Origin of the sequence: Paracoccus sigandri, assembly GCF_003709565.1 — a bacterium.
In the GTDB taxonomy this organism is placed as follows: domain Bacteria; phylum Pseudomonadota; class Alphaproteobacteria; order Rhodobacterales; family Rhodobacteraceae; genus Paracoccus; species Paracoccus siganidrum.
On record NZ_QNRC01000009.1, the window covers coordinates 1 to 111,588 of the forward strand.

General features: G+C 69.1%; 105 protein-coding genes and 1 pseudogene (1 of these 106 only partly in view). 64 read left to right on the forward strand and 42 right to left on the reverse strand.

All coding sequences use genetic code 11. The annotated features are described in order from the left end of the window. The 9 genes and pseudogenes from hpbA to C9E82_RS10075 form a co-directional block, all read left to right on the forward strand. Positions 1–665, forward strand: a pseudogene (gene hpbA, locus C9E82_RS10035) (N-methyl-L-proline N-demethylase HpbA); the annotation flags it as partial. Positions 666–743: 78 nt separating this feature from the next. After that, a complete protein-coding gene (locus C9E82_RS10040; protein WP_119898988.1) occupies positions 744–1,376 on the forward strand; it encodes a dimethylsulfonioproprionate lyase family protein in 633 nt (210 codons plus the stop codon). Continuing rightward, positions 1,373–2,131: an electron transfer flavoprotein subunit beta/FixA family protein gene (locus tag C9E82_RS10045; RefSeq protein WP_119898986.1), complete on the forward strand. Its 759-nt coding sequence runs from the start codon at positions 1,373–1,375 to the stop codon at positions 2,129–2,131. Before C9E82_RS10040 ends, C9E82_RS10045 begins: the two co-directional genes overlap by 4 nt. Continuing rightward, positions 2,131–3,057, forward strand: a complete 927-nt coding sequence (locus C9E82_RS10050) for an electron transfer flavoprotein subunit alpha/FixB family protein (protein ID WP_119898984.1) — start codon at positions 2,131–2,133, stop codon at positions 3,055–3,057. Before C9E82_RS10045 ends, C9E82_RS10050 begins: the two co-directional genes overlap by 1 nt. A gap of 73 nt (positions 3,058–3,130) precedes the next feature. Continuing rightward, positions 3,131–4,120 carry a LysR family transcriptional regulator gene (locus tag C9E82_RS10055; RefSeq protein ID WP_119898982.1) on the forward strand — a complete coding sequence of 330 codons (990 nt, stop codon included), beginning with the start codon at positions 3,131–3,133 and terminating at the stop codon, positions 4,118–4,120. 158 nt (positions 4,121–4,278) lie between these two features. Further along, a complete protein-coding gene (locus C9E82_RS10060; protein WP_119898980.1) occupies positions 4,279–5,352 on the forward strand; it encodes an alcohol dehydrogenase family protein in 1,074 nt (357 codons plus the stop codon). Positions 5,353–5,362: 10 nt separating this feature from the next. Next, positions 5,363–6,484 carry a mandelate racemase/muconate lactonizing enzyme family protein gene (locus C9E82_RS10065; protein WP_119898977.1) on the forward strand — a complete coding sequence of 374 codons (1,122 nt, stop codon included), beginning with the start codon at positions 5,363–5,365 and terminating at the stop codon, positions 6,482–6,484. Between the two features lie 254 nt (positions 6,485–6,738). Further along, the gene (locus C9E82_RS10070) at positions 6,739–7,740 is read left to right on the forward strand and encodes a glycine betaine ABC transporter substrate-binding protein (RefSeq protein WP_119898975.1); all 1,002 of its coding nucleotides are present in this window, start codon (positions 6,739–6,741) and stop codon (positions 7,738–7,740) included. A gap of 141 nt (positions 7,741–7,881) precedes the next feature. Further along, positions 7,882–8,934, forward strand: a complete 1,053-nt coding sequence (locus C9E82_RS10075) for a proline racemase family protein (RefSeq protein ID WP_119898973.1) — start codon at positions 7,882–7,884, stop codon at positions 8,932–8,934. A gap of 140 nt (positions 8,935–9,074) precedes the next feature. On the opposite strand, the gene C9E82_RS24470 is transcribed toward C9E82_RS10075, so the two are convergent. Continuing rightward, positions 9,075–9,461 carry a P-loop NTPase family protein gene (locus C9E82_RS24470; RefSeq protein ID WP_183154060.1) on the reverse strand — a complete coding sequence of 129 codons (387 nt, stop codon included), beginning with the start codon at positions 9,459–9,461 and terminating at the stop codon, positions 9,075–9,077. Between the two features lie 39 nt (positions 9,462–9,500). Next, entirely contained in the window at positions 9,501–9,992 is a 492-nt protein-coding gene (locus C9E82_RS24475) for a hypothetical protein (RefSeq protein WP_183154061.1), read from the reverse strand. A gap of 808 nt (positions 9,993–10,800) precedes the next feature. On the opposite strand from C9E82_RS24475, the gene C9E82_RS10085 reads away from it, so the two are divergent. From C9E82_RS10085 to C9E82_RS10110, 6 genes are all read left to right on the forward strand, one after another. Then, positions 10,801–11,433 carry a LysE family translocator gene (locus C9E82_RS10085; protein WP_119898970.1) on the forward strand — a complete coding sequence of 211 codons (633 nt, stop codon included), beginning with the start codon at positions 10,801–10,803 and terminating at the stop codon, positions 11,431–11,433. Between the two features lie 81 nt (positions 11,434–11,514). Beyond that, positions 11,515–11,979, forward strand: a complete 465-nt coding sequence (locus tag C9E82_RS10090) for a carboxymuconolactone decarboxylase family protein (RefSeq protein WP_119898968.1) — start codon at positions 11,515–11,517, stop codon at positions 11,977–11,979. After that, positions 11,969–12,859, forward strand: coding sequence for a sigma-70 family RNA polymerase sigma factor (locus C9E82_RS10095; protein WP_119898966.1), 891 nt, complete (start codon positions 11,969–11,971; stop codon positions 12,857–12,859). The genes C9E82_RS10090 and C9E82_RS10095 overlap by 11 nt, the downstream gene beginning before the upstream one ends. Positions 12,860–13,113: 254 nt before the next feature. Then, a complete protein-coding gene (locus C9E82_RS10100) occupies positions 13,114–14,061 on the forward strand; it encodes a DUF4123 domain-containing protein (RefSeq protein ID WP_183154062.1) in 948 nt (315 codons plus the stop codon). After that, positions 14,051–14,884 carry a hypothetical protein gene (locus C9E82_RS10105; RefSeq protein WP_119898961.1) on the forward strand — a complete coding sequence of 278 codons (834 nt, stop codon included), beginning with the start codon at positions 14,051–14,053 and terminating at the stop codon, positions 14,882–14,884. The genes C9E82_RS10100 and C9E82_RS10105 overlap by 11 nt, the downstream gene beginning before the upstream one ends. A 92-nt stretch (positions 14,885–14,976) precedes the next feature. Further along, complete coding sequence (locus C9E82_RS10110) at positions 14,977–15,399, forward strand: hypothetical protein (RefSeq protein ID WP_147393109.1); 423 nt, start codon at positions 14,977–14,979, stop codon at positions 15,397–15,399. A gap of 16 nt (positions 15,400–15,415) precedes the next feature. Here the strand turns inward: C9E82_RS10110 and C9E82_RS10115 are convergent, their stop codons facing one another. Beyond that, positions 15,416–16,081 carry an adenosylcobinamide amidohydrolase gene (locus tag C9E82_RS10115; RefSeq protein ID WP_119898956.1) on the reverse strand — a complete coding sequence of 222 codons (666 nt, stop codon included), beginning with the start codon at positions 16,079–16,081 and terminating at the stop codon, positions 15,416–15,418. 213 nt (positions 16,082–16,294) lie between these two features. Between C9E82_RS10115 and glnH the strand changes: the two genes are divergently transcribed. From glnH to C9E82_RS10140, 5 genes are read left to right on the forward strand one after another with little or no spacing between them, the layout of a single operon-like run. Continuing rightward, positions 16,295–17,035 (forward strand): glutamine ABC transporter substrate-binding protein GlnH, encoded by a 741-nt coding sequence (glnH, locus tag C9E82_RS10120; protein WP_119898954.1) that lies wholly within the window; start codon positions 16,295–16,297, stop codon positions 17,033–17,035. A gap of 54 nt (positions 17,036–17,089) precedes the next feature. After that, positions 17,090–17,746, forward strand: a complete 657-nt coding sequence (glnP, locus tag C9E82_RS10125; RefSeq protein WP_119898990.1) for a glutamine ABC transporter permease GlnP — start codon at positions 17,090–17,092, stop codon at positions 17,744–17,746. After that, positions 17,743–18,471, forward strand: a complete 729-nt coding sequence (glnQ, locus tag C9E82_RS10130) for a glutamine ABC transporter ATP-binding protein GlnQ (RefSeq protein ID WP_119898951.1) — start codon at positions 17,743–17,745, stop codon at positions 18,469–18,471. Before glnP ends, glnQ begins: the two co-directional genes overlap by 4 nt. Then, positions 18,461–19,486: a C45 family autoproteolytic acyltransferase/hydolase gene (locus C9E82_RS10135; RefSeq protein ID WP_119898949.1), complete on the forward strand. Its 1,026-nt coding sequence runs from the start codon at positions 18,461–18,463 to the stop codon at positions 19,484–19,486. The genes glnQ and C9E82_RS10135 overlap by 11 nt, the downstream gene beginning before the upstream one ends. After that, positions 19,428–20,354 carry a MurR/RpiR family transcriptional regulator gene (locus tag C9E82_RS10140; RefSeq protein ID WP_119898947.1) on the forward strand — a complete coding sequence of 309 codons (927 nt, stop codon included), beginning with the start codon at positions 19,428–19,430 and terminating at the stop codon, positions 20,352–20,354. Before C9E82_RS10135 ends, C9E82_RS10140 begins: the two co-directional genes overlap by 59 nt. 257 nt (positions 20,355–20,611) lie before the next feature. Here C9E82_RS10140 and C9E82_RS24480 read toward each other — a convergent pair whose 3' ends face one another. The 3 genes from C9E82_RS24480 to C9E82_RS10150 all read right to left on the reverse strand — a co-directional run bounded on the left by C9E82_RS24480 (position 20,612) and on the right by C9E82_RS10150 (position 23,513). Then, entirely contained in the window at positions 20,612–20,752 is a 141-nt protein-coding gene (locus C9E82_RS24480; RefSeq protein WP_170162111.1) for a hypothetical protein, read from the reverse strand. 449 nt (positions 20,753–21,201) lie between these two features. After that, a complete protein-coding gene (locus C9E82_RS10145; RefSeq protein WP_119898944.1) occupies positions 21,202–22,491 on the reverse strand; it encodes an AGE family epimerase/isomerase in 1,290 nt (429 codons plus the stop codon). Beyond that, on the reverse strand, positions 22,488–23,513 hold the full coding sequence (locus tag C9E82_RS10150) for a LacI family transcriptional regulator (protein ID WP_119898942.1): 1,026 nt from the start codon (positions 23,511–23,513) through the stop codon (positions 22,488–22,490). Before C9E82_RS10150 ends, C9E82_RS10145 begins: the two co-directional genes overlap by 4 nt. Positions 23,514–23,727: 214 nt before the next feature. Between C9E82_RS10150 and C9E82_RS10155 the strand changes: the two genes are divergently transcribed. The 6 genes from C9E82_RS10155 to C9E82_RS10180 all read left to right on the forward strand — a co-directional run bounded on the left by C9E82_RS10155 (position 23,728) and on the right by C9E82_RS10180 (position 29,935). After that, positions 23,728–24,975: an ABC transporter substrate-binding protein gene (locus tag C9E82_RS10155; RefSeq protein WP_119898940.1), complete on the forward strand. Its 1,248-nt coding sequence runs from the start codon at positions 23,728–23,730 to the stop codon at positions 24,973–24,975. A gap of 56 nt (positions 24,976–25,031) precedes the next feature. Beyond that, entirely contained in the window at positions 25,032–25,925 is an 894-nt protein-coding gene (locus C9E82_RS10160) for a carbohydrate ABC transporter permease (RefSeq protein WP_119898937.1), read from the forward strand. 11 nt (positions 25,926–25,936) lie between these two features. After that, complete coding sequence (locus C9E82_RS10165; RefSeq protein WP_205962195.1) at positions 25,937–26,809, forward strand: carbohydrate ABC transporter permease; 873 nt, start codon at positions 25,937–25,939, stop codon at positions 26,807–26,809. A gap of 3 nt (positions 26,810–26,812) precedes the next feature. Beyond that, the gene (locus C9E82_RS10170) at positions 26,813–27,889 is read left to right on the forward strand and encodes an ABC transporter ATP-binding protein (protein WP_122449255.1); all 1,077 of its coding nucleotides are present in this window, start codon (positions 26,813–26,815) and stop codon (positions 27,887–27,889) included. 216 nt (positions 27,890–28,105) lie between these two features. Then, a complete protein-coding gene (locus tag C9E82_RS10175; RefSeq protein WP_119900099.1) occupies positions 28,106–29,332 on the forward strand; it encodes a glutathionylspermidine synthase family protein in 1,227 nt (408 codons plus the stop codon). Positions 29,333–29,353: 21 nt separating this feature from the next. Further along, positions 29,354–29,935: a DUF1190 domain-containing protein gene (locus tag C9E82_RS10180; RefSeq protein WP_119900101.1), complete on the forward strand. Its 582-nt coding sequence runs from the start codon at positions 29,354–29,356 to the stop codon at positions 29,933–29,935. Positions 29,936–30,111: 176 nt separating this feature from the next. Here the strand turns inward: C9E82_RS10180 and C9E82_RS10185 are convergent, their stop codons facing one another. The 4 genes from C9E82_RS10185 to C9E82_RS10200 all read right to left on the reverse strand — a co-directional run bounded on the left by C9E82_RS10185 (position 30,112) and on the right by C9E82_RS10200 (position 36,730). Beyond that, the gene (locus C9E82_RS10185; RefSeq protein WP_119900103.1) at positions 30,112–30,948 is read right to left on the reverse strand and encodes an undecaprenyl-diphosphate phosphatase; all 837 of its coding nucleotides are present in this window, start codon (positions 30,946–30,948) and stop codon (positions 30,112–30,114) included. Positions 30,949–31,040: 92 nt separating this feature from the next. After that, the gene (locus tag C9E82_RS10190) at positions 31,041–32,408 is read right to left on the reverse strand and encodes an efflux transporter outer membrane subunit (protein WP_240643633.1); all 1,368 of its coding nucleotides are present in this window, start codon (positions 32,406–32,408) and stop codon (positions 31,041–31,043) included. After that, the gene (locus tag C9E82_RS10195) at positions 32,405–35,512 is read right to left on the reverse strand and encodes an efflux RND transporter permease subunit (protein ID WP_119900105.1); all 3,108 of its coding nucleotides are present in this window, start codon (positions 35,510–35,512) and stop codon (positions 32,405–32,407) included. The genes C9E82_RS10190 and C9E82_RS10195 overlap by 4 nt, the downstream gene beginning before the upstream one ends. 6 nt (positions 35,513–35,518) lie before the next feature. Continuing rightward, positions 35,519–36,730, reverse strand: coding sequence for an efflux RND transporter periplasmic adaptor subunit (locus C9E82_RS10200; protein WP_119900107.1), 1,212 nt, complete (start codon positions 36,728–36,730; stop codon positions 35,519–35,521). Between the two features lie 152 nt (positions 36,731–36,882). On the opposite strand from C9E82_RS10200, the gene C9E82_RS10205 reads away from it, so the two are divergent. Then, positions 36,883–37,446 (forward strand): TetR/AcrR family transcriptional regulator, encoded by a 564-nt coding sequence (locus C9E82_RS10205; RefSeq protein WP_221035980.1) that lies wholly within the window; start codon positions 36,883–36,885, stop codon positions 37,444–37,446. Between the two features lie 304 nt (positions 37,447–37,750). Here the strand turns inward: C9E82_RS10205 and C9E82_RS10210 are convergent, their stop codons facing one another. The 6 genes from C9E82_RS10210 to C9E82_RS10235 all read right to left on the reverse strand — a co-directional run bounded on the left by C9E82_RS10210 (position 37,751) and on the right by C9E82_RS10235 (position 45,235). Then, the gene (locus tag C9E82_RS10210) at positions 37,751–38,563 is read right to left on the reverse strand and encodes a formate/nitrite transporter family protein (protein ID WP_244936013.1); all 813 of its coding nucleotides are present in this window, start codon (positions 38,561–38,563) and stop codon (positions 37,751–37,753) included. Between the two features lie 53 nt (positions 38,564–38,616). Continuing rightward, positions 38,617–38,952 (reverse strand): nitrite reductase small subunit NirD, encoded by a 336-nt coding sequence (gene nirD, locus C9E82_RS10215; RefSeq protein ID WP_119900113.1) that lies wholly within the window; start codon positions 38,950–38,952, stop codon positions 38,617–38,619. Beyond that, positions 38,949–41,447, reverse strand: a complete 2,499-nt coding sequence (nirB, locus tag C9E82_RS10220; RefSeq protein WP_119900127.1) for a nitrite reductase large subunit NirB — start codon at positions 41,445–41,447, stop codon at positions 38,949–38,951. Before nirB ends, nirD begins: the two co-directional genes overlap by 4 nt. Before the next feature lie 288 nt (positions 41,448–41,735). Further along, positions 41,736–42,905, reverse strand: coding sequence for an ABC transporter substrate-binding protein (locus C9E82_RS10225; protein WP_119900115.1), 1,170 nt, complete (start codon positions 42,903–42,905; stop codon positions 41,736–41,738). Then, positions 42,902–43,486 (reverse strand): ANTAR domain-containing response regulator, encoded by a 585-nt coding sequence (locus C9E82_RS10230; RefSeq protein WP_119900118.1) that lies wholly within the window; start codon positions 43,484–43,486, stop codon positions 42,902–42,904. Before C9E82_RS10230 ends, C9E82_RS10225 begins: the two co-directional genes overlap by 4 nt. A gap of 120 nt (positions 43,487–43,606) precedes the next feature. Beyond that, on the reverse strand, positions 43,607–45,235 hold the full coding sequence (locus C9E82_RS10235) for a Na/Pi cotransporter family protein (protein WP_119900120.1): 1,629 nt from the start codon (positions 45,233–45,235) through the stop codon (positions 43,607–43,609). 285 nt (positions 45,236–45,520) lie between these two features. Here C9E82_RS10235 and C9E82_RS10240 point away from each other — a divergent pair, with 285 nt between their 5' ends. The 3 genes from C9E82_RS10240 to C9E82_RS10250 all read left to right on the forward strand — a co-directional run bounded on the left by C9E82_RS10240 (position 45,521) and on the right by C9E82_RS10250 (position 48,803). Continuing rightward, entirely contained in the window at positions 45,521–47,461 is a 1,941-nt protein-coding gene (locus C9E82_RS10240; RefSeq protein WP_122449256.1) for an autotransporter domain-containing protein, read from the forward strand. 125 nt (positions 47,462–47,586) lie between these two features. Next, a complete protein-coding gene (locus C9E82_RS10245; RefSeq protein ID WP_119900771.1) occupies positions 47,587–48,300 on the forward strand; it encodes a cytochrome c oxidase assembly protein in 714 nt (237 codons plus the stop codon). Next, on the forward strand, positions 48,297–48,803 hold the full coding sequence (locus C9E82_RS10250) for a CopD family protein (protein WP_119900770.1): 507 nt from the start codon (positions 48,297–48,299) through the stop codon (positions 48,801–48,803). The genes C9E82_RS10245 and C9E82_RS10250 overlap by 4 nt, the downstream gene beginning before the upstream one ends. On the opposite strand, the gene C9E82_RS10255 is transcribed toward C9E82_RS10250, so the two are convergent. Beyond that, positions 48,791–49,312, reverse strand: a complete 522-nt coding sequence (locus C9E82_RS10255) for a DUF2231 domain-containing protein (RefSeq protein ID WP_119900775.1) — start codon at positions 49,310–49,312, stop codon at positions 48,791–48,793. The genes C9E82_RS10250 and C9E82_RS10255 overlap by 13 nt on opposite strands. Here C9E82_RS10255 and C9E82_RS10260 point away from each other — a divergent pair. The 7 genes from C9E82_RS10260 to C9E82_RS10290 all read left to right on the forward strand — a co-directional run bounded on the left by C9E82_RS10260 (position 49,253) and on the right by C9E82_RS10290 (position 56,672). After that, positions 49,253–50,023 (forward strand): cytochrome c oxidase subunit II, encoded by a 771-nt coding sequence (locus tag C9E82_RS10260; RefSeq protein WP_119900774.1) that lies wholly within the window; start codon positions 49,253–49,255, stop codon positions 50,021–50,023. The genes C9E82_RS10255 and C9E82_RS10260 overlap by 60 nt on opposite strands. Then, positions 50,020–52,581, forward strand: coding sequence for a cytochrome c oxidase subunit I (gene ctaD, locus C9E82_RS10265; RefSeq protein WP_119900769.1), 2,562 nt, complete (start codon positions 50,020–50,022; stop codon positions 52,579–52,581). The genes C9E82_RS10260 and ctaD overlap by 4 nt, the downstream gene beginning before the upstream one ends. Continuing rightward, positions 52,581–52,895, forward strand: a complete 315-nt coding sequence (locus C9E82_RS10270; RefSeq protein ID WP_119900768.1) for a hypothetical protein — start codon at positions 52,581–52,583, stop codon at positions 52,893–52,895. Before ctaD ends, C9E82_RS10270 begins: the two co-directional genes overlap by 1 nt. Before the next feature lie 84 nt (positions 52,896–52,979). Further along, a complete protein-coding gene (locus C9E82_RS10275; RefSeq protein ID WP_205962229.1) occupies positions 52,980–53,729 on the forward strand; it encodes a gamma-glutamylcyclotransferase in 750 nt (249 codons plus the stop codon). Positions 53,730–54,021: 292 nt separating this feature from the next. Continuing rightward, entirely contained in the window at positions 54,022–55,227 is a 1,206-nt protein-coding gene (locus tag C9E82_RS10280) for an isochorismate synthase (RefSeq protein WP_119900767.1), read from the forward strand. 24 nt (positions 55,228–55,251) lie between these two features. Then, positions 55,252–55,887, forward strand: a complete 636-nt coding sequence (locus C9E82_RS10285; RefSeq protein ID WP_119900766.1) for an isochorismatase family protein — start codon at positions 55,252–55,254, stop codon at positions 55,885–55,887. An 11-nt stretch (positions 55,888–55,898) separates the two neighbouring features. Further along, on the forward strand, positions 55,899–56,672 hold the full coding sequence (locus C9E82_RS10290; protein ID WP_119900765.1) for an SDR family oxidoreductase: 774 nt from the start codon (positions 55,899–55,901) through the stop codon (positions 56,670–56,672). A 9-nt stretch (positions 56,673–56,681) separates the two neighbouring features. Here C9E82_RS10290 and C9E82_RS10295 read toward each other — a convergent pair whose 3' ends face one another. The 5 genes from C9E82_RS10295 to cyoA are packed head-to-tail and all read right to left on the reverse strand — an operon-like array spanning position 56,682 to position 61,671. Further along, positions 56,682–57,440, reverse strand: a complete 759-nt coding sequence (locus tag C9E82_RS10295; protein ID WP_122449258.1) for an SURF1 family protein — start codon at positions 57,438–57,440, stop codon at positions 56,682–56,684. Further along, positions 57,437–57,814: a cytochrome o ubiquinol oxidase subunit IV gene (gene cyoD / locus C9E82_RS10300; protein ID WP_122449259.1), complete on the reverse strand. Its 378-nt coding sequence runs from the start codon at positions 57,812–57,814 to the stop codon at positions 57,437–57,439. The genes C9E82_RS10295 and cyoD overlap by 4 nt, the downstream gene beginning before the upstream one ends. Next, complete coding sequence (gene cyoC / locus C9E82_RS10305; RefSeq protein ID WP_119900702.1) at positions 57,814–58,434, reverse strand: cytochrome o ubiquinol oxidase subunit III; 621 nt, start codon at positions 58,432–58,434, stop codon at positions 57,814–57,816. Before cyoC ends, cyoD begins: the two co-directional genes overlap by 1 nt. A 3-nt stretch (positions 58,435–58,437) precedes the next feature. Further along, positions 58,438–60,441 carry a cytochrome o ubiquinol oxidase subunit I gene (gene cyoB, locus C9E82_RS10310; protein WP_119900703.1) on the reverse strand — a complete coding sequence of 668 codons (2,004 nt, stop codon included), beginning with the start codon at positions 60,439–60,441 and terminating at the stop codon, positions 58,438–58,440. A 12-nt stretch (positions 60,442–60,453) separates the two neighbouring features. Further along, positions 60,454–61,671, reverse strand: coding sequence for a ubiquinol oxidase subunit II (gene cyoA / locus C9E82_RS10315; RefSeq protein ID WP_119900704.1), 1,218 nt, complete (start codon positions 61,669–61,671; stop codon positions 60,454–60,456). Between the two features lie 218 nt (positions 61,672–61,889). On the opposite strand from cyoA, the gene C9E82_RS10320 reads away from it, so the two are divergent. Continuing rightward, positions 61,890–63,221, forward strand: coding sequence for an MFS transporter (locus C9E82_RS10320; protein WP_119900709.1), 1,332 nt, complete (start codon positions 61,890–61,892; stop codon positions 63,219–63,221). A gap of 24 nt (positions 63,222–63,245) precedes the next feature. Here the strand turns inward: C9E82_RS10320 and C9E82_RS10325 are convergent, their stop codons facing one another. Then, positions 63,246–64,529 carry a class I SAM-dependent methyltransferase gene (locus tag C9E82_RS10325; RefSeq protein ID WP_119900705.1) on the reverse strand — a complete coding sequence of 428 codons (1,284 nt, stop codon included), beginning with the start codon at positions 64,527–64,529 and terminating at the stop codon, positions 63,246–63,248. Positions 64,530–64,850: 321 nt separating this feature from the next. Here C9E82_RS10325 and C9E82_RS10330 point away from each other — a divergent pair, with 321 nt between their 5' ends. Further along, a complete protein-coding gene (locus C9E82_RS10330; protein ID WP_119900706.1) occupies positions 64,851–66,494 on the forward strand; it encodes an acyl-CoA synthetase in 1,644 nt (547 codons plus the stop codon). A 30-nt stretch (positions 66,495–66,524) separates the two neighbouring features. Here the strand turns inward: C9E82_RS10330 and C9E82_RS10335 are convergent, their stop codons facing one another. From C9E82_RS10335 to C9E82_RS10350, 4 genes are all read right to left on the reverse strand, one after another. After that, positions 66,525–67,070, reverse strand: coding sequence for a cysteine hydrolase family protein (locus C9E82_RS10335; RefSeq protein WP_119900707.1), 546 nt, complete (start codon positions 67,068–67,070; stop codon positions 66,525–66,527). A gap of 107 nt (positions 67,071–67,177) precedes the next feature. After that, the gene (locus C9E82_RS10340) at positions 67,178–68,224 is read right to left on the reverse strand and encodes an HlyD family secretion protein (protein WP_119900708.1); all 1,047 of its coding nucleotides are present in this window, start codon (positions 68,222–68,224) and stop codon (positions 67,178–67,180) included. Next, entirely contained in the window at positions 68,221–69,810 is a 1,590-nt protein-coding gene (locus tag C9E82_RS10345; protein WP_244936014.1) for an efflux MFS transporter permease, read from the reverse strand. The genes C9E82_RS10340 and C9E82_RS10345 overlap by 4 nt, the downstream gene beginning before the upstream one ends. A 23-nt stretch (positions 69,811–69,833) precedes the next feature. After that, positions 69,834–70,262 (reverse strand): MarR family winged helix-turn-helix transcriptional regulator, encoded by a 429-nt coding sequence (locus C9E82_RS10350; protein ID WP_119900745.1) that lies wholly within the window; start codon positions 70,260–70,262, stop codon positions 69,834–69,836. Positions 70,263–70,414: 152 nt separating this feature from the next. On the opposite strand from C9E82_RS10350, the gene C9E82_RS10355 reads away from it, so the two are divergent. After that, entirely contained in the window at positions 70,415–71,269 is an 855-nt protein-coding gene (locus tag C9E82_RS10355) for a DUF6635 family protein (protein WP_240643683.1), read from the forward strand. 91 nt (positions 71,270–71,360) lie between these two features. Continuing rightward, complete coding sequence (locus tag C9E82_RS10360) at positions 71,361–72,788, forward strand: alkaline phosphatase D family protein (RefSeq protein WP_240643684.1); 1,428 nt, start codon at positions 71,361–71,363, stop codon at positions 72,786–72,788. A 4-nt stretch (positions 72,789–72,792) separates the two neighbouring features. On the opposite strand, the gene C9E82_RS10365 is transcribed toward C9E82_RS10360, so the two are convergent. Then, the gene (locus C9E82_RS10365; RefSeq protein WP_119900747.1) at positions 72,793–73,008 is read right to left on the reverse strand and encodes a heavy-metal-associated domain-containing protein; all 216 of its coding nucleotides are present in this window, start codon (positions 73,006–73,008) and stop codon (positions 72,793–72,795) included. A gap of 192 nt (positions 73,009–73,200) precedes the next feature. On the opposite strand from C9E82_RS10365, the gene C9E82_RS10370 reads away from it, so the two are divergent. Beyond that, positions 73,201–75,708, forward strand: coding sequence for a heavy metal translocating P-type ATPase (locus C9E82_RS10370; RefSeq protein WP_119900748.1), 2,508 nt, complete (start codon positions 73,201–73,203; stop codon positions 75,706–75,708). A 56-nt stretch (positions 75,709–75,764) separates the two neighbouring features. On the opposite strand, the gene C9E82_RS10375 is transcribed toward C9E82_RS10370, so the two are convergent. Then, positions 75,765–76,379 carry an inorganic diphosphatase gene (locus tag C9E82_RS10375; protein WP_119900749.1) on the reverse strand — a complete coding sequence of 205 codons (615 nt, stop codon included), beginning with the start codon at positions 76,377–76,379 and terminating at the stop codon, positions 75,765–75,767. 200 nt (positions 76,380–76,579) lie between these two features. Here C9E82_RS10375 and gdhA point away from each other — a divergent pair, with 200 nt between their 5' ends. After that, complete coding sequence (gdhA, locus tag C9E82_RS10380) at positions 76,580–77,935, forward strand: NADP-specific glutamate dehydrogenase (protein ID WP_119900750.1); 1,356 nt, start codon at positions 76,580–76,582, stop codon at positions 77,933–77,935. Positions 77,936–77,979: 44 nt separating this feature from the next. Here the strand turns inward: gdhA and cysW are convergent, their stop codons facing one another. The 9 genes from cysW to C9E82_RS10425 all read right to left on the reverse strand — a co-directional run bounded on the left by cysW (position 77,980) and on the right by C9E82_RS10425 (position 86,412). Further along, positions 77,980–78,810 carry a sulfate ABC transporter permease subunit CysW gene (cysW, locus tag C9E82_RS10385; protein WP_119900751.1) on the reverse strand — a complete coding sequence of 277 codons (831 nt, stop codon included), beginning with the start codon at positions 78,808–78,810 and terminating at the stop codon, positions 77,980–77,982. Next, positions 78,807–79,661, reverse strand: a complete 855-nt coding sequence (gene cysT / locus C9E82_RS10390; protein ID WP_119900752.1) for a sulfate ABC transporter permease subunit CysT — start codon at positions 79,659–79,661, stop codon at positions 78,807–78,809. Before cysT ends, cysW begins: the two co-directional genes overlap by 4 nt. Further along, positions 79,658–80,650, reverse strand: a complete 993-nt coding sequence (locus tag C9E82_RS10395) for a sulfate ABC transporter substrate-binding protein (RefSeq protein WP_119900753.1) — start codon at positions 80,648–80,650, stop codon at positions 79,658–79,660. Before C9E82_RS10395 ends, cysT begins: the two co-directional genes overlap by 4 nt. Beyond that, the gene (locus tag C9E82_RS10400) at positions 80,647–81,747 is read right to left on the reverse strand and encodes a sulfate/molybdate ABC transporter ATP-binding protein (protein ID WP_122449261.1); all 1,101 of its coding nucleotides are present in this window, start codon (positions 81,745–81,747) and stop codon (positions 80,647–80,649) included. Before C9E82_RS10400 ends, C9E82_RS10395 begins: the two co-directional genes overlap by 4 nt. 180 nt (positions 81,748–81,927) lie before the next feature. Beyond that, complete coding sequence (locus tag C9E82_RS10405; RefSeq protein WP_280524941.1) at positions 81,928–82,422, reverse strand: Lrp/AsnC family transcriptional regulator; 495 nt, start codon at positions 82,420–82,422, stop codon at positions 81,928–81,930. A gap of 48 nt (positions 82,423–82,470) precedes the next feature. Next, on the reverse strand, positions 82,471–83,724 hold the full coding sequence (locus C9E82_RS10410; RefSeq protein WP_119901074.1) for a F390 synthetase-related protein: 1,254 nt from the start codon (positions 83,722–83,724) through the stop codon (positions 82,471–82,473). Next, complete coding sequence (locus C9E82_RS10415) at positions 83,721–84,503, reverse strand: MBL fold metallo-hydrolase (RefSeq protein WP_119901073.1); 783 nt, start codon at positions 84,501–84,503, stop codon at positions 83,721–83,723. The genes C9E82_RS10410 and C9E82_RS10415 overlap by 4 nt, the downstream gene beginning before the upstream one ends. Next, the gene (locus C9E82_RS10420; RefSeq protein ID WP_119901072.1) at positions 84,491–85,423 is read right to left on the reverse strand and encodes an NAD-dependent epimerase/dehydratase family protein; all 933 of its coding nucleotides are present in this window, start codon (positions 85,421–85,423) and stop codon (positions 84,491–84,493) included. Before C9E82_RS10420 ends, C9E82_RS10415 begins: the two co-directional genes overlap by 13 nt. Further along, positions 85,423–86,412 (reverse strand): 3-oxoacyl-ACP synthase III family protein, encoded by a 990-nt coding sequence (locus tag C9E82_RS10425; RefSeq protein WP_122449262.1) that lies wholly within the window; start codon positions 86,410–86,412, stop codon positions 85,423–85,425. Before C9E82_RS10425 ends, C9E82_RS10420 begins: the two co-directional genes overlap by 1 nt. Positions 86,413–86,517: 105 nt before the next feature. On the opposite strand from C9E82_RS10425, the gene C9E82_RS10430 reads away from it, so the two are divergent. Together C9E82_RS10430 and C9E82_RS10435 are read left to right on the forward strand one after the other, a co-directional pair. Further along, complete coding sequence (locus tag C9E82_RS10430) at positions 86,518–87,108, forward strand: TetR/AcrR family transcriptional regulator (protein ID WP_119898564.1); 591 nt, start codon at positions 86,518–86,520, stop codon at positions 87,106–87,108. A 2-nt stretch (positions 87,109–87,110) separates the two neighbouring features. Continuing rightward, a complete protein-coding gene (locus tag C9E82_RS10435) occupies positions 87,111–88,211 on the forward strand; it encodes a sulfotransferase (RefSeq protein ID WP_240643569.1) in 1,101 nt (366 codons plus the stop codon). Here the strand turns inward: C9E82_RS10435 and C9E82_RS10440 are convergent. After that, positions 88,208–88,789, reverse strand: coding sequence for a cytochrome b (locus tag C9E82_RS10440; RefSeq protein WP_119898574.1), 582 nt, complete (start codon positions 88,787–88,789; stop codon positions 88,208–88,210). The two genes, C9E82_RS10435 and C9E82_RS10440, sit on opposite strands and share 4 nt — an antisense overlap. A 184-nt stretch (positions 88,790–88,973) precedes the next feature. On the opposite strand from C9E82_RS10440, the gene C9E82_RS10445 reads away from it, so the two are divergent. The 3 genes from C9E82_RS10445 to C9E82_RS10455 are packed head-to-tail and all read left to right on the forward strand — an operon-like array spanning position 88,974 to position 94,727. Then, positions 88,974–90,614 carry a (2,3-dihydroxybenzoyl)adenylate synthase gene (locus C9E82_RS10445; RefSeq protein ID WP_240643570.1) on the forward strand — a complete coding sequence of 547 codons (1,641 nt, stop codon included), beginning with the start codon at positions 88,974–88,976 and terminating at the stop codon, positions 90,612–90,614. Further along, positions 90,611–90,847, forward strand: a complete 237-nt coding sequence (locus tag C9E82_RS10450; RefSeq protein ID WP_119898566.1) for a phosphopantetheine-binding protein — start codon at positions 90,611–90,613, stop codon at positions 90,845–90,847. Before C9E82_RS10445 ends, C9E82_RS10450 begins: the two co-directional genes overlap by 4 nt. Position 90,848: 1 nt before the next feature. Beyond that, positions 90,849–94,727 (forward strand): non-ribosomal peptide synthetase, encoded by a 3,879-nt coding sequence (locus C9E82_RS10455; protein WP_119898567.1) that lies wholly within the window; start codon positions 90,849–90,851, stop codon positions 94,725–94,727. Positions 94,728–94,739: 12 nt separating this feature from the next. On the opposite strand, the gene C9E82_RS10460 is transcribed toward C9E82_RS10455, so the two are convergent. After that, on the reverse strand, positions 94,740–95,576 hold the full coding sequence (locus C9E82_RS10460; RefSeq protein WP_119898568.1) for an alpha/beta hydrolase: 837 nt from the start codon (positions 95,574–95,576) through the stop codon (positions 94,740–94,742). A 144-nt stretch (positions 95,577–95,720) separates the two neighbouring features. Between C9E82_RS10460 and C9E82_RS10465 the strand changes: the two genes are divergently transcribed. The 5 genes from C9E82_RS10465 (at position 95,721) to C9E82_RS10485 (ending at position 100,626) form a co-directional block, all read left to right on the forward strand. Continuing rightward, complete coding sequence (locus C9E82_RS10465) at positions 95,721–97,133, forward strand: YncE family protein (protein ID WP_122449263.1); 1,413 nt, start codon at positions 95,721–95,723, stop codon at positions 97,131–97,133. A gap of 94 nt (positions 97,134–97,227) precedes the next feature. After that, positions 97,228–98,343, forward strand: coding sequence for an ABC transporter substrate-binding protein (locus tag C9E82_RS10470; RefSeq protein ID WP_122449264.1), 1,116 nt, complete (start codon positions 97,228–97,230; stop codon positions 98,341–98,343). Beyond that, entirely contained in the window at positions 98,340–99,380 is a 1,041-nt protein-coding gene (locus tag C9E82_RS10475; protein ID WP_119897020.1) for a FecCD family ABC transporter permease, read from the forward strand. The genes C9E82_RS10470 and C9E82_RS10475 overlap by 4 nt, the downstream gene beginning before the upstream one ends. Further along, a complete protein-coding gene (locus tag C9E82_RS10480; RefSeq protein ID WP_119897019.1) occupies positions 99,377–100,156 on the forward strand; it encodes an ABC transporter ATP-binding protein in 780 nt (259 codons plus the stop codon). Before C9E82_RS10475 ends, C9E82_RS10480 begins: the two co-directional genes overlap by 4 nt. 80 nt (positions 100,157–100,236) lie before the next feature. Further along, on the forward strand, positions 100,237–100,626 hold the full coding sequence (locus C9E82_RS10485; protein ID WP_119897018.1) for a Cu(I)-responsive transcriptional regulator: 390 nt from the start codon (positions 100,237–100,239) through the stop codon (positions 100,624–100,626). A gap of 13 nt (positions 100,627–100,639) precedes the next feature. Here C9E82_RS10485 and C9E82_RS10490 read toward each other — a convergent pair whose 3' ends face one another. Further along, positions 100,640–100,990 (reverse strand): hypothetical protein, encoded by a 351-nt coding sequence (locus C9E82_RS10490; RefSeq protein WP_119897017.1) that lies wholly within the window; start codon positions 100,988–100,990, stop codon positions 100,640–100,642. A gap of 223 nt (positions 100,991–101,213) precedes the next feature. Here C9E82_RS10490 and tpa point away from each other — a divergent pair, with 223 nt between their 5' ends. From tpa to C9E82_RS10510, 4 genes are all read left to right on the forward strand, one after another. Next, positions 101,214–102,593 (forward strand): hypotaurine--pyruvate aminotransferase Tpa, encoded by a 1,380-nt coding sequence (gene tpa / locus C9E82_RS10495; protein WP_119897016.1) that lies wholly within the window; start codon positions 101,214–101,216, stop codon positions 102,591–102,593. A gap of 61 nt (positions 102,594–102,654) precedes the next feature. Beyond that, complete coding sequence (pdxR, locus tag C9E82_RS10500) at positions 102,655–104,115, forward strand: MocR-like pyridoxine biosynthesis transcription factor PdxR (RefSeq protein WP_119897015.1); 1,461 nt, start codon at positions 102,655–102,657, stop codon at positions 104,113–104,115. Between the two features lie 68 nt (positions 104,116–104,183). Next, positions 104,184–105,200 carry a histone deacetylase family protein gene (locus C9E82_RS10505; RefSeq protein ID WP_119897014.1) on the forward strand — a complete coding sequence of 339 codons (1,017 nt, stop codon included), beginning with the start codon at positions 104,184–104,186 and terminating at the stop codon, positions 105,198–105,200. Positions 105,201–105,395: 195 nt separating this feature from the next. Then, positions 105,396–105,593: a hypothetical protein gene (locus tag C9E82_RS10510; RefSeq protein WP_119897013.1), complete on the forward strand. Its 198-nt coding sequence runs from the start codon at positions 105,396–105,398 to the stop codon at positions 105,591–105,593. A 62-nt stretch (positions 105,594–105,655) separates the two neighbouring features. On the opposite strand, the gene C9E82_RS10515 is transcribed toward C9E82_RS10510, so the two are convergent. Continuing rightward, positions 105,656–106,276, reverse strand: coding sequence for a TetR/AcrR family transcriptional regulator (locus C9E82_RS10515; protein WP_205962138.1), 621 nt, complete (start codon positions 106,274–106,276; stop codon positions 105,656–105,658). Positions 106,277–106,372: 96 nt separating this feature from the next. On the opposite strand from C9E82_RS10515, the gene C9E82_RS10520 reads away from it, so the two are divergent. The 7 genes from C9E82_RS10520 to C9E82_RS10550 all read left to right on the forward strand — a co-directional run. After that, on the forward strand, positions 106,373–107,506 hold the full coding sequence (locus C9E82_RS10520) for an acyl-CoA dehydrogenase family protein (RefSeq protein ID WP_119897011.1): 1,134 nt from the start codon (positions 106,373–106,375) through the stop codon (positions 107,504–107,506). Positions 107,507–107,524: 18 nt separating this feature from the next. Further along, complete coding sequence (locus C9E82_RS10525) at positions 107,525–108,283, forward strand: SDR family NAD(P)-dependent oxidoreductase (protein WP_119897010.1); 759 nt, start codon at positions 107,525–107,527, stop codon at positions 108,281–108,283. Between the two features lie 12 nt (positions 108,284–108,295). Further along, positions 108,296–109,477, forward strand: coding sequence for an acetyl-CoA C-acyltransferase (locus tag C9E82_RS10530; RefSeq protein ID WP_119897009.1), 1,182 nt, complete (start codon positions 108,296–108,298; stop codon positions 109,475–109,477). Between the two features lie 113 nt (positions 109,478–109,590). After that, positions 109,591–110,331 (forward strand): energy-coupling factor ABC transporter ATP-binding protein, encoded by a 741-nt coding sequence (locus C9E82_RS10535; RefSeq protein ID WP_338068083.1) that lies wholly within the window; start codon positions 109,591–109,593, stop codon positions 110,329–110,331. After that, on the forward strand, positions 110,306–110,914 hold the full coding sequence (locus C9E82_RS10540) for an energy-coupling factor transporter transmembrane component T family protein (protein WP_119897008.1): 609 nt from the start codon (positions 110,306–110,308) through the stop codon (positions 110,912–110,914). The genes C9E82_RS10535 and C9E82_RS10540 overlap by 26 nt, the downstream gene beginning before the upstream one ends. 14 nt (positions 110,915–110,928) lie before the next feature. Further along, positions 110,929–111,504: a biotin transporter BioY gene (locus C9E82_RS10545; RefSeq protein WP_119897007.1), complete on the forward strand. Its 576-nt coding sequence runs from the start codon at positions 110,929–110,931 to the stop codon at positions 111,502–111,504. Further along, on the forward strand, positions 111,501–111,588 hold the 5' portion of the coding sequence (locus tag C9E82_RS10550) for an AMP-binding protein (RefSeq protein WP_119897006.1). Its footprint extends 1,073 nt past the window's final position; only the first 88 of its 1,161 coding nucleotides appear in the window; it begins with the start codon at positions 111,501–111,503; the stop codon falls past the right edge of the window. The genes C9E82_RS10545 and C9E82_RS10550 overlap by 4 nt, the downstream gene beginning before the upstream one ends.

Consider the following 111,588-nt stretch of genomic DNA (forward strand, 5'->3'; position numbering starts at 1 on the left):
GCTTCGCCGATGCGGGTGACGTGCTGGCGACCGAGCCCGACGAGGTGATCGTCGCCACCGGCGGGCTGCCCCATGTCGAGGTGCTGGAGCAGGGCAACGATCTGGTCGTCTCGGCCTGGGACATCCTTGCGGGCGACGCGAAGCCGGGCCAGAACGTGCTGATCTTCGACGATGCGGGCGACCATGCGGCGCTGCAGGCCGCCGACCTGATCTCGGCCACGGGTGCGGCGGTCGAGATCGTGACGCCGGACCGCAGCTTCGCGCCCGAGGTGATGGCGATGAACCTGGTGCCCTACATGCGCAACCTGCAGAAGCGCGACACCACCTTCACGGTGACCTGGCGGCTGCGATCGGTCGCCCGCGACGGCAACCTGCTGCGCGCCACCCTGGGCAGCGATTACGGCGCCTTCAGGCGCCAGCGCCTCGTCGACCAGGTCGTCGTCAACCACGGCACCCGCCCGCTGGACGAGCTGTATTTCGACCTCAAGCCCCTGTCGGCGAACCTGGGCGAGGTCGATTACGAGGCCCTGACCACCGGCAAGCCGCAACGGATCCGCAAGAACCCCGAAGCCAGCTTCCGCCTCTTCCGCATCGGCGACGCCGTCGCCGCAAGAAACACACACGCCGCAATCTACGACGCACTCAGAATCGTAAAGGACCTGTAAGGACAGAACAAAAACGCCGCGAAGAGGAAGGGCCGCGGTCGATAGATGGAAACGGACACATCAGCGAAAGGAACCAGGATGGCACGCGTTCAAGCCCTGCAAGACTTTCTCGATCTGGCCCTGCCGGCAATGCAGGCCCGGGCACATGATGGCGATTCCCCTGCATCCTTGCTTCGCATCGCCGAGGCGGTGCGCACTGTCGGCAGTCCCGGCCCCAATGCCGCCCTGCTTCCGGTCTGCAGATGGCTTGAACCCGCACTGGCCCGCCAGGTCGGGGACAGCGATCTCGCCGCCTTGCTGTCCGCCATCCGGGCCCTGTCTCCGCGGCTTTTCTGGCGCCGGCGCAGCGGCGATCAGACCGCCAGCACGAATTTCCCGGACGGTCACGCCAATGCCATGCTGCTGGGTCCCGGCGGCATCGAGGAACGCCGCGATCTCTGGATCGGCCTCAGCCTGCTTGCACCCCGGACCCGCTATCCCGACCACCGGCACGCGCCGGAAGAGACCTATCTGGTGCTCTCGCCCGGACAGTTCCGCAAGAACGGCGCGGACTGGTTCGAGCCAGGCATCGGCGGCAGCTTCTTCGTCCCTCCGAATGCCGTCCACGCCATGCGATCCGGCGACGAGCCGCTCTTCGCGCTCTGGGCGCTTTGGGCAGGGCTTGAGGGTCCGTCAGTGCAGCCCATTGAAGGAAAAGGAAGCATCACATGAAGGTTCTGGTGCCGGTCAAGCGCGTGATCGACTACAACGTCAAGGCCCGGGTTCGGGCGGATGGGTCTGGCGTTGATCTTGCGAATGTGAAGATGTCGATGAACCCGTTCGACGAGATCGCGGTGGAAGAAGCGATCCGTCTGAAGGAGAAGGGCGCGGCCTCGGAGGTGGTGGCGGTCTCGATCGGCGTCAAGCAGGCGGCCGAGACGCTGCGCACGGCGCTGGCCATGGGCGCGGACCGGGCGATCCTGGTGGTCGCGGCCGATGACGTGCACCAGGACATCGAGCCCCTGGCGGTGGCGAAGATCCTCAAGGCGGTGATCGACGAGGAACAGCCGAAGCTGGTCATCGCCGGCAAGCAGGCGATCGACAACGACATGAACGCGACCGGCCAGATGCTGGCGGCGCTCCTGGGCTGGGGCCAGGCGGCCTTTGCCTCGAAGATCGAGATCGAGGGCGAGGCGGCGAAAGTCACCCGCGAGGTCGATGGCGGGTTGCAGACCATCGAGGTCAGGCTGCCGGCGATCGTGACGGCGGACCTGCGCCTGAACGAGCCGCGCTATGCCAGCCTTCCGAACATCATGAAGGCGAAGAAGAAGCCGCTGGAGGAGAAGACGGCCGCCGATTACGGCGTCGATCCCGCCCCGCGGCTGGAGATCGTGACCACCCGCGAACCCGAGGGCCGCAAGGCCGGGATCAAGGTCGGCTCGGTCGACGAACTGGTGGGAAAACTGAAAGAAGCGGGGGTGCTCTGATGGCCGTTCTTCTGTTGGGTGAAGTCACCAATGGCGAGTTGAACCGCGACGCCACGGCCAAGGCGGTGGGCGCGGTCAAGAGCTTGGGCGAGGTGGTGCTGCTCTGCGCCGGCGCCCATGCGAAGGACGCCGCCGCCCAGGCCGCGACGATCGCCGGCGTGGCAAAGGTCCTGGTGGCCGAGGACGCGCGCTACGGCCACCGCCTGGCCGAGCCGACCGCGGCGCTGATCCTGTCGCTGGCGGGGGACTACGACCATATCGTCGCGCCCTCGACCACGGATGCGAAGAACGTCATGCCGCGGGTGGCGGCGCTTCTGGACGTGATGGTGATCCCGGACGTCTCGAAGATCGTCGATGCCGACACCTTCGAGCGCCCGGTCTATGCCGGCAACGCGATCCAGGTGGTGCGCTCGCGCGACGCGAAGAAGGTGCTGACCATCCGCACCGCCAGTTTCGACGCGGCCCCCGACGGCGGCAGCGCCCCGGTCTCCGAGGCCGCGCTGGCCGAGGATCCGGGCCTGTCGTCCTGGGTCGCCGACGAGGTGGCCGAGAGCGACCGCCCCGAGCTGACCTCGGCCGGCCGGGTGGTCTCGGGCGGCCGCGGCGTGGGCTCCAAGGAGGACTTCGCGATCATCGAGGCGCTTGCCGACAAGCTCGGCGCGGCCGTTGGCGCCTCGCGCGCGGCGGTCGACAGCGGCTATGCCCCGAACGACTGGCAGGTCGGCCAGACCGGCAAGGTCGTCGCCCCCGAGCTCTACGTGGCGGTGGGCATCTCCGGCGCCATCCAGCACCTGGCCGGCATGAAGGACTCGAAAGTGATCGTCGCGATCAACAAGGACGAGGAAGCCCCGATCTTCCAGATCGCCGATTACGGCCTCGTCGGAGACCTCTTCACCACCGTCCCCGAACTCACCGAAAAGCTCTGACCGCTTCTTCGTTGCGCAAATACCCAATGGCGCCCCCGCCAAGGTTCCACCCCCATCAGAGACGGAGGCAATCTTGGTTCGCCGCTACTATGACCTTCCGTCCCTCAGTGCGCTGGCCATGTTCGAAGCCGCGGCCCGGCATTCGAGCGTCAAGCTGGCGGCACAGGAATTGAACGTGACGCCGGGCGCGGTCAGCCGCCAGATCAAATCCGTCGAGCTGGAACTTGGAGAGCCGCTTTTCCTCAGAAACGGCAAGGGCGTGGTGCTGACCGGCGCAGGAGAGGAACTGTTCCGCGCTCTGGCCAGCGGCTTCTCCCGCACCTCGGAGGTCGTCCGCTCGATCAAGGCGGGAGAGACCTCGAACAATGTCGCCATTGCCTGCAGCGATGTCTTCGCGACCATGTGGCTGATCCCCAGAATGCCGGATGTCTGGACCCGGCATCCCAGGATCTTCGTGGATCACGTCATCTGGGAGAATGCGAGAAACTACCGCAGGAGCGATGTCGAGCTGCGGGTGCAATACGGTCTTGGCTCCTGGGTCGATGAAACGGCGGAACTGCATTTCGACGACTGGATCTATCCGGTCTGCAGCCCGGAATTCGCCCGGCGTCACGCGGGGGCGACCATCGGCGATCTCGCGGACTTGCCGCTGCTGAGCGTGGAATGGGTCGAGTCCGATTGGCTGGGCTGGGAGGAAGCCCTGCTGCGCGGCGGGGTCAGGGCGGGCGCATTGAGGGGGCGGCGCTTTGGAAAGTTCAGCATCGCCCTGCAGGCCGCCATGGCCGACCAGGGGCTGGTGATCGGGTGGCACCGGATGGTCGGGCCGCTGGTCGAGCAGGGGGCCCTGGTGCGGTTCAGCGACCTGGTCGTGCCGGCGCCCGGCGGCTACTACCTGACGTGGAACAGCACGCGCAGGCTGTCCGACGCCGCCGCACTCATGCGCGGCTGGATAGGCGAGCAGGCCCGGCTGGTGCGTGCGATGCCGCGCCCGGTGGGCGCCCGCACTGATTCCGTCACGGCTATCTCGGGCAGGGAAGGAGGCGGTTCCGAAATACCCGGTTGATCTCAGCTCAACTCGACATGGAAATTTTCGTGCGTTGCCCCGAATCCGAACTCATCCCTTGATGGAGGGGTGATCGCCCCCCACCGGCCGCGGCCGGGATCGATCCGACCGAACCAGGGAACATTGCGATGTCATCAGACGATACAATTCCTACACGAATGACCGGCGCCTTGCTGACCGGGCATGGCGGATTCGACAAGCTGGAAATCCGCGACGACGTGCCGGTTCCGGTGCCCGGACCGGGCGAGGTGCTGATCAAGGTCGCCGCCGCCGGCATCAACAATACCGACATCAACACCCGGATCGGATGGTATTCGAAAGGCGTCAGCAGCGCGACCTCGGATGGCGGGGCCGAAGGCTATGAGACGACGAATGACGACGATGCCAGCTGGTCCGGCGTCGCGCTGAGCTTTCCGCGCATCCAGGGCGCGGATTGCTGCGGCCGGATCGTCGCGGTGGGCGAAGGCGTCAGCCCCGACCGCATCGGCCAGCGGGTTCTGGTGCGCAACATGCTGCGGAGCTACGTCGGCTATCGACCCTGGGAATGCTGGACCTTCGGGTCGGAATGCGACGGAGCCTTCGCGCAATATACCAAGGCGCCCGCGCGCGAGACCTACAAGGTCGATTGCGACTGGAGCGATGTCGAGCTGGCCTCGGTGCCCTGCGCCTATTCGACCGCGGAAGGCATGGTCCATCGCGCCCAGGTAGGCAAGGGCGAGCATGTGCTGATCACCGGCGCCTCGGGCGGGGTCGGCTCGGCGGCGATCCAGCTGGCCAGGCGCAGGGGCGCACGGGTGAGCGCGATCGCGGGAAAGAGCAAGGCCGGTCACATGACCGGGCTTGGCGCGGACAGGGTGATCCCGCGCGGCGACAGGCTGGCGGACCATATCGAGGCGCAATCCGTCGATGTCGTCCTGGACGTGGTGGCCGGCGCGGCTTTTCCCGAGCTTCTCCAGGTGCTGAAGCGCGGCGGGCGCTATGCGGTGGCCGGCGCCATCGCCGGGCCGATCGTCGAGCTGGACGTGCGGACGCTGTATCTCAAGGATCTGACCTTCTTCGGCTGCACCTTCCAGGAGGACGAGGTCTTCGAGAACCTGATCTCCTATATCGAGCGCGGCGAGATCCGGCCGAATGTCGCCGGAACCTGGCCGCTGGACCAGATCGTGGATGCCCAGAAGGAATTCCTGTCCAAGAACACCGGCGGCAAGCTGGTGCTGACCATCCCCCAGTAAGGCGCCATCCATGTCCGAACTTGCCATCGAGAAGATCGACGTGTTCCAGGTGGAACTGCCCTATTCAGGCGGGGTCTACACGCTGTCGGGCGGACGGGAATATCGCAGCTTCGATGCGACCATCCTCCGCATCACGACCGATAACGGGCTGGAAGGGTGGGGCGAGAGCACGCCCTTCGGCTCGACCTATATCGCCTCGCATGCCTTCGGGGTCCGGGCCGGCATCGCCGAGATCGCGCCGCATCTGCTGGGGCGGGATCCGCGGCGGGTGGACCGGATCAACGAGGCGATGGACCAGGCGCTGCTGGGGCATGAACATGCCAAGACCGCGCTGGACGTGGCTTGCTGGGACATCTTCGGCAAATCCGTCGGCATGCCGGTCTGCGACCTGCTGGGCGGGCGCACCGATGCGCGGATGCCGGTGATCTCCTCGATCTACATGGGCGATCCCGAGGACATGCGCCGCCGCGTGGCCGAGCATCGGGGCAGGGGCTATATCGGCCATTCGGTCAAGATCGGCGGCGACCCGGCAGAGGATGCCGCCCGCATCGCCGCATCATTGGCCGACAAGCGGCCGGGCGAGTTCTTCATCGTGGACGCGAATGGCGGGATGAGCGTCGAGACCGCCCTGCGAATGCTGCGCCTGCTGCCGCACGGCCTGGATTTCGTGCTTGAGGCCCCCTGTGCGACCTGGCGCGAATGCATTTCGTTGCGCCGCCGCACCGACGTGCCGATCGTCTTCGACGAACTGGCGCTGAGCGATGCCTCGATCGTCCAGCTGATCGCGGATGACGCCGCCGAAGGCATCGGGCTGAAGATCTCGAAAAACGGCGGGCTGACCCGTGGGCGGCGGCACCGAGATATCTGCCTGGCCGCCGGCTATACGGTCAGCGTGCAGGAGACCACCGGCTCGGACATCGCCTTCGCGGCCATCGTGCATCTTGGCCAGACGGTGCCCCAGCGGCAGCTGCGATGCCTGCTGGAATGCCGCGACATGGTCTCGCTGAAGACGGCCGACGGGGATTTCCAGGTCGAGGACGGGCATGTCCGTGCCCCGAATGTGCCGGGCCTGGGGGTGACGCCGCGCCTTGATGTGCTGGGCGAGCCTGTCGCCTCGTATCGGCGGCCATGACCCGCAACCGGCACATGATCATGACAGATGTCGGGCGCAGGCGCGCCTGGCAGTCGCGTTGGAGGGACATGCGGCGAGGCCACCTGGTCCCGGACATGGCGGAAAAATCGCTTGACAGAATCATCCCTATTCGCGCTTTTCGTAGTATAAATATCGTATACGAATATGGAGAGAGGCCCGATCCCTCGAACCCACCTGGAAAGAAACAAGGCGGCACCCGCTTCTGATCAGTGCCGCAAACAGGGAGAAAGAACGTGCAAAGACTGCTTGCTTCAACTGTTCTGGCCGCCGGCTGCTTCGGCGGCGCGTGGTCGGCTGCCGCCCAGGATTGCGGCAATGTCTCGCTGGCGCTCCACAATGTCCAAAGCGCCGAACTGCTGACCTATGTCGACAAGTTCATCCTGGAGAACGGCTATGGCTGCACCGTGGAAACCATGCCCGGCGATACGGTCCCTTCGACCACCTCGATGATCGAGAGGGGCGCCCCCGACGTTTCTTCCGAGACCTGGGTGGACCTGCTGCCCGAAATCGTCCCGCGGGGCCTGGAGGAGGAAAAGATCGTCTACGGCGCGCCGGCTTTGCCCGATGGCGGCATCCAGGGCTGGTGGATCCCGAAATACCTTGCCGATGCCAACCCCGACATCAAGACGGTCGAGGATGCCCTGGCCCGTCCCGAGCTTTTCCCGGACCCGGAAAACCCCGACAAGGGCGCGATCTTCAACGGCGCCGAAGGGTGGGGGGCGACGGTCGTCACCGCGCAGCTGTTCAAGGCCTATGAGGCCGAGGACAAGGGGTTCAACCTGATGCGACCCGGTTCCGCGGCCGGCCTGGATGGCGCCATCGCCCGCGCCTATGAGCGCGAGGAAGGGTTCATCACCTATTACTGGGCGCCGACCGCGCTTCTGGGCCGATATGAGCTGGTGCTGCTCGAGTCCACCGAGGAGCATGACCCGGAAGAGTGGCAGCGCTGCACGACCAATCTCGATTGCCCCGATCCGAAGGTGACGGCCTGGCCCGTCGATACCGTCATGACGGTCGTGACCAAGGACTTTGCCGACCGTATCGACCCGGCAGTCATGGAATATTTCAACACCCGCGGCTGGAGCAATGACATGGTGGCCGCCCTGATGGCCTGGCAGGCGGACAACCAGGCCATGGGCGAGGACGGCGCGGTGTATTTCCTCGAGGAGAACAAGGATATCTGGACGGAATGGGTCCCCGCCGAGATCGCCGAGAGGATCGAAGCCGCCCTCTGATCGTGGCCGCTGCGTCATGGCGCCGACAGGCGGGCCTTCGGGCATGGTGATCCGCTTGTGAACCCTGTGGTTCGCCCGGCAACCGGGCGGACCTTTCATGTCCATCCCGGCTTCAGGAACATCCCCTCAGGAGAAGCAGACATGGCGTTCAAGCGAATGATCCATGCCGTCGACACGCATGCCGGAACGCCGATGCGGGTGATCACCGGGGGCGTCCCGCATATTCCGGGACGCTCGGTCTACGAGAAGATGAAATGGCTGGAAGCCAATGACGACCAGCTGCGCAAGCTGATGCTGCGCGAGCCGCGCGGCTATCCGGCGCATTGCTGCAACATCATCGTGCCGCCCTCGCATCCCGAGGCCGACGCCGGATATGTGATCATGGAGCAGATCGAATATCCGGTCATGTCCGGCGGCAACACCATCTCGGTCGCGACGGTGCTGCTGGAAATGGGCCTGCTGCCGATGAGAGAGCCCGTCACCGAGCTGGTGCTGGAGGCGCCGGCGGGGCTGATCCGGGTCCGCGCCGAATGCGCGAACGGCAAGGTTAAAAGCGTGACCTTCCGCAACGTGCCGGCCTTCGCCGCCCATCTGGATGCCGAGATCGAGGTGCCGCATCTGGGCAAGGTCCGGGTCGATGTCGGCTGGGGCGGCATGTTCTATGCGATCGCCGATGTCCGGCAGTTCCCCGGCCTCGACCTCATCCCCCAGCATGGCCGCGAAATCGCCCGCATCTCGGCGATGATCCGCCAGGCGGCGATCGAGCAGCTGCCGGTCGCGCATCCCGAATATCCGGGCGTGGGCATCACCATCTCGCAGCTGTCGGGGCCTACCGACGACCCGAACGCCGACTGGAAGAACGCGGTCACCATGGCCTCGGGCGATTTCTCCTGGGACAATCCGGCGACCTGGACCGGGGCGCTGGATCGCTGCCCCTGCGGGACCGGCACCTGCGCCAAGATGGCGGTGCTGCACGCCAAGGGCGAGCTGCCGCTGGACCAGGACTTCCGGCATCAGGGCATCCTCGGCAATGTCTATACCGGCCGGCTGGTCGAGGAGACGGCGATTGCGGGCCGCAGGGCCGTTGTGCCGGAAATTTCGGGGACCAGCTGGATCTATGGCCTGAACACGCTGGTGTTGGATCATGATGATCCGTTCACCGAAGGGTTCACCGTCGGGGACACCTGGGCGTAGGGCATGAACGGCTGCGTATGGGGTCCCGGTCGCAAGCCGCGCAGGAAGGGCCCGACCTGCGGACCTGCGAGGAGAGCGTTCATCCGCGTCACGGGAACGAGGATCTTGATGATTCCTGCCCTTCCCTGGCGCCGGTTTCTTCAGCCACGCACCCTTGCGGATTTCGGGTCGCAGAGCGGGGCCAGGCTGGCCTCGGCCGGAACGTTCTGGCCCGCCACGTCGATGGCGTAATCCGAGGCCAGCATCTCGGCCGTCGTCTCGTCCGTCCGACAGGGCACATAAGGGCAGCTCCAGCGGCGCGCGGTCATGGGTTCAAGAAGCGGCAGCAGGGCTTCCGCGAGACCGAAAGTCAGGCCCTTCATCGAGGTGGGGGTGCCGGCTTTTTCGATCTCATCCACCACCATCACCGGATTGGCGATGCAGCTCTGGATGACGGTTTCGATGAGTCGGCCCGGACAGGAACCGCCCCATCCGCGCTGGCTGCCGACGACGCCAAAGCTGGCGTTCTCGCCGGTCGCCTCGATCACGGTGGTTGGCGCCGAAATCGCGTCGCCGAGCAGGCGCGCCTAGTGGCTCTTGCCGATCCCAGGCGGTCCGTCGAGCAATATCGGAGGCACTAGCAGGCCGGGCCATCCCTCGCGCACTGATCGCCGCATCGCGTGCCAGACGAGGTCCGTGGCTGGCGACATCCAGGGCATCTCCGCATGGATCTCGGCCGCGATCTCGTCGGCACGGTGTTCGTCGTCGATCCGGATCAGTCTCGCCCCGTCACGAAACACCCCCAGTCGCTCGCGGTCCTCCTTCTTCAGGTGATCGAGGCCGGAAACGGCCTCGCGGCGCGCGAGGAGGCGCTTGGCGTGGCGCTGGATCCGGCGCATGTCCCTGATGTCGAGATCAGCTTCGCACGCCTCGAAGCCGTCTGCAGGATCCTCGTCCTCGCCGAGATCGGGACGGGACCCGCGCAGCTTGCGCAGATGCTCGGCAAAGCGGCACTCCAGGGCATGTCTGGTTTCACCGGGGTCGAAGAAACGGGCCTCGATGAAGGGGATACATGTCATGTGCTTGCTCCTTTTCAGGCAAGGCTCCGGCAGCGGACGGGATGACACCCGGCCGGGCAGCGAAGACTTGTTCGGGGTGGGTTGAACGAGGCAGGGGAGCTGGCGGCCGATATATCTGCCGGTCAGCCGTTTCCCTCAAAACCTCCCATGCGGCGTCACGCAGCACATGTCCGGCATGAGCGGTGCAGCCCAGGTCGGTGGCGCGGGGCAGGGGGGCGGCGACGGCCTCCTGACCGGAGCGGGCGCGTCGGGGCAGAGTCAGGATCAGACATCCAGCCGGTCATCCCAACGCCATCCTTTTCTTCTATTGCCGCATGATGACCTCCTGCGAGACATGGCTCTGCCGTTCGGAAAAGCGGCGCTTTCCCGGCGGGACGGAAAGAGTTTGGAAGCTCCGAGATCCGGTGGCCTTCAGGCCGGTCCGTTGCCCCCGGAGAGGATGCAGCCACCTTGCCGAGGCGCGCCGCAACCGTCAACGGGCCACGCCAGCACCAGGAACCGGGGTCACGGTGACAGGCTACATGTGCTGGATTTCAGGCAAGATGTTGAAAGTTAAATACTATCTGTGGAGGCCGTCGAGGCGATGGACATTAATCGCGCGTCCAATGGACAAAAATCACCCCGGAATGGTCATTATTTCGCGGGTAGGACACGTCAACGGGCCACGCCAGGTGAATAAAATCATAATCCATCTTATGGAACATAAATCCGCGCCCGTCATCCAGCCCACGACATCACATCGCAAGACAGGGATTGCGACACCGCCGATTTTCGCGTTCTCTGGCCCGGATCGACCGAGGGACCAGGAATGCCGGAACTTCACAACCTGCTGGCCTTCGGGCTGATCGCGCTGGGGATGGTGCTGACTCCGGGGCCGAACATGATCTATCTGATCTCGCGCTCGATCAGCCAGGGGCGGCGCGCGGGGCTGATCTCGCTTGGCGGCGTGGCGATGGGCTTCGTCTTCTACATGCTCTCGGCGGCGCTGGGGATCACGGCGCTGGTGCTGGCGGTGCCCTTCGCCTATGACGCGCTGAAGCTGGCGGGCGCGGCCTATCTGCTGTACCTGGCCTGGCAGGCGGTCCGGCCCGGCGGGCGCACGGGCTTCGCGCTGCGCGAGCTGCCACATGACAGTCCGCGGCGGCTGTTCCTGATGGGCCTGCTGACCAATCTGCTGAACCCCAAGATCGCGGTCATGTACCTGTCGCTTCTGCCGCAATTCGTCGATCCCGCCCGCGGCCAGGTGTTGTTGCAGACGCTGGCGCTGGGGTCGCTGCAGATCGCCGTCAGCGTCGCCGTGAACACCTGCATCGCGCTGGCGGCGGGAAGCATCGCGCTGTTCCTGGCCCGGCGGCCCTTCTGGGCGCTGGTCCAGCGCTGGCTGATGGGCATGGTGCTGGCGGGCTTCGCGCTGCGCATGGCAAGCGAGGCGCGGCGCTGAGCGCCGGAAATTTCCGCCGTCCTGTCACAGATCCATGCGCCGCCTCGTCAATACCGGTGTAACCTGCATCAGGAGGACGCCATGACGTCGCAACGACTGGACTATTTCGCCGCCGCCCCCGAAGTGATGAAGCCCATGCTCGCGCTGGAGAACAGCCTGGCTTCGCTGTCGATCCCGCTGACGCTGCGAGAGCTGATCAAGCTGCGGGTCTCGCAGATCAACAACTGCGCCTATTGCCTGAACATGCACGCCCCTGCCGCGCGCAAGGCCGGGCTGTCGCAGCAGAAGCTGGACGTGCTGGCCGCCTGGCGCGAAAGCCCCGCCTTCGATGCGCGCGAACGCGCCCTGCTGGGCTGGGCCGAGGCGCTGACCCGGCTTGAACAGACCGGCGCCCCGGACGCGGATTACGCCGCGCTGGAGGCCGCCTTCAGCCCGCGCGAACGGGCCGAGATCACGCTGGCCATCGGGGTCATCAATATCTGGAACCGCCTGGCGGTCGGGTTCCGCGCCCAGCACCCCGTGGACAGGGATGCCGATGCCGCCTGAGCTGCGATCCTTCCAGGACCATCGGGCCAGGCTGTTCGGCCTGGCCTATCGGATGACCGGGACGGTTTCCGATGCCGAGGACATCCTGCAAGAGGCCTGGCTGCGCTGGATGCGGCAGGATCGCTCGGCGATCGGATCGCCGGGGGCATGGCTGACGCGGGTGGTCACGCGGCTCTGCCTCGATCACCTGAAATCCGCCCGGCGCCGGCGCGAGACCTATGTCGGCGCCTGGCTGCCCGAACCCCTGGTCGCCGGCCATGCCGCCAGCGCCGAGGCCGGGCACGCGCTGGCCGAAGAGGTCTCGATCGCGCTGATGCTGGCGCTGGACCGGCTGAGCCCGCCGATGCGCGCGGCCTTCATCCTGCGCGACGCCTTCGATCTGGGCTTCGACCAGATCGCCGCCGCGCTGGACCGTTCCGAGGCCGATTGCCGCCAGCTGGTGTCGCGGGCGCGGCGCCGGATGACCGGGGTGGACATGGTGCCGCCGGTCGCGCTGGACCAGGCGCAGCCGCTGGTCGAGGCCTTCTGGCGCGCCAGCCGCACCGGCGATGTCGAGGCCCTGACCCGCCTGCTGGCCGAGGATGTCGAGCTGCATACCGATGGCGGCGGCAAGGTGCCCGCCGCGATCAACGTGCTGTGCGGCCGCCGCCGCGCGGTGGGGTTCCTGGCCGGCCTGGCGCGCAAGCAAGGGGGCGATCTGCCGCCGCCGCCCTTCTATCGCCGCATCAATCGCGCCCCCGGCTTCGTCAGCCTGGAAGCGGGTGGCATCCTGCAGACCACCGCCTTTGGGCTGCGCGACGGCCGGATCGCCGCCATCTGGGTCATGCGCAACCCCGACAAGCTGCGCCATCTTCGCGCGGCCTTCCCCATGGGGGCCTGAGGCCGTCAGTTCCCGCGCCGCCCGGTCGATCGGCCTGATTCACCGGCGCCGCTTTCGGTTGCCGGGGGGCAGATCATTCTCCTATACGGGGAAATTTCTTTCTGCTACCGTGCCGCCGTTCCATTTGATCTCGATTCCGAATCCATGTTCCGGATATTTTCAGCAAAGATCGCGGGTTTATTTGAATGATCCGGCCTGGCCATGCGACCGATCCCTGGCAGGACTTTCCGGATGACCCTGCCCGTCCGGCGGGGATGACGGCGCTTCAGCCGCTTGGTCCCGTGGCGCCCCTGGACGAGCAGATCGGCACCCTGCCCCGCAAGACCGTGCCCGACGCATTGCGCGACGTTCTCTGGCCGCCCATCAAAAACGATGAAAACACAGCGGTTTATGCGGTCATCGATGCGGCGCGGGCCAGCAACCTGGCGGATCTTCTGGAACGTTCCGGCCTTGCGCATCGCTGCCTTTTCAAGGACCAGGCCGAGGCGGATTGGGGCCATGTGGCCCCCTGGATCGTCCGGCTTCAGCCCGAGAATGAATTCACCCGTTTCCTGTTCACGCGGGGAAGATTTGCCTGGCATCTGTGGGATCTGGAATGCGGGATATTCCTGCGCTCGGACAGGACGCTGGACCGGCTCTGGCAGCATTGCCGGAAATTCACCAAGATCCGGGATGCGGCGGGGAAATGGTATTTCTTCCGTTTCTGGGATCCCGGCACTCTGCTGGCGCTGGCCAGGTCGGGAAATTCCGATCTGATCCGCGGCCTGTTGCGGTCGGATTGCCTGGACGAGGCGGTGCTGATCCAGGATGCCGAGGCCTATCGGCTTGCGGCCACGGACCCTGCCCCCTCGATGGCCGGGCCGCGCCTGTCGGAAGCTGAATGGCAGGTGCTGGCCGATCACGCCCGGCGCCATTTCCTGCGCCAGCTGCGCGGGGAATGCCTTGAGGGCGGTGCGTCCAGGGCGCATGTCGAGACGGTGATCGACGACCTGCTGCGGCATGGCTTCCGCTCGCGCGCCGCGCTGCGCACCATGGCTCTGTGGCTGAGCGGCCCGGCAGGCGCATCGGTCCTGACGGCCGACTGGGCGCGGGCCGAGCTGCAGGCGAGCGCCGGGCTGGCCGATGCGATCCGGGCCGACCGGCTGAGGAACCTGGCCGAGGACATGGCAGAAAATATCGCGGGGGGCCGGGATGTCGGATGACGCGCTGACCAGCCCCTCCAGCCCCTGCCCCGGTCCCTGCGACGTGGCGATCCCGATCGTCTATCCGCGCCAGCCGATCACCATCCCCGCGGCCGAGGTCGCGCGGCAGATCCCGTTCCAGATCGACGTGCGTGCCTCGATGCAGGCGACCTTCACCCAGCCCGCCTCCAGCCCGCCGCTGTCGATCAGCCGCTGGCGCGGCGACGATGCCGCGGTCGAGGGGCTGGGCCATGCCGGCATCGCGATGATCGACGGGCGCAACGGCGCGGTGCGTTACTATGAATATGGCCGCTACGACACGGCGGGCTTCGGGCAGGTGCGCCAGGTCGCCGCGGTTTCCGCGATCACCATCAGCTTCGACGAACGGACCGGCAACCCCACCGCAGATTCGCTGGCGCAGCTGGCCGCGGCGCTGACGCGGACGAATGGCGGCCCCTATGCGGTCGAGGCGGTCTATGTGAAGCTGGCCAATGGCGCATTCGACGCGATGAAGGATTTCGCCGACCGGCGCATGGCCGAGGTCCGCAGCCGCTCCGCACGGCCCTACAACGTCGCCAGCAACCATTGCTTCACCTTCGCGACCGAGGTTGCGGCGGCGGCGGGCGTCCGCGTGGGCAGCACGCGCTCGGCCCCGAAGCTGGAGCTGCAATTGCGCGGCGGCAACTTCCTGACCCGCGGCATCGTCGGCGCCGCCGCCCCCGATTTCGAGGTGCCCGCCCGCCAGATGCGCGCCTTGCAGCAGCATTACCGCCCCTTCAACGTCTCGGCCTCGGGCCAGATCGCCGGCGGCTTCGACTTCCCGCGCGCGCTGAACGCACGATGATCCGCGCGGGGTTATATCTGTCGCTGGCCCTTGCCCTGCTGGACCCGGTGACCGGCATCGCGCAGGATGCCGCTGGAGAAAGGACGACCGCCATGGCCAGAACCTGTGTGCAGAACCACCCCGAGACCGGCCCGACCCCGGAATGGGACGCCGAGGAAGTCGCGCGCCTCTGGGGCGATCCGCTGGATCCCGACCTGCTGCTGGTCGGGGGCGTGGACAGCTATGGCTGGGTCCGCGCCTGCCGGCTGGAGGGTGTTCCGCCCGAGATCCTGGCCGGCGAATATCGCGACCGGGTGACCTGGTATCGCGGCCGCTTCCGCCTGCAGGACCCGCAGGGCGATGCGCTGCCGGGCGACGTGCTGCCGGGCGACGTGCTGGACCGCTTCTATGTCAGCCATTACAGCCCCGGCGAGGGGCTGGTCCTTTACCCTCTGGCCGAAACCCCGCCGCCGGTCCCGCATCTGCTGCTGGTGCCGCTGGACGACACGGGCTTCGCCGCGCCCCCGCCAGGATGACGCATCGGGCCAGCGGTCAGCCGATCCGGTTCCCGTATTCGGCGATCCATTCCTCGGCGCCCCGGCGCACCGCCTCATGGACCGCCCGCCCCAGCGCGCAGCCCAGATCGGTATGCAGCCCGGCGAAACCGACCGGCCCCGCGTCGCAGGCCAGCGCGATGCAGTCGGTGCCGGTGCCCGTGGCGCGTCCGGTGGGCAGTTCCAGCCCGGCTTCCAGGATGGCGGCGGTGCGCGCCTCGGCCGCGATGGTCAGCGCCTCGATCATCGCGGGTTCCGTCAGGCCCTGATCGACCAGCAGCGCGATATTGATCGTCCCGTAGCCCGAGGCCCCGGCGAAGCGCCGCTGCCCGACCCGCTCGGCATTGCCAAGGCCGACCGTCGCCAGGCAGGAAACCGGCCCGCAGCGGCCTTGCTGCAGATGCCTCAGCCCGCGAGAGGTCATCATCGCCACGTCCTGCCCATGGCCGATCCGCTGCACCTCCTCGGCCAGCCAGCCCGCCGCGTCCAGGCCGGGCCGCAGATCGGCGTCGCGCACCTGCCGCCACAGGATATGGCGCGCCTCGGTCAGGCCCGGCCGATAGGGCGCGAAGGACAGGACCCGGCGCAGGCCGCCCAGATCGGCGATCAGCCATGGCGCGCGCAGCGCGACCCCGAATCCCCCGCTGCCGACCTGCCCGTCCATTCCGCCCTGCCCCGTTGGTTGCGAAAATCATAGGGATGGCAAGGCGCTGCGTCGAGTTCATCAGGTCCCTGATCCGCCCTGCAGCATAGGTTCCGGCAGCAGTCGCGCAGCAGATGCGCAAATTATTTGATCTGCAATACAATATATGCAATTATATTTGCATGACCGGAAGCGCATTGCGCCAAGCCGGTCCGATCAACAGGGACCAACGACATGAACAACTTCCTCCGCTTTCTGGCGCCCGCCGCCCTGGCGCTCGGGATCGCCACTTCCGCCCAGGCCGATGAGCTGATCGTCGCCACCGACACCGCCTTCGTGCCCTTCGAATTCAAGCAGGGCGACAGCTATGTCGGCTTCGACATCGACCTGTGGGACGCCATCGCCACCGAGCTGGAGCTGAGCTATCAGCTGCGCCCGATGGATTTCGCGGGCATCATCCCGGCACTGCAGACCGGGCAGGTCGATGTCGCGCTGGCCGGCATCACCATCAAGCCCGAGCGTCAGGAGGTCATCGACTTTTCGGACGGCTATTACGATTCCGGCTTCCTGCTGATGGTGGCCGCCGACAGCGACATCGCGGGCGAGGCCGACCTGGCGGGCAAGTCGCTGGCGGTGAAGACCGGCACCTCGGCCTCGGATTATGCCGAGGCGAATTTCACCGAGACCGAGCTGCGCAAGTTCCCCAATGTCGACAATGCCTATCTGGAGCTGCGCGCCGGCGGGGTCGATGCGGCCATGCATGACACGCCGAACGTGCTCTACTATATCGCGACGGCCGGCGACGGCGCGGTCAAGGCCGTGGGCGAACAGATGATGGCGCATGAATACGGCATCGCCTTTCCCAAGGGCAGCGAGCTGACGCCCAGGGTCAACGAGGCGCTGGCGGCGATCAAGGCCGACGGGCGCTATGACGCCATCTACGAGAAGTGGTTCGGCACCAAGCCCGGCAACTGACCTCGCATGGCGGGGCCGGTCCCCGCCCCTTTCCATTCCATCACGGAGGTTCCGGTGCAAACCGACTGGTCCGTCGTGCTGACCTTCCTGCCCCAGCTTCTGGCCGGGGCGAAGGTCACGCTCCAGATTACCCTTTTCGGCCTTGTCGGCGGCACGCTGCTTGGCGTTCTGGCCGGGCTGATGCGCGCCTATGGCGGGCCGATCCTGAACGCGATCGCCTTCGCCTATGTCGAGCTGATCCGCGGCACGCCGATCGTCGTGCAGGTGATGTTCCTCTATTTCGCGCTGCCGGTGCTGGCGGGGGTGCGGGTCGACCCGATGTCGGCGGCGATCCTGGCCATCGTCGTCAATGCCGGCGCCTATATCGCCGAAATCGTGCGCGGCGCCTTCCTGTCGATCTCGCGCGGGCTGACCGAGGCGGGGCTGGCCATCGGCCTGCCGCATTGGAAGGTGCTGCTCTACATCGTCGGGCCGCTGGCCTTCCGCCGCCTGATCCCGCCGCTTGGCAATCAGTTCATCGTCAGCCTCAAGGACACCTCGCTGTTCATCGTGATCGGCGTGGGCGAGCTGACGCGGACCGGGCAAGAGATCATGGCCGCCAACTTCCGCGCCGTCGAGATCTGGACCGCGGTGGCGGTGTTCTACCTGCTGATGACCGGCAGCCTGACGCTTCTGCTGCGGATGGTGGAAAAACGCATGAGGATCCTGTGAGCATCATCGAATTCCGCCAGACCTCGAAGCATTTCGGCGATCTGAAGGTGCTGGACCAGGTCGACCTGTCCATCGACGCGGGTCAGGTCGTGGTGCTGATCGGCCCCTCGGGTTCCGGCAAGTCCACGCTGCTGCGCTGCATCAACGGGCTGGAGCAGATCACCGGCGGCGACCTGGTCGTGGACGGGATCTCGGTCCGCGAGGGGCGTCGCCGGCTGCAGCAGATCCGGCAGGAGGCCGGGATGGTCTTCCAGCAGTTCAACCTGTTCCCGCAGATGACCGCGCTGGAAAATGTCGCCTTCGGACCGCGCAAGGTCCGCGGCACCCCCGCCGCCGAGGCGCGGGCGCAGGCGCTGGCCCTGCTGGAGAAGGTCGGCCTGAAGGATCGCGCGAGCCACTACCCGTCCGAGCTGTCGGGCGGCCAGCAGCAGCGCGTCGCCATTGCCCGCGCGCTGGCGATCCGGCCCAAGGTGATGCTGTTCGACGAGCCGACCTCGGCGCTGGATCCCGAGTTGAAGCAGGAGGTGCTGTCGGTCATGCGGCAACTGGCGCAGGAAGGCATGACCATGGTCGTCGTCACCCACGAGATGGCCTTCGCGCGGCAGGTCGGCACGCGGCTGATCTTCATGGAGAACGGCAAGATCTCGGTCGATGGCGACCCGCGCGAGATGATCGGCAATCCCCCCAGCGGGCGGCTCAGGGACTTCCTGCAACATGTTGAATAAACGCAGCGATCTTGGCTGGATCCCGATCCGCGGCGATGCGCGCGCGCGCGGTGTCGCCCTGGGCCGCGCCGGGCGCGATGCGGTGCATCGCGACCTGCTGTCCTGCGACTACTGGCGGCGCGTCACCGACCCGGCCCTCGCCCCGCGCGTCGCCGCGATGGCCCGGCTGACCGGGCGGCATTTCCCGCAGGTCCTGGCCGAGATCGAGGGGCTGGCCGAGGGGCTGGGCCTGCCCTTTGCCCCGGTCATGGCCTGGAACTGCCGGGGCGACCTGCTGGCCTCGGTTCCCGATGGCTGCACCACGGTGATGCTGCCGGGCCGCCAGCCGGTCATCGCCCATAACGAGGACGGCCTGCCCTTCTTCCGCGGCGATTGCTTCATCGCCGATGTCGCCGCCGAGGACGCGCCGGGTTTCCGCGCCTTCTGCTATCCCGGCTCGATCCCCGGCCATACGCTGGCCTTCACGGATGCCGGGCTGGTGCAGGCGGTCAACAATATCCGCCTGCGCGGCGCGGCGCCGGGCCTGCCGCGCATGGTGCTGGGACGGGCGGTGCTGGGCATGGCATCGGCGGACCAGGCGGTGGCGCTGCTGCGGGCGCATCCGGCGGCCGGCGGTTTCCACTTCACGCTTTGCGACCAGGGCGAGCGCCGGCTGCTGTCGGTGGAATTCGGCAATGGCCGGGTCTCGGTGCGGGAAATCGCCGCACCCGCGCTGCACGCCAACCACGCCCTGCACCTGGCGGCGAAGGGGCAGATCGTCACCCGCTCATCCGCCGACCGGCAGGCGCGGGGCGAGGCATTGCTGGCGAAGGGCGCCGATCCGCTGACGCTGCTGCGCGACACCGGCGGGGACGGGCTGCCGATCCGCCGGGACGCGCCGGACGATCCCGATCACGAAAACACCCTTGCCACAGCGCTGTTCCGGGTTGCAGAAAACGGTATCGAATGGAGCATCCATGACCGCAGCACCGGAGCCCCGGCCTATCGCGGCCTCACCGCCCGCGACACTGTCTGAACTGCGCGACCTCGCCGTGGCGATCTCGCGCGGCGAGGCGCAGGTGACGCTTGGCGCCAAGACCCATTCGGCGCTTGGCCGGATCCTCGATCTGACCGGCAATCCGGCGCTTCTGTCGATCACCACGCTGGCCGAGGTGCTGGGCGTCCATCCCTCGACCCTGACGCGGCTGGCGACGGCGCTCGGCTATTCCGGCTTTCCCGCCCTGCAGAAGGTGCTGCTGTCGGCCTCGATGGCCGCGCCGGGCGAGTTCTACTCGCGCCAGGCCCGCGCGGCCCTGGAAACGGGCAGCTCTTCCCGCGCGCAGGCGGCACGGCTTTGCAGGGAAAATCAGGCGAATATCGACCGTTTCCTCGACGGTTTCGAGGAACGGTCCTTCGAGGCGGCGGTCGAGATGATCATGTCGGCGCCGCGGGTGGCCGTCTACGGGATCCGCCAGTTCCATGCCGTCGCCAGCTTCCTGGTCTACGGGCTGCGGATGATCCGCTCGGACGTGTCGCTGATCGATTCGAACAGTCTTGGCGTGGCGGAAAGCCTGTCGATGATGGGGGATGGCGATGTGCTGGTCTCGGCCAGCTGCGCGCCCTATTCGCGGCAGGTGGTCGATGTCGCCGCCGCCGCGCGCCGCAACGGCCTGTCGACCGTGGCGATCACCGACCGGGCCAGCTCGCCCCTGGTCGATTCATCCTGCGCGGCGATCCTCTGCCCGCATGACTCCAGCTTCCTGTCGAACAGCATCGGCGCCTTCATGGTCGCGACCGAATGCCTGATCAATGCCTGCGCCGCCGCCCGCCCCGAGGCCGCCCGTCGCGCCCTGCGCGAACGCGACCGCATGATCGCCGAGATGGGGGTCGAACGGGACGGCTAGAGCATCCCGTCATGCGCCCGAACGGCGTTGCAGGAGGCTCGGTCGCCCTGCTGGCAGGCGGCGCGCAGCTCTCCGATGGACCTGGGCCCCGAACTGGTGGTCGTGGTCCCCGAGGACGCACAGGCGGCAAGAACGAGCGTGCAGGCAATGAGGATATGTCGCATCATGTCCTATCGTCCCTTGAACGTTTCGCGAGAGTCAAGCCACAGCCTTCTCTGCGGCGCGGCATGAGGCCGTGCCGCAGGAAGCGCGGGCGGTCAGGTCAGCCACATGACGCCGCCGATCAGGGCGGTCAGGGCGACGATCAGGATCAGCCAGTGCAGCAGCGTGGTTTTCAGGCTTTGCTGCGGTTGCGGCTGCGGTGTCGGCTGGGATTGCCGCTTGTCGGGATCTTTCATCCGTCGTCTCGTGCGTTTGCTTGGTCGGAAGCGCCCGCGGACCGGCCGGGGCGCGCGCGATTGCCGGGCCGGCCGGGACCGATGGCGGCCCACGCGGATGCGCGGCCGGCACGGCGTGACGGATGGCCGGGCGCGCATGGCGCGACGGCAGCAGCGCGATCCGGGGCGGCCGGTCCCGAAAATCGCCGGTCGCGGGAACCAGGGCCGGCCCGTCCTGGGGATGGGCGGCGGGCTTGGCCGGTGTCGGATTGCGAAGCGAGATCAAGCCGTTATCGGCCTTGGCCCGGATCGCCTCTTCCGCGGGACCCCAATCCCCCGGCAGCCTCGGGACCGCGCCCAGGGCAAGGCCAAGCGCCAGCAGCAGGACCAGGACGGCCCTGCCCGCGGCAAGGGGGTGATCGCTGCGCTGGCGCCTCACGGCATGGGTCCCGCTCTATGTCCCGAGGCCGTCAGTTTGGCGTTTCGCGGGCCGATTTCAACTGTGGATCGAACAGGTCGGGCAATCCGCTGGCGCGCATGGCCCGCAACTCGTCCGCCGCGCCCGACAGGCCGGGCAGCAGCGGCAGCAGCGCGGCCTGGATCGAATGGTAGATATCCGGCTTGCCGGCGAACTGGCGGCCCAAGGGCCGGTCGTCCTCGTCGATCTCGGGGATCCAGCCGCCATGCCGGGCATCGATGAACAGCCTCTCGGCGGCCTGCCAGAACATCAGATAGTCGCCGGCCACGTCCTCTCCGGCCTTCAGCAGCGCCGCAGAGGCGCCGATCGCCTCGGTGACGGGCCACCAATAGCGGTCGCGGCGCAGGGGCTGGCCGTCCAGATCGACCGTATAGAGGATCCCGCCCCGCGCCTTGTCCCAGCCGTCCGCCAGCGCCCGCTGGTAAAGCCGCCCGGCCCAGTCGGGCAGGGTCGCGTCGCGACGGCCGTCCAGGTCCCAGGCCTGCAGCAGCAGGCGGGCAAGCTCGAAGGAATGGCCGGGGGTGGTGCCGCGCGGGCGGAACATCGGATTGCCCTCATAGGCGGGGTCGATCCGCCAGCCCTCGGTGTAATGTTCGGGCAGCCGCCAGTCATGGGCGGCGCCGATCCGGCCGATGAAGAAGTCGAAGATGCCGCGCGCCCGGCGCAGGAAGGCCTGGTCGCCGGTCGCCTCGGCGGCGGCCAGCAGCGCCTCGGACATGTGCATGTTCGCATTCATGCCGCGATAGTCCGAGATCCTGCGCCAGTCGCGGGCATATTCCTCGGTCATGCGGGCGTTGTCGTGGTCCCAGAAACGCGCCTCGATCACCTCGCAGATATCGGCCAGCAGCCGGTCGGCATCGGGATGGCCCGCCTGTTTCGCGCTGGCCGCCGCCAGCAGGACGAAGGCATGGCCATAGGCCAGCTTCTGCCCGTCCGCGACCATGCCCCCCGGCGCGAAGGACCACATATAGCCGCCATGCGTGCGGTCGCGATGCAGTTCCCACAGCGCGCGCATCCCGTGATCGACCATGCGGTCGGCCCCCCTGATCCCCAGCAGATGGGCAAGGGCGAAGGAATGGACCATGCGGGTCGTGGCATGCAGTTCGCGCGGCGCGCCGGGGATCGGGGCGCCGGTAACGTCCTGCGCGTGAAAGCCGCCGGCGGGATCAAGGCTCTCGCCGAAGAAGCGGAACTGCCGGGCGGCGTCCTGCAGAAGATAGCGCCGATGGGCCTCGGTCCCCCACCAGGGTCCGCTTGTCGGCACTTGTTCGGGTCGGGTCATCGTTCTGCCTCGCTGATGGGATATTCGCCGGCGACAAGCGGCGGCGCGGATTGCAGATGCCGAAGCTGGTCGGGCGGTTCGCCGGCGATGGCGCGCAGAAGCATTCGGCCCATCAGCTCGCCTGCCTCGGTCAGGTCCTCGAAGATGCTGTCGAAACGCGGCCGGATGATGTCGGCCATGCCCGAGGTGTGCTTCATCACCAGGTGGCAGTCCCCTGCCCGGCCGGAATCGGCGCAGGCCGCATGGACGGCCATGGCGCTGACCTCGCCGGGGCAGACGAAGCCGTCGGGCAGCGCGTCGCGGGCGATCAGGTCCAGGACATGGGCGCGCAGGGCCTGCGGCGGGTCGTCCAGCGTCACGCCCGACAGGACCTGCCCCTCGATCCCGGCCTCGCCGCAGGCGCGCAGGAAACCCATGCGCAGATGCTGGGCGAAGGTCATGCCCTCGGGCGCGGGGATCAGGCAGGGGCGCCGCGCGCCGCGGGCGATCAGCCGCGCGGCGGCCGCATGGGCGAAGCCGAAATTGTCGAAATCGACGAAGGGATGCGGCGTCGCAAGCTCGGTCCGGCCGTGGCTGATGAAGGGGAAGCCGTGTTCCAGCATCATCCGCACCCGCAGGTCGTCGGGCCGGGTGCGCGAGATGATCAGCCCGTCGGCCAGCCGGTTGCGCAGCACGTTCTCGATCGGCTCGGCCGGCGGGCGGTCGGCATAGTTGGGCATCACCACCAGGTGATAGGGCGTGCCCCGCAAGGCCCGCGTAAGCCCGCGGATCATCGAGGAGCCGTAGCCCAGGATCTCCTCGTGCGGGTTCAGCAGGAAGGCGATGACATTGGTGCGCCCGGTGCGCAGCCGCTGCGCGGCGCGGTCGGGGGAATAGCCGATCTGGCGGGCGATCTCCTGCACCCGGCTGCGGGTCTCGGGCGCGATTCGCGGGTCGTCGGACAGCGCGCGCGACACCGTCGTCACCGCCAGCCCCGCCATCGAGGCGACCGTGCGCAGCGTCGGCCTGTCGCGTTTGACCATGTTTCCCCCTCCGATGCGATTCGCGCGATTATGCAACGATTTAAACGGCATCCTGCCGCCGCATCCTGCCCCAGCGTCATTCTTGATACATTTAATACCCTGAATTTCAACAATCAAATATTCTGCCGCCCTCCACAAGCGGGCTTGACAGGCGGTCGATTTAAAACGTTATAAATGTGGCGCCGGTGTGGAGGCCGGCACAGGGAGACTGAAAATGCGTAAAATCTTGCTGGCCGGCACGGCCATTTCCCTCCTGGCAAGCGCCGGAGCCTTCGCCGAGGAAAGCGTCGAGGTGCTGCACTGGTGGACCGCCGGCGGCGAGGCGGCGGCGCTGAACGTGCTGAAGGACGATCTGGCGTCGAAGGACGTCGCCTGGCGCGACATGCCGGTCGCCGGCGGCTCGGGCGTGCAGGCGATGACCGCGCTTCGGGCGCGGGTGACGGCGGGCGATCCGCCGACCGCCGTGCAGATGCTGGGCTTCGACATCCGCGACTGGGCCGAGATGGGCGTGCTGGGCAACCTGGACGACCTGGCCGCCGAACAGGGCTGGGCCGAGGTGATCCCCGAGGCGATCCAGGCCTTCTCGAAATATGACGACCAGTGGATCGCGGCGCCGGTCAACGTCCATTCGACCAACTGGCTGTGGATCAACAAGGCGGCGCTGGACGCCGCGGGCGGCGAGACGCCCGAGGACATGGACGGGCTGTTCGCCATGCTGGACGCCTTCCAGGAACAGGGCATCACGCCGCTGGCCCATGGCGGGCAGCCCTGGCAGGACGGCACGCTGTGGGAATCGGTCGTGCTGTCGCGGGGCGGCATGGATTTCTACCGCCAGGCCGTGCTGGAGGCCGATGCAGAGGCGCTTGGCGGCGACACCATGCGGCAGGTCTTCGACGACATGACGAAGCTACGCAGCTATTTCGACGGCAGCTTCTCGGGGCGCGACTGGAACCTCGCCTCGGCCATGGTGATCGAGGGCCAGGCCGGCGCGCAGCAGATGGGCGACTGGGCCAAGGGCGAATTCCTGCGCGCCGAACAGGTGCCGGGCGAGGATTTCGTCTGCATCCGCTTCCCCGGCACGCAGGGCTCGATCCTGTTCAACTCGGACCAGTTCGTGATGTTCGACCTGGGCGACGAGGAAAAGCGCAGCGCGCAGCTGAAGATGGCCGCGGCGGTGATGGACCCGTCCTTCCAGATCGCCTTCAACACCGTCAAGGGCTCGGTTCCCGCGCGCACCGACGTGCCGGATGCCGATTTCGACGATTGCGGCAAGAAGGGCATGGCCGACCTGGCCGAGGCGGCCGAGGCCGGCACGCTGGCGGGCTCGCTGGCCCATGGCCACGGCCAGCCCTCGTCGGTCAAGGAAGCGGTCTTCGACGTCGTGACCCAGCACCTGAACGGCCAGATCTCGACCGATGAGGCGCTGACCCGCCTGCCGCAGGCCGTGGCTGCGGCGCAGTAACCGACACGCCCGGACCGTCACTGGTCCGGGCGCCCGCGCATCCCCAAGGAACCCCCATGGCCACGACATCCCCCGGCGCGCTGCGCCGCCTGCAGGACTGGCTGCCGCGTCTGGTTCTGGCGCCCTCCTTCGCGCTGGTGCTGGTCTTCGTCTATGGCTTCATCGTCTGGACGGCGGTGCTGTCGATGTCCACCTCGCGGATCCTGCCGGTCTACAAATGGGCCGGCTTCGACGCCTACGAGCGGCTGTTCGCGCAGCCGAACTGGTGGATGGCGCTGAAGAACCTGGCGATCTTCGGCTCGCTCTACATCATCGTCTGCATCGCGCTGGGGCTGTTCCTGGCGATCCTTTTGGACCAGAGGATCCGCATCGAGGGCGTGCTGCGCCCGATCTATCTCTATCCGATGGCGCTGTCCTTCGTCGTCACCGGGACGGCGTGGAAATGGTTCCTCAATCCGGGCATGGGATTTCAGAACACCGTGCGCGGCTGGGGCTGGGAAAGCTTCACCTTCGACTGGCTGGTGCGGCCCGACATGGCCATCTATACCGTCGCCATCGCCGGGATCTGGCAGGCCTCGGGCTTCGTCATGGCGATGTTCCTGGCCGGCCTGCGCGGCATCGACAGCGAGATGCTGAAGGCCGCCACCGTCGACGGCGCCTCGACCTTCACCATCTATCGCCGCATCGTCATCCCGCTCTTGCGCCCGGCCTTCCTGTCGGCGGTGATCGTGCTGGCGCATATGGCGATCAAGTCCTATGACCTGGTGATCGCGCTGACCGGCGGCGGGCCCGGAAACGCGACCGAGCTGCCCTCGACCTTCATGTATTCCTATACCTTCACCCGCAGCCAGATGGCGGTGGGCTCGGCCTCGGCCATGATCATGCTGATGGGCATCGCCGCGATCATGGTCCCCTATCTCTATTCCGAACTGCGGGAGGAGAAGCGATGAGCGCGCGCGAAATGGCCATCGCCACCGCCGCCGGCCCGTCGCGGCTGAACCGGGTGGTGATCTACGGGTTGCTCTTGATCTTCGCGGCGATGTATCTGCTGCCGCTGTTCGTGATGCTGACCACCTCGTTCAAGTCGCTGGACGAGATCCGCGGCGGCGACATCCTCGCCCTGCCCGCCGATCCGACCATCCAGCCCTGGCTGCGCGCCTGGGGCAGCGCCTGCATCGGCGTCACCTGCGACGGCATCAAGGGCTATTTCTGGAACTCGATCAAGATGGTGGTTCCGGCGGTGCTGATCTCGACCGCGCTGGGGGCGCTGAACGGCTATGTGCTGACCAAATGGCGCTTCCGGGGCCACAAGCTCGTCTTCGGGCTGATGCTGTTCGCCTGCTTCATCCCCTTTCAGTCGGTGCTGATCCCGATGGCGCGGGTGCTGGGGCAGCTGGGCCTGTCGAACACGACCGCCGGGCTGGTGCTGGTCCATGTCGTCTATGGCATCGGCTTCACGACCCTGTTCTTCCGCAACTATTACGAGGCCTTCCCGACCGAGCTGATCCATTCCGCGCAGATGGACGGGGCGGGCTTCTTCACCATCTTCCGGCGCATCCTGCTGCCGTCCTCGGCCCCGATCATCGTCGTCTGCGTAATCTACCAGTTCACCAATATCTGGAACGACTTCCTGTTCGGCGTGTCCTTCGCCTCGGGGGAAAGCGCGCCGATGACGGTGGCGCTGAACAACCTCGTCGCCTCGTCGACCGGGGTCAAGGAATACAATGTGGACATGGCGGCGGCGGTGATCGCGGCCCTGCCCACGCTGATCGTCTATGTCGTCGCGGGCCGCTATTTCATGCGCGGCCTGATGGCGGGCGCTGTCAAGGGATAGGTCATGGCTTTCATCGAAATCGAGCGGCTGGAGCGCAGCATCGGCGCCCACAACATCCTGAAGGGCATCGACGTCTCGCTGGACAAGGGCGGGTTCCTGGTGCTGCTGGGACCGTCGGGCTGCGGGAAATCGACGCTGCTCAATGCCATCGCCGGGCTGCAGCCGCCCACCGCGGGCGATATCCGCATCGATGGCGACAGCGTGGTCGGCCTGCATCCCTCGAAGCGCGACATCGCCATGGTGTTCCAGTCCTACGCGCTCTATCCGAACATGACGGTCGGGCAGAACATCGGCTTTCCGCTGGAGATGGCCGGCATCCCCAAGGCGCAGCGCGAGGCCGACATCGCCACCGTCGCCCGCACGCTGCAGATCGGGCACCTGCTGGACCGCCGCCCCGCGCAATTGTCGGGCGGGCAGCGCCAGCGCGTCGCCATGGCCCGCGCGCTGGTCAGGAAGCCGCGCCTGTTTCTGTTCGACGAGCCGCTGTCGAACCTCGACGCCAAGCTGCGGGTCGAGGTCCGGGCCGAGATCAAGCGCCTGCACCAGCAGACCGGCGCGACGATCATCTATGTCACCCATGACCAGATCGAGGCGATGACCCTGGCCACCCAGATCGTCGTGATGAAAGAGGGCGAGATCCAGCAGACCGGCACCCCGGCCGAGATCTACAACAGGCCCGCCAACATGTTCGTGGCCGATTTCATGGGCTCTCCGCCGATGAACATGCTGCCCGGACAGGTGGCCGAGGACGGTGCGCATCTGATCCCCGAGGCGGCCCCCGACACGCCCCTGCCCCTGCCCGCGCCCCTGGCGCCGGGCCGCAAGGTGGTGCTGGGCATCCGGCCCGAGAATATCGGCGACGACCCCACCGGCGCGGTGCCGCTGCGGCTGGACCTGCCGGTCGAGATCGTCGAGCCGACCGGCTCGGACGTGTTCCTGTGGCTGCGGCTGGGCTCGGCGCTGCTGACCGCCCGCCTGCCCGGCAACGCCCAGCCGCCGGTCGGCGCGCCCTATCCGGTCGCCTTCGACATGACCCGCGCGGTTGTCTTCGATGCCGACAGCCGGCAGCGGATCGCCTGAACCTGTATAGGCAATGATACCCAGCAGACATGCCGGGCGGGCACGGCTAGAAAATTTCCAAGGACAGTCGGAAGGATCGGTCGTCTGCACCCGTCTGCTCGGCCCCCCGCGCGCATGACTCCTCCCCCTTTGCGCGCGGGGGCCCAAATCCCCGAACATATCGCGGCGGCGTTTTGACGGCTGGAAGGGCGCGCCCGGCTGGGATAGACAACGGCCATGGAAAAGATCCACCTGCCCGAGCGCCCGCATTGGCGCGACACCGCGAAGGAAGCCGGCTTCACCTTCGCCGACATGCATGGCCAGCCCTATTGGGACGAGGCGTCGGCCTATCGTTTCTCGCTGCGCCAGGTCGAGAACGATATCGAGGATCCCGCGACCGAGCTTCACGCCATGTGCCGCGAGGCGGTGGCCGAGATCACCGCCAGCGAGGAACTGATGGCGCGGCTGGGCATCCCGGACGAGCATCGCGATCTGGTCGCCGACAGTTGGCGCCGGAACGAGCCCGAGATCTATGGCCGGATGGACCTGGCCTATGACGGAAGAAGCCCGGCCAAGCTGCTGGAATACAACGCGGATACGCCGACCTCCCTCTATGAGAGCGCCGCCTTCCAGTGGCAATGGCTGGAGGACCAGCTGGCGGCGGGCGTGCTGCCCGAGGGCACCGACCAGTTCAACGGCATCCACGAGGCGCTGGTCGCCCGCTTCGGCGATCTGTTCGAATCCGGCACGCATCTGCATTTCACCGCCGCCGCCGGCAATCCCGAGGATTACGCCACGGTCGAGGCGATGGGCTGGGCCGCGCGCGAGGCGGGCCTGGGCGCGCATTACAGCGACCTGGACAAGATCGGCCTCAGCGACGAGGGCCAGTTCCTGGACACGGAAGACCGCGTGATCGGGACGCTGTTCAAGCTCTATCCCTGGGAGGATCTGCTGCGCGACGACTATGCGCGCCATATCAAGGGCGCGGGCTGCATGTTCCTGGAACCGGCATGGAAGGCGCTGGTGTCGAACAAGGGGCTGCTGCCGGTGCTGTGGCAGAAATTCGAGGGCCATCCGAACCTGCTGCCCGCCTTCTTCGCCGATGACGTGGCCGATGCGCTGGTCGGGGGCGGCAGGCCGGTCCCGGCCGTGGCCGCGGCCTTCGAGCGGGCGGCGGACCAGATCCGGCGCGGCCATGTGGTCAAGCCGATCTTCTCGCGCGAGGGGGCCTCGGTCAGCATCGTCGAGAACGGCACGGTCACCGAGGCCTCGCCCAGCAACGACTACGACCAGCATCCGCGCGTGGTCCAGGCCTATGCCGCCCTGCCCGAATTCGACGGCTTCCGCCCGGTGGTCGGCGCCTGGATCGTCGGCCATGCCTGCACCGGCATGGGCCTGCGCGAGGACCGGCTGCGCATCACGCAGGACCTGTCGCGCTTCAAGCCGCATTTCATCGCCGACTGACCCGGCCAAGGGGGATTTGACATGAGAAAACGCTCCAGAACCGTTGCCCTGACCATTCTGGGCGCCGCCGCCTTCACCGTGGCCGGCTGCCGAGAGGAGCAGGTGGACGCGCAGGCCTTCCCGGACCTGGCCAGCTGCCAGGCGGCGGCCTCCTCGGGGGGCATGTTCACGCCCGCCGAATGCGAACAGGCCTTCGCCGAGGCCGAGCAGCTGCATGTCGAGGCCGCGCCCCGCTATGACAGCATCGCGGTCTGCGAGGAACAGCACGGCGCCGGCAATTGCGGCAGCGAAAGCGAGGTCAGCAGCGGCGGATCGGGCAGCATCTTCATGCCGCTGCTGGCGGGCTATCTGATCGGCAACATGCTGGGCCGCGCGGGCGGCGGGATGGCGGCGGCGCAGCCGATGTATCGCACGCCCGACGGCCGCTTCACCAATGCCACGGGAACCAACGCCTATTCCTCGAATGCCGGCCGCGCGCAGCTGGGCAGCCAGCAATTCGCCCGCCCCGCCGCGACCGCCGGCAGGCCGCCGATGACCGCCGCCACCGCCGCCTCGCGCGGGGGGTTCGGCAGCACCGGCGGATCTCGCGGCTTCGGCGGCTGAAGGATCTTGCGAAAGGGGGCTTTGCCCCCGTCGCTGCGCGACTCCCCCAAGGTATTTTCAAGGAGCGCGAGGGCATGAGAGCGCCGCGCCTCCCCTCGCACTCCTGACAAATACCTTCGGGGGGTCCGGGGGGCGAAGCGCCCCCGGCTCTCGCCGGAGGCGGGTCGGGAGCTAGGTCAGATCGCCGGGATCTGCCCGGTCAGCAGCAGCGCGAAGATCAGCAGCCCCAGCGCGATCCGGTACCAGACGAAGGGGAAATAGTCGCGGGTCGAGACCAGCTTCAGGAAGAAGACGATCACCGCGTAGCCCACGACGAAGGCGATCAGCGTGGCCAGCGCGGTCTCGCCCCAGCCGACCGGGTTTTCCTGGCCGATGCTCTTGAACAGCTGGTAGAAGCCCGAACCGAAGACGGCGGGCACGGCCAGCAGGAAGGAATAGCGCGCCGCCGCCTCTCGGGTATAGCCCATCAGCAGCCCGGCGGTGATCGTGCCGCCCGAGCGCGAGACGCCGGGAATCAGCGCCATCGCCTGCGCGAAGCCGAACAGGATGCCGTGCTTCCAGGTCAGCCGGTCGAGCGTTCGCTGCTTGCGGCCGATCCGGTCGGCGATGCCCAGAAGGATGCCGAAGACGATCAGCGCGGTGGCGGTAATGTAGAGATTGCGCAGCCCGGTCTCGATCTGGTCCTTGAACATCAGCCCCAGGACAACGATCGGCAGCGATCCGATGATGATCAGCCAGCCCATGCGCACGTCGTCGGCATTCGCGGTGCTGTCGCGGGCCAGCACGCGGGCCAGCCAGGCGCCGGCGATGCGGCGGATGTCGGACCAGAAATAGACCAGCACGGCCAGTTCGGTCCCGATCTGGGTGATCGCGGTGAAGGCCGCGCCCGGATCGCCGCCCGAGGGCAGGAATTCCCCCGCGATGCGCAGATGGGCGCTGGACGAGATCGGCAGGAACTCGGTCAGCCCCTGCAGCAGCCCCAGAATCGCGGCATCCAGCCAGCTTGTCGCCATCACCCTGCCCCTTGCCGATCGCTTCGACCTTTTGGGCAGGGTGTAGAGGCGGGCGCGGGCAATTGCAAACCGCTATGCCCTCGCGCCCCGCCTCAGCGGGCTGCGGCCCCCGCCCCGGTCGCGATCTGCAGCACCGCCCATGCCTTGGCCGCGTCGTTGCGGGCCGATGCCGCCGCCAGCCGGGCCGCGGCGCGCGAACGGTCGGCCTCCAGGAGGTCGACCAGTTCCAGCGCCCCGGCCTCGAAATTCTCGCGCGCCAGCCCATAGGCGCGGTCATAGGAGGCGGCCGCACCCTCCAGCGTCCCGGCGCGCTGGCGATAGCGGCGCAGGTTCGACTGGGCGGTCTGCACGTCCTCGACCGCCGCGGCGACCGAGGCGCGCCAGTCGATCTCGGCCTGGCGTGCCTCCGAGACGCGGCGGGCGCGGGTCGCCTGCAGCACCCCCTGGTTCAGCACCGGCAGCGTCAGGCGCGGGCCGAAGCCCCAGCTGGTCGCGCCGCCCTGATCGCTGACGGTGCCGGTCAGCGTGACCGAGGGCAACAGATCCGCCGTCGCCACCCCCAGCGCCGCCAGCGCGGCGGCATAGTCCTGCTGGCTTGCCCGGATGTCGGGCCGGTTGCGCAGCAGTTCGGCCGGCACGCCGCTGCCCGGCCCGGCGGGCGTGCGCAGCTGCGCGGCGCCGCGGCGCATCTGCGCCATCAGCGGCGTCGCCTGCTGGTTCAGCAGCGTCGAGAGGCGATAGACCTGCGCATTGAACAGCGCCTCGTAATTCGGCAGGTCGGCGCGGGCGGTCTGCAGCAGCGCCTCGGTCTGGGCGACGTCGTAATCGGTGGCCGATCCCAGGGACTGCATGTTGCGGGTGATCTCCAGCGTGCCCTCGCGGGTCTGGATCGTGTCGCGGGTCAGGGCCAGCGCCTGCTGGTAGAAACGCGCATCGGCATAGGCCGAGATCACCTCGGCCAGCCAGGCCAGGCGCACGGTTTCCGCCTGCGCCTCGGCCGAGCGGTAAGAGGCCGTGGCGCCTTCCCGCGCGCGCCTTGCGCCGCCGAACAGGTCGAAGACCAGGCTGGCGGACAGGTTGGCGCTGTTGGCCGTGGCCGCGCCCAGCCCGTCGCCGCCCGCGCGTTCGCGCCCGACCACGCTGCTGCCCGTCACCTGCGAGGCGAGGACGCCGGTGGCGCGCAGGTCGGCCTCGGCCGCGCGGATCCGTTCGTTCGCGGCCATGATGTCCAGGCTCTGGCCCATGCCGGTCGAGATCAGCCCGTTCAGCGTGCGGTCGTCATAGCCCGCCCAGAAGGCGTTCTGCGCCACCGCCCCGGCAGGGCCGCCCTCGGCCCCGTCGAAGCCGGCGGGCAGTTTCGGCTGGGGCAGGTCCTGCGGGTCGGGGCCGACGGCCGCGCAGGCCGACAGCGCCAGCATCGACACCAGCAGCGCCCGACGCCTGAGAAGTTGCGAAGTCACGAGGTTTTTCCCTTTCTTGAGAACAGCTTCACGGCCTGCAGCACGGCGACGTAGAAGACCGGCACCAGGAAGATCCCGATCGCCGCGGAGGAGGCCATGCCGCCCAGCACGCCGATACCGATCGAGTTCTGCGCCCCGGCCCCCGCCCCGCTGGCGATGGCCAGCGGCAAGACGCCCAGCATGAAGGCGAAGGTGGTCATCAGGATCGGGCGCAGCCGCATCCGCGACGCCTCGATGGCGGCGTCCAGCAGCGACCGGCCCTGCGCCACCAGCGATTGGGCGAATTCGACGATCAGGATGGCGTTTCGCGCGGCCAGGCCGATGGTCGTGAGCAAGCCCACCTTGAAGTAGACGTCGTTCGACTGCTCGAAGAACAGCGCCGCCGCCAATGCGCCCAGGATGCCGATCGGCACGGTCAGCATCACCGCCAGCGGCACGGTCCAGCTTTCGTAAAGCGCGGCCAGGGCCAGGAAGACGACCAGCGCGGACAGCGCGAACAGCATCGGCGCCTGGTTGCCCGACAACCGCTCCTGATAGGACAGCCCGGTCCAGGCGGTGCCATAGCCGCCATCCAGATCGGCGACCAGTTCCTCCATCGCCTCCATCGCCGCGCCCGAGGACAGGCCCTGCGCGGCCGCCCCGCTCAGTTCCAGCGCGCGGGTGCCGCCATAGCGCGCCAGCGCCTGCGGCTCCTGGTCCCAGACGCGGGTCGAGAAGGCGCCGAAGGACACCATCTCGCCCTGGTTGTTGCGGGCATACCAGCGGTCGATATCCTCGGGCTGCGACCGGGCGGCGGCCTCGCCCTGCACGATCACCGGGCGCAGTTCGGACCCCAGCGCGAAGTCGTTCACGTCGCGGCCGGTGAAGATCACCGACAGCATCGCGTTGACCTCGGAGATCGACAGGCCGAAGGCGGCCGCCTTCTGCTGGTCGATATCCAGCCGCAGCGAGGTCTCGAAGGGCGCCTCGTTGCCGCGCAGGTTGGTGACGCGGCCATCGGCCTGCGTATCCGCCACCAGCTGGTCGGCCGCCGCCGACAGCGCCTCTTGCCCGCGCCCGGACTGATCGACCAGATACATCGAGAAGCCCGACGAGGTGCCCATCCCCTGGATCGCGGGCGGCTGCAGGAAATAGACCTGCCCCGCCCGGCCGTTCAGGAAGAAATGCGTATTGGCGCGCGACACCAGCGAGGCCACGTCCAGCCCCTCGCGCTGGTCATAGTCGCGCAGCTTGGCAAACAGCATGGCCTTGTTCTGGCCGGTGCCGCCGAAGCTGAAGCCAAGCGCGGCGAAGACCGATTCCACCGTCTCGGATTCCTGGTTCAGCAGATAGTCCTCGGCCTGTTCGACCAGCGCCCGCGTCTGCGCCGTGGTCGAGCCCTCGGGCGTTTCCAGCAGGACCAGCATGACGCCCTGGTCCTCGTCCGGCAGGAACGAGCCGGGCAGCCTTTCATACAGCGCGAAGGCCCCGGCCCCGATGGCGGCCAGCACCACCAGCATGCGGAACGGGCGGCGCACCAGGCGGCTGACGACATTCCCGTAGCCGTTGGTGGCGCGGTCCAGGTTGCGGTTGAACCAGCGCGCCGGCGCGATGCCGTCGCCATGCTTGCGCGGGCGCAGCAGGCTGGCGCACATCGCCGGGGTCAGGATCACCGCGACGCCAAGCGACAGCACCATGGCGGTGATGATGGTGATCGAGAACTGGCGATAGATCACCCCGGTCGAGCCCGACATGAAGGCCATCGGCAGGAACACCGCCGACAGGACCAGCACGATGCCGACCAGCGCCGAGGTGATCTCGTCCATGCTCTTCTCGGTGGCCTCGACGGGGCCCAGCCCCTCTTCCTCCATCACCCGCTCGACGTTTTCCACCACCACGATGGCGTCGTCGACCAGCAGGCCGATGGCCAGGACCAGCGCGAACATGGTCAGCGTGTTGATCGAATAGCCCGCCACGGCCAGCACGGCGAAGGTGCCCAGCAGCACGACCGGTATCGCGATCACCGGGATGATCGTCGCGCGCCAGCTTTGCAGGAAGGCCAGGATCACCAGGAAGACCAGCACCACGGCCTCGGCCAGGGTGTGATAGACCTGATTGATCGATTCCTCGACGAAGGGCGAGGTGTCGTAGGGATAGACCACCTCGACCCCGTCGGGCAGCGAGGGCGCGATGCCGGCGATCACCCCACGCACAGCGGCCGCGGTCTCGACCGCGTTGGCGCCGGTGGCAAGGTTGACCGCGAAGCCGGCGGCCGGGCGGCCGTTATGGCGCGAATCGCCGCCATAGCTTTCCTGGCCGATCTCGATCCGCGCCACGTCGCCCAGAAAGACCGTCGAGCCGTCGGGATCCACGCGCAGCAGGATCCGCTCGAATTCCTCGACGGTCGAGAATTGCGACTGCGCCGACAGCGACACGGTCAGCCGCTGGCCGTCCGCCGCGGGCTGCGCGCCCAGGCTGCCGACGGTGACATTGGTGTTCTGTTCCGCCACGGCGCTGGTCACGTCGGCGGGCGTGACCTGATACTGGGTCATCTTCATCGGATCCAGCCAGATCCGCATCGCATAGCCCGAGCCGAAGGTGTTGATCGAGCCCACGCCCGGCGTGCGCTTGACCGGGTCCTCGATCATCTGCGCCGCCAGATCGCCCAGCTCGACCGAGGAAAACCGCCCGTCGGAGGAGGTCAGTGCCCCCACCAGCAGGATCGACGAGGTCGAGCGGTTCACCGACACCCCGGTCTGCTGCACCAGGTCCGGCAGCTGCGAAGTCACCAGCTGCAGCTTGTTCTGCACCTGCACCTGCGCGATGTCGGGATCGACGGTATCGTCGAAGGTCAGCGAGATCGACGCGGAACCCGGCGTCGAATTCGAGGTCATGTAGATCAGGCCGTCGATGCCGGTCATCGCGTCCTCGATGACCGTGGTCACCGAGTTTTCCACGATCTCGGCCGAGGCGCCGTTATAGGTCGCGCGGACCTGCACCGTGGTCGGCGCGATCTGCGGATATTGCTCGATGGCCAGGCTTTGCAGGCCAAGCGCGCCGACCAGCATGGTCACAAGCGCGATCACCCATGCGAAGACGGGGCGGTGAATGAAGAAACGGGCCATGCGGGCTTACTCCGTCGCCGGGCTGTCGGCGGGGGCGGTTTCGCCCGCAGCATCGGGCGCGGCCTCGGGCGCGCTCTCGGCCGGGGGCTGGTCCCGGACCACGCCGTCCTCATCGAAGGTGACGGGGACGGTGACGACCTCGGCGCCCTCGGTCAGGCCGCTCAGCCCGTCCACGGCCAGCAGGTCGCCCTCCTCCAGCCCGTCGGTGACGATCCAGTGATGCTGCCAGGTTCCCGCGTCGGTCAGCTCGCGCTGCACGGCCTTGCCGTCGCGGATCACCCAGGCGGTCAGCGTGCCGATGCGGTCCCGGCTGGTCGCCGACTGCGACACCAGGAAGGCCTGCATCGTGCCCATGTCGACCTGCCCGCGCACGAACATGCCCGGCAGCAGCAGGTTGCGCGGATTGTCGAAGCGGAAGCGCGTATCGACCGCGCCGGTCGAGGTCGAGACGCTGAAGCCCGGCGCCACCAGCTCTCCGGTGACCTCGTAGGTCTGGCCGGTTTCCAGCGTCAGCGTCGCCTGCAGCTTGTCGTTCATCTGCAGCCGGCCCTCGGTGGCCTCGTCGATGACCGCCAGCATCCGGGCCGAGGGCTCGTACATGTCGACCTCGATCGGGTCCAGCCGGGTGACGGTGGCCAGCGCATCCGCCTGCCCCGCCGTGACCAGGTCGCCGACCGAGACATTCGCCACGCTGGCCATCCCGTCGATCGGGCTGCTGACCGTGGTCCAGTCCAGTTCCGCCTGCGCCAGCCGCCGCGAGGCCTCGGCCGATTGCAGCGAGGCGCGCGCCTGGTCCAGCGTCGCCAGCGCGGCCTCCACCTGCGCCTGGGTGCTGCCCGAGCCCATCAGCTGCTGCGCCCGTCGATGGGCTGATTCCGCCTGCGTCACCGCCGCGCTGGCCGAGGCGACCTGCGCCTCGGCCGCCGACAGGTTGGCCTCGTAGGTGGTGGCGTCGATGCGGAACATCGGGTCGCCCTGTTTCAGCGCCGTGCCCGGCTGATAGAGGATGTCGGTGACGATGCCGCCGACGCGCGGCCGGATCGCCGCTTCGGCCCCCGAGACCGCGCGGCCCGGCAGCGTCACCAGCCGCGGCACGGCCTGCCGGGTCATTTCGACGACGCCGACCTGCTTGGGCGGCATGTCCTGCGCGATCGCGGCAGGGGCGAGGGCAAGCAGCGCATAGGCCGCCAGGTGAAGCGAGTGACGAATCTGAGGCATTCCCTGTATCCCGAGGTTCGAGGCCCTCTTGCCGAGGGACGATGTGCCGCCGTCCTTGCATAACTTTGCATGGTATGCAACAATTGCCGTAAGTGAAATTAGGAAGTTTTCGCCCGATGACCCCATCCTCAACGCTTCGTGATCGCCGCCGCATGCAGACCGAGCGCGAAATCCAGGTCGCCGCCCTGCGGATCGCGCTGCGCGACGGCTACGAGGCGGTGACGACCGAGATGATCGCGGCCGAGGCGGGAATCAGCCTGCGGACCTTCTTCAACTATTATCCGAACAAGGAGGCCGCGATCGTCGGGCGCCGCCCCCAATTCGGCGATCGCACCCTGGCCTGGTTCCAGTCGGCCTCGGGACCGCTTGTCGACGATCTGTTCGAGGCGCTGCGGCAGATCCTGGAGGACAAGCAGCCCAATCGCGACACGACGAAGATGGTCGATGCCCTGCTGTCGCAGATGCCCGAACTGGTCCCGGCCTTCTACGCCTCACTGCAGATCCTGAAGGACCAGATGGCGGATCTGGCGGTTTCGCGCCTGGGCGAGCAGGCCCGCCCCGATGCCGAGATGATCGCCGAGATCGTCGCCCATGCGACCGCCAATGCCTTCCGGCGGTGGGCGCATGACGAGACGATGGGCGTGGATGATCTGGTGCGCGTGGCCAGGCAACAGATCGTAAGAGTGGGCGAGATGATCTCGAAGAGATCATCATGATTGATTGTATTTCAGTATGTTATTAAAACTTCTTGATGGATGTTCTTGCGGCCCAGAAGGGGCATTCGCTGCCCTCTGCCAGCGAATGACAATTTCCTCACATGCAAGATAACGTTATACGCATACTGCATTGATATTAAATATTTAATATATCAATCCCTGCGCCAAATTCCAGCGCTACACCCAGCCTGACCAAACTCCCGCTCCGCGACGACAGCCGCCGGACAGCGCTCGCGGCAATCCGCCCGCCTTATCCGCATGATCCACGGTTCCTGCGGAAAAGGCGGATGGCTCCGCCCAGGGATCATTCCGCCGGAACGGGTGCGGGCTCGGAGACAGGCGGTTCGGCCTGCCGCGCGGGCGAGGTCTTGTGATGCGTCGAATAGATCACCGCGCCGACGAAGGTCAGTCCGCCGACCAGGTTGCCCAGCACGGTCGGGATCTCGTTCCAGATCATGTAGTCCATGATGGTGAACTGCCCGCCCAGCAGCAGGCCCGCCGGGAACAGGAACATGTTCACGATGGAATGCTCGAAACCCATGTAGAAGAAGATCAGGATCGGCATCCACATCGCGATCACCTTGCCCGAGACGCTGGTGGACATCATCGCCGCCACCACCCCGGTCGAGACCATCCAGTTGCACATCACCGCCCGCACGAACAGCGTCAGCATCCCCGCCGCGCCATGGGCGGCATAGCCGAGCGTGCGGCCCTCGCCGATATGGCCGATCTGTTCGCCGACCGCGTTCGGGGGCTCGGAAAAGCCGAAGGTCACGATGATCGCCATGAACAGCGCGACGGTGAAGGCGCCCGCGAAATTGCCGCAGAAGACCAGGCCCCAGTTGCGCAGCATCCCCTGCATGGTGACGCCGCGGCGACGGTCGATCAGCGCCAGCGGAACCAGGGTGAAGACTCCGGTCAAGAGGTCGAAGCCCAGCAGGTACAACATGCAGAAGCCGACCGGGAACAGCAGCGCCCCGATCAGCGGGTTGCCGGTATTGACGGTGACGGTCACGGCGAAGGCCGCGGCCAGTGCAAGGATCGCGCCGGCCATATAGGCGCGGATCAGCGTGTCCTTGGTGGACATGAACACCTTCGCCTCTCCGGCATCGATCATTTTCTTCGCGAAATCAGGTGGATTGATATAGGACATGATGTGCTTTCCAGATGTCAGGCGGCGTGGTTGCGGGCCATCAGCTCGGCGCTGACGAGGATGCGGCCCTGCTCGACCCGAACCGGGAAGCGGCGCACCGCGCCCTCGTCGGCGCCCTGGGCCTGGCCGGTATTCAGGTCGAAGACCCAGTTGTGCAGCGGGCAGGTGACCGAGCTGCCATGGACGATGCCTTCCGACAGCGGGCCGCCCTTGTGCGGGCAGCGGTCCTCTAGCGCGAAGACCTGGTCGTCGGCGGTGCGGAACAGCGCGACGCAGCCCTGCGCGGTGCGGATCACGCGGGCGCCCTGGGGCGGGATGTCCTCCAGCGCGGCGATATCGACGAAAACGCTCATTCCGCGGCCTCCAGCGTCAGGTCGGCCAGCGGCGCCCAGTCGGCGCGCCGGTCGGGGGCGGCATGTTCCGCCCAGGGGTCCTTGCGATAGACCGACTGGCTGATCTCGAACCGCTCGACCAGCGCGCGGCGGTTGGGCAGGTCCTCGATCTGTGCCTTCACCCAGTCCAGCCCGACCTTGGCCACCCATTTGTAGGGCCGGTCCAGATAGCGGGCATGTTCGCGATAGAGCTGGACGAAGGCGGTGATGATCTCGACCGCCTCATCCTCGGAGGGGGTCGCGGCCAGGGGCTCGGTCTCCTTGACCTCCATCCCCGCCGCCCCGGCCACGCTGATCTGATAGCCGCTGTCGACGCAGACCACGCCCACGTCCTTGCAGGTCGCCTCGGCACAGTTGCGCGGACAGCCCGAGACGCCCAGCTTGACCTTGTGCGGCGTCCAGGACCCCCAGAGCAGCTTTTCCAGGCGGATCCCCAGCCCGGTCGAATCCTGGGTGCCGAAGCGGCAGAACTCGGACCCCACGCAGGTCTTCACCGTGCGCAGCCCCTTGGAATAGGCATGGCCCGAGACCAGCCCGGCCGCGTTCAGGTCGGCCCAGATATGCGGCAGGTCCTGCTTCTTCACCCCCAGCAGGTCGATGCGCTGGCCGCCGGTGACCTTGACCATCGGCACGTCGTATCTCTCGGCCGCGTCGGCGATGGCGCGCAATTCGCCGGGTGTGGTCACGCCGCCCCACATGCGCGGCACCACCGAATAGGTGCCGTCCTTCTGGATATTGGCGTGGTTCCTTTCGTTCACGAAGCGCGACTGGCGGTCGTCCGCGTATTCCAGCGGCCACTCCGCCAGCAGGTAATAGTTCAGGGCCGGGCGGCAGGAATGGCAGCCGCCGACGGTCTTCCAGCCCAGTTCCTGCATCACCGCGGGGATGGATTTCAGCCCCATCGAGCGGATCAGGCGGCGCACGTCCTCGTGGCTGTGGGTGGTGCATTTGCACATGCCGGCCAGGGCCGCAGCCGCGAAGGCATCGCCAAGCGTCGCCTTCATCACCTGCTCGACCAGTCCGGTGCAGGTCCCGCAGGACCCGCTGGCCTTGGTCGTCGCGCGCACCGCCTCCAGCGTATGGGCGCCGTTCTGGACGGCATTGACGATCATGCCCTTGCAGACGCCGTTGCAGCCGCAGATCTCCGCCTCAGGCGGCAATGCTGCAACGGCCGCCATAGGGTCCGGCGCACCGCCCCCCTGGAAGGCCGGGCCGAAGATCAGCGTCTCGCGCATGTTGCTGATGTCGGTGCCGTCCTTCATCAGCCCGTAGAACCAGCTGCCATCGGCGGTGTCGCCATACATGACCACGCCGATGATGCGGTTCCCTTCCAGCACCAGCCGCTTGTAGATGCCGCGGCCCGGATCGCGGAACACGATGTCCTCGCGCCCCTCGCCTTCGGCGAAATCGCCGGCGCTGAACAGGTCGCAGCCGGTGACCTTCAGCTTGGTCGCGGTCTGCACCGGGCGGAACTCGGCGGGTTGTCCCAGCAGGGTCTGCGCCAGCACCTTCGCCTGATCGTAAAGCGGTGCGACCAGGCCGAACAGCTGGCCGCGATGTTCCACGCATTCGCCAAGCGCGAAGATATGCGGGTCGCTGCTGCGCATCGCGTCGTCGACCACCAGGCCGCGCTCGACCTCCAGATGCGCGTCGACGGCGATCCGCGTTTCCGGGCGGATGCCCACCGCCATGCAGACCAGGTCGGCGGGATGGACGGTGCCGTCCTCCAGCAGCACCGCCTCGGCCCGGTCGCGGCCCAGGATCGCCTTGGTCGCGCCCTTGCAATGGACCTTGATGCCGCGCCGCTCCAGGTCCTTCTGCAGCAGATAGCCGGCGGCCGCGTCCAGCTGGCGTTCCATCAGGTGGCCCATCAGGTGGATCACGGTGACGCGGGCGCCGCGCGCGGCCATGCCGGCGGCCGCTTCCAGCCCCAGAAGCCCGCCGCCGATGACCACCGCGTCCTTGCCGGCGATGCCGGCCGCGATCATCGCATTGGTGTCTTCCAGGTCGCGATAGGTGACGACGCCCGGCAGGTCCTTGCCCGGCACCGGGATGATGAACGGGGCCGAGCCGGTGGCGATCACCAGCGCGTCGTAATCGGCGCTGCGCCGGTTGGTGTGGACGCGGCGCGCCTCGCGGTCGATCCGGACCACCGGCTCGCCGAAATGGCAGGCGATGCCGTGCGCGGCATACCAGTCCGCGTCATGGGTCACGATGTCGTCATAGCTTTTCTCGCCCGACAGGACCGGCGACAGCATCAGCCGGTTATAGTTGCCGCGCGGCTCGGCATTGAACAGCGTCACCTCGAAGGCATTGGGATCGGCCTGCAGCAGATGCTCCAGCATCCGGCCCGAGGCCATGCCGGCGCCGATGACGACAAGCTTTCGCTTTCGCGGCCCGGAGGGGCGGGCGGGATCGTGCAACGTCTTGAAATCAGGGGGGGTAACGGCGGACATGATGGCTCCGATGGCATTGCGGACGGGCAAGGGCTGTCGGAAAGCGCGGCAGCGGATCGGGGCCGCGCAAGGCGGCAGGACCAGGGCCGGGCTTTCAGGGATTCCGCAGCGTCGCGGGATCATGCTCGCATCCTTGCGAGCGGGTCTTCGGCGCGCCGTTGCGCCGGGCTTGAGGCCTTTATCCCGGATCCGGCCGGGCTGCGGCAAGCGGGACCGGCACATTCGCGCCCGCCAGTCGCCGATGCCGTCCGGGTTGCGCGCGCGGCGGGCGGTCTGCCCGCGAATTCATCAGTCGGGAAATGGCGGCTCGAAGATGCGGCCGTCGAAAAACGCATCCGCGCGCAGAATCATCTGCCCCTTGCCGGCGGAAACCTCGCGGTCCTCGGCCAGCGCGCCCTCGATCCGGGCCGAGGCGCCGGGCAGCGCGGCGCCCGCCGGGCCAAGATGCTGGCGGTAGAGATCGGTGCGGAAATGGCGCATGGCGCGCCGCATGGCCTGTTCGGGTTCCTGCCCGTGCCCCCTGGCGATGCGCGCGGCGAACAGCGCGGCCAGGCTTTTCCAGGGGAAGGTCGCGGCGCCGTCATGGAAGGCGATGAAGCGCGGCGTGCGGCGCGTCTCGCCGGCGGGCGTGACCAGAAGCCGGCCGGTCAGGCCGCGTTCGGCCAGTTCCGGCGGCAGGTTCAGGTAATCGCCGCGCGACAGGATCTCGGCCGCCATGCCCCGGCTTTCGGGCCGGTCCAGCCAGCGGCAACTGCGCCAGATCGCGCGCATCAGCCGCCCCGTCAGCTCGGGCCGGCCCTCGGCCATGTCGCGGCGCATCATCAGCCCCTTTTCGGGCGGCGCGGCCCAGATCGCGGTGCCCGGCAGCAGCAGCGCCGCGATGCCCCTGTCGACCGCGAAAGAGGCCCAGGGCTCGCCCACGCAGAAGGCGTCGACCTCGCCCGCCTCCAGCGCATCGGCCATCATCGGCGGCGGGACGGTCGTGACCTCGAAATCGGTGATGCCGCTGACGCCCAGCCAATGCGCGATCAACTCGTGCTGGGTCGAGAAGCGGAAGGGCACCCCGACCCGCAGCCGGCCGGTCGCGGCCCGGCGGATCGCAAGGCCGGCGGCGCGGGCGTCGCGGAAGTCGAATTCATGGCCGGCGGCGCGCAGCCGCGCGGTCAGATCGGCCCCGACCGCGATCGCCTGCCCGCCCTGCGACAGAAACATCAGCAAGTCGAATTCCGGCAGCGCCGGCCCCAGACCCAGCGCCTGCGCGACCGGCATCGGCACCAGCATATGGGCGGCGTCGATCATCCCGGCCCCCAGCATGTCGCGGCTTTGCGCCCAGGCGGTCAGCCGCACCAGGTCGAAGGCCAGGCCCTCCTCGGCCGCGAAGCCCAGCTCATGCGCGACGATCAGCGGCGCGGCATCGATCAGCGGGACATAGCCCAGGCGCAGGCGGGTCAGGTTCATGTCAGCAGGCCCGCCGCCATGACCAACTGCTGGGCGATCTCGGCCACCCGCTTGCCCTGGTCCATCGCGGTCTTGCGCAGCAGCGCATAGGCGGCCTCCTCGTCGATGCCGCGCGCCTTCATCAGGATCGCCTTGGCGCGGTCGATGATCTTGCGTTCCTCCAGCGCCGCGCGGGTGGCGGCCAGTTCGGCGCGCATCCGCTGGAACATGTGGAAGCGCGCGATGGCCGCGTCCAGGATCGGCTTGATGCGGTCGCCGCGCAGCCCGTCGACCACATAGGCCGAGACCCCGGCCTCGATCGCCGCGCGGGTCAGCGGCGCGTCCGAGCGGTCGACGAACATGGCGACGGGGCGTTCGGTCGGACCCGAGGCCAGCGCCAGTTCCTCGAGAATGTCGCGCGACGGATCGGCAAGGTCGATCAGCACCACGTCCGGCCGGGTCTCGGCGATCCGGCGGGCCAGCCCGGCACTGTCGGAGACCGTGTGGATCTCGAAATCCCCGGCCTCGCGCAGCCCGTCCACGATGGTGGCGGCGCGGGTCTCGTCGGCTTCGATGATCATGATCGCGAGGCGTTTGTCCATGTCGGTCCCGGTTTTGGCACCTCCATGGCATCGCGCCCGCCGCCGGGCAATCTTGCGCAGCGGCCGGAAGCGGCCCCGGACATGGATCGCCCAAAAAACAGGCAGGGCGTCACGCCGCCCTCAGCCCATCCGCAACCGGCTTTCGATCAGCAGCCCTTCCTCGTCCAGGATCGGATGGGCGACCGAGGCGATATGGGCGTTGATCCGCTTCAGGTCGCGCAGGATGTCCAGATGCAGCGACGAGGTCTCGCGGCTTTCCGGCTGCCCGTCGCGCAGCCGGATCAGGTGGCGCTGCGCCGATTGCCGCTCCATGTTGCGGATATCGACCTTCAGCTCCATCAGGCGGCGGGCCATGTCGCGGTCGCGGGTCATGAAGACGGTCTGCGCCATGCGCAGGTTTTCCTGCGTCATCAGGAACATGGCGTCCAGTTCCTGATACCCCTCGGCCGAGAAGCGCAGCCCCAGCCCGATCTTCTTGCGGACCTCGGGGGCAAGGCCCTTGTCGATGATGTCGCCGATATGTTCCAGGTTGATGACATAGTCGAGGATGGTGATCGCGCGGCGGTTTTCCTCTTCGCTGGCATCGCGCCCCAGCCGCGACAGATAGGTCTTGACCTGCTGCTGGCGCCGGTCGACGCGATCCTCCAGCGCCAGGACCTCGGCCAGCGGGCTGGGATCGTTGCTGTCGAAGGCATGGCGCGTCTGTCCCAGCATCCGCTCGACCGCGTCGCCGATGGCCAGGACCTCGCGGCTGGCGCCGGTCAGGGCCAGAAGCGGCGATTTCAGCACGGCATCGTCCAGCCAGCGGGGGCCGTGTTCCTGTTCCCGTTCCTCGTCCGGCAGAAGCCGTGTCAGCAGCCGCGCGATGGGGCCGGTGAAGGGCCAGATCAGCAGGGTCAGGGCGATGTTGAAGGCCAGATGCGCCTCGACCGCCAGGCCCGCGCCGGGCAGGGCCAGGCCGGTCAGCGCGGCGCCCGCCAGGCCCGCCACGGGCAGCGCCGCCAGGCAGCCCAGCCCGCGGATCAGCAGGTTGCCAAGCGCCACCCGCCGCGCCGCCACGCCAAGCCCCGAGGTCGCCAGCACCGGCGAGACAGCCCCGCCCAGATTGGCGCCCAGCACCAGCACGACGGTCAGGCCGGGCGGCAGCGGCAGCGACAGGATCAGCAGCACCGCCGCCAGCGAGGACGAGCAGAGCGCCGCGATCGCCGCCGCGAAAAGCAGCGCCACCGGCCATGCCGCGTCCAGCATCGGCAGGAAGGCGGCGATCTCGGGCGCGTTGCGCAAGGGCTCGGTCGCGTGGCCCAGCAGCGCCAGCGAGATCAGCATCAGCCCCACGCCGATCAGCGCCCGGCCGGTTCCCAGCCAGACCGGACCCTTGCGCCGGCCCAGCACATAGCCCGAAAACAGCAGGACGGGCGCGATGGCCTCGATCCCGGCCGAGACGAACCAGGCGGTCAGCGCCGTGCCGACATTCGCCCCCAAGAGCGCGATCTGCGCCATCCGCCCCCGGATCAGGTCACGCTCGACGAAGGATGCGGTCATCAGCGCCGTCGCGGTAGAGCTTTGCAGCCCCAATGTCGCCAGGAGCCCCGAGAGGAAGGCGCGCGGCCCGGTCCGGGTGCCCAGCCCCAGCGCCATCTTCAGCCGCACGCCGAAGGCCTCGGTCATGCCGTCGCGGACCAGCGACAGTCCGAACAGCAGAAGCGCGACCGCCCCGGCAAGCTGGAAGAAGACGACAAGAGAGCCCATATTTCATCCTTTGCGGCGGATCGTGCCATGCCCGCCTTGGCATTCCACAAGTAAGGGAATGGATCGGGGCAGGGTCAAGTTCCGTTTCCAGCGCATTTTCCGCATTTTCTGCCCGTTCCGGCGGCATCGAGCCCGCCGAATCGGCATCATGCCCGGCCGGATGGCCGCTGTTCGGCCACTGTGGCCCTGGGGCACGGCATCCCGGCAATCTTGCCGCCCTGGTTGACTTGGGCCCCCTCCGGCCCGAGCATCGGTCGAAAGACAACAAAAGCAACGGGGAATGCCATGACCTTCACGCCACGCATCGCCGCCGTCCTGGCGGCGGGCGCCGCAGTCGTTGCCGCGCCGCTTCACGCCCAGTCATTCGGCGATTACGCCCATGACAGCCTGGTCGGCCTCGCCCTCGATTTTCCGGGGCGCCATACCGGCAGCCCGGTCTTCCAGCAGGCCAGCGATTTCATGGCCGGGCGGCTGGATTTCGGCGGCAATGCGGTGGTGCGGCAGGACTTCGACACCAGCCGCGGCCCGTCGCACAACCTGCTGGTCACGATGCCGGGCGCCTCGGACGACTTCATCGTCGTGGGCGCGCATTTCGACACGGCGGGCAGTTTTCCCGACCTGCAGGGGGTCGACGACAACGGCTCGGGCGCGGCGGTGCTGACCGAGCTGGCCGGCCACATGGCGGGGCTGGAGACCGAGACCGGGCTGGTCTTCGCGGGCTTCGGCGCCGAGGAGATCGGGCTGGTCGGCAGCCGCCACTATGCCGAGAACCTGACCGAGGCCGAGCGCGAGAACCTGGCCGGGATGATCAATATCGACAGCCTGATCACCGGCGACTTCATGTATGCCCATGCCGGCAGCAACTATCTGGACAATCCCCAGCTGAAAAGCTTCTGGACCCGCATCCATGGCATCGCCGAGGAACTGGGGATCGACCTGCGCTCGAATCCCGGCCTGAACCCCGATTATCCCATCGATACCGGCTGCTGTTCGGACGGCGCCTCGTTCGAGGGGTTCGATATCCCGGTCCTGTGGCTGGAATCCACGAATTGGGAGATCGGCGACCTGGACGGCTATCAGCAGACCGAGAACCCGGCGATTCCGGGTGGGGCGACATGGCACGACCCCGAGACCGACAACTGGGATTTCCTGGAGGCCGCGCTTGGCGAGGAGCGCATTCCCCAGCGCCTGCAGGATTATTCGCTGCTGCTGACCCGGCTGCTGGTCGAGCTGACCGGCGCCGACCTGATCGCCTCGGCGCGCGAGGCGGGCGCGACCGGCTATCGGATGAGCGACCTGCTGACGCGCCATACCGGCGATCTGCGCGACCTGGCGCTGCGCGGGGCGGCGGGCCGCCTGGACGCCCCCGCCGAGATCGGCCGCCTTGCGCCGGTCCTGACCGTCGAGGGGGCGCTGCGCCCCGAGGGCAGCGACCACCTTGGCCAGGACGACGGCGCCTCGGCCCGGATCCTGCTGGGCGGCGCCTGGCAGATGAGCGAGACGCTGAGCCTCGGCGGCACGCTGGCCTATGGGCGCAGCAAGGACGACCTGACCGGCGGCGGGGACCTGACCGCCAAGGGGGCCGCGGTGGGGCTGGACCTGGCCTGGCGCTCGGATGCGTTCTGGGGGGTTGCCGGGCTGGGCTGGGGCAAGACCTCGCTGGAGGGCGGGCGCGATTTCGTGCTGATGTCGGGGCTGGACGTGGAGATCCTGCGCCGGCACCTGTCGGTCGATACCGATGCCTATACGCTGGGGGCCGGGTTCGAGGCGGGCTATGACCTGGAGACCGCCGACGGGCTGCGCTTCGGGCCGGTGCTGGGCTTCGACTATGCGCGCCATCGCATCAAGGGCTTCACCGAGGGCGGCGACCCGCGGCTGGGCATGACCCTGGCCGGGCAGCGCTTCGAGAGCGCCGAGATCGCCATCGGCGGCCGGCTCAGCAAGACCGCGACGCTTGGCGCCACGCCGGTCACCTTCTCGGCCAGGGCGGCCTTCGTGCACGAGCTGGCCGACGGCCTGCCAGAGCGGCTGGTGGTGACCGATTCCGCCGGCACCGCGCGCGAGATCGCCTTCGGCGAGACCGACAAGAACTTCGGCCGCCTGGGCGCCTCGGCCGAGTTCCAGCTGTCGCCCACGGCGCTTGGCTGGGTCTCGGTCAGCGGCCGGGTGGGCCATGACGCGGGCTCGCAGGCCGCCGTCGGCGCGGGGATGAGCATCCGCTTCTAGCCCGCGTGCCGGGCGGCGAAATCCGCGCGCCGCCCCTGCCCCTTCCCTGCGGGAACCTGCGGCCGCCGCGCGGGTTGGGTCCCCAGCGCAAGGCACGATGGCAGCACAGAAACCAGGGGGAGGCGATGACGACCCAGCCCTATTGCGGACCGGGCGCCGCGCCGGACCAGCTGTGGAGCAGCTGGAACGGCGATCCGGTGCTTCTGGCCGGGCTGGCGCTGGCCGGGGGTGCGCTGCTGCACGCGCGGCGCGGCCCGGCCTCGACGCTGGCGCTGGCCGCGCTGGTGGTGGCCTTCGTGTCGCCGCTCTGCGCGCTGACCGTGTCGCTGTTTTCCGCCCGCGCCGCGCATCACCTGCTGCTGGCGGGCGTGGCGGCGCCGGCCCTGGCGCTGGCCCTGCCCATCGCGCGGCGCCTGCCCGCCAGCCTGTCCGCCGCCGCGCTGGCGCTGGCCATGCTGGGCTGGCACCTGCCCGGCCTCTACGACGCGGCCTGGCGCCATGACGCGGTCTACTGGGCGATGCAGGCGGCGCTGCTGCTGCCCGCCTGGGCCTTCTGGTCGGCGGTGCTGACGCGCCCGGCCGACGCGGCCGCAACCCTTGGCCACGCGCTGCTGGTCGCCGCGCTGGCCGGGGTCATGGGGCTTCTGGGGGCGGTGCTGACCTTCGCGCCCCAGCCGCTTTACCTGCAGCACCTGGGCGGGGCCGCAGACTGGGGCATCGGCGCGCTGGACGACCAGCGGCTGGCCGGGCTGATCCTGTGGGTGCCGGGCTTCCTGCCGATGGCGGCGCTGGGGCTCGCGCTGCTGCGGCGCGGGTGGCAGCGGGGCCTCGCGGCATGATCGCCGCGCTGAATGCGGTCCATGTCGCCGCGATGCTGTGCTGGTGCGCGGGGCTGATCGCCCTGCCGCTGATGCTGATCGCCTATGGCCATGCGCGGCGGCAGGTGCGCTATTCCGAGTTCCGGCTGCTGACCCATTACGGCTATGTGGGCTTCGCCACGCCCGCCGCCGTGATCGCCGTCGCCGCCGGCACCGCGCTGATTTTCGCGGCCGGGGTGTTCGACCTGTGGTTCGCCGCCAAGCTGGCCTTCGTCAGCGGCATGGCCCTGACCCATGCCTGGATCGGCCACCTGATCGAGCAATCCGGCGAGAAGCGCCACCTCCGCCCCCCGGCCCGTCCCGGCCACCGCGGCTATCGGATGCCCTGGCCGGCATTGGCGCTGGCCGCGGGAATGTCCTGCATGATCGCGGTTCTGTGGCTGGTTCTTGCGAAACCGGACCTGGGCTGGCTGCGCGACCATCTGCCCGGCTTCATGCTGACGCCAAGGGGTCAGCTGCCATGATCCCGCTGCGTCCCGATCCGATAGTCGAAGACCAGCTTGCCGCCGTGCCAGCCGGTCACGGCGGTCATGCCCGCCCCCAGCGCCGAGATCATGACGCCGAAGGGCAGCACCGCCCCCTGCGGGTCGGGCAGGCGAAAGCCCCAGTTCAGCCCCAGCACCGACAGCAGCGTCACCGCCAGGATGAAATGCGTCCAGCTGGGCGCGCGGATGCGGATGCCGGGCACGATCAGCAGCTCGACCGTGCCGGTGATCCCGGCCAGCACGCCCATGGCGAAGCCGATCCCCGCCGTCCACAGCGCCACGCGCGGCCAGAAGGCTTCGGCCGACCACCAGTACATCGCATCCGCGCCAAGCGTCAGGAAGGCCAGCGCGATCGGGAAGGCCACCATCATCGCGTGCAGCGGGTGCCCGGCGATGGCGATCTTCGATTCGGTGTCGTCGAAGGCGGCATGTTCCTCGATCGGGTCGGCCAGCCGGCGCCGCTGCGCCCAAGTCCGCTTCTGTCGCATCCGCATTTCCCCCTGCTGTCCTGGGGGAAGCCGCTTGCCCTGCTTTCGGTTCCGCTTCTGGCCGGTTGCGACGGCCCGCTGAGCGCGCTTTCCCCCGCCGGCCCCGCCGCGCGCGAGATCGCGCTGCTGTGGTGGGCGATGCTGATCGGGGCGGCGCTGATCACCGCCCTGGTGCTGGTGCTGGTCGCGCTGGCCCTGCGGCGCGGCGCGGGGGGCACCTCCGAGCGACGCTGGACGATCCACTGGGGGCTGGGCTTCACCATGACGGTGCTGGCGCTGCTGCTGGGCTTCGGGCTGTGGACGGGCGAGCGGATGATCTCGCGCGCCGACGACGCGCTGCGCGTCGAGGCCGAGGCGCGGCAATGGGGCTGGCGCTTCACCCAGCCCGGCCCCGGCGGCGAAAGCGTGACGACCGAAGGCATCCTCTATGTCCCGGCCGGCGCGCCCTTCGACATCGTGCTGCGCTCGGCCGACGTGATCCACAGCTTCTGGGTGCCGCAGCTGGGCGGCAAGATGGACGCCATTCCGGGGCACGAGAACATCCACCGCCTGCAGGCCGACGCGCCGGGCCGCCACGAGGGGCTTTGCGCCGAATTCTGCGGGCTGGGCCATGCCGCCATGCGCTTCGAGGTGGTGGTCTACGACCCGGACGGCCCGCCGCCCGATTTCGCCTCGGCCCCGCCGCCCGCCGCCACCGGAGAGGGGTCATGACCGACACCGCCCATCCCGATCGCGGCCCTGCCCGCGCGCCGGCCGAGCCGATTACCGAGGACGCGCTGCAGATCGCGCCGAACCCGCCGCGCAGAGCCCTGCCGCTGCATCGGGAGCTGGACCGCGTCTGGTCCGACCTGCCGGGCTGGCGGGGCTTCTTCGCCTCGGTCAATCACAGCACGCTGGGGCTGCGCTTCATGGCGACCTCCTTCGTGTTCTTCGCCATCGGCGGGCTGCTGGCGATGATGATCCGGGCGCAGCTGGCCACGCGCGGCGGCGCCTTCCTGGACACCGCGCTCTATAACCAGATCTTCACGATGCATGGCAGCATCATGATGTTCCTGTTCGCCATCCCCATGCTGGAGGGGCTGGCGCTGTGGCTGCTGCCGAAGATCCTGGGCAGCCGGGACATGGCCTTCCCGCGCCTGTCGGCCTTCGGCTACTGGTGCTATCTGCTGGGCGGGGCGATCATCGTGCTGTCGCTGCTGGCGGGCGTGGCGCCGGATGGCGGCTGGTTCATGTATGTGCCGCTGTCGGGCAAGACCCATACGCCGGGGATCAATGCCGATGTCTGGCTCTTGGGCGTCACCTTCGTGGAAATCTCGGCCATCGCGGCGGCGGTCGAGATTGTCGTCACCATCCTGCGCTGCCGCGCCGCCGGGATGCCGCTGACGAGGATGCCGCTGATGGGCTGGTACATGCTGGGCACCGCGGCGATGATGCTGGTGGGCTTTCCGCCGCTGATCCTCGGCTCGGTCCTGCTGGAGATCGAGCGCGCCTTCGGCTGGCCCTTCTTCGACGTGCTGCGCGGCGGCGATCCGCTGCTGTGGCAGCACCTGTTCTGGCTGTTCGGCCATCCCGAGGTCTATATCATCTTCCTGCCCGCCGCGGGGGTGCTGTCGACCATCATCCCGGTCTTCGCGCGCACGCGGATCCTGGGCTATGGCGCCATCGTCGCGGCGGTCCTGGGGCTGGTCTTTTTGTCCTTCGGGCTGTGGGTGCATCACATGTTCACCGTCGGCATCCCGCATATGGCGTTGGCCTTCTTCTCGGCCGCCTCGGTGCTGGTGGCGGTGCCGACGGCGGTGCAGGTCTTCGCCTGGATCGGCACCATGTGGGCGGGCCGGGTCGAGCTGCGCCTGCCGATGCTGCATGTCATGGGCTTCTTCGCGACCTTCGTGATGGGCGGGCTGACCGGGGTGATGCTGGCCATCGTGCCCTTCAACTGGCAGGCCCATGACACGGCCTTCGTCACCGCGCATCTGCATTACGTCCTGATCGGCGGCTTCGTCTTTCCGATGATGGCGGCGGTCAGCTACTGGATGCCGGTGATCTGCGGGCGCTGGCGGGTCCGCGCGCTGGGAGAGGCGGCGTTCTGGCTGATCCTGATCGGCTTCCACGGCACCTTCCTGCTGATGCACCTGACCGGGCTTCTGGGAATGCCGCGCCGGATCGACCGCTATCCCGGTAACCCGGAATGGGAATGGCTGAACCTGGTCTCCTCGGGCTTCGGCATGGTCATGGCGGCGGGCTTCGCGCTGTTCGCCTTCGACCTGGTGCTGCAATACCTGTTCGGCCGGCGCAGCCACCGCAACCCCTGGGGGGCGCCGACGCTGGACTGGGCGATGGCCCTGCCCGCGCCCTCCTACAACTTCGCCTCGCTGCCGGGGCCGGGGCGCGACCATGCCGATGCGCTGCTGTCGCTGGCCGGGGGCGAGGGGCTGCTGCCCGGCGCGCCCCGCGGCCAGCGCGAGATCCTGGTGGTCGAGCCCGGCTCGGGCCGGCCGGAACATGTCGCGGTGCTGCCCGGCAACACGCTGCTGCCGCTGGCCACGGCGCTGGCGGTGGGCAGCTTCTTCGCGCTGATGCTGGCCGGGCTCTACTGGCTGACGCCGCTGTCGATGGCGGCGGTGCTGTGGACGGGCTGGCAATGGGGGCACCTGATGGGCACCGACCGCGCCCATCCCCCGGTCCGGGTCGCGCCCGGTCTGGAACTGCCGCTGCATTGGCAGGTCCGCCCGACGCTTGCCTGGCAGGGAACGGTCGCGCTGCTGGTCGCCGATGGCGCGCTCTATGTCTCGCTGCTGTTCGGGGTCGGCTTTCTGGGCGTGGTGGCGCCGATGTGGCCGGCGCCGGACAGCGGGCTGGGCCTGGGCGCGGCGCTGCTGGCGGGCCTGGCGCTGCTGTCCATGGCGGCCGGATCGCTGGCCGCGCGCCGGGCCGAGGCGCGCCGCGACCGCCCCGCCGCCGCCCGCCTGGCGCTGAGCGGCCTGCTGGCGGCGGTGCTGGCGCTGGCCTGCCTGGCCGGGCTGGCCGCGCTGCTGGACGATCCGGCGCGCCATGCCCGCGACGCGCTGCGGGCGGTGACGCTGGGGCTGGCGGGCTTTCACGGCATCGTCGCGCTGATGCTGGCGCTGCGCAGCCTGGCGGATGCGCGGCAGGGCCGGCTGGGCACGGGGCGGCGCGGCGCGATTCCCGCCTGGCGGCTGTTCCAGGACTTCTGGCTGGCGACATCGGTGCTGTCGGTCGGGCTGGTCCTGCTGCAGGAGGCCGGCTGATGGGCGGACTTGCGCGGATGCTGGCCGGGCCGGTCCTGTGGGCGGTGCTGTTCTCGGCCGTCTATGCGCTGCACGGGCTGGGCTGCGAATGGGGCTGGCAGGCCCGGCCGACGCCGCTTGGGCCGCTGCATCCGCTGGCGATGCGGCTTCTGTGGCTGGCCGGGCTGGCGGGGCATCTTGCGCTGATCCTCGGCAATCATGGGACGGGTAGGCGCGGCGCCGCGCTGGTCCGGGCGGGCAACTGGATCGGCTTCACCTCCAGCCTCGTGACCCTGTTTCCGCTGGTCGCGACATCCAGCTGCGCGGCGGGTTGACCGGCCCAAGAACCGGCCAGAGAGGGGTGGAAGCCCGCGACGGGTCTGCTATCCTCGGCCCCGCCCCAAGGACCGTAAACCGATATGACGACAGAACCCGCCATGGCGGCAGAGGGACGGCGCGGCCAGCGGCAGATGTCGCTGACGCCCGAGCTGGTCGCCCTGACCCTGCGGCCCGAGCCCGACCTGGGCCCCGAACCCGGCTGGACCCCGCTGACCGAAGCGGAACTGGACGAGCTGTCCCGCCGCGTCGAGGCCGAATGCGGGGACGGGCCGCTGTGGCTGTTCGCCTATGGGTCGCTGATCTGGAAGCCGGATTTCGACGCCACCGACCATCGCCGCGCCAGCGCCTTCGGCTGGCACCGCTCGTTCTGCCTGAAGATGAACCGCTGGCGCGGCTCGCCCCGGCAATACGGGCTGATGATGGCGCTGGAGCGCGGCGGGCGCTGCGACGGCGTGATCTATCGCCTGCCCGACCGGGATCGCCTGGCGCAGATCCGCCGCGTGCTTTTCCGGGAAATCCGCTTTCACCAGAATATAGGCATGCTGCGCTGGATCCCGGTCCGGACCGAGACGGGCCATGCCCGCGCGCTGGTCTTCTGGGCCGGCCCGAAAGGGGATCGCATCGCCAGCCGGATGCCGCTGGATCAGGTGGCCCATGTGCTGGCCCGCGCCTGCGGCCCGGCGGGGTCCTGCGCGGAATACCTGTTCAACACCGTCCAGCATCTGCGCGAATTCGGCATCCACGATCGCAACCTGTGGCGCCTTCAGGACCTGGTCGCGCAGGAGATCCGCGCGTTGCACCGCCCCTCCTGCATGGCCGCGGGCGGCTGACGGTTCCGCGCGGCGCCGGATGCAGGCGGTGGTTTCGCGCCGGACGGCTTGCGCGTGCCCGCCGTTGGGCGTATCGGACGCCCTGGGCGGCCCCGACGCGGCGGCAGCCCAGATGCTTCGCCGCCGGATCGCCGGCAATTTGCGAATGATGTGAGGACGATGCATTCAGCAAGGCGCGGGGTTTCCCGCGCGGCATTCTGCAAGGACGTTCCACTTTCCCGGCCAGCCTTCGCCAGCCCTTTCCCCTGTTCGCGTGCGGCCTTTCGCCGCGCCCCTATCGGAAGGACTGCGGATGAACATTCGCCCGGATGACAATGGCCAGCATGGCGCGCAGCCCGATGCCGCGGATTGCCTGTTTTCCTTCGACGGCCCCGGCGGGGCGATCGCCGGCCACGGCCCGGCGCGGGCCATCGAGCGCGGCCCCGCCGCCACGCTGGAGGACCGGCTGGCCCGCGCGATGGGCAACGAGGCCGCCCGGCAGGGCGCGGTGATCGGCGGCGCGCTGCCCTTCGACAAGCAGGATCATGACTGCCTGTGGCAGGCGGTCTCGCTGTCCTTCGCGCCGGCGCGCGCGGGCGGCGCAGGACCGGAGGCGGAACCCGCGCTGCCCGCCATCCGCGCGCTGCGCCCCGAACCCCCGGCGACGGATTTCGCCGATGCCGTGGCCCGCGCGCTGCGGATCATGGGCGAGGAGGCCGGCGGCCCGGACGCGCTGGCCAAGATCGTGCTGTCGCGCAGCCTGGCCATCGAGGCCGAAAGCCCCCTGCCCCTGCCCGCCATCCTTTCGCGGCTGGCCCGGGACCGCAGCGTCACCACCTTCCGCACCCGCCTGCCCGGCGGTCCCGATCATGCGCTGGTCGGCGCCACGCCCGAGCTGCTGCTGCGCAAGTCGGGCGACCGGATCGCCTCGCACCCGCTGGCGGGCTCGGCCCGGCGCAGCCCCGATCCGGCCCAGGACCGCGCCGCCGCCGAGGCGCTGTCGCGCTCGGACAAGGACCGGCGCGAACATCGGCTGGTGGTGGAATACATCCTCGACTTGCTGGCGCCCTTCTGCCGCGATCTGACCTGCCCCGAGGGCACCAGGCTGACCCATACCCGCGGCATGTGGCACCTGGGCACGCGGATCGAGGGGCAACTCAACGACGACACCATCCCCGCGGTGCTGCTGGCCGCAGGGCTGCATCCGACGCCGGCGGTCTGCGGCCTGCCGGTCGCCCGCGCGGCGGCGCTGATCAGGGCGCTGGAGCCGGTCCCGCGCGGCTTCTATGCCGGGGCGGCGGGCTGGTGCGACGCGCGCGGCGACGGCGCCTGGTTCGTGGCGATCCGCTGCGCCGAGATCCGCGGCGCCTTCGCGCGGCTGCATGCCGGGGCGGGGATCGTGCCCGGCTCGGCCCCGATGGCCGAGGCGGCCGAGACCGGCGCCAAGTTCGGCGCCCTGCTGGCCGCGCTGGGTTTGCCGCGGGATGCCGGAATGGCCGGCGTGGACATGCCCGGATAACGACGACAGACGAAGGTGACACCGATGGCCCTGCCGAAGATCCCCGCCTATGCGCTGCCCGAAGCGCCCCTGCCGCCCTCGCGCGCGCCCTGGCAGCTGCAAGGCGACCGCGCGGCGCTGCTGGTCCATGACATGCAGCGCTATTTCTGCGCCGCCTTCCCGGACGGCTCTGCGCCGCTGGCCCCGGCCACCCGCAATATCGCGCGGCTGATCGCGGCGGCGCGGGCGGCGGGGATGCCGGTCTTCTATACCGCGCAGCGCGGCGACCAGTTCCGCCCCGACCGGGGCCTGCAGGCCGACCTGTGGGGACCGGGGATGAGCGCCCTGCCCGAGCACGAGGAGATCCTGCCCGAACTGGCCCCGGCGCCGGGCGATCATGTGCTGGTGAAGCATCGCTACAGCGCCTTCCAGCGCTCGAACCTGGATCACCTGATGCGCGCGCGCGGCCGCGACCAGCTGATCGTGACCGGGATCTATGCCCATATCGGCTGTCTCGCCACCGCCGCCGAGGCCTTCCAGCGCGACATCCAGCCCTTCGCCATCGCCGATGCCCAGGCCGATTTCAGCCGCGCGAAACATGACATGGCGATGGAATGGATCGCCGGCTGCTGCGGTGTCGTCGCGACGACCGAGCAAGCGCTGAAGATCATTCGAAAATAAGGGGTAACGGTATGAATCTGACAGGCTTTCAAGACCGCCTGGCCATCGTGACGGGCGCCGCGGGCGGGATCGGGCAGGCCATCGTCGCCGCGCTGCACGCGGCCGGCGCCCGCGTCGTCGCGACCGACATGCCCGAGGCGCTGGAGCAGGCCGGCGTCGCGGATGCCGAGAACCTGGTCTGGCGCCCGCTGGACGTGCGCGACGGCGCGTCCGATGCGCTGGTCGCCGAGGCCGAGGCGCGGTTCGGCCCGCTGATGCTGGGCGTCCATGCGGCCGGGATCGTCTCGACCCTGCCGCTGCTGGACAGCCCGGCCGAGGAATGGGATCGCGTCATGGGCATCAACGCGGGCGGGGTCTTCAACGTCGCGACCGCCTTCGGCCGGGCGATGCGGCGGCATGGCAAGGGCGGCGCGATCGTCGTGGTCGGCTCGAACGCGGCGGGGATTCCGCGCATGAACATGGGCGTCTACGCGGCCTCGAAGGCGGCGGCGACGATGCTGACCCGCTGCCTGGGGCTGGAGCTGGCCCAGCACGGCATCCGCTGCAACATCGTCGCCCCCGGCTCGACCCTGACGCCGATGCAGACCGGCATGTGGCAGGACGGGAACGGCGCGGCGCGGGTCATCGCCGGCGACGGGCCCAGCTTCCGCACCGGCATCCCGCTTGGCAAGCTGGCCAGTCCCGAGGATATCGCCGCCTCGGTCATGTATCTGCTGTCGGAACAGGCCGGCCATGTCACCATGGCCGACATCTATGTCGATGGCGGCGCGACCCTGCGCGCCTGAGCCGCGCCGCTATCCCCCGGCGTGACGGCGGCGCTGGCGCAGGAAGGCGGCGACCGCGACCAGCCAGAGCACCGCCAGCGCGAACCATGTCAGCGCATAGCCCAGGTGGCTGTTGCGGAAATGGACCACCGTCAGCCCGCCGACGGGCAATGCCTGCGGATCGGGCCCCGCCGCCGCGTCCAGGAACCAGGGCGCGACCGGCCCCAGGTCCTGCGCGGCAGCGATGGCGGCGGTGTCGCGCGAATACCAGCGCCCGGCCTCGGGGTCGTTGCGGCGCAGGAAGGCGCCCTCCGGCTGGCTGAGACGCAGAAGCCCCTGGACCGTCGCGGCCCCCCGCGGCGGCGGCCAGTCGGCGGGATCGCGGCGATCCAAGGGCACGAAGCCGCGATTGACCAGGGCGCGCCAGCCGTCCTCGGCCTGAAACGGCGTCATCACCCAGAAGCCCGCGCCGCGATCCGTGACCGCCTGTACCAGCGTATCGCCGCCCGGCAGATAGCGCCCCGACAGCGTGACGCGGCGGTATTCGTCGCGGTCGCGATCCAGCCCCGGCCATTCGGCGGGTCCCGGCGCGGGCTGCGGTTCGGCCTGCAGCCGCGCCTCGACCCGCGCGATCAGGTCGGTCTTCCAGGCCAGCCGCTGGACCTGCCAGAGGCCCAGCCCCACGAAGCCGGCAAGAACCGCCAGCACCGCCAGCCCGGCCGCCGCGCGCGCGAAAGCGGAAGGGGAAGGGGAACGCCCCGCCCCCGTCCCGCCCGCGCCGCCGGTCACGATCCGAAGCCCTGCAGGTCGTGGTTCATCTGCGGCATCATGTTGGTGTTCAGGTGATACATGACCCACAGCGAGCCGGCCAGCATGATGACCACGACGATGACCGTGAAGATGGTGGACAACAGCGTCCAGCCCTGCTCTTGCCGGCCGTTCATGTGCAAGAAGAAGACCATGTGGACCAGGATCTGGGCGATGGCGAAGCCCATCACCAGCAGCGCGGTCAGGGTGCGGTTCTCGAACCCGCCGGCCATGACCAGGCCGAAGGGGATCGCGGTCAGGATCACCGACAGCACGAAGCCCTTGAGATAGGAGGCATGGCTGCCGTGGTCCTGGTCCGAATGGTCGTCATGCGGATGCGCGTGTTCGGCGGACATCAGATCATCCCCAGCAGATAGACGAAGGTGAAGACGCCGATCCAGATGACGTCGAGGAAATGCCAGAACATCGACAGGCAGGCCATGCGCCGCCGGTTGGCCGCGATCAGCCCCTTCTGGGTGATCTGCACCATCAGCGTCACCAGCCAGATCGAGCCGAAGGCGACATGCAGCCCATGGGTGCCGACCAGCGCGAAGAAGGCCGACAGGAAGCCCGAACGGTGCGGCCCGGCGCCCAGATGGATCAGGTGGCGGAACTCGTAGATCTCGATGGCCAGGAAGCACAGGCCGAAGAACAGCGTCACCGCCAGCCAGCGCAGCGTGCCGCGCTGGTCGCCCCGGCCCATAGCCAGCATCGCGAAGCCGAAGGTGATCGAGGAGAACAGCAGCATCGCCGTGTTCAGCGCGATCAGGTTCAGGTCGAACAGGTCCTTGGGCCCCGGCCCCGCCGCATAGTTCGCGCCCAGGACGCCATAGACGGCGAAGAGGACGGCGAACATCAGGCAGTCGCTCATCAGGTAGATCCAGAAGCCCAGGCTGGTCGAGGCGCCCTCTTCATGGTGATGCGGCTCGGTGTCCCAGAACTTTCCGGGCGGAACGGCGGTTGCGGTCATGCTCATGGCTCAGGCCCCCTGCGCCAATGCGCGACTGCGGGCATCCTCGACCGCGCGGACCTGCTCGGCGGGGATGTGATAGTCGCGGTTGTAGTTGAAGCTATGGGCGATCGAGACGGCGAGAATGGCCAGGAAGCCGAGCGCCGCCAGCCACCAGATGTACCAGACCAGCGCCAGGCCGCAGATCGTCGACAGGGCAGCCAGGACCACCCCGGCGCCGGTGTTCCGCGGCATGTGGATCGGCAGGAAGCCCGCGGCATCGGGCCGGGTGGCGCCGGCCTTCTTCATCTCCCACCAGGCGTCCAGCCCGTGGACGACCGGCGAAAAGGCGAAGTTGTAATCCGGCGGCGGCGAGGAGGTCGCCCATTCCAGCGTGCGCCCGTCCCAGGGATCGCCGGTCACGTCGCGGTTCAGCTGGCGTTTGCGGATCGAGACGGCGAACTGCACGAACATCGCGGCGATGCCGATGGCGATCAGCACCGCGCCAAGCGCGGCGATGGCGAACCAGATCCGCAGGTCGGGATCGTCGAAGACCCGCAGCCGCCGCGTCACGCCCATCAGGCCCAGCACGTAAAGCGGCATGAAGGCGAACCAGAAGCCGACGACCCAGAACCAGAACGAGACCTTGCCCCAGAACACGTCCAGCTTGTAGCCGAACGCCTTGGGCCACCAGAAATTGATCGCGGCAAAGCAGCCGAACAGCACGCCGCCGATGATGACGTTATGGAAATGCGCGACCAGGAACAGCGAGTTGTGCAGCACGAAATCGGCAGGCGGCACCGCCAGCAGCACGCCGGTCATGCCGCCGACGGTGAAGGTCAGCATGAAGGCCACGGTCCACATCATCGGCAGCTCGAACCGGATGCGGCCGCCATACATGGTGAACAGCCAGTTGAAGAGCTTCGCCCCCGTCGGGATCGAGATGATCATCGTCGTGATCCCGAAGAACGAGTTCACCGAGGCGCCCGAGCCCATGGTGAAGAAATGATGCAGCCAGACCAGATAGGACAGGATGGTGATGCAGACCGTCGCATAGACCATCGAGGAATAGCCGAACAGCCGCTTGCCCGAGAAGGTCGAGGTGACTTCGGAAAACACCCCGAACAGCGGCAGGATCAGGATATAGACCTCGGGATGGCCCCAGATCCAGATGAGGTTGATATACATCATCGGATTGCCGCCAAGGTCGTTGGTGAAGAAATTCGTGCCGACATAGCGGTCCAGCGTCAGCAGGACCAGCGTCGCGGTCAGCACCGGGAAGGAGGCGACGATCAGGATGTTGGTGCAGAGCGAGGTCCAGGTGAAGACCGGCATCCGCATCATGGTCATGCCCGGCGCGCGCATCTTGACGATGGTCACCACCAGGTTGATCCCCGACAGCGTCGTCCCCACGCCCGCGACCTGCAGCCCCCAGATGTAATAGTCCACCCCGACCCAGGGGCTGTAGCCGATGCCCGACAGCGGCGGGAAGGCCAGCCAGCCGGTCTGCGCGAACTCTCCCACGAACAGCGAGACCATGACGATCACCGCCCCGCCCGCCGTCATCCAGAACGAGAAGTTGTTCAGGAACGGGAAGGACACGTCGCGGGCGCCGATCTGCAGGGGCACGACATAGTTCATCAGCCCGGTGACGAAGGGCATCGCCACGAAGAAGATCATGATGACGCCATGGGCCGTGAAGATCTGGTCGTAGTGATGGCTGTTCAGATAGCCCTCGGAGCCGCCGAAGGCCCAGACCTGCTGCAGCCGCATCATCACCGCGTCGGCGAATCCGCGCACCAGCATGACCAGCGCCAGGATGATGTACATGATGCCGATCTTCTTGTGATCGACGCTCGTGAACCATTCCCGCCACAGCCAGCCCCACAGCCGATAGCGGGTCAGCGCCGCCAGCAGCCCGATCCCGCCAAGCGCCACGACCACGAAGGTCGCCCAGACGATCGGGTCATGCGGGATGGCGTCCCAGTTCAGGCGTCCCAGAAGAAAGGTCGTTTCGTTCGAAGCTGTTGCCATGTCCTCGTCCGATCAGAGATTGTGCCCGTCGCCGCCGCGGGCCTTGGCGGCCATCGGGTTGGCGAGGGTGATTTCGCTTGTCGCGGCCCTGCCGAACAGGCCGGCGGGCGGCTCCATGCCGCGGCCGCGCAGGGGGGCGGGATCCGCAAGGCTGCGCGCCTCGACCGAGGCATTGCCGAACATCAGCGCGGAATCCTCGGGCGTGCAGAAGGACAGGACCTGGAACGGCTCCCATCCCAGGACCGGGGCGCGGGTGCCGCGGCGCTTGAACTTGTCATAGGTCAGCGCGGCCATGTTCATGGTGCCCGCCAGCCCGGCGCCGCCCTCGGCATCCACGGCCATCATCTCGGCCATGCACATCTTGCCCTCCTCGACGCACATGTTGACGATGCGCGGGAACAGGTGCGGATCGACCTGCGCGAAGCCCATCGGGGCGACGTTCTGGCTGGGCGCCTCAAGCTCCAGATAGCGGGCGCGGTCCAGCATCTCGCCGCCGGCGCGCAGGGTCTGGACCCAGTCGTCGAAGCCCGCATCGTCGGTGGCATGGGCCGCGAAATGCATCCCCGAAAAGCCCGCCCCCGAATAATGCGAGGCGATGCCCTTGTAGCCGCCCGGCTGGTTCATGACGCCGTGCAGCGTCGTCTCCATCCCCGGCATGGCATAGATCATCCCCGCCATGGCCGGGATGTAGAAGGCATTCATCACCGAGGAGGAGGTCAGCCGGAACTCGACCGGGCGGTCCACCGGCAGGGTCAGCTCATTGACCGAGGCGACGCCCTGCTGCGGATAGATGAACAGCCATTTCCAGTCCAGCGCGACGACCTCGACCCTCAAAACCTCGTGATCCTCGGTCACTTCCTGCCCCGGCGCGACCCGGCTCAGCGGCCGGTAGGGGTCCAGCAGATGCGTGCCCACCCAGGTCAGCGCGCCAAGCGAGACGACGATCAACAGCGGCGCGGACCAGATCAGCAGTTCCAGCTTGGTCGAATGGTCCCAGTCGGGCATGTAGCGCGCCTGGTGGTTCTTCGCCCTGTATTTCCACGCGAAAAAGGCGGTCATCGCCATCACCGGAACGATGATGACCAGCATCAGCAGGGTCGAGATCACCAGCAGGTCGCGCTGCTGGGCGGCGACGTCCCCTGCGGGGGCCAGCACCTCGGCCTTGCACCCGGCAAGCAGGACAAGAACTGAAAGCCACCCGAGTCGCCCCGGTTTTGCCATGTGTTTCATTGATTTATCCGCGTTCCTGTTCCATGGGCGCCAATCGCGAAGCCGACAGGACACCCCGGCAAGTAGGGGATTCGTTAATCCGCCGGGCCGCCGGGGAATATGCGTCGTTTTGTCATATGCCCTGTCCGCGCCTCTCGGGTCAGGACATCAGGACGCCGCCGATGCGCCCCGTCCAGCGGGCTTTCGGCACGGTTCTGGACCAGATCGGGGTCGCTTTCATGTCAGGCCATTCCATCTCCGCGCCGGGTGCGGGCCGCGGTTCCGCGAAATCCGGCAACGACGCCAGCCACAGCGTTTCCCCCTCGGACATCGCCGTGGGGGTCATCATCGGGCGGACATCCGAGTTCTTCGACTTCTTCGTCTTCGCCATCGCCTCGGTGATCGTCTTCCCGCAGCGGATCTTTCCCTTCCTGGACCCGCTGACCGGGACGCTCTGTTCCTTCGCGCTGCTGGCGCTGGCCTTCGTCGCCCGCCCGATCGGCAGCCTCATCTTCATGAACATCGACCGCCGCCACGGCCGGGTGGCCAAGCTGACCACGGCGCTGTTCCTGATGGGCACCGCCACCGTCGCCATGGGCCTGGTCCCCAGCCACGAGACGGCGGGCATCTGGGCCGCGGTCATCCTGGCGGTGTTGCGCATCGGCCAGGGCCTGGCGCTTGGCGGGGCCTGGGACGGGATGCCCGCGCTTCTGGCGCTGAACGCGCCGGCCGGGCGGCGCGGGCGCTATGCGATGGTGCCGCAGCTGGGCGCGCCGATCGGGCTGATCGTCGCCAGCCTGCTCTTCGCCTATCTGATCGCCAGCCTGACGGCCGAGGATTTCCTGTCCTGGGGCTGGCGCTATCCCTTCTTCGTGGCCTTCGCGGTCAACGTGGTCGCGCTTTTCGCGCGGCTGCGGATCGTCGCCACCGACGAATTCGCCCAGCTCTACGAATCCCGCGAATTGCAGCCGACCCGCATCCGCACGACCCTGCGGCAGGACGGCCGGACCATCCTGCTGGGCATCTTCGTGCCGCTGGCGACCTTCGCGATGTTCCACATGGTGACGGTCTATCCGCTGTCCTGGATCTTCCTCTATACCGACGAGACGATGCTGCGCTTCCTGGTGATCGAGGCCGTGGCCGCCTGTTTCGGCATCCTGGCCGTGCTGGCCTCGGGCTGGCTGGCCGACCGTTTCGGCCGACAGCGGCTGCTGTTCTGGACGGCGCTGATGATCGGCGGATTCGCGATCCTGGCGCCCTTGCTGCTGTCGGCGGGCCATGGCGGCGAGATCGTCTACATGCTCAGCGGGTTCACCATCCTGGGGCTCAGCTTCGGCCAGTCCTCGGGCGCGGTCGGCTCGCTGTTCGAGCCGCGCAACCGCTATACCGGCTCGGCCATCGTGTCGGATCTGTCCTGGATGTTCGGCGCCGGCTTTGCGCCCCTGACGGCGCTGGTGCTGTCGACATGGCTGGGCCTGCCGGCCGCCGGGCTCTACCTGCTGTCGGGGGCGGTCTGCTCGGTCGTGGCGATCTGGCTGGCGGGGCGGCTGGACTTCAGGACCGGCGCCTGAGCCGGTCCCTCGTTTCGCCCCCCGTCAATCCGTCCCCGCATCGCGCGGGGCATAGATGTGGTCGCGCGTGAAGGGATAGTCGGCATGGGCGCCGGCCATGCCCGAGGGCGCGTCGGGAGCGTCCGGCCGGGTCATCAGGATCTGATAGAGCGAGGTCCAGTTCTCCTCGAAGGCCAGGGCGCAACCGGCCAGATACAGGCGGAAGGCGCGCAGGGTCCGGGCGGCGCGCTCGCGGTCGCTGCCGCGGCGCAGGACCTCCTCGGCCTCGGCCAGATGCGCCTCCAGCCCGTCCGACCAGGCCCAGAGCGTGCGCGCATAATGCGGGCGCAGGTTCTCGGTATCGACCATCTCCATCCCGGCCTGCGACAGCAGCCGGATCGCGTGGCTGACATGGACCAGCTCGCCGCCGGGGAAGATGAACTTCTCGATGAAATCGCCCAAGCCCCCGCCGACGATGGCCTCGTCCAGCCCGGTCAGGGTGATGCCGTGGTTCAGCGCCAACCCGCCCGGACGCAGCAGATCAAGCAGGGTGCGGAAATAGGCCGGCAGGTTGGCGCGGCCCACATGCTCGAACATGCCGACCGAGGCCAGCTTGTCGAAGGGCTGATCGGGCCGCAGGTCGCGATAGTCGCAAAGCTGGATACGGACCCGCCCCGACAGGCCCTTGCGGTCGATCATGCGCGAGACGTGGTCGAACTGGTTGCGCGACAGGGTGATGCCGATCGCATCGACCCCGTAATGTTCGGCCGCGTGGAACAGAAGCCCGCCCCAGCCCGCGCCGATATCCACGAAACGCTCGCCCGGCCGCAGGTCCAGCTTGCGGCAAATATGGTCCAGCTTGGCCAGCTGCGCCTGGGCCAGGTCCATGTCGGGATCGCGGAAATAGGCGCAGGAATAGACCCGCAGCGGGTCCAGCCAGATGGCATAGAAATCGTCCGAGATGTCATAGTGGAAGCGGATCTGCTCGGCATCCTTGCTGCGGCTGTGATGCAGGATCGAGCCGATGCTCCACCACAGGCGCTGCCAGGGCCGGGGCCGGATCGCCTGCCCGTCATCGGGCACCAGCGCCGCCACGACCCGCATCAGGTCGCGCATCCCGCCGCGGATCTCGACCCGGCCATGCACGATCTCGGCGGCCAAGGCGCCCAGGTCGCCCCGCGCCAGCGTGCCAAGCGCGGCGGTCTCGCGGAATTCGATCTCGGCCGGCGCCTGCGCGGCGCCCAGCACCTTGCCCGAGGGCAGCCGCACCCGCAGCGGCGCGGGCAGCCGCCCCAGCTTGGATGCGATGATCTGGTCAACAGCCGACATGAAACACCTCATGCTTGCAAGTTGGACGTGACGCGAATTGCGGCTGCGACAGGTCATGCATGGCTGCTGCCGGCGCGGCAATTCGTCGATGCAATCGGAACCAGTGCCTCATGATGAAGGGCTTGGATCGGCAAAGGCAACCCGTCCGCCCGCCGATCGGGTTTGCAGATGATGCATTTTGGCCGCATCGGCACGGATACGCTCATCATCGGGCGGGCGCGCCGGTCGCCCGTGGCGAACTGGGTGATTGACGCGGCCGGGGCCGCGATGTCTGTTGCGCAGGCAAGGGCGGACCAGCGCCGCACAAGGAGGACAGATCGCATGGCCGAGCGGAAAAGCATCTATGATTTCGGGCTGGATCCCAATCCGGCGAATTTCGTGCAGCTTTCGCCGCTGTCCTTCATCGCCCGCACGGCCGAGGTCTATCCCGACCTGCCCGCCGTGGTCTACGGCGATGTCCGCCGCGACTGGGCCGAAACCTATCGGCGCACGCGGGCGATGGCCTCGGCGCTGGCGCGGCGCGGGGTCGGGCGCGGCGACACGGTCTCGGTCATCGCCGCCAACATCCCCGAGATGTTCGAGCTGCATTTCGCCGTGCCGATGACGCAGGCGGTGCTGAACACGATCAACACGCGGCTGGACGCCGAGACGATCGCCTTCATCCTCAACCATGCCGAGGCGGGCGTGCTGTTCGTCGATCCCGAATTCGCCGAGCTGGCCGAGCGCGCCGTGCGCATCGCCCACCGGCCCGACCTGCTGGTCGTCGACATCCAGGATCCCGGCTTCCAGGACGCCCGCCGCATCGGCCGCGCCACCTATGACGAATTGCTGGCCGAGGGCGACCCGGATTTCGCCTGGTCCCTGCCCGACAGCGAATGGGACGCGATCAGCCTGAACTATACCTCGGGCACGACGGGCGATCCGAAGGGCGTCGTCTATCACCATCGCGGCGCGGCGCTGAACGCGCTGACCAACATCCTGACCTGGGACATGGGCCAGCACGCGCGCTATCTGTGGACGCTGCCGATGTTCCACTGCAACGGCTGGTGCTTTCCCTGGACCATCGCGGCCAATGCCGGGCTGTGCGTCTGCCTGCGCGCGGTCCGGGCCGAGCCGATCTTCCAGCTGATCCGGGACGAGAAGGTGACGCATTTCTGCGGCGCTCCGATCGTTCTGAACATGCTGGTCCATGCCCCTGACGAGCTTAAGGATTTCAGCCACGAGGTGAAGGTGATGACCGCCGGGGCGCCGCCCCCCGCCGCCGTCATCGCCAGGATGGAGGCGATGGGCGTCGAGGTCACGCAGGTCTACGGCCTGACCGAGACCTACGGCCCCTCGGTCGTCAGCGCCTGGCAGCCGAAATGGGAAGGCATCGCGGGCGAGGAACGCGCCCGGCTGAAGGCGCGGCAGGGCGTGCGCTACCTGGCGCTGGAGGGGCTGATGGTCGCCGATCCCGACACGATGCAGCCGGTGCCCCCGGACGGCCGGACCATCGGCGAGATCTTCATGCGCGGCAACGTGGTGATGAAGGGCTATGTGAAGAACCCCAGCGCAACCGAAAGGGCGTTCCGCGGCGGCTGGTTCGCCTCGGGCGACCTGGCGGTGATGCATCCCGACGGCTATGTCGAGATCAAGGACCGCTCGAAGGACATCATCATCTCGGGCGGCGAGAACATCTCCTCGGTCGAGGTCGAGGACGTGCTGTATCGCCATCCCGCGATCATGGAGGCCGCCGTCGTCGCCCGCCCGGACGAGACCTGGGGCGAGACGCCCTGCGCCTTCGTCACGCCCAAACCCGGCGAGGCGCTGTCCGAGGAGGAGGTGATCGCCTTCTGCCGCGCCAACATGGCCCGCTTCAAGGTGCCGAAGACCGTGGTCTTCACCGACCTGCCCAAGACCTCGACCGGCAAGGTGCAGAAATTCCTGTTGCGCGACCGCGCCCGCGAGCTGGGCGAGAAGGCCTGAGAGGGCGGCGGCGGGCGCCGCCCCCTTCGTTCAGCCGATATGGTCATGGGTCGGCACGACCTTCGCATAGGCGAAGGCCAGGGCCGACATCAGCGTCGCATGGGCCTGCTCGGCGGGCACCCTGGTATCGCCGAATTCCAGATCGCAGGTCGCGCAGGCGTCATGGACGACCGTCACCTCATAACCCAGGTCGGCGGCCGCGCGGGCGGTGGCGTCGATGCACATGTGGCTCATCGCGCCGACGATCACCACCTGGCCGACGCCGGCTTCCTCCAGCACCTGTTTCAGCGCGCTTTCCCGGAAGGAATTGGGGAAATGCTTGGTGACGATCGCCTCGCCCTGCAGCGGCGCGACGTCGGGGATGATCTCGGCCCCCTCGGACCCGGCGGCGAAGAACGGCGCGTCGGGGCCGGTGAATTCATGGCGGACATGGACGACCGGCTCGCCCCGGTTGCGGCTGGCCTCGATGACGCGGGCGGCATTGGCCACCGCCGCGTCGATGCCGCTCAGCGGCATCCTTCCCGTGCCCAGATAGTCTCGTTGCAGATCGACCACGATGGTCGCGCGTTTGCTCATGCGCCCTTCTCCCTTTCGATGACGAAGCCCCCGTTCCTTCCTGCCCCAGGGGCAGGCCGCTTGCCAACTGACAAAATCGGCACAGGCGGGCGGGGCCGCGCGAAAGGCTATCCGGCCGGGGCGTCGCCGGTATCGACCTCGACCACCACCGACAGGCCGGGGGCTAGGTACTGCGCCATCTCCTGCCCAGGATCGATCGAGATCCGCACCGGCAGGCGCTGCGCGATCTTGGTGAAGTTGCCGGTCGCGTTGTTGCCCGCCAGCAGGCTGTATTCCGAGGCCGTGGCGGGCGAGAAGGACTGGACCCGGCCGGTGAAGGCGCGGCCCTGCAGCGCATCGACGGTGAAACGCACCCTTTCGCCTTCGCGCAGCCCGTGCAGCCCGGTTTCCTTGAAATTCGCGATGATCCAGACATCGCTGCCGACATGGGAAACCAGCCCTGTGCCCGCCGCGACATATTGCCCGACCCGGACCGAGATCTGGCCCAGCCGCCCGTCGGCGGGGGCGCGGATCGCGGTATTGTCCAGGTCGATCCGGGCCAGCTGGACGGCGGCCTCGGCACCGGCGATCTCGGCCTTGCGGGCGGACAGGGCCACGCGGGCGGAATTGATGGTCTCGCGCTGCACATCCAGCCGGGACTGCGCCTGGGTGACGGCGGCCTGCGCCTGCTGCAGCGCGGTTTCGGACTGATCGGCGGCGCTTTGCGAGGCGACGCCCCGGTCGCGCAGCTGCGCCGCCCGGTCGCGGCTGGCGCGGGCGGTCGCAAGCGCGGATCGCGCGGCTCTCAGCGCCGCCTCGTCGGCGCGCGCCCCGGCCTCGGCCGAGACGACATCCTGCTGCGCCACCTCCAGCGCGGCGCGGGCGCCGGCCAGCCCGGCCTCGGCCTGCGCCAGTCTCTGGCGGAAGATCCGGTCGTCGAGGCGGGCGATCACCTGGCCCTCGCGGACGCTCTGGAAATCCGCGACCTCGACGGCACTGACATGGCCCGACAGCTGCGGCGCGATGGTGGTGACATTGCCGCGGATATAGGCGTTCTCGGTCGTGGGCTGGGAAGGCGCGAAGGGCGGCAAATGCCAGGCGAAAAGCAGCAGCAGCACGCCCGCGATGCCGATTACGGCGGCGATGATGGTGGGAAGAAGGTTCTGTCTGGTCATGGTCGGATATCCGTTTGCGCCGCCCCGCCGCGCACCGCCAGCCAGTCGCGCAGGACATGGATCAGCAATGCGCAGGCGGCCAGCGCGGCGACGAGGAAGGTCAGGAAATAGGCGTCGTTATAGGCCATGACCCATGACTGGGTCGCGGCCTCCTGCGCGATGCGGGCAAGGCCTTCGGCCTTCAGCGCCGCGGGATCGGCGATCCCGGCCGCCAGCCCCGCCATCCGCGCCGCGATCGCGGCCGAGGTGGTGGCGCTGGTCGCGGTCAGCTGCTCGGCCAGCATCTGGTAATGCGCGGCCTGCCGGTCGTTTATCAGCGTGGTGAACAGGCCCGCCCCCAGCACGCCGCCGATGCTCTGGGTCGAGATGAAGACGATCACGAAGGACAGGATGTATTGCGGCCCCCGGCGCAGCGCCGAGATCAGCCCCGCCATCATGGCGGGCGGCAGGAACAGCATCCCCGCGAAGCCGATCATCGCCTGGCTCAGCACCATCTGATGGGGGCGCGTGTCCGGCGTCGCCTGGCTGTCCATCAGCGCGCCCGCCGCGATCAGGATCAGCGCGGCAAGGTGCAGCCAGGGCTCGCGTCCCGGCTTCATCCAGGCGATGCAGGCCAAGCCGCCAAGGACGCTGGCCATGACGATGATGGTAAACAGCGTCACCATCTGCGAGGGCGCCACGCCAAGCGCCGCGAACATGCGCGGGGCGCCGGTGCTCTGTTCCGACAGGATCAGCCGGAACAGCAGCAGGGCGCCGGTCAGGTGCAGCATGGCGGGGCTGACCAGCCAGCGGATGTCCAGGATCGGCGCCTTGCGGTTCAGCTCGATCATCACCGCGCCGGCCAGCGCGGCCGCCGCCCCCGCCATCAGCCAGCCGATCCAGGGCGCGTCGCTCCAGAAATGGATCGGCCCCATGACGAAGCCGATGGTCAGCCCGGCAAAGCCGAAGGCGATCAGCGCGAAACTGGCGAAATCCAGCGGCTGGATGACCTTCTGATGCGGCACCGGCCGCAGCGGCAGCAGGAAGACCAGCGCCAGCGATACCATCGCCAGCCCCAGCGACACCAGGTGCAGCCATGTCAGCCCGCCGTCCCCGATCAGCGCCGGAGAGACGACGCGGGCCAGCATGGGTCCGGTCATCAGCGCCGTCATCGCCGCGGGCAGGCCCAGCCGCATCTTGCCGTCCTGCGACAGCGGCTCCAGCATGTACATGAAGGCCAGCGTCGACAGCGGCGCCGAGGCCGCGCCCGACAGGAACTGCACCACCACCGCCGAGCGCAGGTCGCTGACCCAGACCGAGGCGAAGGCCACCGCGACATAGGCGACGATCCCGATCTCGGCAAAGCGGCGCAGGCCGAACTGGGTGCGGATCTTGATCAGCATCAGCGGCAGCGCGGCGCGGGGGATCATGTAGGCGGCCATCAGCCAGCTGGCCTCGGTCGTGGTGATGCCCAGATCGCCCGCGAATTGCGGGATATTCGCCGAAACGAAACCCTGCCCCAGCCCCTGCGACAGGCCCAGCACCACCGCCGCCGACATATAGGCCAGCGCCTGCGGCACGGGCAGCGGCGGCGGGGGTGGGGGCATGGCAGGGGCTTCGGCGGGCGCGCTCATTTTCCCGACAGCCTCGCGATGTTGCCGGCGATCCGCCGCAGCGTGTCGCGGGTCCGCCGCAGATCCTCGGCCTCGATCCCCTCAACCACGTCGGAACGCAGCTGGCGCCCGAAGGCGATGATCCCGCTGTCGCGCCCGCGCGGGGTCAGGAACAGCGCGTTCTTGCGGGCGTCGCCCTCCATCGGGCGGCGGGTGACGAAGCCGTCGGCCTCCAGCCCGTCCAGCAGCCGTTTCAGCGTCGGCGCCTCAATGTCCAGTTCAGTGGCGAGTTCTGCCTGAGAGGCGCCCTCGATCCGGGAAAGGGCCGAGATCACCCGCGCGCGCGACATGGTCAGCCCCATGCCGCGCGCGCGGTCGTCGTAATGGCGGCGCAGGACGCGCATCGCGTCCAGCAAGGCGTCGATCGTGCCCTGATCGCGGGGCATGGGGTTATTCCTTAGCTTGCTAACAAATTTCATTAGCTAGCTAAGCAATCCCGCGCGAAACGTCAAGACCCGGCCGTCGTCACGCCGGGGACGGTTGTCCCGGCAGGGAAAGCGCCTAGATTGAGCCGCAGCACCGTCAAGGCGAAGGGCCGATGCCGCAGATCCCCGCACCCGCCGTCACGCCGCCGCGCAACCCGCGCGAGGCGATGCGGCGCGACGAGATCCGCCGTTTCGTCGCCGCCCGCTATGGCCTGCGCGGAACGCTGAGCCTGCATCGCCGCGCCCTGGGGCCGGACCTGCTGCGCGCGCCGCTGAATGTCGCGCTGTCGCCGCTGTTCCTGCTGACGCGGCTGGTCGCGGGGCTGCTGTCGCTGGCGGGGCTGCGCCGGGCGGGCAGCTGGCTGGCCTCGCGGCGGATCTTTCTGGGCTCGGACGTGGCGCGGCAGGTCGAGGCGGATCTTGGCGCCTTCATCCACAAGCTGGACGACAAGGGCGCCGGGGTCGCCGCGCCGGCCGAGACCGTGGCGAAGGCGGTCGCCGATTACGCCGGAACCCGCAATGCCGTGGCCGAGATCACCACCTCGCTGCTGGTGCTGGCGGCGGGGCTGGCGCTGTTTCACGCCGCGACGCCGGGGGTGCTGTCGCTGGCGGGGCCGGTCGCCGACATGCGGGCGCAGGATCGGGCCATCGATGATTTCCTGCTGGGGCGCGGGCTGGGCCGGCTGTGGCACGGCGCCTTCCCGGCGCGCCATGACGGGCTGCAATTGCTGCTGACCGGCGCGGTGCTGGCGGTGATCGCCTCGGTCGTGACCACCTTCGCGGGGCTGGTGGCCGATCCGCTGCAGGTCTGGACCGGCACCCATCGCCGCCGGATCCGGCGGCTTCTGGCGCGGCTGGACGCCGCCGATCCCCGCACCGGCGCCCTGCCCGAGCGCGAGCATCTGCTGGCCCGGCTGGGCGATCTGAGCGATGCCGCCGTCATCCTGTGGCGCTACCTGCGCGGCTGACCGCGCATCGCCCAAAAATCGCCCCGCCGGATCTGGATATGGCCATCGCGCGTTCTATCTGTGCAAGGCGAGAATCATCGGCGAGGTTTCCTTGAACAGTTCCCCAAGCGCGGATCGTGCAGGTCCGATCCTGCATTTCCGCGGCCACGGCCCCGAGGGGCTGCGCCTTGCCGCGATCCTGATCCGTCCCCAGGACGATCCGCCCCCCGGCGCATTGCGGCTGCAAGCGGGCGATGTCGCCGCCGCCAGGCTGGCCGAAATCGACGGGCTGGTCCTGTGGCGCTATGATTTCACCCTTGGCCCCGAGGATGACGGCTATGAGCTGGAGGGCCGCCTGCATCCGGTCCGGACCGCGCTGGAGGGCGATCTGCGTATCGGCTTCGTGTCCTGCAACGGCGAGGAGAACGGCGATCTGGACCGCGACGCGGCCGAGCGCAACCTGATGTGGGACCGGCTGGTCGCCCAGCACGAGCACGAGCCGCTGGCGCTGCTGCTGCAGGGCGGCGACCAGATCTATGCCGACGAGGCGACCCATGGCCATCCGCTCAGCGAGGACTGGCCCGACCGGGTGCCCAAGAACCCGACCGAGGCCGAACTGGCGGACCTGACCCGGCACCTGCGCCACCGTTTCGCGCGCCGCTACCTGTCGGTGCTGACCCCGGCCCCCTGCGCCCGGCTGATGGCCGAGGTGCCGACGCTGTCGGTCTGGGACGATCACGACATCTGCGACGGCTGGGGCTCGCTGAAGGACAGCCGCACCCGCTCGGCGGTGGGCCAGACGCTGTTCCGCGTCGCGCGCGAGACCTATCTGCTGTTCCAGCATGGCGCGACCGAGGCCGACATCCCCGAGCTGTTCCTCGATCCGCAGGGCCGCAGCCTGGGCTGGTGCCGGCAGCTGCCCGGCCTGACCCTGCTGGCCCCCGACCTGCGATCAGAGCGGCACCGCCGCCGGATCATGGGCGATGCCGGCTGGCAGGGCGTCGAGGCGGTCGATCCGCCGCCGGGCCAGACCTTCCTGGTCTCCAGCGTGCCGCTGCTGGGGCCGCGCCTGTCGGTGATCGAGGCAATCATGACGGCGATCCCGCGGATGCAGCATTACGAGGACGACCTGCGCGACCAGTGGCAAAGCCGCACCCATCGCGACGAATGGCGCCGGATGCTGCGCGAGGTGCTGCGGATGCGTGCCAGCGGCCCGGTCACGGCGATCTCGGGCGAGATCCACCTGGCCACGCGGGCGATCATGGACGGCGACGAGGGGCGCGTGCATCAGCTGGTCGCCTCGGGCATCTCGCATCGCGCGCCGCCCAGGGCCTATGCGCGCTGCCTGGGCCTTCTGGCGGGCCTGGGCGAGGCGCCCCTGCCCGGCCACCCGATCCGCATCCTGCCGCTGCCGGGCCAGGCGCACCGCTATACGGCCGAACGGAACTTCCTGCTGCTGGAGCGCCGGGACGGGCGCTGGCAGGCGATCTGGCACCTGGAAGACAGCGGCCGCAGCCCGGCGCTGGACATTTCCGACTGAGCGGTCAGACCGGTTCGGCCCTGTATCCGGCCCCGGCGATGACGGCGCGGGCGGCCTTGGCATCGCCCGCCACCTCCAGCCGGTGGGCGGGCAGGTCGATCCGCACCCGCGCGCCGGGCATCGCGGCCTCGAACGCGGCGCGCAGCGTCTTTTCGCAATGGGTGCAGGTCATGTCCGGAACGGTGAAGACCGCGTTTCCGGTTGCCTCTGTATCGCTCATCCGTGGTCCTTTCCGGTCCTGGGGCACCGTCGCGGCGCCCGGCATCGGTGCAGAAGGGACCCCACGCAACCCGAGGGCCAAGGGCCTTTCCCGCTCGGCCCGCAAATTTCCGGCCACCCCTTGACCCTCCAGCGACTGGAGCCTCTATCTGGTCATCCGACAGGCCGAACGGACGAAAAGGAGGGCCGCCGGATGAGCGATGACGCAATCCTGAAACTGGGCGTCGAGGGGATGAGCTGCGCCTCTTGCGTGGGCCGGGTGGAACGCGCGCTGAAGGCGCTGCCGGGCGTCGCCGGGGCCGAGGTGAACCTGGCCACCGAAACCGCGACGATCCGCCATGACGGCAGCCTGCCCGCAACGGCCGTGACCGAGGCGCTGGCGGACCTGGGCTATCCCGCGCGGCTGGCCGAGACCGTGCTGGAGATCGATGACATGAGCTGCGCGTCCTGCGTGGGCCGGGTCGAGCGCGCGCTGGCGGCGGTGCCGGGCGTGCTGTCGGCGAATGTCAACCTGGCCTCGAGCCGGGCGATGCTGCGGCACCTGGATGGGGTCGCGCCTGCCGATCTGGCGGCGGCGGCGACGCAGGCGGGCTATCCCGCGCGGCCGCATCGCGACGCGGCAGACAACGCGCCCGCACCCGACCGCAAGGCCGGCGAGATCGCCACGCTGCGCCGCGACCTGATCCTGGCCGCGATCCTTGCCCTGCCGGTCTTCCTGCTGGAGATGGGCGGACACATGATCCTGGCCGTCCATCACTGGATCGCGCATAATATCGGCGCACAGAATTCCTGGATGCTGCAATTCGCGCTGACCACGCTGGTGCTGATCGGGCCGGGGCGGCTGTTCTACGCGAAGGGCTTTCCCGCGCTGCTGAAGGGCGCGCCGGACATGAACTCGCTGGTGGCGATCGGCACCTCGGCGGCCTGGGCCTTCTCGACCGTGGCGACCTTCGCGCCGGGCCTGCTGCCCGAAACCAGCCGCGCGGTCTATTTCGAGGCGGCGGCGGTGATCGTGGTGCTGATCCTGCTGGGACGCTTCCTGGAGGCCCGCGCCAAGGGCCGCACCGGCGAGGCGATCGCCCGGCTGGTCGGGTTGCAGCCCCGCGTGGCCCGCGTCGAACGGCACGGCGAGGTCCGCGAACGGCCCATCGGCGAGATCGTCGCGGGCGACCTGGTCCATGTCCGCCCCGGCGAGAAGATCGCGGTCGACGGGCAGGTCGTCTCGGGCGCGTCCTGGGTCGATGAAAGCATGATCACCGGAGAGCCGGTGCCGGTCGAGAAACAGGCCGGCACCGAGGTCACCGGCGGCACCGTCAACGGCAATGGCGCGCTGGTCTTTCGCGCGACGCGGGTCGGGGCCGACACGGTGCTGTCGCAGATCATCCGCATGGTCGAGGCCGCGCAGGGCGCGCGCCTGCCGATCCAGGACCTGGTCAACCGGGTGACGATGTATTTCGTCCCCGCCGTGCTGGTCGTGGCGCTGGCGACGGTCGGGCTGTGGCTGGCCTTCGGCCCCGAGCCGCGCCTGACCCATGCGCTGGTCGCGGGCGTGGCGGTGCTGATCATCGCCTGCCCCTGCGCGATGGGTCTGGCCACGCCGGTCTCGATCATGGTCGGCACCGGGCGGGCGGCGGAGCTGGGGGTGCTGTTTCGCAAGGGCGACGCGCTGCAATCGCTGCAAGGCGTCGCGACCGTCGCGCTGGACAAGACCGGCACGCTGACCGAAGGGCGCCCGGTGCTGACCCATTTCGAAACCGCGCCGGGGGTCGATCGCGCCCGGCTGCTGGCGCTGGTCGCGGGGGCCGAGGACCGTTCCGAACATCCCATCGCCCGCGCCATCGTCGAGGGCGCACGGAATGAAGGCATCGCCCCCATCGCCCCGGACGGGTTCGAGGCGCTGACGGGTCTGGGCATCCAGGCCGAGACGGGCGGGCAGCGCCTGCTGATCGGCGCCGCGCGGCTGATGGATCGCGAAGGCATCGCCACCGGCGCGCTGCAGGCGCGGGCCGAGGCGCTGGCCGCCGAAGGCCGCAGCGCGCTGTTCGCCGCGCTGGACGGGCGGATCGCGGCGGTGATCGCGGTCTCGGACCCGATCAAGGACAGCGCCCATGCCGCCATCGCCGATCTGCACGCGCAGGGCCTGAAGGTCGCGATGATCACCGGCGACGGCCGCCGCACGGCCGAGGCGGTCGCCCGCCGGCTGGGCATCGACGAGGTGGTGGCCGAGGTCATGCCCGACGGCAAGGTCGAGGCGCTGCGGCGCCTGGGCGAACACGGCCCGGTGGCCTTCGTCGGCGACGGCATCAACGACGCGCCGGCGCTGGCCAGCGCGGATGTCGGCATCGCCATCGGCACCGGCACCGACGTGGCCATCGAAAGCGCCGACGTGGTGCTGATGGGCTCGGGCCTCGGCGCGGTCGCGGACGCCTTCGCGGTGAGCCGCGCGACGATGCGCAACATCCGCCAGAACCTGTTCTGGGCCTTCGGCTACAACACGGCGCTGATCCCGGTCGCGGCGGGGCTGCTCTATCCGCTGAACGGGATGCTGCTGTCGCCGATCCTGGCCGCAGGGGCCATGGCGCTGTCCAGCGTCTTCGTGCTGACCAACGCCCTGCGCCTGCGCCGCCTGCGGCCGGCCACGCCGCAACCGGCACGGCAGAGGGGGGACGAGCCCCGGCCCGTCCCGGCGGCGGCGCAATAAGGCGGCGCGCCCCGGCCATCGCGGAACGGATGGCCGGGGGACTGCGGAAAACCGCGTCAGTTCGTGGCGGCGGTGCGGCCGTTTTCGGCGCGATAGGCCTCGATCGCGCCGGCGACCATGTCGGCGGCCTCGTTGGCGCCGCCGAAGCCGTTCAGCTCGACCAGCTTGCGGCCCTCGGGCAGCTGCTTGTAGACCCGGAAGAAGGCCTCGATCCGCTGGCGCTCGATCTCGGGCAGGTCCTCGATATTGCGAATGTCGTCATAGGTCGGGTCGATGTCCGAGGCCGGCACGGCGATGATCTTGCTGTCCTCCTCGCCGCCGTCGATCATGTGCAGCACGCCGATGGCGCGGACCTTGATGACGGCGCCCGGCACGATGGGCTCGCGCGTGAAGACCAGCCCGTCCAGCGGATCGCCGTCGCCCGCCAGGGTCGAGGGCAGCGAGCCGTAATTGGCCGGATAGACGACCGGCATCGACTGGAAGCGGTCCACCAGCACATAGCCATGCTCGGCATCCAGCTCGTATTTGGTGAAGCTGCCGGCCGGGATCTCGATGACGGTGAAGAATTCCGAAGGGTCCTCGGGCTGCGGATAGGTGAAGGGATGCTGCATCTGCGCCAGCGCGGGCGTCGCCAGCAGGGCCAGGGAAAGGGCGGCAAGGGCGGTTTTCATCGGATCCTCCGTTGATGGATGCGCCCCTGTTAGTCGGCGGATGTGACGGCCGGGTGACGCCCCGCCCGGCAGCCGCACCGCATTCCGCCAATGATCCGGGCAAAACGCCCAAACCATAAGCAATTGCGCGATATTTTGCCCTATTGACAGTCACAATGCTAATTGCGAGTGCAGTCCCTGCAAAATCTGAGGGCAATCGCATGACCAGTATCGACGAAAAACTTGAACCCGTTCTCAGCCAGGTCCTCGCCCGGAACCCCGCCGAACCCGAATTCCACCAGGCCGCCCGCGAGGTGCTGGAAAGCCTGGGCCGCGTGGTCTCGAAACATCCCGAATTCCTGGACGACGCGCTGATCGAACGGATCTGCGAGCCCGAACGCCAGATCATCTTCCGCGTGCCCTGGACCGACGACCAGGGCCGCGCCCATATCAACCGCGGCTTCCGGGTGCAGTTCAACTCGGCGCTTGGCCCCTACAAGGGCGGGCTGCGCTTCCACCCTTCGGTCAACCTGGGCATCATCAAGTTCCTGGGCTTCGAGCAGATCTTCAAGAACGCGCTGACCGGCCTGCCGATCGGCGGCGGCAAGGGCGGCTCGGACTTCGACCCCAAGGGCCGCTCGGATGGCGAGATCATGCGCTTCTGCCAGTCCTTCATGACCGAGCTGCACCGCCACCTGGGCGAATATACCGACGTGCCGGCCGGCGATATCGGCGTCTCGGGGCGCGAGATCGGCTGGATGTTCGGCCAGTACAAGCGCCTGACCAACCGTTTCGAGGCCGGGGTCTTCACCGGCAAGGGGCTCAGCTATGGCGGCTCGCTGGTGCGCAAGGAGGCGACGGGCTACGGCACCGTCTATTTCACCCGCGCCATGCTGGGCACCAGGGGCGAGGATTTCGAGGGCCGCCGGGTGACGGTCTCGGGCTCGGGCAATGTCGCGATCTATGCGATGGAAAAGGCGATCCGCTATGGCGCGCGGATCGTGGCCTGTTCGGACAGCTCGGGCTATGTGATGGACGAGAACGGCATCGACCTGGACCTGCTGAAGGAGGTCAAGGAGGTGCGGCGCGAGCGGATCGGCGAATATGCCCGGCTGCGCGGCCGGGGGGCGCATTTCATCCCGGTCGGCAAGGGCGCGATCTGGGACGTGCCCTGCGATGTCGCCCTGCCCTGCGCCACCCAGAACGAGCTGTCGGGCAAGGACGCGCAGACGCTGATCGCCAATGGCGTCGTCGCCGTGGCGGAAGGCGCCAACATGCCCTCGACCCCCGAGGCGGTGCGCGCCTTCCAGCAGGCCGGCGTGCTGTTCGGGCCGGGCAAGGCCGCCAATGCCGGCGGCGTGGCGACCTCGGCCCTGGAGATGCAGCAGAATGCCAGCCGCGACAGGTGGAGCTTCGAGCAGACGCGCGAGCGGCTGGGCCAGATCATGCGCGGCATCCATGACCGCTGCGCCGAGACCGCCGAGGAATTCGGCGCCTCGGGCGATTATGTCATGGGCGCCAATATCGCGGGCTTCGTGCAGGTGGCCGAGGCGATGCGCGCCCAGGGCGTGATCTGACCGAAAACGGGGCGGCGGCGGGCAAGGCACGCCCGCCGCCGCGTTCAGCGGCGCGCCTCCATCGCCGTCTTCAGCACCATCACGACCAGCGCGATGACCGTCAGGGTCGAGGCGGCGGCGAAGGCCCCGGCGATGTTGAGGTCGTTGAACAGCAGCTCGATCTGCAAGGGCAGCGTGTTGGTCTGCCCCCGGATCGAGCCCGAGACCACCGAGACCCCGCCGAATTCGCCGACCGCGCGCGCCGTGCACAGCACCGCCCCATAGAGCAGCGCCCACCGGATATTGGGCAGGGTCACGCGGCGGAAGACCTGCCAGCCCGAGGCCCCCAGCGTCACCGCCGCCTGTTCCTGTTCCGACCCCTGCGCCTGCATCAAGGGCAGCACCTCGCGCAGCACGAAGGGCGAGGTGACGAACATCGTCACCATCACGATCCCCGGCAGCGCGAACAGGATCTGGATGTCATGGGCCAGCAGCCACGAGCCCAAGAGCCCCTGCCGCCCGTAAAGCAGCAGATAGCAGATCCCAGCGATGATCGGGGAAATCGAGAAGGGGATCTCGATCAGCGTCAGCAGCGCCTTGCGGCCGCGGAACCGGAACCGGGCGATGGCCCAGGCGGCGGCGATGCCGAAGGCGATGTTGACGGGCACGGTCAGCAGCGCGACCAGCGCCGTCAGGGCGATGGCGTGCAGCGTGTTCGGCTCAAGGATATTGGCGGCAAAGACCTGGAAGCCCTGGGCGAAGGCGCGGTGGAAGATATAGGCCAGCGGCACCACCAGAACGGCGATGGTCAGCAGCACGGCGGCGGCGATCAGCGCCTTTGCCACCCGCTGGTCAGGGCGCGGCGCCAGGGCGCCGGGGGCGGCGGCGGGTCTCATGCCCCCTTCCCCTTGTAGCGCATCGCCCGCGCCTGCAGCAGGTTCGAGGCGACCAGCAGCACAAGCGCGATGAACAGCAGCACCAGCGCGATGGCGGCGGCGCCGTTATAGTCGTATTCCTCCAGCCGGATGAAGGCCAGAAGCGAGGCGATCTCGGTCTTCATCGGCAGGTTGCCGGCGATGAAGACCACCGCGCCGAATTCCCCCAGCGAACGGGCGAAGGACAGGGTGATGCCGACCAGCCAGGCGGGCAGGATCGCCGGCAGGATCACCCGGTAGAAGATCGTCCAGCGATGCGCGCCAAGCGTCACCGCGGCCTCCTCGTATTGCGGGTCCAGGTCCTCCAGCACCGGCTGGACCGAGCGCACGACGAAGGGGATCGAGGTGAAGGACATCGCCAGCGCCACGCCCCAGATCGTATAGACGACCTCGATCCCCAGCGGCTGCAGCAAGGCCCCATACCAGCCGTTGCCCGCGAAAAGCGCGGTCAGCGCCAGGCCGGCGACGGCGGTGGGCAGCGCGAAGGGCACGTCCATCAGCGCGTCCAGCAGCCGCTTGCCGGGAAAGTCGTAGCGCACCAGCACCCAGGCCATCAGCAGCCCGTAAAGCGCGTTGAAGATCGTGGCCATGGTGGCCGCGACCAGCGTCAGTTGCAGCGCCGCCCGCGTGCGCGGCGCGGTGATGATCTGCACGAAGCGTTCGGGCCCGATCTCGGCCCCCTTCAGCACCAGCGCGATCACCGGCAGCAGGACGATGACGCCGACATAGGTCAGCGTCACGCCCATGGTCAGGCCGAAGCCCGGCAGCACCCGCTTGGCGCGGACCGGCGCGGCTGGTGCAATTGCCGTCATTGGTTGACGAACAGCCTGTCGAGGATCGCGCCCTCGGCCAGATGCTCCTCGCCGATCTGCTCCCAGCCGCCGAAGACATCCTCGGCCGTGACCAGCTTCAGCTCGGGGAAGCGATCAGCGAATTCGGCCTTCACCGTCTCGTCATGCACGCGATAGTCGTTCTCGGCCAGCAGGCGCTGACCCTCGGGGGAATAGAGGAAATCCAGGTAAGCCTTGGAAACTTCCTCGCTTCCGTTGCGCGCCGCGTTCTCGGACACGACCGCGACCGGGAATTCGGCCAGAAGGCTCAGCGAGGGCGTGACCTGCTCGAAGCCCTGGTCGGCATATTGCCTGGCGATCTGCGCGGTTTCGGCCTCGAAGGTGATAAGCACGTCGCCCAAGTTGCGCTCGGCGAAGGTGGCGGTGGCGGCGCGCCCGCCGGTGTCGAAGACCGGGACATTGGCGAACAGCCTGCCCACGAAGTCCTGCGCCGCCTCGTGATCGCCGTCATTGACCTCCAGCGCATAGGCATAGGCGGCCAGATAGGTATAGCGCGCATTGCCGCTGGTCTTGGGATTGGGGAAGATCACCTGCACGTCCTCGGCCACCAGGTCGTCCCAGTCCTCGATCCCCTTCGGATTGCCCTCGCGGACCAGGAACGACGGCAGCGAGTAATAGGGCGAGGCATCGTTGGGGAAGGCCTCGCGCCAGTTCTCGTCGACCAGCCCGGCATCGGCCAGGACCTGGATGTCGGTGGTCTGGTTGAAGGTCACGACATCGGCGGGCAGCCCCTCCAGGATCGCGCGCGCCTGGCGCGAGGATCCGCCATGCGACTGGTCGATGGAAACATCGCGGCCGGTCTCGGCCTTCCACTTCTCGGCGAAGACCGGGTTGATGGCGGCGAACAGCTCGCGCGCGATGTCGTAGGACACGTTGAGGATGGCGTCCTGGGCCGAGGCCGGCGCGGCAAGGCCGAGCGTCAGCGCGGCGGCAAGAAGGCGGGTTTTCACAGTCGTTGCTCCTTGAAGGCGGGAAGGGGGGCGGGCGTGGCGGGCTGGTCGGAACGCGGCGCGGCGGGGAAGATGCGGCCGGCCTCGGGGCGCAGCAGCACGGGCTGGCCGGTCTCCAGCCCGGCGATGCGGCGGCGCGGCATCTCGGCCTCGATGCCGCACCCGTCGGGTCCGGTCAGCTGCAGCCGCAGCAGCGCCCCGGTCGAGACGATCTCGGCCACGCGGAAACAGCCCTCGGGATCGGGGCGGACCGCGATGTCCGAAGGGCGCAGGAACAGCGTCGCCGGCCCGTCCGCCATGGCGCGGCGCGGCAGGGCGGTCAGGTCGATGCCCGGCGCCTCGGCCCGGCCCTGATGCATGGTGACCGGCAGTTCCACCGTCAGCCCGACGAAACGCGCGACGAAGGCAGAGGCCGGATGGTCGTAGATCTCGTCCGGGTGGCCGATCTGCTCGATCCGGCCCGCGCCCATCACCACGACGCGGTCGGCCAGCTCGAAGGCCTCTTCCTGGTCGTGGGTGACGAAGATCGTCGTGGTGCCGCTGGCTTCGTGGACCCCGCGCAGCCAGCGGCGCAGGTCGCGGCGGACCTGCGCGTCCAGCGCGCCGAAGGGCTCGTCCAGCAGCAGAAGCCGGGGCGAGATCGCCAGCGCCCGCCCCAGCGCGACCCGCTGGCGCTGGCCGCCCGAAAGCTCGGACGGATAGCGGTCGGCCAACGCGTCGATCTGCAGGAAATGCAGCAATTCCCTGACCCTGGCCTCGATCTGGGCCGAGGGCGGGCGCTGGCTGCGCGGCAGGACGGTCAGGCCGAAGGCGATGTTGTCGCGCACCTTCATATGCGGAAACAGCGCGTAATGCTGGAAGACGAAGCCGGTGCGCCGGGCCTGCGCGGTCCGGCCCAGCCAGTCCTGCCCGTCGACCGCCAGGCTGCCCGCATCGGGCCAGTCCAGCCCGGCGATGATGCGCAGAAGCGTCGTCTTGCCCGACCCCGAAGGCCCCAGCAGCGCGACCAGCTCGCCCTTGCCGATGTCGAGGTCGATGCCGCGCAGCACCTCGGTCTGGCCGAAGCGGCGGGTCATGTTGGCGATCGAAAGGCTCATGTTGGCGTCCTGTTCCCTTGCGGTGAAGCTAAGCAGCGCGCAGGACGAAGCCAAGGAAAGGAACCCTGTCATTTCGACGGCGGTTTTGGAAATATTTTCTTTCCGTGCAGATAAAACAGAACGAAAATTCTACCCGCCACGGCCGGCAGGCGGCGAAACGACCGGATCGTTCCCTGCCCCTCAGCGGGTGGTCGTGTCGATCGGATAGGCGGTGGTATAGGCCAGCCGCTCCATCGCGAAGTTCGAGGTGACGTTCTTGATCGGCAGCGCGTCGGTCAGCCGCTTGTAGAGCCGGTCGAAGGCGGCCATGTCGGGCACCGAGACGCGCAGCAGGTAATCCATCTGCCCGGCCATGCGATAGACCTCCATGACCTCGGGGATGGCGGTCACCATCTCGGTGAAATGCTCGCGCCATTCGGCGCTGTGGTCGGGGGCCTCGATGCCGACGAAGACGGTCAGCCCGAAGCCGATCCGGTTCGGGTCGGCGATGGCCACGCGCCGGGTCAGCACCCCGGTCGTCTCCAGCTTCTGGATGCGCTTCCAGCAGGGGGTCTGCGACAGGCCGACCCGGTCGGCGATCTGCGCCAGCGACAGCGTCGCGTCGCGCATCAGTTCGGAAACGATCTTGCGATCGATCAGGTCCAGCTCTTCCATCGGGTCCCCGCCACTCTTCATGCTGCGCAGAATGCCGCGCGCGGCGCCGGATGCCAACCGTTTCGGCAATCACGCCGGCAGGACGCGGACCCGGCGGCGCTTGGCGTCGGGCTCGGGCGGCAGGCCGGCATGCAGGCGCAATTCGGGCGGCGTGCAGTCCAGCCGGCGGCCCAGATCGGCCAGCGCGTCGCGCAGCGGGCGCTCGGCATCGCCCTCGGCGCCGTCCAGCCAGATCTCCAGCACATTGCCCCGCTGGATCGCCCGCCAGTCGCGCAGCCGCAGCGGCAGGCAGGCGATCATGGTGCGGATCGCATCGGCCGGCACCAGCCGCAGCCCCGCGCGGCCGGGCCACCACAACATGTCGTCCTCGCGCCCCTCGATCCGGGCGATGCGCAGGCTGGCGCAGCCGCAGGGGCATGGCGCGGGATCGGGGACCAGCACGTCGTCCAGCCGATAGTTCAGGATCGGCAGGCTTTCGCGGGTAAAGTCGTGGATGATCGGGCAGAAGGCGCCGGTGGCCGGGTCGATCACGTCGCGTTCCACCCGCAGCCAGCCCTCGTTCAGATGCAGGCTGCCGGCGCGGCAGGTCATGGCCAGCACGCCCTCGGTCGCCTGATAGACCTCGTCGACGGGCACGCCGAAGGCCGCGGTGATCGCCGCGCGATCCTCGGGCAGCAGGGTCTCGGCGACCGAGATCAGCCGCTGCGGCGCGATGCGCGGGCCGGCCAGCGCCAGCTGCCCCAGGATGCGGGCGGGCGCGATCACCACGGTCGGGTCCAGCGCCTCCAGCCGCGACAGGTGATCCTGCCAGGGCGTCAGCATGTCGAAGAACTGAAACCGCACCAGCGGGTTCGACAGGCGGCGATAGAGCGCGTTGTCGGCGCGCATGAAGAAGGCCACGCGCTGACGCCGCGCCAGGCTTGGCCAGAAGCGGCCCAGCATGATCGCGGCCCACAGCGCGCGTTCGCGCGGCGTGGACAGGAACAGCCCGCGCTGGCCCGAGGTGCCGGTGGACAGCCCGACCGCGACCTTGCCGATCATCGGGCTGAAATCGCGGCTCTCCTCGGCGCGCAAGGCCACGTCCAGCGCCTGGTCGTATCGAATGCCGCAGGTGTTGATGGCCGAGAAATTCTCCATCAGCCGCGCCTTCGACATGCGCGGCAGGGCAGCCAGGGGCACCTGCGCCAGGTCGCGATAGAAGGGCGAACGCGGCATGACCCGCTGGCGAAACAGCGCGAAGGCGCGGGCGTGATGGGCCTCGATCTGCGCGCGGTCGCGAAAGCCGCGGCCATAGCGGGCCGAGAGGAAGGCGGACAGGCTCATGGCGCGGTCTCGGGGCAATGCGAGGGGTCGAGGGTGATCTCGGGCCGGACCGCCATCAGCGCGCGCAGCGCGGCGAAGGTCCGACGATAGGCCCGCGCGTCGCCCAGCCGCGCCAGCACCAGGCCCGGCGGCATCCGGCCGCTGCGCAGCGCCGCGCGGCCATAGGCGGCATCGGCGATCAGGAAGCGCGCGGCCTGCGGGATCCACAGCCCGGTCTGGCCGGTGCCGTGGCCCGGCAGCGGCACCGCGATCAGCTGCCCGTCGCCCAGCAGGTCATGGCCCCCCGAAAAGCCCGGCAGGCCGGTATCGACGGCGGGGCGGTTCTCGATCAGCGTCAGCTTGCGCGACAGCACCATGTCGCGCAGCAGCGGCGGACAGGCGGCGCGGGTGGCGCCCCAGTCCGAGAGGCCGCGCAGATGGGCGATGGCCCCGGCCGAGACGGCGACCGGGACATGGGCGGGCAGATCGGCCAGCCCGGCGACGTGATCGGCGTGCAGATGGGTCAGCATGACCAGGTCGGGCAGGCGCGGCAATTGCGGTGCCAGGCGCTCGGCCGGCGGCAGCTCCACCGGCGTCAGCCAGCGATAGAAGCGCGCGGGCAGCCGGGCGGTCGCCTGGAAGAAGGCCGGGCCATAGCCGCAATCGACCAGCACCGTGGCGGTTCCGGTTTCGATCAGCGTGGCCAGCGCGGGAAAGCGGACCGGCCGCAACCCGCCCTGCCCCGCGGCCCAGCCCGAGGCCCGGCAGGACCCGATCCGCAGCGTGGTCAGGCGAAGCACTCGGCCAGTCCCTCCTCGAAGCTGACCAGGGGCCGATAGCCCAGGTCGCGCCGCGCGGCCGAGATGTCCAGCGTCAGGCTGCGCCCCAGCGAGGCGACGGCCTGCCGGGTCAGGGCGGGCTCGGCGCCGCCGCGGCTGCGGGCGAAGGCTTCGGCCGCGGTGGCCAGCGACATGGCCAGCGAATAGGGGATCGGCAGGCGGCGGAAGCGCAGCCCGCTGCGGCGCCCGGCGATCTCGACCAGGTCGCGGAAGGCGAAGGCCCGGCCCGAGGTCACGTTCCAGACCCGCCCGCCCGGCGCCGAGGCCGCAAGGATCATCGCGCGGGCCGCGTCGCGCCGGTGGGTCACGTCGATCAGCGCCCGCCCGCCGCCGATCATCGGCACCGTCCCGCGCCGCATCGCCCCGATCAGCCGCGGCAGCAGCGCGCGGTCGTGGCGGCCGTAGATGGCGCGCGGGCGGATGGCGTTGCAGCGCATCTGCCCGTCGGCGGCCAGCACCATCTGTTCGGCCAGCCGCTTGGAATGGGCATAGGGCGTTACGCAGCGTCCGGGCAGGGGCGCGTCCTCGGCCACGTCCAGGCGGTCGGTGCCGTCGGCGTAAAGGCTGGGGGTCGAGGCGAAGACGAAGCGCATCACCCCGGCCCGTTCCGCCGCGTCCAGCAACCGGCGCGTGGCGGTGACATTGGCGGCGATGAATTCCGCCTCGGCCCCCCAGGCGGAACTGAGCGCGGCGCAGTGAAAGACCACGTCGACGCCGGCCAGCAGCGGGCGCAGGTCCGCGGTGACCAGGTCGGCGGCCATGAAATCGGGCAGCGCGGCAGGCATCCGCGCCGTCGTGCGCAGGTCCCAGCCATGCGCGGCAAGCTCCTCGACAAGGGCGCGGCCAAGGCAGCCCGAGGCTCCGGTGACAAGCGCGCGCATCAGAACCTCACCACCGCACCGCCGAGCGAGATGCCCGCCGAGGTTCCGATCAGCAGCGCATGGTCGCCGCGCTTCAGGCGCCCGCTGCGCACCGCATGGTCCAGCGCCGTCGGGATCGAGGCGGCGATCTGGTTGCCGGTGCGGGCGAAGATGTTGACCACCCGCTCCGCCCCCAGCAGCAGGTTCTGGATGGCGTGGTTCAGCGATTGCGCGCTGGCCTGGTGCGGAATGACGCAATCGAGCCCGTCCAGCCCGACCCCGGCCTTCAGCAGCAGCCGGCGCAGGAAGCGCGGCAGATGGCGCGAGGCGACGCGGAAGGCCTGCTGCCCGTCCATCCGGAAGCGGTCCTCGCCCTCGGCGATGCCGCGCGCCGGGTTCACGCGGGTGCCGCCCGCTGCCAGCACGCAGGCCTCGCGGCCCTGCCCGTAGGTCTCGAACCCCGAGGCCAGCAGCGCGCCCCCGCCCCTGCCCGCCTCCAGCACCGCCGCCGCGGCGCCGTCGCCGAAGATCGCCGCCGCATCGGGCCGGCGCCAGTCCAGCCCGACCGAGGCGATGTCCGAGGAAAAGACCAGCACCCGCTTCGCGCGGCCGGTCGCGATATGCAGCGCCGCCAGGTCCATCGCCTTCATGAAGCCCAGGCAGGTGGCGTTCACGTCCCAGGCGGGCGTGCCGCTGCGGCCAAGGCCCAGCCGATCCTGGACCAGCACCGCGGTCGAGGGGATCGGCTGCTCCATCACGCCGCAGGCGCCGATGATCAGGTCCAGGTCGCGCGGCGTGCATTCCGCCATCTCCATGGCCTCGCGCGCCGCCTCGGCCGCCATGGCGGAACTGGTCTCGTCCTCGTCCGCGACATGGCGCGACCGGATGCCGTAAAGCGCATGGCAGCTGCCCGGCCGCCAACCCAGCCGGGCGTCGATTTCTTCCGAAGTCAGGACGCGGCGGGGCTGATAGCTGCCGGTGCCGCGGATCGTCAGGGGAATCGGGAACATGGCTGATACCGTTATTGGACAGTGTTCATTAACCTTGACAACGGTTGACCTTCACGTCAAGAATATTTTTGAACATTGTTCAGCAAGCCAATCGGAAAGGGAGCCATGGCCCGCCCGCGCCAGTATGATCACGACGCCCTCAGGGCCTCGACCATCGAGGCCGCCCGCCGCCTTCTGGAGGAAGGCGGCCCCACCGCCCTGACCGCCCGCGCGCTGGCGCAGGCCGTGCGCACGACGCCGGGCACCATCTACAACCTGTTCAGCGGCATGAACGAGGTGCTGCTGGAGGTGAACCGGCAGGGCTTCATCGAACTGGCCCAGGCCGTCGATTCGATCAGGCCGGGCGATCCGCGCGACTGGCTGATCGCCATGGCCGATACCTATGTCGATTTCATGGTCCAGCGCCCGGTCGTCTGGCGCGGGCTGTTCGAGGGGCCGCGCGTCACCGAGGAATTTCCGCGCTGGTATATCGGCCTGATCGACGCGCTGATCGACCGCGTGGCGGGCCCGATCGCGGCGTTGCAGCCGAAGACCTCGCCACGCCAGCTGGCCGAGGAGCTGCTGATCTCGGTCCATGGCGTGGTGGCGCTGGCGGCCAGTTCAAGGCTGGACCTTCTGACCCATCAGGAGCCGCACGAGCTGGCCCATCGCATGATCGACCGCATGATCGCGGCGATCGGCTCGGGGGTGGCCTGAACATGAACGCGCTGAACCCGATGCGGCCCGAGGGATCGCCGCTGCCGGCGGCAGGCGATGCGCCGATGCGCGGCGGGCTGGTCCTGGGTTCGGCGCGCTGCGGATCGACGCTGGTCTCGCAGGTCCTGCGACTGCATCCCGACGTGCTGTCGCTGTCGGAACTGTTCTCGACTGCCGGCCCCCATGCCTTTCGGCCCGCGCGTCCCGGCGCGACGATCAGCGGCGCGCGTTTCTGGCAGCGGCTGGCCACGCCCTCGCGCGCCCTGTCGCGGATGGGCAATCCGGCGCTGGCCCCGGCCGAGTTCCTCTATGGCCGCCAGCCCTCGCCCGCCTTCGATCCGTTCTTCTGCCCGCCGGTCCTGGCCGTGACCCTGCCGCATCTGAGCGACGATCCCGACGCGCTGTTCCAGCGGATCGGGGCGCGGGCGGCGCTGCGGCCAGATCTGCCGCTGGCGGATCACTACCGCGCGCTGTTCGCGGATCTGGCGGGGGATGCGGGCGGCAAGATCTGGGTCGAACGCTCGGGCGGGTCGCTGGCCGCGGCGGGCACATTGCGCGCGATGTTCCCCGAGGCGCGGCCGGTCCTGCTGCTGCGCGACGGCGCGGATACGGCGCTGTCGATGCGCGATTATCCGGCGGCGCGGCTGGCGATCTGGATGTGGCGCCGGTTGCGGCCACTTGGGATCGACCTGCTGGGCCCGCGCAGCCATTACGGGCGCGGCGCGCTGTGGCCGGCGATCTCGGCCATCGGCGGGCGGATCGGGGTGGGCGCCATCCTGTCGCGCCGGCCCAGCCTGAAGGATTGCGGCGCCTTCTGGTCGGCCGTCACCCTGGCCGGGCTGCGCGGGCTTGACGGCGCGAAGCCGCTGGTCCTGCATTACGAGGACCTGTGCCGCCAGCCCCGCAGCCAGCTTGTGCGGCTGGGCATCTACCTGACGGGCCGCGCGCCGGCCGGCTGGCTCGACGCCGCCTCGGCCCTGCCCCGGCCGCGCCCCTCGCGCGCGGCGACCCTGCCCGAGGCCGACCGCCGCGTGCTGCTCAATGCCTGCGAAAGGGGCGAATTCGCCCTGGCCGCCGTCGGCATGGCGCGGCGCGCGTCCTAGGAGGACCGCCGCCCCGCCATGCGGGCCAGCGTGCCGTCGCGCCACATCGCCTGATGCACGCCGACCATGACGACATGGCCCAGGATCAGCACGCCCATGACCCAGGCCAGCTCTCCGTGCAGGGCGCCGGCCAGCGTGCCGGTCCATTCGATCGCAGCCTCGCGGGCGGGGAAGATCTGGAAGCCGAAGGGCGCGAAGGCGCGCTCGGACCCCCAGGCCCGCAGCAGCGCCACGCCCGGAACGATCAGCATCAGCAGATACAGCGCCATATGGCCCAGCCGCGAGGCCACGCCGACCGGCCCCGCGCCATGGGCGGGACGGTTGCGCCGGTTGGCCAGCGCCCAGACGATCCGCAGCGCGATCAGCACGAACAGCACCGTCCCGATCGGCTGGTGCAGGCGCACGAAGAAGGCCGCCATCGAATCGCGCCCCAGAAGCAGCCGCAGCCCCATGCCCAGGAACTGCCACAGGATCAGCAGGGCCATGGTCCAGTGCAGCAGCCGGGTGATCCGGCCGTAATGCCGGGGCGTGTCGCGGAACGGCAGGGTCGGGGCGGGCCGGCCTTGAACGGAATCCATCGCGTCACCTCGTTGCTTGACCGCCATCGCAGCCGGCATGAGGCCGGAAGACGGGGATTTCCTGCTGCTTGTCAAGGATCTGCATAATCGCCGCGACGCGGCACGGCAATCGCGGCCACGAAAAGTTGACGATTTCGCTAAGGGTCTTTATTGCCGGGCCTGATCCCGAAGTGCAGGTATGCCCGTGTCCGTTCCCTCCCCCTCCGCCCCGCGCCAGGTCTGGCCCGAGGAATTCGCCACCCGCTATCGCGAGAAGGGCTATTGGCGGGGCGAGACCTTCGGGGATTTCCTGCGCGCGCGGGCGGCCGCGCATCCCGACCGGCTGGCCGTGGTCGATGCCCGCCACCGCTGGAGCTATGGCGAATTGCTGGCCCGGTCCGAGCGGGCGGCGCAGGGCTGGCTGGGGCTGGGCCTGCGCCCCGGCGACCGGGTGATCGTGCAGATCCCCAACGTCGCCGGGTTCTTTCCCGCCGTGTTCGGCCTGTTCCTGGCCGGGCTGGTCCCGGTCTATGCCCTGCCCGCCCATCGCCAGACCGAGCTTGCGCATTTCGCCGCGCGGTCCGGTGCGAAGGCGCTGGTGATCCTGGACCGGCACGAGGGTTTCGACTATCGCCCGCTGGCGGCAGAGGTGCAGGCGGGCGCGCCGGAGCTGCGCCATGTGGTCGTGATCGGCGATCCGGGCCCGCATCTGGGCTTCGACGCGCTGCCCGATGGCGGGCAGGCGCTGCCGCAGGTCGATCCCGCCTCGGTCGCCTTCCTGCAGATCTCGGGTGGCTCGACGGGGCTCTCGAAGCTGATCCCGCGCACGCATGACGATTACATCTACAGCTTCCGCGCCAGCGCCGAGATCTGCGGGCTGGGCGCGGACAGCGTCTACATGGCCGCCCTGCCCGTCGCGCATAATTTTCCGATGAGCTCGCCGGGCGTGATGGGCGCGCTCTACGCCGGATCGCGGGTGGTGATGTGTCCCAATCCCAGCGCCGACACCGCCTTCCGGCTGATCGCGCAGGAAGGCGTGACGATCACCGGCGTGGTGCCGCCGGTGGCGCTGTTGTGGATGCAGGCGGCGGCGAAGACGCCGCATGACATCTCCAGCCTGCAGGTCCTGCAGGTCGGCGGTGCGAAATTCATCCCCGAGGCGGCGGCGCGGGTGCGGCCCACGCTGGGATGCCGGCTGCAGCAGGTCTTCGGCATGGCCGAGGGGCTGGTGAACTATACCCGCCTCGACGACCCCGAGGAGATCGTCGTCACCACGCAGGGCCGCCCGATCAGCCCCGATGACGAGGTGCTGGTGCTGGACGATGACGGCCGACCCGTCCCCGAGGGCCAGCCCGGCCACCTGCTGACCCGCGGCCCCTACACGATCCGCGCCTATCACGATGAGCCGGCGGCGAATGCCCGCAGCTTCACGCCCGACGGCTTCTACCGCACCGGCGACATCGTCCGGCGGCTGCCGAGCGGCCATCTGGTGGTGCAGGGGCGCGCGGGCGACCATATCAACCGCGCCGGCGAAAAGATCTCGGCCGAGGAGATCGAGGACCACCTGCTGGCCCATCCCGGCATCTTCGACGCCGCCGTGGTCTCGATCCCCGACGCCTTCCTGGGCGAACGCAGCTGCGCCTTCGTGATCCTGCAGCCCGGCGCGGCCCTGCGCGCGCCCGAGGTCAAGGCCTTCATGCGCGGACGCGGCCTGGCCGAGTTCAAGGTGCCCGACCAGGTCGTCTTCGTGGAGGAATTCCAGACCACCGCCGTCGGCAAGGTCAGCCGCAATGTTCTGCGCGCCCAGTTGCGCGCCCGTTTTCTGGACGAAGGAAAGACGCCATGACCCTGACGCTCGACAAGATGCGCGCGGATGTCGCCGAACTGATCGACCTCGACCCGTCCGAGATCGGCGACGACGACATCCTGCCCGACCTGGGCCTGGATTCGCTGCGGCTGATGCGCCTGGTCCTGGCCTGGGAAGAGGCCGGGCTGAAGGCCGATTTCGGGCTGTTCGCGGAATATGCGACCCTTGGCGACTGGTGGCGCGAGGTCGTCCAGCCCGCCCAAGCCGCCTGAGATGACCCTGACGGCCCCCATCCGGCCCGACCCCGCCGCATCCGCCGCATATCCGCTGACCGAGGCGCAGGAGGGCTTGTGGTATGCGCAGGCGCTGGATCCCGCCAATCCGATCCTGAACACCGGGCAATATCTGGACCTGCGCGGGCCGCTGGACCTGCCCGCCCTGCGCAAGGCGCTGGCGCGCACCATCGCCGAATCCGAGGCGCTGCACCTGCGTTTCCACAGCGGCCCGGACGGTCCCCGGCAATGGCTGTCGTCCGAAGGCATCGCGCCGCGCATCGTCGACCTGAAAACCCATCCCGCGCCGGAATCCGAGGCGCTGGCGCAGATGCAGGCCGACAGCCGCCGCGCGCTGGACCTGACCGCCGATCCGCTTGCCGCCTTCACCCTGTTCATCCTGTCGCCCGAGCGGCAACTGCTTTACGAGCGCATCCACCATCTGGCGATCGACGGCTATGGCATGGTGCTGGTCACCAACCGCATCGCCGAGCATTACGCCGCCCTGACCGGCGCCGGCCCGGCCCCGACGCCCTTCCCGCCCTATCAGCGCGCCCATGACGAGGATGCCGCCTGGCGCGCATCCGACCGGCGCGCAGCGGCCGCCGCATGGTGGCGATCCGCGATGGCCGACCTGCCCGAGGTCGCCGGCCCCGCGCCGGGCCGCGCCGTCGGCGGCGACCGTTTCATCCGTGAAAGCATGTGGTTACCTGTAGATCTTGCGGCTTTGCTTGAGGATTTCTCGGACCGGCACCGGCTTGGCTGGCCGGACGTGCTGACCGCGCTGGCCGGGGCCTATCTGGCGCGCTGGACAGGCGGCGAATGCGTGATCGGCCTGCCCTTCATGGCGCGGATGGGCCGCAGGATCGCGCGCCTGCCCTGCATGGCGATGAACGTGCTGCCGCATCGGCTGCGCCCGGACGAGGACATGCCCCTTGCCGACTGGCTGGCAGCCCAGGCGCGCAGCTTCCGCGAGGCCCGCCGCCACGGGCTTTACCGCAGCGAATACCTGCGCCGCGACCTGGGGCTGATCGGCGGCTCGCGCCGGCTCTACGGCCCGCTGGTCAATGTCCAGCCCTTCGACCGCCCGCCGGTCTTTCCGGGGCTGGAGGTCGGGCTGCACATCCTCGGCGCCGGCGCGGTGGACGACCTGACCCTGACCTTCCGCGGCGATCCGCAGGCCGGGATCCTGTTCGAGGTGGACGCCAATCCCGCCCTCTACACGCCGAAGGACGTCGCCGGCCATTCCGCGCGCCTTGCGGCCTTCCTCTCCGCCGCGCTGAAGGCGCCCTCGCTGGCCCATGTTCCGACCGCCAGCCCCGCGGAAATCGCCGAAGCCGAGGCCGTGAACGCGACCGGCCATCCGGTCCCCGACACCACCCTGACCGCGCTGATCGAGGCGCGGATCAAGGCCAGCCCCGACGCGCCGGCCATCAGTTTCGGCGACCGCACCATCAGCTTCGCCGAGCTGGACCGCCGCAGCGCCGCCCTGGCCGCGCGTCTTTCCGCGCTTGGCGCCGGGCCGGGCCGCATCGTCGCGGTCGCGCTGGAACGCTCGCTGGAGCTGCCGGTCGCGCTGCTGGCCATCCTGCGCGCGGGCGCGGCCTGGCTGCCGCTGGACCCCGACCACCCGCCCCGGCGGATCGCGGCCATCCTGTCGCGGGCGCGGCCCGCCGCCGTGCTGACCTCGCCCGAACTGGCCGGGCTGTTCCCCGGCGACGCGCCGCTGCTGTCGACCACCGACTGGCCCCTGGAGGGCGCTGCCCCCGCCACGCCGCCGGCGCCGGGCGACCTGGCCTATGTCATCTTCACCTCGGGCTCGACCGGCGAGCCCAAGGGCGTGATGATCGAACACCGCGCCATCGTGAACCGGCTGCTGTGGATGGCGGCGCAATACGGCATCGACGCCAGCGACCGGATCCTGCAGAAGACCCCGGCGACATTCGACGTCTCGGTCTGGGAGTTCATCCTGCCGATGATCGTCGGGGCGGAGCTGGTCATGGCCGCCCCCGGCGCGCATCGCGACCCCGCCGCCATCGCCGCCGCGATCCGCCGCCACGGAATCACCACGCTGCATTTCGTGCCCTCGATGCTGTCGGCCTTCCTGGCCTCGCCCGCGTCCCAAGGCTTGGCGCTGCGCCGCGTCTTCTGTTCGGGCGAGGAACTGACCGCCGATCAGCGCGCGCGTTTTCACAGCAGAATCAACGCGCAACTGCACAATCTTTACGGGCCGACCGAGGCCGCCGTCGATGTCAGCTTCTGGCCGGCCGCGCCCGATGACGACAGCAATCCCCTGCCGATCGGCTGGCCGGTCTGGAACACCCGGCTGGAGGTGCTGGACGACCGGATGCGCCCGCTGCCGCCGGGGCTGGCGGGGAACCTCTATCTGGGCGGGGTGCAGCTGGCGCGCGGCTATCTGGGCCGCGACGACCTGACGGCGGAACGCTTCATCCCCGACCCGACGCGGCCCGGCGAAAGGCTCTATGCCACCGGCGACCTGGCGCGGCGGCGGGCCGATGGCGCGGTGGTCTATCTGGGCCGCGACGACCATCAGGTGAAGATCCGGGGCCTGAGGATCGAGCTGGGCGAGATCGAGGCGGCGATCATGGCCAGCGGCCTTGCCCGCCAGGCCGTCGTGCTGGCGCGCGAGGACCGGGCAGGCGACAGGCGGCTGGTCGCCTATCTGGTGCCCGCGCCGGGCTATGCCCCCGGCGCGCTGGCCCCGCGCCTCGCCGCCAGCCTGCCCGCCTATATGGTTCCCTCGGCCGAGATCGCGCTGGACGCGCTGCCGGTCACCGCCAATGGCAAGCTGGACCGCAAGGCCCTGCCGGCGCCGGAATTCCGCGCCGCGGGCCGGGCCGCCGGAACCGAAACCGAGCGGCGGCTGGCCCGGCTGTTCGCCGAGATCCTGCACCTGCCCGAGCCCGCCCCGGCCGAGGCGGATTTCTTCGCGCTTGGCGGCGATTCGCTGTCGGCGGTGCGGCTGGCGCTGCGCATCGAGGAGGAGACCGGCCGCGATCCCGGCCTCGGCACGATCTTCGAACATCCCGTGCTGTCGGCGCTGGCACAGGCGATCGAGGCCGAGGCACAGGATGACGGGCTTGGTGCGCTGATCCTGCTGGCCGATGGCGATCCCGGCGCCCCACCGCTGTTCCTGGTCCATCCGGCGGGCGGCATCGGCTGGGGCTATCGCCACCTTGCGCGGCGGATCGCCCCCGCGCGGCGGGTCTGGGGGCTGCAGCATCCGGGGCTGGACCCGGACACCGCGCTGCCCGAAAACCTGGACGCGCTGGCCCGCGACTATGTGCGGCATGTGGTCGCGCTGCTGCCGCAGGGGCCGGTCCACCTGGCCGGCTGGTCGGTCGGCGGGATCATCGCCCAGGCGATGGCGGTGGAGCTGGCGGCGCGGGGCCGCGAGGCGGGGCTGGTCGCGCTTCTGGACAGCTATCCCGCCGATGCCTGGCGCGATGAGCCCGAGCCCGATCCGGTCGCCGCCCTGCGCGCGCTGCTGGCCATCGCCGGCCACGACCCGGACGCGCATCGCGACCTGGACACGCGCGCGAAGGTCGTGGCCTTCCTGCGCGCGGCCGGGACCACGCTCGGCGCGCTGCCCGAACCCGTGCTGGACGGCGTCGTCCGCCTTGTCACCGATACCAACCGGCTTGTGCGCAGCCATCGCCATCGCCCGATGGCGGGGCGGCTGACCCATTTCCGCGCCGCGCTGGACCACAAGGATCGCGACCTGAGCGCGGCGATGTGGCGCCCCTATGCCGCAGAGATCGAGGTGCTGGAGGTGCCGTTCCTGCATTCGCAGATGACCTCGCCCGAGGCATCGGCGCTGATCGCGCCGGAACTGGCCCGCCGGCTGGAGGGGTATTGACGCCCCGCCCGGTCAGGCGGCGGCGAAGGGCAAGGCCAGCGGCAGCGATCCGGCGATGGTCTGGATATGGATCGCCCCCTCCAGCACATGGAGCTGCGGCGCCAGCCCCTGCCGGTCGCGCAGGTCCGCCGCGAACTGCATCGTCGCCGGGGCCGGCCCGTCCGGCGGCGGCCCGTCGCTGCCCGAGCGTTTCTCGCGATCCCCCAGCGCCATCAGCAGGGGCGGCGCGTCCTGCATCCGCCCGGCGGCATCGGCGATGCGGCGGATCAGCGGCTCGTCCCACCAGATCGAGGGGCTGATCGCCGCATAGCGCGCGAAGGCCCGCGGCCGCACCAGCAGCGCATAGAGCGTGAACAGCCCGCCGAAACTGTGCCCCCACAGGCTGCGGCGCGCGGGGTCGATCGCCAGCCCCTCCTCGGCCGCCGCGCGCAGCGGGCCGGTCAGGCGGTCCAGGAACAGCGCCGCGCCCCCGGCCATGCGCCCCGGATGGACCGGATCGGGGCGGATACCGTCGCCCGGCCCGTCGGGCGCGGTGAAATCCATCGTCCGCCGTTCCCGCGCGAACTGGCGGTCGGTGTCATAGCCGATGCCCGCCAGCACCAGGCCGGGCGCCATCGCCAGATGCTCGGGCGTCAGGAAATCGAAGGCGGCATTGCCGTCCAGCAGATAGAGGACCGGCCAGCCCCCCTGCGGCGCATTACAGCGCGGCACGGCCAGGAACAGCCGGTGGCCCGGCCCGCAATCGACCACCTTCCGCGACAGCCGGTGCGTGGGCGGATCACCCTCGAAGATGCGCAGCTCGGCCCGATTGCGCGCGTGATCCGGCCCGACGCGACCCCTATGCGACATGTTCACACCCCTTCTTCCCGATCCCGGCCCCTTCCGGCCAGCAGATGGTTGACAACCCTTGTCAGGAATATACTGCTGCGCGGGATCGAAGCCAGACCGGATCTCCGGCCAAGCCTGAAACGATCCTTATCCAAGGAGATCCGCATGACCATGATTTCGCGTCATTCCATCCGCGCCCTGTGCGGCGCATCGATCCTTGCCCTGACCCTGGCCGCCGGCCCGGTCCTGGCCGACAGCATCTTCACGCCGACCTCGGACGTCTTCGAAGGCTCGGTCAATGCCGGCGCGGCCGAGCGCGGCGCGCCGGTCTATCCGGGATCCGAGGCGGTCCTTTCGGGCGAGGGGCTGACCCCGGGCCAGCAGATCACCCTGATGCGCGGCACTACCGTGCTGAACGCCGACGGCCCGCTGACCGTCGATGACGAGGGCAAGGTCAGCTTCGCGCTGACCGTGGACGACGAAGCCGCGACCGGCGTGCATCCGATCGTGGTCATCGCCGAGAACCCCGCCGCCGCGACCGTGGCCGAGCTGAAGGTCTCGCCGCAGGTCCCGCTGTCGGGCGAGGCGGATTTCGCCATCGAAAGCCAGCCGGTGACGCGCGGCCTCTATCAGGTCGCCCACAGCCCGGAATCGGGGGCGCTGTTCGTGACCGCCGCCGTGGGCCGTCCGCCGGTGACGGAATCGGCACTGGTCAAGATCGATCCCGACACGCTGGAAACCGTTGCCTCCGTCACGCCCGAAGCCGCGCCCGCCCGCCCCGACGGCAGCGATGGCGGCCTCTTCGCGGTCTATGGCGTCGATGTGGACGACGAGAACGGCAATGTCTGGGTGACGAATACCCGCCAGAACACCGCTTCGGTCTACAGTCAGGACGACCTGTCGCTGGTCAGGCAGTTCGAGCCGGGCGCCGTGCCGCATCCGCGCGACGTGGTGATCGATCAGGCCCGCGGCCGCGCTTACATGAGCACCAGCTTCGAGCCGCAGTTGGAGGTGTTCGACATCAACACGCTGGAGCAGCTGGACCCGATCGAGATCACCTCGACCATCCGTCGCAGCCAGTTCGGCGCCCGCAGCGCGGATCTGGACATCGAGTCGGGCAAGCTGTTCTCGGTCAGCATCAGCACCCCGGAAGTGGCGGTGATCGACCTGGAAAGCGGCGATGTCCGCGTCCTGCAGGTCGGTCGGCTGCTGGCCGGGTCGGATTCGGCCTATGACCGCGAGGAAGGGCTGATCTTCGTCGTCGGACAGGGCAGCGACAACCTGCTGATCGTCGACGAGGAAAGCGGCGAGGTGCTGCATGACGTCCCGGTGGGCGCCAACCCGCTGAGCGTCACCTTCGACCCGGTCGGCCGGCTGGCCTATGTGGCCGTGCGCGGTGCGGACAGGCTGACGGTGGTGGATACCGACGGCCAGATCGTCGCCAACCTGGACGGCGGCAGCTATCCCAACCAGATCCGCATCCTGGGCGACGGCGCCGTCTATGCGATCAACAAGTCGCGCGGCGAGGATGACGCGAGGGGCGACCGCATCTCGCGCATCCGGCCCGCCGCTGAATAGGCCGGGCCCGACCATGCCACGGCGCGGGCGGCATCTGGCCGCCCTCGCCATCTTCCAGCCACGGCCCCGGATGCGGCCCCCAAGGAGATCCAAGATGCCGGGACTTCGCCCCATCGCCAGGCTGGCACTGGCCGTCCTGCTGCTGCCCCTGCTGCTGGCCGCCGCCCCCCTGCGGGCCGAGATCACCGTGACCGACCTGCTGGACCGCGAGGTCACGCTGCCGCGTCCGGCGCAGCGCATCGTGCTGGGCGAGGGGCGGCACATGACGGTGCTGGCGCTGCTGCATGACGACCCGGTCGCACTGGTGGCGGGCTGGCGGCTGGACAAGGCGCTGGACGCGCCGACGCTGGCCGCCTATCGCGCGCGCTTCCCGCAGATCGACGCGATCCGGCCGGTGGGTTCGGGCAATCGCGACATCTCGGTCGAAAGCGTCATCGCGCTTCAGCCCGACCTCCTGGTCCTGTCGCTGATGGACCGGGGCGATCCCGGCATGGACCGCGCCCGCCAGCAGGTCGAGGCGGCGGGTATCCCTGTGGTCTATGTCGATTTCTTCTCGCATCCGCAGGAAAACTCGATCCCCAGCCTGACGATCCTGGGCCGGCTGACCGGGGCCGAGAAGCGTGCCGCCGATTTCGCCGAATTCTACAATTCGCGGCTGGAGCGCATCACCGAAAGGCTGGCCGATCCGGCGATCACCCGCCCGCGGGTCTTCATCCACGCCCATGCCACGCCGCAGAACTGCTGCGCGACCGTGGGGGCGGGGGTCTTTCACGACTTCGTGACGACGGCGGGGGGCACGAATATCGGGGCCGAGGTGGTCAGGGGCGTGCTGGGCACGGTCAGCCTGGAATTCCTGATCGGCGCCGATCCCGACATCTATCTGGCGACCGGCGGCGCGCATCTGGGCGATCGCAGCGGGCTGGTGCTGGGCTCGGAGATCCCGGCCGACACCGCCGCGGCCAGCTTCCGGGGGCTGCTGGGCGCGCCGGGCTTTTCCTCGCTGCGCGCCGTCGAGGAGGGCCGCGCGGCCGGGATCTGGCACCTGTTCAACGACACGCCCGTCCATATCGCGCTGATCGAATACCTGGCCCGCAGCTTCCACCCGGACCTGTTCGCCGACCTGGACCCCGCCGAAACCCTGGCCGAGATCGACCGCCGCTTCCTGCCGGTCTCGGTCCCCGGCACCTGGTGGGTCGGGCCCGACGAATGAGCGCGCTGCTGCTGGAGCGATACCACCGCCAGAACCGGCGCCGCGCGCTGCTGGTGGGCGTCATGGCGCTGGTCGCGCTGCTGGGCGTGCTGCTGGACCTGGTGACCGGCCCGGCCGGGCTGCCGCTTGGCGACACGCTGCGGGCGCTGACCGGCACGGGCGAGGTCGCGCGCGCCACCGAGGTGATCGTCTGGACCGTGCGCCTGCCGGTGGCGATCATGGCGCTGCTGGTCGGCGCGGCCCTGGCGCTGGCCGGGGCCGAGATGCAGACCGTGCTGGAAAACCCGCTGGCCGAGCCCTTCACGCTGGGGGTCTCCACCGCCGCCGCGCTGGGGGCGGCGACCGCGATCATCCTGGGGCTCAGCCTGCCCTTCCTGCCGGCCAGCTGGTCGGTCTCGGCCAATGCCTTCCTGTTCGCGCTTGGCGCGCTGGCGCTGCTGCAGCTGCTGGGCCGGCTGCGCGGCGGCGGCCCCGAGGTGCTGATCCTGTTCGGCATCGCGCTGAACTTCGCCGCCGGCGCCTTCCTGTCGCTGCTGCAATTCGTGGCCTCGGCCGATGCGCTGCAGCAGCTGGTCTTCTGGACGATGGGCAGCCTTGCCGCCTCCAGCTGGCAGGGCGCGGCGATGCTGGCGGCGGTGCTTGCACTCTGCGCGCCGTTTTCCTTCCGCGCCGCCTGGCGGCTTACCGCGCTGCGCATGGGCGAGGACCAGGCCCGCAGCTTCGGCGTCAATGTCGAGTCGCTGCGCCGCTGGACCCTGCTGCGGGTCAGCCTGCTGGCCGCCACGGCGGTGTCGATGGTCGGCGTGATCGGCTTCGTGGGCCTTGCCGGGCCGCATATCGCGCGGCTTCTGGTGGGCGAGGATCACCGCTTCTTCCTGCCCGCCAGCCTCTTGACCGGGGCGCTGGTGATGTCGCTGGCCTCGACGCTGTCCAAGCTGGTGGTGCCGGGGGTGCTGCTGCCGGTGGGGCTGGTCACGTCGCTGATCGGGCTGCCGGTCTTCTTCGCGCTGATCCTGCGCGGCAGGGCGCGGCGATGAGCGGGCTGTCGATCCGCGATGTCTCGATCCGCTACGGCAAGCGGGTGGTGATCCGCGACCTGACCCTGCCCGACCTGCCCGCCGGCCAGGTCACGGTGCTGGCCGGGCCGAACGCGGCGGGCAAGTCGACGCTGCTCCGCGCGGTGGCCCAGCTTGGCCCCCATGCCGGGCGGATCATGCTGGACGATGCCGATCTGGCCCGGCTGCCGGGGCCGCAGCGGGCGCGGCTGGTGGGCTTCATGCCGCAGAGCCTGCCCTCGGGGTCCTCGCTGATCGTCCTGGAAAGCATCATCGCGGCCCTGCGCGCGGCGGGCGAGACCCCGGCGGCGCAGGCCGATGCGCAGGCCATGGCGGTGCTGGACCGGCTGGGCATCGGCGCGCTGGCGCTGAACCCGCTGGACCAGTTGTCGGGCGGGCAGCGGCAGCTGGTCAGCCTGGCGCAGGCCATCGTGCGCAACCCGCGCCTGCTGCTGCTGGACGAGCCGACCAGCGCGCTGGACCTTGCCCGGCAGGTGCGGCTGCTGGCCGAGCTGCGCCGCCTGGCCGCCGAGGGCCGGGTGGTGGTCGCGGTGCTGCACGACCTGGCGCTGGCGGCGCAATGGGCCGACCGGATCGTGGTGCTGCACCAGGGCGGGATCCACAGCGACGGCCCGCCCGAAAAGGTGCTGACCCCCGCCATGCTGGCCGAGGTCTACGGCGTCGAGGCGCGGGTCGAGCGCTGTTCGCGCGGCAACCTGACGATCCTGATCGACCGCGAACTGGCGCCGGTTCCCTAGTTTTGCGTCTGCGCGGACAGGGTTGAACTTCGGCCCCCGCATGGCCAGATTCCGACAAACCCGCCGGAAAGGACCTTGCAATGAACATCGGTCAGGCCGCCGAGACGACCGGGCTGCCGGTCAAGACGATCCGCTATTACGAGGATATCGGCCTGATCGCGCCGGACCGGGGCCAGAACGGCTATCGCGATTTCGGCGACGAGGACGTGACGCGGCTGCGCTTTCTGGCCCGCGCCCGCAACCTGGGCTTCTCGCTGGAGGAGTGCCGGCGCCTGATCGGGCTTTACTGCGACAAGAGCCGCGCCAGCCGCGATGTCCGCGCGCTGGCCGTCACCCACCTGGCCGAGATCCGCGCCAAGATCGAGGAATTGCGCAGCCTGGAGACGACGTTGCAGCAGCTGATCGCCGAATGCCCCGGCAATGACGATCCGCATTGCGTCATCCTGGGCCAGCTTGCCGGGACGCGCTGAGCGCCGCGTCCCTTCAGCAATCGCCGACGACGCGCCTGACCTTCAGGATATCGAAGTCGAAATGCCCCTCGACCAGGACGCAGCCGTGATCGGCATAGGCCTCGCGGATGCGGGCCAGATCGGCGGGCATGCCGCGCATCATGGGCGGCTCGGGCTGGTCGTGGATCGACAGCGGCCGGCCCCGCGTGCCCTCGGCGTCGACCGGAAAGACCCCGCGCCAGCCGCAGGGCGGCTGATAGCACAGCCAGGCGGTGGTGCCGACGCCCCAAAGCTGGTCCTCGGTCCCGGCATTCGCCTCATCGGCATGGGCGGGTGCCAGCAAGGCCCCCAGGACGCTTGCCGCAATCGTGAAACTGGCGCGCATGACTTCCTCCCTCACCTCCCGGCGCGGCGGGACGGTCCGCTGTCCATGTTATCCCGAAAACGGCCCGGCCGGACCGAAATTCCCGCCCGATGGTTAATTCGTTCCCACCGCGAGGGAAACCCGCGCGGGCAGGCAGAACTGGCCCCATATGGCATCCACATCTGGCCCTATCGTTTTCCGCCCCGCAGGCGCAACCTTGCCAGAACCAGCCAGGAGCCTCGCGATGACCCTCGATCTGAACCTCAACGACCTGACCCATGTGGTCGCCGCCGACCGCGAACATGTCTGGCACCACCTGAGCCAGCACAAGCAATACGAGACCACCGACCCGCGCGTCTTCGTCGAGGGCAAGGGCATGAAGCTGTGGGACGCAACCGGCAAGGAATTCCTGGATGCGGTCTCGGGCGGAGTCTGGACGGTGAATGTCGGCTATGGCCGCGAAAGCATCGCCAATGCGGTGCGCGACCAGCTGCTGAAGCTGAACTATTACGCCGGCGCCGCGGGCACCGTGCCCGGCGCGGTCTTCGCGCAGAGGCTGATCGAGAAGATGCCGGGGATGAGCCGGGTCTATTACTCGAACTCGGGTTCCGAGGCGAACGAGAAGGTCTACAAGATGGTGCGCCAGATCGCGGCGCGCCACCATGGCGGGCGGAAATGGAAGATCCTCTATCGCGACCGCGACTATCACGGCACCACGCTGGGAACGCTGGCGACCTCGGGCCAGGGGCAGCGGGCGGCGCAATACGGCCCCTATCCCGACGGCTTCGTGATGGTGCCGCATTGCCTTGAATACCGCGCGCAATGGGACGTGGAAAACTATGGCCAGCGCGCCGCCGACGCCATCGAGGAGGTGATCCTGCGCGAGGGTCCCGACACCGTCGGCGCCCTCGTGCTGGAGCCGGTGACGGCAGGCGGCGGGGTCATTACGCCCCCCGAGGGCTATTGGCAGCGCGTTCAGGAAATCTGTCGCAAATACGATATCCTGCTGCATATCGATGAAGTGGTCTGCGGGCTGGGCCGCACCGGCACCTGGTTCGGCTACCAGCAATACGGGATCGAGCCGGATTTCGTGACCATGGCCAAGGGCGTCGCCTCGGGCTATGCGGCGATCAGCTGCACCGTCGCGACCGAGCGCGTCTTCGAGATGTTCAAGGACGCGCCCGAGGACGGGATGAGCTATTTCCGCGACATCTCGACCTTCGGCGGCTGCACCGCCGGCCCGGTCGCGGCGCTGGAGAACATGCGCATCATCGAGGAAGAGGGCCTGCTGGAGAACTGCACCCTCATGGGCGACCGGGTGATGGCCAACCTGAACGCGCTGATGGAGAAGCACGAGGTCATCGGCGATGTGCGCGGCAAGGGCCTCTTCTGCGGCGCCGAGCTGGTCGCGGACCGCAAGACCAGGGAGCCGATGGACGAGAAGAAAGTGCAGGCGGTGGTCGCCGACTGCCTGTCGCAGGGGGTCATCATCGGCGCCACCAACCGCTCGATCGAGGGGCTGAACAACACGCTGTGCCTGTCGCCCGCGCTGATCGCCACGGCAGACGATATCGACCGCATCACCGACGCCATCGACGGCGCGCTGAGCCGCGTCTTCGGCTGAGGGCCTTGATCCGGGCCGCCGGCTGGGGCTTCATCGCCCCGGCAAGCCGCCCGGATCAGACATGCCTATACCGCCCGAAGCCTTCATCCTCGACCGCAGCGCGGCCATCCCGCTGCAATTGCAGCTGCGCCGCCAGATCATCGGGGCGGTGATCGCGGGCCGCTTCCGTCCGGGCGAGAAGCTGCCCTCGATCCGCGCGCTGGCCGGGCATCTGGGCGTCGCCCGCGTCACCGTGGCCCAGGCCTTCGCCGAGCTGGTGGCGACCGATTACCTGACCAGCCGCGACCGCTCGGGCCATTACATCTCGGAGGGGATCGAGCTTGGCCCCGAGGCCGGCCCCCCTGCCCCGCAAGCGGCGCGCTTCGACTGGGGCCAGCGCCTGGACGGCCGCTTCGCGCAGGCGCAGCGGCGCGATCGGGTGCGCGACTGGCGCCGCTTCCGCTTTCCCTTCGTCTATGGCCAGGCCGATCCCGAGCTGGTCGATCACGCCGCCTGGCGCGACTGCGCGGTCCGGGCGCTGGGGCGGCGCGAATTCGCCAGCCTGACCGGCGACCTCTACGGCGAGGACGACCCCGAGCTGATCGACTATATCGCCCGCCACATCCTGACCCGGCGCGGCATCCGCGCCCGCCCCGAGGGGATCCTGCTGACCCTTGGCGCGCAGAACGCGCTGTGGCTGATCTCGCAGGTGCTGCTGGGGCCGGGGCGGCGCTGCGCCATCGAGGATCCCTGCTATCCCGGCCTGCGCGAGATCCTGGCCCATAGCGGCGCGGCGGTCCATCCGGTCGCGGTCGACGCGCAGGGCCTGCCGCCCGACGCGATCCCGGCGGGCGTCTCGGCCGTCTTCACCACCGCCAGCCACCAATGCCCGACCAACACCACCATGCCCCTGCCCCGCCGCCGCGCGCTGCTGGCCCGCGCGCTGCAGGACGGCTTCGCGCTGATCGAGGACGATTACGAATTCGAGCTGTCCTTCGCCGGCGCGACCTCGCCCGCGCTGAAGGCCATCGACCAGAGCGGCGCGGTGATCTATGTTGGCTCGTTTTCCAAATCGGTCTTTCCGGGGCTGCGGCTGGGCTATGTCGTGGCCGATCCCGGCTTCGTCGCCGAGGCGCGGGCGCTGCGCGGGCTGTCGCTGCGCCATCCGCCCGGCCACATGCAGCGGACGCTGGCGCATTTCCTGTCGCTTGGCCATCACGACGCGCAGATGAAGCGGATGCGGCGCGGCTACGGCGAGCGGCGGGCGGTGATGCTGGAGGCGATCGGGCAGGAAGGGCTGGACCTGGCCCGCGACGGCGCCACCGGCGGCTCCAGCTTCTGGCTGGCCTCGCCCGTGCCCGCGCGCGCGCTGGCCCAGACGCTGAGGGCGCGCGACGTGCTGATCGAGCCGGGCTGGCCCTTCTTCGCCGATCCCGCGCGGGGCGACGGCTTCTTCCGGCTGGCCTATTCCTCGATCTCGGCCGCGCGCATCCCCGAGGGCATCCGCCGCATCGCCACGGCGATCCGCGAGGCGCGGGCCTGACGGGCTTGCGCTTGGGGCGGAAATCCCCTGTCCTGCGGGGCGCAGGCAAAAGGCGACAGGAGCGGCGCATGAAGGCGGTTTTCGACGACAGGCAGACCCGGCACGACCCGCAGTTCCGGCTGCTAGACGGCAAGGTGATCCAGAACCCCGACCGGCCCCAGCGCGTCGCGGAACTGCTGCGGGGCGCACGGGCGGCGGGCTGCCGGGTCCTGCCGCCCGAGGATCGCGGCATGGCGCCGCTGGGGGCGATCCACACGCCGCGCTATCTGGATTTCCTGCGCAGCATCCATGCCCGCCGCGCCGCCGAGGTCGCCGACCTGGCCGAGGTCGTGCCCTCGCGCTTCTGCCCCGGCCAGGGCCTGCATTATTCCGACATGACCGAGGCGCAGATCGGCTTTCACAACGCCGATACTTCCTGCCCGCTCTCGGCCGGCACATGGGATGCGGTCTACTGGTCGGCGCAGACCGCGCTTGGCGGCGCGGCGCTTCTGCTGGCGGGGGAAGGCGCGGCCTATGCGCTGTGCCGCCCCTCGGGCCATCACGCCTATCGCGAACTGGCGGGCGGCTTCTGCTTCCTGAACAATTCGGCCATCGCGGCGGAATACCTGCGCCGGAACGGCCATCGCCCGGCGATCCTGGACATCGACGTGCATCACGGCAACGGCACCCAGGGCATCTTTTATGACCGCGACGACGTGCTGACGGTCTCGATCCATGTCGATCCGGCGGAGTTCTATCCCTTCTATGCCGGCGGCGCGCAGGAATGCGGCACGGGGCGCGGTCACGGCTTCAACCTGAACCTGCCCCTGCCGCGCGGCACCGGGATCGAGGGCTATCTGGCCGCGCTGGACCGGGCGCTGCAGCGGATCGCCTGTTTCGGCGCCTCGGCCATCGTCGTGGCGCTGGGGCTGGATGCGCATGAGGGCGATCCGTTCCAGGGGATGACCATCACGACCCAAGGCTTCGGACACATCGCCGCGAATATCGCCGCCGCCGGCCTGCCGGTCCTGAACGTGCAGGAGGGCGGCTACATGCAGCCGGCGCTGGGGGACAACCTGGCCGCCTATCTGGGCGGGCTGGGCTGAGGACGGGTGCCGGAGGCCGAAACCAGAGCAATTTCCTAGGACAAATACGTCCGAGAATTTCTCTCAACTATTTGTTTTTCAATGTTTTTTATTGACGCTTCGGGAAAACGCCCCTATATCGGTCCCAGGATAGCCAGCCAGCCCGTGCCAGCCAGCCGCCCGCCAGATGAAGTCAGCAAGTCAGGAGAGATTGACATGGCCCATGCCGCTTGCAGCGCCTGCGCGTTCTATGAAGATCACGTCGCCAATTCGGCCAGCAACCTGCCGGATTCCGGCCTGTGCCGCGCGAACCCGCCGATCACCCAGAAGGATGCCGACACCCGCGGCTATTGGCCGGTGGTGCGTTCGTCCGACTGGTGCGGCCAATACGCGACCGCCTTCGCCGCCGAATAGGCGGCCCGCGAAACGGATGCCGGCCGGACGGATAAGGCAGCCCTCGGGCTGCCTTTTTCATGTCAGGGCAGCATCCCGTCCATCAGCGTGGCGACGGTCGCCTCGATCACCTGGTCCGCGCTGGCCGGGCCCGCCGGGTCGAACCAGTTGGCCAGCCCGTTCAGCGCCCCGGTCAGGGTGAAGGCCGCGATCCGCAAATCGCGGACCTCGAGCGACCCGTCCGCCGCGCCCTCGGCGATCACCTGCCGGATCAGCCCGTCGATTTCCCGCTTCAGCGCACGGAAGCGGGCGCTGCTTTCCGGTGACAGCTGGTGATCCTGCGTGCGCGCGACGCAGATGCCGTAATCGGCGACGATGACATGGGCATAGGCGGTCAGCATCTGCCGCAGCCGGTCGGCGCCCGAGCCGCCGCGCAGCGCCGCATCGCGGGCGGCACCGGCGATGTTGTCCAGCCCGCGCCGGGTGCATTCGAACAGGATTTCGTCCTTGCTGGCGAAGTAATGATAGATCGTCGGCTTGGTCACGTTCAGCGCCGCCGCGACATCGTCCAATGATGTCGCGTGAAACCCCCGCGCATTGAAGAACTGCGCCGCGGTCCGCAGCACCGCCTCGCGCTTGGCCGCGCGTTCGCGGGCGCGGGCGTCGCGTCCGGCCCAGGGGGTGGCGTCTGCGGTCTGCTCCACGATACGGCCTTTACTGTTGCGTTGGCATGTTACCAGGTAGTATAGACGCTACTGACAGGAATATTCCGCGTCAAGACCGGCAAGGGAGGGGGAACCATGCTGCTGACCGAGGAACAGGCGATGGTGCGCGACATGGCGCGCCGTTTCGCGGCCGACAGGCTGGCGCCCAACGCGGCCGACTGGGACCGGACGCATGAATTCCCGCGCGAGGTGATCGCCGAAATGGGCGGGCTGGGCCTGATGGGGATGCTGGTCCCCGAGGAATGGGACGGCGCGCTGTCCGACAGCATCGCCTATGCGGCCGCCCTGGAAGAGATCGCGGCGGGCTGCGGCGCGATTTCCACCATCATGTCGGTGCACAACTCGGTCGGCTGCGTGCCGATCCTGCGCTTCGGCAACCACGCGCAGCGCGAGGAATTCCTGCGGCCGATGGCGCGCGGGCAGATGCTGGGCGCCTTCTGCCTGACCGAGCCGCAGGCGGGCTCGGACGCCTCGGCGCTGCGCACGCGGGCAAGGCGGACGAATGGCGGCTGGGTGCTGAACGGGGTGAAGCAGTTCATCACCTCGGGGCGGAATGCCGACATCGCCATCGTTTTCGCCGTGACCGACCCGGAGGCGGGCAAGAAGGGCATCTCGGCCTTCATCGTGCCGACGGCGATGCCCGGCTGGCGGGTCGCCGCGATCGAGAAGAAGACTGGCCAGCACCTGTCCGACACCGCCCAGATCGCGCTGGAGGACCTGGAAATTCCCGCCGGCAACCTGCTGGGCGAGGAAGGCCAGGGATACCGGATCGCGCTGTCGAACCTGGAGGGCGGGCGGATCGGCATCGCCGCGCAATCGGTCGGCATGGCACGCGCCGCGCTGGAGGCCGCGCTGGCCTATGCGCGGGAACGCGAAAGCATGGGCCGCAAGCTGATCGACCACCAGGCGGTGGCTTTCCGGCTGGCCGACATGGCGACGCGCGTCGAGGCCGGGCGGCAGATGGTGCTGCATGCCGCGGCGCTGAAGGATGCCGGCCAGCCGGCGCTGCAGGCGGCCTCGATGGCCAAGCTGTTTGCCTCGGAAATGGCCGAGCGGGTGGCCTCGGACGCGATCCAGTGTTTCGGCGGTTATGGCTATACGCAGGATTTCCCGGTCGAGCGCATCTGGCGCGACGTCCGGGTCTGCCAGATCTACGAGGGCACCAGCGACATCCAGCGCATGGTGATCGCCCGGTCGCTGGCGGCATAGGATCAAACGGGGGAAGCAATGCAGATCGAAGGACAAGGTTTCGTCGTCACCGGGGCCGCCTCGGGGCTGGGGCTGGCGACCGCGCGCGCGCTGGTCGCGGCGGGGGGCCGCGTGGCGCTGTGCGACATCGATGCGGAACGCGGCGCCAGCGTGGCCGGGGAACTGGGCGCGGCCGCGCGGTTCCTGCGCACCGACATCACCAGCGCCCCCGAGGCCGAGGCCGCCATCGCGGCGGCGGCGGATTTCGCGCCGCTGCGGGGGCTGGTGAACTGCGCGGGCATCGCGACCGCCGCCAGGATCGTCGGCAAGTCCGGCCCGATGGATCTGGACAGCTATGCAAGCGTGATCGCGCTGAACCTGACCGGCACCTTCAACATGATGCGCCTTGCCGCCGCCGCCATCGCCCAGGCCGAGCCGCTGGAGACGGGCGAGCGCGGGGTGATCGTCAACACCGCCTCGGTCGCCGCCTTCGAGGGGCAGGTCGGGCAATCCGCCTATGCCTCGTCCAAGGGCGGCGTCGCCGCGCTGACCCTGCCCGCGGCGCGGGAATTCGCCCGCCACGGGATCCGCGTCATGTGCATCGCGCCGGGCATCTTCGAGACCCCGATGATGGCCGGGATGCCCCAGGAGGTGCGCGACAGCCTTGCCGCCGGCGTGCCCTTCCCGCACCGCCTGGGCCTGCCGGCGGAATATGCCGCGCTGGTCCGCCACATCATCGAGAACCCCTATCTGAACGGCGAGACCATCCGGCTGGATGGCGCGCTGCGCATGACCTGACAGGAGGCTGCCATGGAAGACCCCATCGTCATCGTTTCCGCGAAACGCACGCCGCTCGGCGGCTTTCAGGGCGATTTCGCCAGCCTGACCGCGCCGCAGTTGGGCGCCGCCGCGATCCGCGCCGCGCTGTCCGAATCCGGGTTGCAGCCCGAGGACGTGGACAGCGTGCTGATGGGCTGCGTCCTGCCCGCCGGCCAGGGCCAGGCCCCGGCGCGCCAGGCGGCGCTGGGGGCGGGGCTGCCCCTGGGCACGGTCTGCACGACGCTGAACAAGATGTGCGGATCGGGGATGCAGGCGCTGATGCTGGCCCATGACCAGATCGCGGCGGGATCATCTGCCGTCACCGTCGCGGGCGGCATGGAATCCATGACCAACGCCCCCTATCTGCTGGCCAAGGCTCGCGGCGGCTTTCGCATGGGGCATGGCGAGGTCAAGGACCACATGTTCCTGGACGGGCTGGAGGACGCCTATGACAAGGGCCGGCTGATGGGCACCTTCGCCGAGGATTGCGCCGAGGCCTATCAGTTCACCCGCGAGGCGCAGGACGAATATGCGCTGGCCTCGCTGTCGCGCGCGCTTGAGGCGCAGTCGAGCGGGCAGGCCGCGGTCGAGATCATCGGCATCGAGGCCCAGGCGGGCCGCGAGATCCGGCTGGTCGAGGCCGACGAACAGCCCGCCCGCGCCCGGCCCGACAAGATCCCCGGCCTGAAGCCCGCCTTCCGCCATGACGGCACGGTGACGGCCGCGAATTCCTCGTCGATCTCGGACGGCGCCGCCGCGCTGGTGGTGATGCGCCAGTCGCAGGCCGAGGCGCGCGGGCTGCATCCGCTGGCGCGGATCACCGGCCATGCCTCTTACGCGGGCAAGCCGGGGCTGTTCACCACCGCGCCGGTCTTCGCCATCCAGCGCCTGTTTCAGCGCACCGGCTGGCAGGCCGGCGATGTCGATCTGTTCGAAGTCAACGAGGCCTTCGCCGTCGTGCCGATGGTCGCGATGCGCGACCTGGACATCTCGCATGACCGGATGAACGTGCTGGGCGGCGCCTGCGCCATCGGCCATCCGATCGGCGCCTCGGGCGCGCGGATCGTGGTGACGCTGCTGAACGCGCTGCGCCAGCGCGGGGCCAGGCGCGGCGTCGCCGGGGTCTGCATCGGCGGCGGCGAGGCCACGGCCGTCGGAATCGAACTGCTCTGACGCGCGCCCCTGCCCCGTCCCGCCGGTTGAATTCCGGCGCGCGGCCCGCCTATAAGGCGGCCAGCATTCCGCCCGGCGTCCCGCGCCCGCCGGAAGCCAAGGGGGACGCGCAGATGCAGATGGCCAAGGCGGCCGACTTCACCATCCGGCTGGACGATCTGGGCTATGAGGCCGGGGGCCGTCCGGTCCTGTCCGGGCTGACGCTGCATTCCTCGGCCCGCCGCATCGGCGTGGTCGGGCGCAACGGATCGGGCAAGAGTACGCTGGCGCGGCTGCTGGCGGGGCTGCTTGCGCCCACCACCGGGCAGGTCAGGGTGGCGGGCATCGACGTCTTCCGCGACCGCCGCGCGGCGCTGGAAACCGTGGGCATCCTGTTCCAGAACCCCGAGCACCAGATCATCTTCCCCCGCGTCTCCGAGGAGATCGCCTTCGGCCTGCGCCAGCAGGGGCTGGACAAGGTGCAGGCCGCCGCGCGCTGCGAGGCGGTGCTGCGCTCCTTCGACAAGCCGCATTGGCGGGACGCACCGATCTCGGCCCTGTCGCAGGGCCAGAAGCACCTGGTCTGCATGATGGCGGTGCTGGCCATGCGCCCGCGCCTGCTGATCCTGGACGAGCCCTATGCCGGGCTGGACATCCCCACCCGCCGCCAGCTTGGCCGCTATCTGAACCGGGCGGGCACGCACCTGTTCCACATCTCGCACGAGCCCGCCGACCTGGAGGGCTGCGATCAGCTGTTCTGGCTGGACCGCGGCCAGATCGTCGCGCAGGGCGCGCCCGCGCAGCTGCTGGCCGACTTCACCGCCGAGATGAACCGGCTGGGGGACCTCGATGATATCGCTGACCTCGCCGGTTGAGACGCGCGCCCATCGCTGGCCCGCCGGGGTCAAGCTGGGGGCGCTGTGCCTGGCCTCGACCGGGCTGTTCCTGACCGGCAGCGCCGCCGTCCATGTCGCGGCGCTGCTTCTGGTGCTGGCGCTCTATGCGGCGCCGGGGCGGGTCTTCCTGCAGGCCGGGCTGCGCAGCCTGCGCGTGGTGCTGCCCTTCGTCGCCATCCTGCTGGTCTGGCACGCCGTCACCGGCGAGCTGCGCGCGGGCGCGCTGATCGTCCTGCGCATGGTCACGCTGGTCGCGCTTGCCAATCTGGTGACGATGACCACCGGGCTGGGCGAGCTGGTCGACCTGATCCGCCGCCTGACCGCGCCGCTGCGCCGCCTGGGCCTGCCCACCCATCTGCTGGAGACCGCCATCCCGCTGGTCATCCGATTCACCCCGGTGCTGGTCGCCCGCGCCGAAAACCTGGCCGAGGCCTGGCGCGCCCGGTCGCGCCGCCGCCCCGGCTGGCGGCTGATCCTGCCGCTGACCCTGCAGGCACTGGACGACGCCGATCATGTCGGCGAAGCTCTGCGCGCGCGGGGCGGCCCCCTTGGACCGCAATGACAGGAGTTTACCCCATGGAACGCAATATCGCCCATGTCGCCCTTTTCGCCGCGATGATCGCGGCCCTGGGCCTGGTGCCGCAGATCACGCTTGGCTTCGGCGTGCCGATCACCGCCCAGACGCTTGGCGTCATGCTAGCCGGGGCCGTGCTTGGCGCACGGCGCGGCGCGGCGGCGGCGGGGCTGTTCCTGCTGCTGGTCGCGCTTGGCCTGCCGCTGCTGGCGGGCGGGCGCGGCGGGCTGGGCGTCTTCGTCTCGCCCACCGCGGGCTTCGCGCTCGGCTTCCCGGTCGCGGCCTTCGCCACCGGCCTTTTCGTGGAACATGTCCGGCTGCGCTCGGCCGGGCTGGCGGCGGGGTTGGGCGCGGTCTTCGGCGGGATCGTGGTCCTCTATATCCTCGGCGCGGCGGGGCTGGCCATCGTCCTGGACAAGAGCCTGGCCGAGGCCTTCACCCTGGTCGCGGTGTTCATTCCCGGCGACCTGCTGAAGGCGGGCATCACCGGGATGCTGGTCCAGGCGCTGGCCAGGGTCCGGCCGCAGACGCTGGCCTGGCATCGCGGCGCGGCCGGCGCGGGCGACCTGCGCCTGTGAAGGACGCGGCCCGGCAGTGCTTCGCGCCCGCCCGGCCCGGCGCAGTGATCGGCTGCGGCGCGCGCAACCAGAACGCGGCCGCCC

Excerpts from the sequence above, each read along its gene's own strand:
- C9E82_RS10040 (WP_119898988.1), top strand. The coding sequence starts at position 744 with ATGGCACGCGTTCAAGCCCTGCAAGACTTTCTCGATCTGGCCCTGCCG.
- C9E82_RS10045 (WP_119898986.1), top strand. The coding sequence starts at position 1,373 with ATGAAGGTTCTGGTGCCGGTCAAGCGCGTGATCGACTACAACGTCAAG.
- C9E82_RS10050 (WP_119898984.1), top strand. The coding sequence starts at position 2,131 with ATGGCCGTTCTTCTGTTGGGTGAAGTCACCAATGGCGAGTTGAACCGC.
- C9E82_RS10060 (WP_119898980.1), top strand. The coding sequence starts at position 4,279 with ATGACCGGCGCCTTGCTGACCGGGCATGGCGGATTCGACAAGCTGGAA.
- C9E82_RS10065 (WP_119898977.1), top strand. The coding sequence starts at position 5,363 with ATGTCCGAACTTGCCATCGAGAAGATCGACGTGTTCCAGGTGGAACTG.
- C9E82_RS10075 (WP_119898973.1), top strand. The coding sequence starts at position 7,882 with ATGGCGTTCAAGCGAATGATCCATGCCGTCGACACGCATGCCGGAACG.
- C9E82_RS24475 (WP_183154061.1), bottom strand. The coding sequence starts at position 9,992 with ATGACATGTATCCCCTTCATCGAGGCCCGTTTCTTCGACCCCGGTGAA.
- C9E82_RS10085 (WP_119898970.1), top strand. The coding sequence starts at position 10,801 with ATGCCGGAACTTCACAACCTGCTGGCCTTCGGGCTGATCGCGCTGGGG.
- C9E82_RS10090 (WP_119898968.1), top strand. The coding sequence starts at position 11,515 with ATGACGTCGCAACGACTGGACTATTTCGCCGCCGCCCCCGAAGTGATG.
- C9E82_RS10095 (WP_119898966.1), top strand. The coding sequence starts at position 11,969 with ATGCCGCCTGAGCTGCGATCCTTCCAGGACCATCGGGCCAGGCTGTTC.
- C9E82_RS10100 (WP_183154062.1), top strand. The coding sequence starts at position 13,114 with ATGACGGCGCTTCAGCCGCTTGGTCCCGTGGCGCCCCTGGACGAGCAG.
- C9E82_RS10105 (WP_119898961.1), top strand. The coding sequence starts at position 14,051 with ATGTCGGATGACGCGCTGACCAGCCCCTCCAGCCCCTGCCCCGGTCCC.
- C9E82_RS10110 (WP_147393109.1), top strand. The coding sequence starts at position 14,977 with ATGGCCAGAACCTGTGTGCAGAACCACCCCGAGACCGGCCCGACCCCG.
- C9E82_RS10115 (WP_119898956.1), bottom strand. The coding sequence starts at position 16,081 with ATGGACGGGCAGGTCGGCAGCGGGGGATTCGGGGTCGCGCTGCGCGCG.
- glnH (WP_119898954.1), top strand. The coding sequence starts at position 16,295 with ATGAACAACTTCCTCCGCTTTCTGGCGCCCGCCGCCCTGGCGCTCGGG.
- C9E82_RS10135 (WP_119898949.1), top strand. The coding sequence starts at position 18,461 with ATGTTGAATAAACGCAGCGATCTTGGCTGGATCCCGATCCGCGGCGAT.
- C9E82_RS10140 (WP_119898947.1), top strand. The coding sequence starts at position 19,428 with ATGACCGCAGCACCGGAGCCCCGGCCTATCGCGGCCTCACCGCCCGCG.
- C9E82_RS24480 (WP_170162111.1), bottom strand. The coding sequence starts at position 20,752 with ATGAAAGATCCCGACAAGCGGCAATCCCAGCCGACACCGCAGCCGCAA.
- C9E82_RS10145 (WP_119898944.1), bottom strand. The coding sequence starts at position 22,491 with ATGACCCGACCCGAACAAGTGCCGACAAGCGGACCCTGGTGGGGGACC.
- C9E82_RS10150 (WP_119898942.1), bottom strand. The coding sequence starts at position 23,513 with ATGGTCAAACGCGACAGGCCGACGCTGCGCACGGTCGCCTCGATGGCG.
- C9E82_RS10155 (WP_119898940.1), top strand. The coding sequence starts at position 23,728 with ATGCGTAAAATCTTGCTGGCCGGCACGGCCATTTCCCTCCTGGCAAGC.
- C9E82_RS10160 (WP_119898937.1), top strand. The coding sequence starts at position 25,032 with ATGGCCACGACATCCCCCGGCGCGCTGCGCCGCCTGCAGGACTGGCTG.
- C9E82_RS10165 (WP_205962195.1), top strand. The coding sequence starts at position 25,937 with ATGGCCATCGCCACCGCCGCCGGCCCGTCGCGGCTGAACCGGGTGGTG.
- C9E82_RS10170 (WP_122449255.1), top strand. The coding sequence starts at position 26,813 with ATGGCTTTCATCGAAATCGAGCGGCTGGAGCGCAGCATCGGCGCCCAC.
- C9E82_RS10175 (WP_119900099.1), top strand. The coding sequence starts at position 28,106 with ATGGAAAAGATCCACCTGCCCGAGCGCCCGCATTGGCGCGACACCGCG.
- C9E82_RS10180 (WP_119900101.1), top strand. The coding sequence starts at position 29,354 with ATGAGAAAACGCTCCAGAACCGTTGCCCTGACCATTCTGGGCGCCGCC.
- C9E82_RS10185 (WP_119900103.1), bottom strand. The coding sequence starts at position 30,948 with ATGGCGACAAGCTGGCTGGATGCCGCGATTCTGGGGCTGCTGCAGGGG.
- C9E82_RS10195 (WP_119900105.1), bottom strand. The coding sequence starts at position 35,512 with ATGGCCCGTTTCTTCATTCACCGCCCCGTCTTCGCATGGGTGATCGCG.
- C9E82_RS10200 (WP_119900107.1), bottom strand. The coding sequence starts at position 36,730 with ATGCCTCAGATTCGTCACTCGCTTCACCTGGCGGCCTATGCGCTGCTT.
- C9E82_RS10205 (WP_221035980.1), top strand. The coding sequence starts at position 36,883 with ATGCAGACCGAGCGCGAAATCCAGGTCGCCGCCCTGCGGATCGCGCTG.
- C9E82_RS10210 (WP_244936013.1), bottom strand. The coding sequence starts at position 38,563 with ATGATCGATGCCGGAGAGGCGAAGGTGTTCATGTCCACCAAGGACACG.
- nirD (WP_119900113.1), bottom strand. The coding sequence starts at position 38,952 with ATGAGCGTTTTCGTCGATATCGCCGCGCTGGAGGACATCCCGCCCCAG.
- nirB (WP_119900127.1), bottom strand. The coding sequence starts at position 41,447 with ATGTCCGCCGTTACCCCCCCTGATTTCAAGACGTTGCACGATCCCGCC.
- C9E82_RS10225 (WP_119900115.1), bottom strand. The coding sequence starts at position 42,905 with ATGAACCTGACCCGCCTGCGCCTGGGCTATGTCCCGCTGATCGATGCC.
- C9E82_RS10230 (WP_119900118.1), bottom strand. The coding sequence starts at position 43,486 with ATGGACAAACGCCTCGCGATCATGATCATCGAAGCCGACGAGACCCGC.
- C9E82_RS10235 (WP_119900120.1), bottom strand. The coding sequence starts at position 45,235 with ATGGGCTCTCTTGTCGTCTTCTTCCAGCTTGCCGGGGCGGTCGCGCTT.
- C9E82_RS10240 (WP_122449256.1), top strand. The coding sequence starts at position 45,521 with ATGACCTTCACGCCACGCATCGCCGCCGTCCTGGCGGCGGGCGCCGCA.
- C9E82_RS10245 (WP_119900771.1), top strand. The coding sequence starts at position 47,587 with ATGACGACCCAGCCCTATTGCGGACCGGGCGCCGCGCCGGACCAGCTG.
- C9E82_RS10250 (WP_119900770.1), top strand. The coding sequence starts at position 48,297 with ATGATCGCCGCGCTGAATGCGGTCCATGTCGCCGCGATGCTGTGCTGG.
- C9E82_RS10260 (WP_119900774.1), top strand. The coding sequence starts at position 49,253 with ATGTTCCTCGATCGGGTCGGCCAGCCGGCGCCGCTGCGCCCAAGTCCG.
- C9E82_RS10255 (WP_119900775.1), bottom strand. The coding sequence starts at position 49,312 with ATGCGACAGAAGCGGACTTGGGCGCAGCGGCGCCGGCTGGCCGACCCG.
- ctaD (WP_119900769.1), top strand. The coding sequence starts at position 50,020 with ATGACCGACACCGCCCATCCCGATCGCGGCCCTGCCCGCGCGCCGGCC.
- C9E82_RS10270 (WP_119900768.1), top strand. The coding sequence starts at position 52,581 with ATGGGCGGACTTGCGCGGATGCTGGCCGGGCCGGTCCTGTGGGCGGTG.
- C9E82_RS10275 (WP_205962229.1), top strand. The coding sequence starts at position 52,980 with ATGACGACAGAACCCGCCATGGCGGCAGAGGGACGGCGCGGCCAGCGG.
- C9E82_RS10280 (WP_119900767.1), top strand. The coding sequence starts at position 54,022 with ATGAACATTCGCCCGGATGACAATGGCCAGCATGGCGCGCAGCCCGAT.
- C9E82_RS10285 (WP_119900766.1), top strand. The coding sequence starts at position 55,252 with ATGGCCCTGCCGAAGATCCCCGCCTATGCGCTGCCCGAAGCGCCCCTG.
- C9E82_RS10290 (WP_119900765.1), top strand. The coding sequence starts at position 55,899 with ATGAATCTGACAGGCTTTCAAGACCGCCTGGCCATCGTGACGGGCGCC.
- cyoD (WP_122449259.1), bottom strand. The coding sequence starts at position 57,814 with ATGTCCGCCGAACACGCGCATCCGCATGACGACCATTCGGACCAGGAC.
- cyoC (WP_119900702.1), bottom strand. The coding sequence starts at position 58,434 with ATGAGCATGACCGCAACCGCCGTTCCGCCCGGAAAGTTCTGGGACACC.
- cyoB (WP_119900703.1), bottom strand. The coding sequence starts at position 60,441 with ATGGCAACAGCTTCGAACGAAACGACCTTTCTTCTGGGACGCCTGAAC.
- cyoA (WP_119900704.1), bottom strand. The coding sequence starts at position 61,671 with ATGAAACACATGGCAAAACCGGGGCGACTCGGGTGGCTTTCAGTTCTT.
- C9E82_RS10320 (WP_119900709.1), top strand. The coding sequence starts at position 61,890 with ATGTCAGGCCATTCCATCTCCGCGCCGGGTGCGGGCCGCGGTTCCGCG.
- C9E82_RS10325 (WP_119900705.1), bottom strand. The coding sequence starts at position 64,529 with ATGTCGGCTGTTGACCAGATCATCGCATCCAAGCTGGGGCGGCTGCCC.
- C9E82_RS10330 (WP_119900706.1), top strand. The coding sequence starts at position 64,851 with ATGGCCGAGCGGAAAAGCATCTATGATTTCGGGCTGGATCCCAATCCG.
- C9E82_RS10335 (WP_119900707.1), bottom strand. The coding sequence starts at position 67,070 with ATGAGCAAACGCGCGACCATCGTGGTCGATCTGCAACGAGACTATCTG.
- C9E82_RS10340 (WP_119900708.1), bottom strand. The coding sequence starts at position 68,224 with ATGACCAGACAGAACCTTCTTCCCACCATCATCGCCGCCGTAATCGGC.
- C9E82_RS10345 (WP_244936014.1), bottom strand. The coding sequence starts at position 69,810 with ATGCCCCCACCCCCGCCGCCGCTGCCCGTGCCGCAGGCGCTGGCCTAT.
- C9E82_RS10350 (WP_119900745.1), bottom strand. The coding sequence starts at position 70,262 with ATGCCCCGCGATCAGGGCACGATCGACGCCTTGCTGGACGCGATGCGC.
- C9E82_RS10355 (WP_240643683.1), top strand. The coding sequence starts at position 70,415 with ATGCCGCAGATCCCCGCACCCGCCGTCACGCCGCCGCGCAACCCGCGC.
- C9E82_RS10365 (WP_119900747.1), bottom strand. The coding sequence starts at position 73,008 with ATGAGCGATACAGAGGCAACCGGAAACGCGGTCTTCACCGTTCCGGAC.
- C9E82_RS10370 (WP_119900748.1), top strand. The coding sequence starts at position 73,201 with ATGAGCGATGACGCAATCCTGAAACTGGGCGTCGAGGGGATGAGCTGC.
- C9E82_RS10375 (WP_119900749.1), bottom strand. The coding sequence starts at position 76,379 with ATGAAAACCGCCCTTGCCGCCCTTTCCCTGGCCCTGCTGGCGACGCCC.
- gdhA (WP_119900750.1), top strand. The coding sequence starts at position 76,580 with ATGACCAGTATCGACGAAAAACTTGAACCCGTTCTCAGCCAGGTCCTC.
- cysW (WP_119900751.1), bottom strand. The coding sequence starts at position 78,810 with ATGAGACCCGCCGCCGCCCCCGGCGCCCTGGCGCCGCGCCCTGACCAG.
- cysT (WP_119900752.1), bottom strand. The coding sequence starts at position 79,661 with ATGACGGCAATTGCACCAGCCGCGCCGGTCCGCGCCAAGCGGGTGCTG.
- C9E82_RS10400 (WP_122449261.1), bottom strand. The coding sequence starts at position 81,747 with ATGAGCCTTTCGATCGCCAACATGACCCGCCGCTTCGGCCAGACCGAG.
- C9E82_RS10405 (WP_280524941.1), bottom strand. The coding sequence starts at position 82,422 with ATGAAGAGTGGCGGGGACCCGATGGAAGAGCTGGACCTGATCGATCGC.
- C9E82_RS10410 (WP_119901074.1), bottom strand. The coding sequence starts at position 83,724 with ATGAGCCTGTCCGCCTTCCTCTCGGCCCGCTATGGCCGCGGCTTTCGC.
- C9E82_RS10420 (WP_119901072.1), bottom strand. The coding sequence starts at position 85,423 with ATGCGCGCGCTTGTCACCGGAGCCTCGGGCTGCCTTGGCCGCGCCCTT.
- C9E82_RS10425 (WP_122449262.1), bottom strand. The coding sequence starts at position 86,412 with ATGTTCCCGATTCCCCTGACGATCCGCGGCACCGGCAGCTATCAGCCC.
- C9E82_RS10430 (WP_119898564.1), top strand. The coding sequence starts at position 86,518 with ATGGCCCGCCCGCGCCAGTATGATCACGACGCCCTCAGGGCCTCGACC.
- C9E82_RS10435 (WP_240643569.1), top strand. The coding sequence starts at position 87,111 with ATGAACGCGCTGAACCCGATGCGGCCCGAGGGATCGCCGCTGCCGGCG.
- C9E82_RS10440 (WP_119898574.1), bottom strand. The coding sequence starts at position 88,789 with ATGGATTCCGTTCAAGGCCGGCCCGCCCCGACCCTGCCGTTCCGCGAC.
- C9E82_RS10450 (WP_119898566.1), top strand. The coding sequence starts at position 90,611 with ATGACCCTGACGCTCGACAAGATGCGCGCGGATGTCGCCGAACTGATC.
- C9E82_RS10455 (WP_119898567.1), top strand. The coding sequence starts at position 90,849 with ATGACCCTGACGGCCCCCATCCGGCCCGACCCCGCCGCATCCGCCGCA.
- C9E82_RS10460 (WP_119898568.1), bottom strand. The coding sequence starts at position 95,576 with ATGTCGCATAGGGGTCGCGTCGGGCCGGATCACGCGCGCAATCGGGCC.
- C9E82_RS10465 (WP_122449263.1), top strand. The coding sequence starts at position 95,721 with ATGACCATGATTTCGCGTCATTCCATCCGCGCCCTGTGCGGCGCATCG.
- C9E82_RS10470 (WP_122449264.1), top strand. The coding sequence starts at position 97,228 with ATGCCGGGACTTCGCCCCATCGCCAGGCTGGCACTGGCCGTCCTGCTG.
- C9E82_RS10475 (WP_119897020.1), top strand. The coding sequence starts at position 98,340 with ATGAGCGCGCTGCTGCTGGAGCGATACCACCGCCAGAACCGGCGCCGC.
- C9E82_RS10480 (WP_119897019.1), top strand. The coding sequence starts at position 99,377 with ATGAGCGGGCTGTCGATCCGCGATGTCTCGATCCGCTACGGCAAGCGG.
- C9E82_RS10485 (WP_119897018.1), top strand. The coding sequence starts at position 100,237 with ATGAACATCGGTCAGGCCGCCGAGACGACCGGGCTGCCGGTCAAGACG.
- C9E82_RS10490 (WP_119897017.1), bottom strand. The coding sequence starts at position 100,990 with ATGCGCGCCAGTTTCACGATTGCGGCAAGCGTCCTGGGGGCCTTGCTG.
- tpa (WP_119897016.1), top strand. The coding sequence starts at position 101,214 with ATGACCCTCGATCTGAACCTCAACGACCTGACCCATGTGGTCGCCGCC.
- pdxR (WP_119897015.1), top strand. The coding sequence starts at position 102,655 with ATGCCTATACCGCCCGAAGCCTTCATCCTCGACCGCAGCGCGGCCATC.
- C9E82_RS10505 (WP_119897014.1), top strand. The coding sequence starts at position 104,184 with ATGAAGGCGGTTTTCGACGACAGGCAGACCCGGCACGACCCGCAGTTC.
- C9E82_RS10510 (WP_119897013.1), top strand. The coding sequence starts at position 105,396 with ATGGCCCATGCCGCTTGCAGCGCCTGCGCGTTCTATGAAGATCACGTC.
- C9E82_RS10520 (WP_119897011.1), top strand. The coding sequence starts at position 106,373 with ATGCTGCTGACCGAGGAACAGGCGATGGTGCGCGACATGGCGCGCCGT.
- C9E82_RS10525 (WP_119897010.1), top strand. The coding sequence starts at position 107,525 with ATGCAGATCGAAGGACAAGGTTTCGTCGTCACCGGGGCCGCCTCGGGG.
- C9E82_RS10530 (WP_119897009.1), top strand. The coding sequence starts at position 108,296 with ATGGAAGACCCCATCGTCATCGTTTCCGCGAAACGCACGCCGCTCGGC.
- C9E82_RS10535 (WP_338068083.1), top strand. The coding sequence starts at position 109,591 with ATGCAGATGGCCAAGGCGGCCGACTTCACCATCCGGCTGGACGATCTG.
- C9E82_RS10540 (WP_119897008.1), top strand. The coding sequence starts at position 110,306 with ATGATATCGCTGACCTCGCCGGTTGAGACGCGCGCCCATCGCTGGCCC.
- C9E82_RS10545 (WP_119897007.1), top strand. The coding sequence starts at position 110,929 with ATGGAACGCAATATCGCCCATGTCGCCCTTTTCGCCGCGATGATCGCG.